Origin of the sequence: Caballeronia sp. Sq4a, from assembly GCF_023170545.1 — a bacterium.
Classification (GTDB): Bacteria; Pseudomonadota; Gammaproteobacteria; order Burkholderiales; family Burkholderiaceae; genus Caballeronia.
This window is the reverse complement of the sequence record NZ_CP084251.1, coordinates 1,025,596-1,137,516: the sequence shown is the minus strand read 5'-3', so window position 1 is coordinate 1,137,516 and position 111,921 is coordinate 1,025,596. Positions and strand designations below refer to the sequence as shown.

General features: G+C 62.8%; 110 protein-coding genes, 2 tRNA genes, 3 rRNA genes and 1 pseudogene (2 of these 116 cut by a window edge). 64 read left to right on the top strand and 52 right to left on the bottom strand.

Annotated elements, in window-relative coordinates:
* Positions 1-755 carry the 3' portion of a LysR substrate-binding domain-containing protein gene (locus LDZ24_RS19255; RefSeq protein ID WP_248322790.1) on the top strand. The gene continues 196 nt to the left of window position 1, outside the view, so 755 of the gene's 951 nt are visible here — the last part of the coding sequence; its start codon lies off the left edge, out of view; the stop codon is at positions 753-755.
* Between the two features lie 5 nt (positions 756-760).
* On the opposite strand, the gene LDZ24_RS19250 is transcribed toward LDZ24_RS19255, so the two are convergent.
* The 3 genes from LDZ24_RS19250 to LDZ24_RS19240 all read right to left on the bottom strand — a co-directional run bounded on the left by LDZ24_RS19250 (position 761) and on the right by LDZ24_RS19240 (position 2,984).
* Positions 761-1,033 (bottom strand): hypothetical protein, encoded by a 273-nt coding sequence (locus LDZ24_RS19250; RefSeq protein ID WP_248322789.1) that lies wholly within the window; start codon positions 1,031-1,033, stop codon positions 761-763.
* A 130-nt stretch (positions 1,034-1,163) separates the two neighbouring features.
* The gene (locus LDZ24_RS19245; protein ID WP_371747440.1) at positions 1,164-2,060 is read right to left on the bottom strand and encodes a putative bifunctional diguanylate cyclase/phosphodiesterase; all 897 of its coding nucleotides are present in this window, start codon (positions 2,058-2,060) and stop codon (positions 1,164-1,166) included.
* A gap of 450 nt (positions 2,061-2,510) precedes the next feature.
* Positions 2,511-2,984 carry a hypothetical protein gene (locus LDZ24_RS19240; protein WP_248322787.1) on the bottom strand — a complete coding sequence of 158 codons (474 nt, stop codon included), beginning with the start codon at positions 2,982-2,984 and terminating at the stop codon, positions 2,511-2,513.
* Positions 2,985-3,345: 361 nt separating this feature from the next.
* Here LDZ24_RS19240 and LDZ24_RS19235 point away from each other — a divergent pair, with 361 nt between their 5' ends.
* The gene (locus LDZ24_RS19235; RefSeq protein ID WP_248322786.1) at positions 3,346-3,681 is read left to right on the top strand and encodes a hypothetical protein; all 336 of its coding nucleotides are present in this window, start codon (positions 3,346-3,348) and stop codon (positions 3,679-3,681) included.
* Positions 3,682-3,787: 106 nt separating this feature from the next.
* Positions 3,788-4,192, top strand: coding sequence for a hypothetical protein (locus LDZ24_RS19230; protein ID WP_248322785.1), 405 nt, complete (start codon positions 3,788-3,790; stop codon positions 4,190-4,192).
* Positions 4,193-4,312: 120 nt separating this feature from the next.
* Here the strand turns inward: LDZ24_RS19230 and LDZ24_RS19225 are convergent, their stop codons facing one another.
* On the bottom strand, positions 4,313-4,879 hold the full coding sequence (locus tag LDZ24_RS19225) for a transglycosylase SLT domain-containing protein (protein WP_248322784.1): 567 nt from the start codon (positions 4,877-4,879) through the stop codon (positions 4,313-4,315).
* A gap of 104 nt (positions 4,880-4,983) precedes the next feature.
* Positions 4,984-6,378, bottom strand: coding sequence for a DHA2 family efflux MFS transporter permease subunit (locus LDZ24_RS19220; protein ID WP_248322783.1), 1,395 nt, complete (start codon positions 6,376-6,378; stop codon positions 4,984-4,986).
* 522 nt (positions 6,379-6,900) lie between these two features.
* On the opposite strand from LDZ24_RS19220, the pseudogene LDZ24_RS19215 reads away from it, so the two are divergent.
* The 4 genes and pseudogenes from LDZ24_RS19215 (at position 6,901) to LDZ24_RS19200 (ending at position 8,755) form a co-directional block, all read left to right on the top strand.
* A pseudogene (locus LDZ24_RS19215) lies at positions 6,901-7,389 on the top strand (Hcp family type VI secretion system effector).
* Positions 7,386-7,790: a DUF3592 domain-containing protein gene (locus tag LDZ24_RS19210; RefSeq protein ID WP_248322782.1), complete on the top strand. Its 405-nt coding sequence runs from the start codon at positions 7,386-7,388 to the stop codon at positions 7,788-7,790. The pseudogene LDZ24_RS19215 and the gene LDZ24_RS19210 overlap by 4 nt, the downstream one beginning before the upstream one ends.
* On the top strand, positions 7,783-8,199 hold the full coding sequence (locus LDZ24_RS19205; protein WP_256465401.1) for a DUF3592 domain-containing protein: 417 nt from the start codon (positions 7,783-7,785) through the stop codon (positions 8,197-8,199). The genes LDZ24_RS19210 and LDZ24_RS19205 overlap by 8 nt, the downstream gene beginning before the upstream one ends.
* Positions 8,192-8,755: a hypothetical protein gene (locus LDZ24_RS19200; protein WP_248322780.1), complete on the top strand. Its 564-nt coding sequence runs from the start codon at positions 8,192-8,194 to the stop codon at positions 8,753-8,755. Before LDZ24_RS19205 ends, LDZ24_RS19200 begins: the two co-directional genes overlap by 8 nt.
* A 266-nt stretch (positions 8,756-9,021) precedes the next feature.
* Here LDZ24_RS19200 and LDZ24_RS19195 read toward each other — a convergent pair whose 3' ends face one another.
* On the bottom strand, positions 9,022-9,564 hold the full coding sequence (locus LDZ24_RS19195; RefSeq protein WP_248322779.1) for a phosphonate degradation HD-domain oxygenase: 543 nt from the start codon (positions 9,562-9,564) through the stop codon (positions 9,022-9,024).
* Positions 9,565-9,657: 93 nt separating this feature from the next.
* Between LDZ24_RS19195 and LDZ24_RS19190 the strand changes: the two genes are divergently transcribed.
* Together LDZ24_RS19190 and LDZ24_RS19185 are read left to right on the top strand one after the other, a co-directional pair.
* Positions 9,658-9,984, top strand: a complete 327-nt coding sequence (locus LDZ24_RS19190; RefSeq protein ID WP_248322778.1) for a hypothetical protein — start codon at positions 9,658-9,660, stop codon at positions 9,982-9,984.
* Positions 9,985-10,051: 67 nt separating this feature from the next.
* The gene (locus tag LDZ24_RS19185) at positions 10,052-10,606 is read left to right on the top strand and encodes a J domain-containing protein (protein ID WP_248322776.1); all 555 of its coding nucleotides are present in this window, start codon (positions 10,052-10,054) and stop codon (positions 10,604-10,606) included.
* On the opposite strand, the gene LDZ24_RS19180 is transcribed toward LDZ24_RS19185, so the two are convergent.
* The 3 genes from LDZ24_RS19180 to LDZ24_RS19170 all read right to left on the bottom strand — a co-directional run bounded on the left by LDZ24_RS19180 (position 10,603) and on the right by LDZ24_RS19170 (position 11,736).
* A complete protein-coding gene (locus LDZ24_RS19180; RefSeq protein ID WP_175940735.1) occupies positions 10,603-10,851 on the bottom strand; it encodes a hypothetical protein in 249 nt (82 codons plus the stop codon). The genes LDZ24_RS19185 and LDZ24_RS19180 overlap by 4 nt on opposite strands.
* A gap of 199 nt (positions 10,852-11,050) precedes the next feature.
* The gene (locus LDZ24_RS19175; RefSeq protein WP_248322775.1) at positions 11,051-11,422 is read right to left on the bottom strand and encodes a VOC family protein; all 372 of its coding nucleotides are present in this window, start codon (positions 11,420-11,422) and stop codon (positions 11,051-11,053) included.
* A 5-nt stretch (positions 11,423-11,427) separates the two neighbouring features.
* A complete protein-coding gene (locus LDZ24_RS19170) occupies positions 11,428-11,736 on the bottom strand; it encodes a hypothetical protein (RefSeq protein ID WP_248322774.1) in 309 nt (102 codons plus the stop codon).
* A 379-nt stretch (positions 11,737-12,115) separates the two neighbouring features.
* Between LDZ24_RS19170 and LDZ24_RS19165 the strand changes: the two genes are divergently transcribed.
* The 4 genes from LDZ24_RS19165 (at position 12,116) to LDZ24_RS19150 (ending at position 15,524) form a co-directional block, all read left to right on the top strand.
* Positions 12,116-12,655 (top strand): DUF3280 domain-containing protein, encoded by a 540-nt coding sequence (locus LDZ24_RS19165; RefSeq protein WP_371747439.1) that lies wholly within the window; start codon positions 12,116-12,118, stop codon positions 12,653-12,655.
* Positions 12,656-12,804: 149 nt separating this feature from the next.
* Positions 12,805-13,869: a beta-propeller fold lactonase family protein gene (locus LDZ24_RS19160; RefSeq protein ID WP_248322773.1), complete on the top strand. Its 1,065-nt coding sequence runs from the start codon at positions 12,805-12,807 to the stop codon at positions 13,867-13,869.
* 110 nt (positions 13,870-13,979) lie between these two features.
* A complete protein-coding gene (locus LDZ24_RS19155; protein ID WP_248322772.1) occupies positions 13,980-14,390 on the top strand; it encodes a hypothetical protein in 411 nt (136 codons plus the stop codon).
* Between the two features lie 93 nt (positions 14,391-14,483).
* Positions 14,484-15,524, top strand: coding sequence for an ATP-binding protein (locus tag LDZ24_RS19150; RefSeq protein ID WP_248322771.1), 1,041 nt, complete (start codon positions 14,484-14,486; stop codon positions 15,522-15,524).
* On the opposite strand, the gene LDZ24_RS19145 is transcribed toward LDZ24_RS19150, so the two are convergent.
* The 11 genes from LDZ24_RS19145 to LDZ24_RS19095 form a co-directional block, all read right to left on the bottom strand.
* Positions 15,455-16,153, bottom strand: coding sequence for a response regulator transcription factor (locus LDZ24_RS19145; protein WP_248322770.1), 699 nt, complete (start codon positions 16,151-16,153; stop codon positions 15,455-15,457). The two genes, LDZ24_RS19150 and LDZ24_RS19145, sit on opposite strands and share 70 nt — an antisense overlap.
* Positions 16,154-16,157: 4 nt before the next feature.
* Entirely contained in the window at positions 16,158-17,345 is a 1,188-nt protein-coding gene (gene pqqE, locus LDZ24_RS19140) for a pyrroloquinoline quinone biosynthesis protein PqqE (protein ID WP_248322769.1), read from the bottom strand.
* Positions 17,346-17,393: 48 nt separating this feature from the next.
* Positions 17,394-17,693 (bottom strand): pyrroloquinoline quinone biosynthesis peptide chaperone PqqD, encoded by a 300-nt coding sequence (gene pqqD, locus LDZ24_RS19135; RefSeq protein WP_241270018.1) that lies wholly within the window; start codon positions 17,691-17,693, stop codon positions 17,394-17,396.
* A 5-nt stretch (positions 17,694-17,698) separates the two neighbouring features.
* Positions 17,699-18,433 carry a pyrroloquinoline-quinone synthase PqqC gene (gene pqqC, locus LDZ24_RS19130; RefSeq protein WP_175942307.1) on the bottom strand — a complete coding sequence of 245 codons (735 nt, stop codon included), beginning with the start codon at positions 18,431-18,433 and terminating at the stop codon, positions 17,699-17,701.
* Positions 18,434-18,478: 45 nt separating this feature from the next.
* Positions 18,479-19,399 carry a pyrroloquinoline quinone biosynthesis protein PqqB gene (gene pqqB, locus LDZ24_RS19125; protein WP_248322768.1) on the bottom strand — a complete coding sequence of 307 codons (921 nt, stop codon included), beginning with the start codon at positions 19,397-19,399 and terminating at the stop codon, positions 18,479-18,481.
* A gap of 31 nt (positions 19,400-19,430) precedes the next feature.
* On the bottom strand, positions 19,431-20,000 hold the full coding sequence (locus LDZ24_RS19120) for a cytochrome b (protein ID WP_248322767.1): 570 nt from the start codon (positions 19,998-20,000) through the stop codon (positions 19,431-19,433).
* Between the two features lie 62 nt (positions 20,001-20,062).
* On the bottom strand, positions 20,063-20,884 hold the full coding sequence (locus LDZ24_RS19115; protein ID WP_248322766.1) for a formylmethanofuran dehydrogenase subunit C: 822 nt from the start codon (positions 20,882-20,884) through the stop codon (positions 20,063-20,065).
* Positions 20,881-21,822 (bottom strand): formylmethanofuran--tetrahydromethanopterin N-formyltransferase, encoded by a 942-nt coding sequence (gene fhcD / locus LDZ24_RS19110; protein WP_248323352.1) that lies wholly within the window; start codon positions 21,820-21,822, stop codon positions 20,881-20,883. Before fhcD ends, LDZ24_RS19115 begins: the two co-directional genes overlap by 4 nt.
* Before the next feature lie 5 nt (positions 21,823-21,827).
* Positions 21,828-23,537 (bottom strand): formylmethanofuran dehydrogenase subunit A, encoded by a 1,710-nt coding sequence (locus LDZ24_RS19105; RefSeq protein ID WP_248322765.1) that lies wholly within the window; start codon positions 23,535-23,537, stop codon positions 21,828-21,830.
* Positions 23,537-24,799 carry a formylmethanofuran dehydrogenase gene (locus tag LDZ24_RS19100; RefSeq protein WP_248322764.1) on the bottom strand — a complete coding sequence of 421 codons (1,263 nt, stop codon included), beginning with the start codon at positions 24,797-24,799 and terminating at the stop codon, positions 23,537-23,539. The genes LDZ24_RS19105 and LDZ24_RS19100 overlap by 1 nt, the downstream gene beginning before the upstream one ends.
* 863 nt (positions 24,800-25,662) lie before the next feature.
* Positions 25,663-26,361, bottom strand: coding sequence for a HisA/HisF-related TIM barrel protein (locus LDZ24_RS19095; RefSeq protein ID WP_248322763.1), 699 nt, complete (start codon positions 26,359-26,361; stop codon positions 25,663-25,665).
* 13 nt (positions 26,362-26,374) lie between these two features.
* On the opposite strand from LDZ24_RS19095, the gene LDZ24_RS19090 reads away from it, so the two are divergent.
* From LDZ24_RS19090 to LDZ24_RS19080, 3 genes are read left to right on the top strand one after another with little or no spacing between them, the layout of a single operon-like run.
* Entirely contained in the window at positions 26,375-27,406 is a 1,032-nt protein-coding gene (locus LDZ24_RS19090; RefSeq protein ID WP_248322762.1) for an ATP-grasp domain-containing protein, read from the top strand.
* Entirely contained in the window at positions 27,403-28,521 is a 1,119-nt protein-coding gene (locus LDZ24_RS19085; RefSeq protein ID WP_248322761.1) for a hydantoinase/oxoprolinase family protein, read from the top strand. Before LDZ24_RS19090 ends, LDZ24_RS19085 begins: the two co-directional genes overlap by 4 nt.
* A 4-nt stretch (positions 28,522-28,525) precedes the next feature.
* Entirely contained in the window at positions 28,526-29,113 is a 588-nt protein-coding gene (locus LDZ24_RS19080) for an aspartate kinase (RefSeq protein WP_248322760.1), read from the top strand.
* Here the strand turns inward: LDZ24_RS19080 and LDZ24_RS19075 are convergent.
* The 6 genes from LDZ24_RS19075 to LDZ24_RS19050 form a co-directional block, all read right to left on the bottom strand.
* The gene (locus tag LDZ24_RS19075) at positions 29,104-29,808 is read right to left on the bottom strand and encodes a (5-formylfuran-3-yl)methyl phosphate synthase (protein ID WP_248322759.1); all 705 of its coding nucleotides are present in this window, start codon (positions 29,806-29,808) and stop codon (positions 29,104-29,106) included. The two genes, LDZ24_RS19080 and LDZ24_RS19075, sit on opposite strands and share 10 nt — an antisense overlap.
* A 22-nt stretch (positions 29,809-29,830) precedes the next feature.
* Entirely contained in the window at positions 29,831-30,400 is a 570-nt protein-coding gene (locus tag LDZ24_RS19070) for a DUF447 domain-containing protein (protein WP_248322758.1), read from the bottom strand.
* An 85-nt stretch (positions 30,401-30,485) separates the two neighbouring features.
* Positions 30,486-30,560 (bottom strand): pyrroloquinoline quinone precursor peptide PqqA, encoded by a 75-nt coding sequence (pqqA, locus tag LDZ24_RS19065; RefSeq protein ID WP_008354335.1) that lies wholly within the window; start codon positions 30,558-30,560, stop codon positions 30,486-30,488.
* A 192-nt stretch (positions 30,561-30,752) separates the two neighbouring features.
* Positions 30,753-32,153: a DUF6513 domain-containing protein gene (locus tag LDZ24_RS19060; RefSeq protein ID WP_248322757.1), complete on the bottom strand. Its 1,401-nt coding sequence runs from the start codon at positions 32,151-32,153 to the stop codon at positions 30,753-30,755.
* On the bottom strand, positions 32,132-32,731 hold the full coding sequence (locus tag LDZ24_RS19055; RefSeq protein ID WP_248322756.1) for a flavoprotein: 600 nt from the start codon (positions 32,729-32,731) through the stop codon (positions 32,132-32,134). The genes LDZ24_RS19060 and LDZ24_RS19055 overlap by 22 nt, the downstream gene beginning before the upstream one ends.
* Positions 32,728-34,779 carry a sigma-54-dependent Fis family transcriptional regulator gene (locus tag LDZ24_RS19050; protein WP_248322755.1) on the bottom strand — a complete coding sequence of 684 codons (2,052 nt, stop codon included), beginning with the start codon at positions 34,777-34,779 and terminating at the stop codon, positions 32,728-32,730. Before LDZ24_RS19050 ends, LDZ24_RS19055 begins: the two co-directional genes overlap by 4 nt.
* A gap of 375 nt (positions 34,780-35,154) precedes the next feature.
* Here LDZ24_RS19050 and LDZ24_RS19045 point away from each other — a divergent pair, with 375 nt between their 5' ends.
* Positions 35,155-35,592, top strand: a complete 438-nt coding sequence (locus LDZ24_RS19045) for a dihydroneopterin aldolase (RefSeq protein WP_248323351.1) — start codon at positions 35,155-35,157, stop codon at positions 35,590-35,592.
* 15 nt (positions 35,593-35,607) lie between these two features.
* On the opposite strand, the gene LDZ24_RS19040 is transcribed toward LDZ24_RS19045, so the two are convergent.
* The 9 genes from LDZ24_RS19040 to LDZ24_RS19000 all read right to left on the bottom strand — a co-directional run bounded on the left by LDZ24_RS19040 (position 35,608) and on the right by LDZ24_RS19000 (position 43,806).
* Positions 35,608-35,997 (bottom strand): hypothetical protein, encoded by a 390-nt coding sequence (locus LDZ24_RS19040; protein WP_248322754.1) that lies wholly within the window; start codon positions 35,995-35,997, stop codon positions 35,608-35,610.
* Between the two features lie 84 nt (positions 35,998-36,081).
* Entirely contained in the window at positions 36,082-36,591 is a 510-nt protein-coding gene (fae, locus tag LDZ24_RS19035) for a formaldehyde-activating enzyme (protein WP_206468853.1), read from the bottom strand.
* Between the two features lie 189 nt (positions 36,592-36,780).
* Positions 36,781-37,632 carry a triphosphoribosyl-dephospho-CoA synthase gene (locus LDZ24_RS19030; protein WP_248322753.1) on the bottom strand — a complete coding sequence of 284 codons (852 nt, stop codon included), beginning with the start codon at positions 37,630-37,632 and terminating at the stop codon, positions 36,781-36,783.
* Positions 37,619-38,578 (bottom strand): RimK family alpha-L-glutamate ligase, encoded by a 960-nt coding sequence (locus LDZ24_RS19025; RefSeq protein ID WP_371747438.1) that lies wholly within the window; start codon positions 38,576-38,578, stop codon positions 37,619-37,621. The genes LDZ24_RS19030 and LDZ24_RS19025 overlap by 14 nt, the downstream gene beginning before the upstream one ends.
* Positions 38,551-39,561 carry a methenyltetrahydromethanopterin cyclohydrolase gene (mch, locus tag LDZ24_RS19020; protein ID WP_248322751.1) on the bottom strand — a complete coding sequence of 337 codons (1,011 nt, stop codon included), beginning with the start codon at positions 39,559-39,561 and terminating at the stop codon, positions 38,551-38,553. Before mch ends, LDZ24_RS19025 begins: the two co-directional genes overlap by 28 nt.
* A 13-nt stretch (positions 39,562-39,574) precedes the next feature.
* Positions 39,575-40,726 carry an ATP-grasp domain-containing protein gene (locus LDZ24_RS19015; RefSeq protein WP_248323350.1) on the bottom strand — a complete coding sequence of 384 codons (1,152 nt, stop codon included), beginning with the start codon at positions 40,724-40,726 and terminating at the stop codon, positions 39,575-39,577.
* Positions 40,726-41,655, bottom strand: a complete 930-nt coding sequence (locus LDZ24_RS19010; protein ID WP_248322749.1) for an NAD(P)-dependent methylenetetrahydromethanopterin dehydrogenase — start codon at positions 41,653-41,655, stop codon at positions 40,726-40,728. The genes LDZ24_RS19015 and LDZ24_RS19010 overlap by 1 nt, the downstream gene beginning before the upstream one ends.
* Before the next feature lie 45 nt (positions 41,656-41,700).
* Positions 41,701-42,729, bottom strand: a complete 1,029-nt coding sequence (locus tag LDZ24_RS19005) for a beta-ribofuranosylaminobenzene 5'-phosphate synthase family protein (protein WP_248322748.1) — start codon at positions 42,727-42,729, stop codon at positions 41,701-41,703.
* 702 nt (positions 42,730-43,431) lie between these two features.
* Positions 43,432-43,806, bottom strand: coding sequence for a 4a-hydroxytetrahydrobiopterin dehydratase (locus LDZ24_RS19000; RefSeq protein WP_248322747.1), 375 nt, complete (start codon positions 43,804-43,806; stop codon positions 43,432-43,434).
* Between the two features lie 378 nt (positions 43,807-44,184).
* On the opposite strand from LDZ24_RS19000, the gene LDZ24_RS18995 reads away from it, so the two are divergent.
* From LDZ24_RS18995 to LDZ24_RS18960, 8 genes are all read left to right on the top strand, one after another.
* Entirely contained in the window at positions 44,185-45,993 is a 1,809-nt protein-coding gene (locus tag LDZ24_RS18995) for a methanol/ethanol family PQQ-dependent dehydrogenase (protein ID WP_248322745.1), read from the top strand.
* Positions 45,994-46,083: 90 nt separating this feature from the next.
* Complete coding sequence (locus LDZ24_RS18990; RefSeq protein WP_248322743.1) at positions 46,084-46,497, top strand: c-type cytochrome; 414 nt, start codon at positions 46,084-46,086, stop codon at positions 46,495-46,497.
* 90 nt (positions 46,498-46,587) lie between these two features.
* On the top strand, positions 46,588-47,466 hold the full coding sequence (locus LDZ24_RS18985; RefSeq protein WP_248322742.1) for a substrate-binding domain-containing protein: 879 nt from the start codon (positions 46,588-46,590) through the stop codon (positions 47,464-47,466).
* The gene (locus tag LDZ24_RS18980) at positions 47,463-48,230 is read left to right on the top strand and encodes a hypothetical protein (protein WP_371747437.1); all 768 of its coding nucleotides are present in this window, start codon (positions 47,463-47,465) and stop codon (positions 48,228-48,230) included. Before LDZ24_RS18985 ends, LDZ24_RS18980 begins: the two co-directional genes overlap by 4 nt.
* 174 nt (positions 48,231-48,404) lie before the next feature.
* A complete protein-coding gene (locus tag LDZ24_RS18975) occupies positions 48,405-49,250 on the top strand; it encodes a quinoprotein relay system zinc metallohydrolase 2 (protein ID WP_248322741.1) in 846 nt (281 codons plus the stop codon).
* Positions 49,238-50,134 carry a quinoprotein dehydrogenase-associated SoxYZ-like carrier gene (locus LDZ24_RS18970; RefSeq protein ID WP_248322740.1) on the top strand — a complete coding sequence of 299 codons (897 nt, stop codon included), beginning with the start codon at positions 49,238-49,240 and terminating at the stop codon, positions 50,132-50,134. Before LDZ24_RS18975 ends, LDZ24_RS18970 begins: the two co-directional genes overlap by 13 nt.
* 68 nt (positions 50,135-50,202) lie before the next feature.
* A complete protein-coding gene (locus LDZ24_RS18965; protein ID WP_248322738.1) occupies positions 50,203-51,072 on the top strand; it encodes an MBL fold metallo-hydrolase in 870 nt (289 codons plus the stop codon).
* A gap of 39 nt (positions 51,073-51,111) precedes the next feature.
* On the top strand, positions 51,112-51,420 hold the full coding sequence (locus LDZ24_RS18960) for an EthD family reductase (RefSeq protein WP_248322737.1): 309 nt from the start codon (positions 51,112-51,114) through the stop codon (positions 51,418-51,420).
* A gap of 7 nt (positions 51,421-51,427) precedes the next feature.
* Here the strand turns inward: LDZ24_RS18960 and LDZ24_RS18955 are convergent, their stop codons facing one another.
* Entirely contained in the window at positions 51,428-52,174 is a 747-nt protein-coding gene (locus LDZ24_RS18955; RefSeq protein ID WP_248322736.1) for a Pr6Pr family membrane protein, read from the bottom strand.
* Between the two features lie 142 nt (positions 52,175-52,316).
* The gene (gene phnN, locus LDZ24_RS18950; protein WP_248322735.1) at positions 52,317-52,874 is read right to left on the bottom strand and encodes a phosphonate metabolism protein/1,5-bisphosphokinase (PRPP-forming) PhnN; all 558 of its coding nucleotides are present in this window, start codon (positions 52,872-52,874) and stop codon (positions 52,317-52,319) included.
* A gap of 246 nt (positions 52,875-53,120) precedes the next feature.
* Between phnN and LDZ24_RS18945 the strand changes: the two genes are divergently transcribed.
* Both LDZ24_RS18945 and LDZ24_RS18940 read left to right on the top strand, forming a co-directional pair.
* Positions 53,121-54,485: an MFS transporter gene (locus LDZ24_RS18945; RefSeq protein ID WP_248322734.1), complete on the top strand. Its 1,365-nt coding sequence runs from the start codon at positions 53,121-53,123 to the stop codon at positions 54,483-54,485.
* A 216-nt stretch (positions 54,486-54,701) separates the two neighbouring features.
* The gene (locus LDZ24_RS18940) at positions 54,702-54,986 is read left to right on the top strand and encodes a hypothetical protein (RefSeq protein ID WP_206468832.1); all 285 of its coding nucleotides are present in this window, start codon (positions 54,702-54,704) and stop codon (positions 54,984-54,986) included.
* An 89-nt stretch (positions 54,987-55,075) separates the two neighbouring features.
* On the opposite strand, the gene LDZ24_RS18935 is transcribed toward LDZ24_RS18940, so the two are convergent.
* Positions 55,076-55,510, bottom strand: coding sequence for a VOC family protein (locus LDZ24_RS18935; RefSeq protein WP_248322733.1), 435 nt, complete (start codon positions 55,508-55,510; stop codon positions 55,076-55,078).
* A gap of 111 nt (positions 55,511-55,621) precedes the next feature.
* Between LDZ24_RS18935 and LDZ24_RS18930 the strand changes: the two genes are divergently transcribed.
* From LDZ24_RS18930 to LDZ24_RS18915, 4 genes are all read left to right on the top strand, one after another.
* A complete protein-coding gene (locus LDZ24_RS18930) occupies positions 55,622-56,548 on the top strand; it encodes a LysR family transcriptional regulator (protein WP_248322732.1) in 927 nt (308 codons plus the stop codon).
* Between the two features lie 19 nt (positions 56,549-56,567).
* Positions 56,568-57,638 (top strand): FUSC family protein, encoded by a 1,071-nt coding sequence (locus LDZ24_RS18925; RefSeq protein ID WP_248322731.1) that lies wholly within the window; start codon positions 56,568-56,570, stop codon positions 57,636-57,638.
* Between the two features lie 159 nt (positions 57,639-57,797).
* A complete protein-coding gene (locus tag LDZ24_RS18920) occupies positions 57,798-59,621 on the top strand; it encodes an alkaline phosphatase (RefSeq protein ID WP_248322730.1) in 1,824 nt (607 codons plus the stop codon).
* A 177-nt stretch (positions 59,622-59,798) separates the two neighbouring features.
* Positions 59,799-60,041, top strand: coding sequence for a hypothetical protein (locus LDZ24_RS18915; protein ID WP_248322728.1), 243 nt, complete (start codon positions 59,799-59,801; stop codon positions 60,039-60,041).
* A 29-nt stretch (positions 60,042-60,070) separates the two neighbouring features.
* On the opposite strand, the gene LDZ24_RS18910 is transcribed toward LDZ24_RS18915, so the two are convergent.
* On the bottom strand, positions 60,071-61,648 hold the full coding sequence (locus tag LDZ24_RS18910; RefSeq protein WP_256465398.1) for an MDR family MFS transporter: 1,578 nt from the start codon (positions 61,646-61,648) through the stop codon (positions 60,071-60,073).
* A 240-nt stretch (positions 61,649-61,888) separates the two neighbouring features.
* Here LDZ24_RS18910 and LDZ24_RS18905 point away from each other — a divergent pair, with 240 nt between their 5' ends.
* The 7 genes from LDZ24_RS18905 (at position 61,889) to xth (ending at position 68,435) form a co-directional block, all read left to right on the top strand.
* Complete coding sequence (locus LDZ24_RS18905; RefSeq protein ID WP_248322725.1) at positions 61,889-62,254, top strand: hypothetical protein; 366 nt, start codon at positions 61,889-61,891, stop codon at positions 62,252-62,254.
* Between the two features lie 114 nt (positions 62,255-62,368).
* Positions 62,369-63,565: a DNA polymerase IV gene (gene dinB, locus LDZ24_RS18900; protein ID WP_256465397.1), complete on the top strand. Its 1,197-nt coding sequence runs from the start codon at positions 62,369-62,371 to the stop codon at positions 63,563-63,565.
* Between the two features lie 114 nt (positions 63,566-63,679).
* On the top strand, positions 63,680-64,570 hold the full coding sequence (locus LDZ24_RS18895) for a TauD/TfdA family dioxygenase (protein ID WP_248323348.1): 891 nt from the start codon (positions 63,680-63,682) through the stop codon (positions 64,568-64,570).
* A gap of 39 nt (positions 64,571-64,609) precedes the next feature.
* Positions 64,610-65,629, top strand: coding sequence for an ABC transporter substrate-binding protein (locus LDZ24_RS18890; RefSeq protein WP_248322722.1), 1,020 nt, complete (start codon positions 64,610-64,612; stop codon positions 65,627-65,629).
* 112 nt (positions 65,630-65,741) lie between these two features.
* Positions 65,742-66,566 (top strand): ABC transporter ATP-binding protein, encoded by an 825-nt coding sequence (locus tag LDZ24_RS18885; RefSeq protein ID WP_175940683.1) that lies wholly within the window; start codon positions 65,742-65,744, stop codon positions 66,564-66,566.
* The gene (locus LDZ24_RS18880) at positions 66,563-67,453 is read left to right on the top strand and encodes an ABC transporter permease (protein WP_248322721.1); all 891 of its coding nucleotides are present in this window, start codon (positions 66,563-66,565) and stop codon (positions 67,451-67,453) included. The genes LDZ24_RS18885 and LDZ24_RS18880 overlap by 4 nt, the downstream gene beginning before the upstream one ends.
* 181 nt (positions 67,454-67,634) lie before the next feature.
* Complete coding sequence (gene xth, locus LDZ24_RS18875; protein WP_248322720.1) at positions 67,635-68,435, top strand: exodeoxyribonuclease III; 801 nt, start codon at positions 67,635-67,637, stop codon at positions 68,433-68,435.
* 15 nt (positions 68,436-68,450) lie between these two features.
* On the opposite strand, the gene LDZ24_RS18870 is transcribed toward xth, so the two are convergent.
* From LDZ24_RS18870 to LDZ24_RS18860, 3 genes are all read right to left on the bottom strand, one after another.
* Complete coding sequence (locus LDZ24_RS18870; protein ID WP_248322719.1) at positions 68,451-69,053, bottom strand: phasin family protein; 603 nt, start codon at positions 69,051-69,053, stop codon at positions 68,451-68,453.
* Positions 69,054-69,194: 141 nt separating this feature from the next.
* Positions 69,195-70,028 (bottom strand): alpha/beta hydrolase, encoded by an 834-nt coding sequence (locus tag LDZ24_RS18865; RefSeq protein WP_248322718.1) that lies wholly within the window; start codon positions 70,026-70,028, stop codon positions 69,195-69,197.
* Positions 70,029-70,053: 25 nt separating this feature from the next.
* Entirely contained in the window at positions 70,054-71,433 is a 1,380-nt protein-coding gene (locus LDZ24_RS18860; protein WP_248322717.1) for a nucleobase:cation symporter-2 family protein, read from the bottom strand.
* 398 nt (positions 71,434-71,831) lie between these two features.
* On the opposite strand from LDZ24_RS18860, the gene LDZ24_RS18855 reads away from it, so the two are divergent.
* The 15 genes from LDZ24_RS18855 (at position 71,832) to LDZ24_RS18785 (ending at position 88,601) form a co-directional block, all read left to right on the top strand.
* On the top strand, positions 71,832-72,749 hold the full coding sequence (locus LDZ24_RS18855) for an STAS domain-containing protein (RefSeq protein WP_248322715.1): 918 nt from the start codon (positions 71,832-71,834) through the stop codon (positions 72,747-72,749).
* Positions 72,750-72,802: 53 nt separating this feature from the next.
* Positions 72,803-73,162, top strand: a complete 360-nt coding sequence (locus LDZ24_RS18850) for an STAS domain-containing protein (RefSeq protein WP_248322713.1) — start codon at positions 72,803-72,805, stop codon at positions 73,160-73,162.
* Positions 73,163-73,184: 22 nt separating this feature from the next.
* Entirely contained in the window at positions 73,185-73,622 is a 438-nt protein-coding gene (locus tag LDZ24_RS18845) for an anti-sigma regulatory factor (RefSeq protein ID WP_248322711.1), read from the top strand.
* Complete coding sequence (locus LDZ24_RS18840) at positions 73,607-74,677, top strand: ATP-binding SpoIIE family protein phosphatase (RefSeq protein ID WP_248322710.1); 1,071 nt, start codon at positions 73,607-73,609, stop codon at positions 74,675-74,677. Before LDZ24_RS18845 ends, LDZ24_RS18840 begins: the two co-directional genes overlap by 16 nt.
* Positions 74,677-76,431 carry an ATP-binding protein gene (locus LDZ24_RS18835; RefSeq protein WP_248322709.1) on the top strand — a complete coding sequence of 585 codons (1,755 nt, stop codon included), beginning with the start codon at positions 74,677-74,679 and terminating at the stop codon, positions 76,429-76,431. The genes LDZ24_RS18840 and LDZ24_RS18835 overlap by 1 nt, the downstream gene beginning before the upstream one ends.
* A complete protein-coding gene (locus LDZ24_RS18830; RefSeq protein WP_248322708.1) occupies positions 76,428-78,341 on the top strand; it encodes a response regulator in 1,914 nt (637 codons plus the stop codon). The genes LDZ24_RS18835 and LDZ24_RS18830 overlap by 4 nt, the downstream gene beginning before the upstream one ends.
* Positions 78,342-78,819: 478 nt before the next feature.
* A complete protein-coding gene (locus tag LDZ24_RS18825; protein WP_248322707.1) occupies positions 78,820-79,164 on the top strand; it encodes a DUF4148 domain-containing protein in 345 nt (114 codons plus the stop codon).
* 424 nt (positions 79,165-79,588) lie between these two features.
* A 16S ribosomal RNA gene (locus LDZ24_RS18820) occupies positions 79,589-81,120 on the top strand.
* Between the two features lie 66 nt (positions 81,121-81,186).
* Positions 81,187-81,263 (top strand) — tRNA-Ile (locus LDZ24_RS18815).
* Between the two features lie 44 nt (positions 81,264-81,307).
* A tRNA-Ala gene (locus LDZ24_RS18810) sits at positions 81,308-81,383 on the top strand.
* 286 nt (positions 81,384-81,669) lie between these two features.
* Positions 81,670-84,551 (top strand): 23S ribosomal RNA (locus tag LDZ24_RS18805).
* Between the two features lie 177 nt (positions 84,552-84,728).
* Positions 84,729-84,842, top strand: a 5S ribosomal RNA gene (gene rrf / locus LDZ24_RS18800).
* The 16S, 23S and 5S rRNA genes sit together here with 2 tRNA genes alongside, the layout of an rRNA operon.
* Positions 84,843-85,007: 165 nt before the next feature.
* Entirely contained in the window at positions 85,008-85,655 is a 648-nt protein-coding gene (locus LDZ24_RS18795) for a hypothetical protein (RefSeq protein ID WP_248322706.1), read from the top strand.
* A gap of 47 nt (positions 85,656-85,702) precedes the next feature.
* On the top strand, positions 85,703-86,701 hold the full coding sequence (locus tag LDZ24_RS18790) for a LacI family DNA-binding transcriptional regulator (RefSeq protein ID WP_248323347.1): 999 nt from the start codon (positions 85,703-85,705) through the stop codon (positions 86,699-86,701).
* A gap of 115 nt (positions 86,702-86,816) precedes the next feature.
* Complete coding sequence (locus tag LDZ24_RS18785) at positions 86,817-88,601, top strand: IlvD/Edd family dehydratase (RefSeq protein ID WP_248322705.1); 1,785 nt, start codon at positions 86,817-86,819, stop codon at positions 88,599-88,601.
* Between the two features lie 9 nt (positions 88,602-88,610).
* Here LDZ24_RS18785 and LDZ24_RS18780 read toward each other — a convergent pair whose 3' ends face one another.
* The gene (locus LDZ24_RS18780) at positions 88,611-88,946 is read right to left on the bottom strand and encodes a hypothetical protein (protein WP_175942286.1); all 336 of its coding nucleotides are present in this window, start codon (positions 88,944-88,946) and stop codon (positions 88,611-88,613) included.
* A gap of 345 nt (positions 88,947-89,291) precedes the next feature.
* Between LDZ24_RS18780 and LDZ24_RS18775 the strand changes: the two genes are divergently transcribed.
* The gene (locus LDZ24_RS18775; RefSeq protein WP_248323346.1) at positions 89,292-90,377 is read left to right on the top strand and encodes an MBL fold metallo-hydrolase; all 1,086 of its coding nucleotides are present in this window, start codon (positions 89,292-89,294) and stop codon (positions 90,375-90,377) included.
* A gap of 75 nt (positions 90,378-90,452) precedes the next feature.
* Here the strand turns inward: LDZ24_RS18775 and LDZ24_RS18770 are convergent, their stop codons facing one another.
* The 4 genes from LDZ24_RS18770 to LDZ24_RS18755 all read right to left on the bottom strand — a co-directional run bounded on the left by LDZ24_RS18770 (position 90,453) and on the right by LDZ24_RS18755 (position 93,054).
* Positions 90,453-90,614: a DUF1328 family protein gene (locus LDZ24_RS18770; protein WP_044042785.1), complete on the bottom strand. Its 162-nt coding sequence runs from the start codon at positions 90,612-90,614 to the stop codon at positions 90,453-90,455.
* A 223-nt stretch (positions 90,615-90,837) separates the two neighbouring features.
* A complete protein-coding gene (locus LDZ24_RS18765; RefSeq protein ID WP_175942283.1) occupies positions 90,838-91,008 on the bottom strand; it encodes a hypothetical protein in 171 nt (56 codons plus the stop codon).
* A gap of 299 nt (positions 91,009-91,307) precedes the next feature.
* Positions 91,308-91,922 (bottom strand): LysE family translocator, encoded by a 615-nt coding sequence (locus LDZ24_RS18760; protein ID WP_248322704.1) that lies wholly within the window; start codon positions 91,920-91,922, stop codon positions 91,308-91,310.
* A gap of 103 nt (positions 91,923-92,025) precedes the next feature.
* Positions 92,026-93,054: an aldo/keto reductase gene (locus tag LDZ24_RS18755; protein WP_248322703.1), complete on the bottom strand. Its 1,029-nt coding sequence runs from the start codon at positions 93,052-93,054 to the stop codon at positions 92,026-92,028.
* Between the two features lie 193 nt (positions 93,055-93,247).
* On the opposite strand from LDZ24_RS18755, the gene LDZ24_RS18750 reads away from it, so the two are divergent.
* From LDZ24_RS18750 to LDZ24_RS18740, 3 genes are all read left to right on the top strand, one after another.
* Positions 93,248-95,623 (top strand): VTT domain-containing protein, encoded by a 2,376-nt coding sequence (locus LDZ24_RS18750; protein ID WP_371747436.1) that lies wholly within the window; start codon positions 93,248-93,250, stop codon positions 95,621-95,623.
* A complete protein-coding gene (locus tag LDZ24_RS18745) occupies positions 95,620-96,378 on the top strand; it encodes an endonuclease/exonuclease/phosphatase family protein (protein ID WP_248322702.1) in 759 nt (252 codons plus the stop codon). The genes LDZ24_RS18750 and LDZ24_RS18745 overlap by 4 nt, the downstream gene beginning before the upstream one ends.
* A gap of 202 nt (positions 96,379-96,580) precedes the next feature.
* Positions 96,581-97,048, top strand: a complete 468-nt coding sequence (locus LDZ24_RS18740) for an HU family DNA-binding protein (RefSeq protein WP_248322701.1) — start codon at positions 96,581-96,583, stop codon at positions 97,046-97,048.
* 88 nt (positions 97,049-97,136) lie between these two features.
* Here LDZ24_RS18740 and LDZ24_RS18735 read toward each other — a convergent pair whose 3' ends face one another.
* Positions 97,137-98,039, bottom strand: a complete 903-nt coding sequence (locus LDZ24_RS18735) for a LysR family transcriptional regulator (protein ID WP_248322700.1) — start codon at positions 98,037-98,039, stop codon at positions 97,137-97,139.
* Positions 98,040-98,172: 133 nt separating this feature from the next.
* On the opposite strand from LDZ24_RS18735, the gene LDZ24_RS18730 reads away from it, so the two are divergent.
* Complete coding sequence (locus LDZ24_RS18730) at positions 98,173-98,916, top strand: SDR family oxidoreductase (RefSeq protein WP_248322698.1); 744 nt, start codon at positions 98,173-98,175, stop codon at positions 98,914-98,916.
* On the opposite strand, the gene LDZ24_RS18725 is transcribed toward LDZ24_RS18730, so the two are convergent.
* Entirely contained in the window at positions 98,913-100,481 is a 1,569-nt protein-coding gene (locus LDZ24_RS18725) for a 3'-5' exonuclease family protein (RefSeq protein WP_248322696.1), read from the bottom strand. The two genes, LDZ24_RS18730 and LDZ24_RS18725, sit on opposite strands and share 4 nt — an antisense overlap.
* 178 nt (positions 100,482-100,659) lie before the next feature.
* Here LDZ24_RS18725 and LDZ24_RS18720 point away from each other — a divergent pair, with 178 nt between their 5' ends.
* The gene (locus tag LDZ24_RS18720; RefSeq protein WP_248322695.1) at positions 100,660-101,529 is read left to right on the top strand and encodes a proteasome-type protease; all 870 of its coding nucleotides are present in this window, start codon (positions 100,660-100,662) and stop codon (positions 101,527-101,529) included.
* Positions 101,530-101,533: 4 nt separating this feature from the next.
* Here LDZ24_RS18720 and LDZ24_RS18715 read toward each other — a convergent pair whose 3' ends face one another.
* From LDZ24_RS18715 to LDZ24_RS18705, 3 genes are all read right to left on the bottom strand, one after another.
* Positions 101,534-102,484 (bottom strand): glycerophosphodiester phosphodiesterase family protein, encoded by a 951-nt coding sequence (locus LDZ24_RS18715; protein ID WP_248322694.1) that lies wholly within the window; start codon positions 102,482-102,484, stop codon positions 101,534-101,536.
* Positions 102,485-102,620: 136 nt separating this feature from the next.
* The gene (locus tag LDZ24_RS18710) at positions 102,621-103,814 is read right to left on the bottom strand and encodes a porin (RefSeq protein ID WP_248322693.1); all 1,194 of its coding nucleotides are present in this window, start codon (positions 103,812-103,814) and stop codon (positions 102,621-102,623) included.
* Positions 103,815-104,113: 299 nt separating this feature from the next.
* Positions 104,114-105,400 (bottom strand): YihY/virulence factor BrkB family protein, encoded by a 1,287-nt coding sequence (locus LDZ24_RS18705; RefSeq protein WP_248322692.1) that lies wholly within the window; start codon positions 105,398-105,400, stop codon positions 104,114-104,116.
* Positions 105,401-105,737: 337 nt separating this feature from the next.
* On the opposite strand from LDZ24_RS18705, the gene fdnG reads away from it, so the two are divergent.
* From fdnG to selA, 5 genes are all read left to right on the top strand, one after another.
* Positions 105,738-108,806, top strand: coding sequence for a formate dehydrogenase-N subunit alpha (gene fdnG / locus LDZ24_RS18700; RefSeq protein ID WP_248322691.1), 3,069 nt, complete (start codon positions 105,738-105,740; stop codon positions 108,804-108,806).
* Positions 108,807-108,816: 10 nt separating this feature from the next.
* Complete coding sequence (fdxH, locus tag LDZ24_RS18695) at positions 108,817-109,749, top strand: formate dehydrogenase subunit beta (RefSeq protein WP_248322690.1); 933 nt, start codon at positions 108,817-108,819, stop codon at positions 109,747-109,749.
* Entirely contained in the window at positions 109,736-110,386 is a 651-nt protein-coding gene (locus tag LDZ24_RS18690; protein WP_175942253.1) for a formate dehydrogenase subunit gamma, read from the top strand. The genes fdxH and LDZ24_RS18690 overlap by 14 nt, the downstream gene beginning before the upstream one ends.
* Before the next feature lie 214 nt (positions 110,387-110,600).
* Positions 110,601-111,626, top strand: coding sequence for a formate dehydrogenase accessory protein FdhE (fdhE, locus tag LDZ24_RS18685; protein ID WP_248322689.1), 1,026 nt, complete (start codon positions 110,601-110,603; stop codon positions 111,624-111,626).
* On the top strand, positions 111,623-111,921 hold the 5' end (the start) of the coding sequence (gene selA, locus LDZ24_RS18680) for an L-seryl-tRNA(Sec) selenium transferase (RefSeq protein ID WP_248322688.1). The gene runs 1,153 nt beyond the window's last position; only the first 299 of its 1,452 coding nucleotides appear in the window; its start codon is at positions 111,623-111,625; the stop codon falls past the right edge of the window. Before fdhE ends, selA begins: the two co-directional genes overlap by 4 nt.

The window sequence follows — 111,921 nt, the reverse complement described above, 5'->3', positions numbered from 1 at the left end:
AACACGCACGCCTGATCGTTGGGCAGATCGAGCGCGCGCACCAAGCTGTCGACGCGATGCGAGGCGAGGCACGCGGACGGCTCTCGATTGCAGTGACGGCGTGGGTCGCAATGACGTTTCTGCCGGAAGCCGTGCTGCGGTTTCGGCGGATCATGCCGCACGTGCAGCTCGAGTTCTTCGAGGGCTTGCTCGCGATTGCGAATCCGCGCCTGCGCGACGGCAGTCTCGACATCCACATCGGGCGTCAGACGCCGGGCGAGATTGCGTCGGAGTTCGCGTTCAAGCCGCTGTTCCTGACGACGCTCGCGGTCGTCGCGCGGCAAGGTCATCCACACGGCGAGACCCGCTCGCTTGCCGATCTCCTCGATGCCGACTGGCTCGTCGCACTCGATCCGGAGACCGAGGGGCTCGCGCCATACACGATGTTCGAGAAGCACGGCTTGCCGGGGCCACGCAGTGTTCATTTCCTGCATTCGCTGACGGTCGCGCTCTCGTTGCTGCAGAGAACGGATATGGTCAGCATTTTTCCGTGGCCGCTCGTCGAACGGTGCGCGCCACGCGAATCGCTCTGCGCGATACCCTTGCGCGAGCAACTCGACGACTCGATCGTCGGCGTGATCACGCGGGCCGGACAACCGCGCAGCGCGGCGGCCGAGTGCTTTGTCGATTGCTTGATCGACACCATCCGCGATCCGGCGTGGATCAGCACGCCGGAGATACAGAGAGCAATGCACTCGGTCGATGTGCTCATCTAGCGCGTTCAGGGAAGCGGTTGCAGCGCCGTCCAGGGCGACCAGCCGGTGTCGCTATCCGGCTTGGCGACGCGCAATGCCCGCGAGCCGTCGCCGAAAATGAGCGACTCGGCGCGATAGACGTTCATGTTGGGAATGTCGCAGGGTCCGACGTAACCGAGTTCATGAGTGAACTGCAGATTGCCTTCCCGCAGCACGCCGAGATATGAGTCGAAGTCTTCGTCGCTTGCATGATTAGCACAACGATTCAAAAACGTCGCGACGAACTCTGCATCGAACATGGCTTTTCTCCCGATTTGCGCCCTTATCGAAGGCACTGTCATTGGCATGCATATGCTGGCGGCGGACCGGTCAACGTGCGGACGAATCGTTCGCCTGGTTCGGGTCTGCGTGAATGCCGGCTCTTGCGGTCTATTGGCTCAATGCACGAGCGAATTTCGCCGGGCTTGTCGCGCGGCCGAACAGATAGCCCTGCAGCAAGTCGCAGCCGAGCGCCCATAAGGCCGTGGCCTGATCGGTCGTCTCGACGCCTTCGGCGGTCACGGTCATGTGAAGGGCATGCGCCATGTCGATGATCGCGCGTGTGATCGCGATCGAGTCGTGACTGCCCGGCAGATCCGCAACGAACAGCCGGTCGATCTTCAGGTTGTGCAGAGGGAATCGCTTCAAGTACGACAACGACGCATAGCCTGTCCCGAAGTCGTCGACGGCGAGCTTCACGCCGAGATCGCGAAGCGCCCTTGCTGTAGCTGCGATGGCCGCGGTATCGGGCATCGACACGCTCTCGGTGATTTCCAGCTGCAACGCGGAGGCTTCGAGTCCTGTGCGTTCGAGGCACGTCATGATATGCCGCACGAGGCTTTCGTCGAACTGCACCGCCGATACGTTCACCGATACGACTAGGCGCGGCGCGACGGTCCGACGCCAGCAAGCAGCCTGTGCACAGGCGCGTCGCAAGGCCCAGTCGCCGATGTTCTTCAGCAAGCTCGTCTTTTCGGCAATCGGTATGAATTCGGCCGGCGCGACGTCGCCCAACTCGCTATTAGTCCAACGCAGCAGCGCCTCCGCGCCTACGGTTTCACGCGTGACGCTGTCCATGATGGGTTGATAGGCGAGCGCGAATTCGCCAGCGGCTAGCGCGTGAGGCAGCAACGCTTCGATGCGAGAGCCGCGCTGCGAATCAGCCTGCCTTTCCGCCGGTACGGGTTGCAAGCCGCCGCCCGCATTCGATGTCCGCAACGAGCGCGGCGGCAGCGAGGCCAACTGCGACGCCCGTCCGTTGATGCGCAATGGAAGAGTTCGATGCATCGTTTTCGCCATCCTATGCTAAGGCAACCATTCCCATTCGTCCGATTCGAGCAGCGAGACGCTAACGACCGACGATGGCGTACATCGCATGAAACGACACGCAAGCGAGACTGTTTCATTCGACAGCCAGTGCGGCTACGATAGCGCGCACTCGTCGACGCGACTACGGATGGGAACGGCTAACGCGTAAAGCAAGGATGAACACCATCGGTTCGGACATGCGGCAACGCGGCGCCATCGCGACGACGAGGCTCGCGAAGCATCGCGATCCGGCGCGACGTTTCAAAGAAGGTGGTTCCCGAGACCGCCGAAGATGGTGGAAGCCCTTATGTATTTGTGCCGGGCAAGCGCCAATGAAAAAGCGAGCCCGCAGGCTCGCCAGATGTCACAACGCATGGGGCGCTTTTGCCGACGCGCCCCATTGCGCGATGCGATTGACGCCGGCCTCCCTTACTTCTTCGCCGCGTCGACCTTCGCATCGGCAGCCGCCTTGTTTGCGTCGCTTTGTGCCTCGACTTTTTCTTTGTCGGCTTTGGCTTGCGCCACCTTGGCATCTTGCGCTGCGTCCTGCTTCTTCTTGTCGGCCTTGGACTGTGCAGCGTGCTTCTTCTTGTCGGCCTTCGCCTGTGCCTTGGCGGCATCACCGCGGGCGTCGGAGGCTTGCTCCGGCGTGGTCGCCTGCGCTACCTTCGCGGCTTCCTTGTTGGCATCGTCCTGAGCGGATGCCTTGTCCTTGTTGGCGGATGCCTGCGCCTTGGCGGCATCCTGTTGAGCGTCGGTCTTCTTGCGGTTGGCAGTGGCCTGAGCCTCCGCCTTTTCGTGATTGGCCTTGACTTGCGCCTTGGCGGCATCGGATGCGGCCGTTTGCGCGAAGACAGTGCTTACGAGCAGCGTGGATGCGAGAGCGGCGACGATTTTCTTCATGATGTTCGACTCCTATGATCCTGCGTTTCTTTGGACACGCCATGATCGGCATGTGACGATGAAAACGCCGTGCCGTCGCGCGTCGTTGACCGCGATCTCGTGACAATCCGTAACCGGTGCGAGCAAATGCAACGGCGTAACTGCGGTTTCGATCGCACGGTACGCCAACGTTGGAAGTCAATAGAAGCTTTGTTACCGCATGGCAAATTCCGCCGAGTATGTTACGTCAGTTGATTTGGAATCCGAATGAAACAGGACCTGTAATCGTTGAAATGCACCGTTACCAACTGCTGCAGATATTTCCAAAGCGTCTGCTTAAGATGCGTCCATACACCCGGCATTCGGGAAGGGAGAAGAAGTCATGAAACGCGCAGCCTTTGTCTTGTTGATGATTGGTAGTTTGTCGGTGGCCGGTCAGGCGTCCGCGCATGGACACGGCGGTGGTCATGGCCACGGCGGCGGCGATGGCGGCGCGGTTATCGGCGCCCTGATCGGCGGCGCGGTGCTGGGTGCGTTGGTCACGTCGGTCGCCAACGCGCAGCCGGCCTACTCGCAGCCGGTCTATGCGCAGCCGGCGTACGCAGAGCCGGCGTATGCGCAACCGGCTTATGCGCAGCCCGCGCCGCCGGCTGGTTATTGCTACGACGGCTACCGCCGCGCATACGTGCCGTGCGCGCCAGCCGGCTATGGCTATTGAACTGCCGCGCGCCGGGCGGATGCGGCACGTTGCTTGCGCTCAACAGAGGCGGCGGGTGCGGCGGATTGGCTGCATCGGCCGGCACGCTAACTCTTGGAGACTTGCAATGAAAGCGATCAGGACGAAGCTGGTAGTTTCAGCGCTGGTGTTGGGCTTGTCGGGCGGCGTTTATGCGCAGGCGGGCGGCGGCGGTGGCGGTGCAGGCGGCGGCGGTAGCGCAGGCGGTGGCGGCGGCGCCGGAGCGGCAGGCGGGATGGGCGCGGGCGGCAATGGCTCGGCGGGTGCGGGCTCGAGCGCGTCGGGCAAGGGTGGCGGCGTCGGCATGGGCGGCACCGGCATGGGCGGTTCGAGCGACGGCACGAGTGGCACCGGCGTGAACAGCGGCATGGGCAATAACGGAGCGAACAACGGCATGGGTCAAGGCACCATGCAACGCAGCGGCCCGGGCAGCACCGGCACCTCGAGCAGCAGAAGCCCTGGCGGCATGGCGCACGGCAATAACTCGCAGTAACAGCAGTTGAACACGACCGAAGCGGCTATAGCCGCAACTCAGCGCGCAAGCGGGTTTTATCGCCGTGACGTTTGCGGCATCCGCCACGCGGCGGCGCGCATGAAAAACAACTAGAAGCTATTACTGAGCAGGCGCGGACGCTGAATAGACAGCCGCCACAGGCTCGAACGTCTTGGCTCGCAGACTCACTTTCTCCGCATAAGCACGCGAACCGCCGTAATTCTTGAGCGCGGCGTCGACATCGCCTTGCGCGGATTTCAGATAGCCATGCAGGATGGACGAGCCGATTTCGATATTCGTTTCCGGCTCCGTCAGGTCCACGTTGCGCACGAGCTTCTTGTGCGCGGACGGCACCACTTGCATGAGCCCGGTTGCGTTGTTCGCACCGACGGCCGTTTCCTTGAAACGCGATTCGATTGAAATGATGGCGAGCAGCAGCGCCGGCGGCAGCGAGTATTTCGACGCGGACGCCATGACCGCGCTCGCTATCGTTTGCGCTTTCTCGCGCGCGACGCCGAACTTGCGCGTGATGACTTCGGAGATTTTGTGACGCGCCGCGTCGAGGCGGGAGTCCTGCTGCACGACTTCTTGCGGGTTCGTGTCGCTGGCGGCGAGCGGCTCTGCCTGAGCGAAGGCGGTGTTCGCGAAGGTCAGAACGAGAGCGAAGAGTAAGAATGTGCGGCGCATCGGTCTAGCGAGGTAAGCGGTGCCGCATTATATCGTCAGAAAATCTCCTTTGGGATCAGTCACTTGTCTTAAATACGAAGAATCGTTTCGATAGCCGGAAGAATTTACTTCGCCGACGAAGCCGAGATGCCTTCGCCGGCGTCGGCGGAGAGGCGCGCGAACATCGGCAATGAGGCGAGGACGAGCAACGCCGTCGCGGCGAATCCGCAAGCCAGTTGCCATCGTTCGGTCTGCGCGCTGCCGGAGACGAGCATCGTGGCCTGAATGGTTCCCGCCGCGACCGTCACGCCGAGCGCCTTCATCAATTGCTGCGCGGTGCCCTGGAACGAAGTCGCCGCCGATAGGCGCGGCTTCGGAACGTCGGCGAAGGCGAGCGCGCCCATCGTCGCGAAACTGAGCGAGCGGCCAAGACCGCCGACGAGCAGCAGCGCGAAGATGGCGCTGGCGGGCCACGCTTGCGACATCGTCGAACAGACGGCGAGCACGGCGGCGAACGAGACGCTGCCCGCGCACAGCACCGTGCGCACGGAAAAGTGCCGCAGCGCGAGCGCGGTCATCGGCCGCATGCAAAACGAGCCGAGCGCGCTCGCAAAGGTCACGAGTCCGCTCGCCGACGCGCTATAGCCGAACCCTGTCTGCAACGTCAGCGGCACGAGAAACGGCAGTGCGCCGGCACCCGCGCGAAAGAGACTGCCCGCCACGGTCGCGGCGTGGAACGTCGGAATGGAAAGCAGCGAGAAGTCGATGGCCGGATTCGGCGTCTTGCGGCAATGCACGACCGTGGCCCTGAAAAGCAGCACGCCGATCACGACGCAAACCCACGGCACGCCGTCCGGCAGCACCTGGCGGCCCGCGCTTTCGATCCCGATCATGAAGAGACTGAGCGATGCGCCCGAGAGCACCATGCCGCGCAGGTCCGGCGGCGTGCGCACTTCCGGCGGCGAAGGCGGCAAGAGCCGCCACGTCAGCAGCAGCCCGGCCACGCCCACCGGCACGTTGACCCAGAAGATGCTGCGCCACGAGAGCGCGTCGGTGAGAAAGCCGCCGAGCGGCGGACCGAGAAGCGGACCGACGAGCGCGGGCATGGTCAGCCACGTCGTCGCCTGAAGCAATTCTTCGCGCTTGACGCCGCGAAACAGAATGAGGCGGCCGACGGGGACCATCATGGCGCCGCCGAGTCCCTGAACGACGCGCGCCGCGAGGAGCTGCGGCAGGTTCATCGCGGCGGCGCAGGCAATGGAAGCCAGCGTGAATGTGGCGATGGCCCACATGAAGACCCGTCGCGCGCCGAAGCGGTCGGCCACCCAGCCGCTCGCGGGAATAAAGACGGTCAGCGCGACCAGATACGCGGTAATGGCGCTGCTCAGGTGGACGGCATCGACGTTCAGATCGCGGGCCATCATCGGGATGGCGGTCGCGACGATCGTGCCGTCCATGTTCTGCATGAAGAGCGCGCTGGCGACGACGGCGGCGGTGATGCGGAAGTTGCCGCCTTTCATTCGGAGGCTCCAGAGGCTTGATATCTTTGCATGCTTTGATTCTAGCGGTATTGACGTCAGTCCCGGGCGTCATTGAAGCCGGCACCTTCCGCATAGCTTCGCGCTCATGCCGCGGTTGCCAACCGCGTTGACCTCAGGATGCAAGCCGTTGCGCGTCTGCTGAACCGGCGCTGCCGCTGCGTGAACTACGCCCGTTTTCCCGCCGTTGATCGACCGCGTGAGCAGAGCCATGTGTATCGCAAGATGCGTGCGACCAGCATGGCGGGACTCCTGTACGCCGGCGAGCGGGAGAAAGCGCGGACCGCGAGCGTCGTAGAGGCGCTGCGTGGAGCGCGTGAGCGTCGACGGCGAGGACGGGCGCAGGCATGGGGCGAGAGAAACCTTTAATAGGAAGTTATCCTAAGTTTGTCGGATGGCAGCTAGTGTCACGTCAAATTGTGTGGTGGTGCGTTAATCGAGGTTTGGTTGGACCACACTATGAACGTCGCTCCGACGTTTTTTGACAACCGGCAGAGGTAGTTGATGGCAGGTAGCAATATCTATATCAAGATTGACGGCATCACCGGAGAGTCCACCGTATTCGGCCATGAGGGCGAGATCGAGGTCGTGAGTTGAGATTGGGAGTTGATTCGCAGTTCGCGCGACCAGTCGCCCCACAAGAGAACGTCTGTCGGGCACGTCTCGTTTGTCCATGAGGTGAGTCTAGCGTCCTCTGGACTCTTGAACTATTTGGTCCTGAACAAGGTGGCAACCAAAGCTGTGCTGAGGGCCAACAAGCCGACTGCACAGCCGCAAGCGGCAGGTGTTATCGGCAAGCTTCTTCCGCCTCAGCCCTTTCTTAGCCTGACGCTACAGAATGTCATGGTCATGAGTATCAAGCCATACGGCTGCATGGCTGGACATTACGAACAGGTAGATCTTTCGTTCACCAAGTTCAAGCACGAGTATGCGGCTGGCGTCGCTGGCTTGCCCGGTCCTAACGCAACTGTTGGATACGATTTGACGCGATGAACAAAGATCGTGGCATCAGGCGTTACGTCATCGTCGTCGGAGCGGCGCTCTTGCTCGTGCAGCAACCTGCTCGTCCTCCCACTATTCATTTTCTCAGCACTTCGCAGGTCGTTCCTGGCGAAGTCGTAAGACTGAATTCAGATGGCCAACACCCGCAGGTCGAGTTCACTACGTTGGATGGACAGCGCATTTCGATTGCGGCGCGTAGTCCATCGCCAATAAGTGTGGGTGACAAGGTGGAGATGCGCTACGACACGAAGCAACCGCACATCGCAAAGATCAATACTCTTTGGGATGTGTGGGGTGCCCATTTGTTTCAAGCATGGCCGTTCATGGGGTTGCTGGTCGCCGATAGGCGCAGTCTTTGCGACAGATGGGGACTAGCCAAAGCAGATGATTAACTCGAATTCGCGTCCTATTAACTGGTATGCAGTCTTTCTCGGAACAGTCATGTTCTGCGTCCAGCTCAGCTTCCTGCCCAACACCATGGAGTTCGTCCGCGATTCGAAAGTAGCCCTCGCCGAGGTCGTCAAACTGAATGCGGGAAGCAAGCATCCGCAAGTTAGGTTCACGACCTCGGACGGGCAGAGCGTCTCCGTTTCGACGAGTAGCTGGTTTCGTTCCGTCGATGTGGGTGACAAGGTAGAGATGCGCTACGACCCAAAAGAACCGGGTAAGGCAACTATGAACACGCTATTCGGTGTTTGGTTTTTGCACTTGTTTTGCGGCATTCCCGCAATTGTTCTGATACTGAGCGGGTTGCTCGGCTTTCCTCGGCAGGGATGGGGGTTCAACGAAGACAATGATTGAAAGCAAGTGGACTTTTGAGACATCGGCAGGCGGTAGCGCCGGTGTCGGACCCGTCACGTTTTCAGACGGCATGTTCGTTTTGAATGACCCGTCTAAGCATCCATTCAAATACGATTACCACGTCGGTGGTTTCCCCCTGGGCCCCGGACTGCGGCTGCCGTCGCGTTTTCAGCTCCCCGAGCTTGGGCTCCCTCGATTCATTTCGAAAGACGGCACTCTGGCAGGAACGGGCGCGACCAGTGATTTCGACGGTGGCGGAAAGATATTTCGGTTCACAGAGAAGGAGCTTGAACCGTCTGATTTTGTTGGGCTTACGTTGAGTCTAGATTTCAGTGGCGGCGTGCTGGTCGCCGGGGGCATCACATCATATCTAGCAGGTCTGCATCAACTCATGGTTACGGCGTGGCTGTTCAATCCCGGACTGTTTGCTAACGCTCTGTTCCGTTCTGCCAAGGCGTTGGTAGTAATGGTGGGCGTAAGTGAAGGACTGGTAGACGGTATCAACGCAACACCGATGATGGGTTCGATTTCCCAGCAAGGGCCGTACATCGAGTAGCCATGATATGCAGATGAATCTTCCGCGCATGGAGCAGTTCGTCGTCGTTGTCGCTTCTTTTTGGTCTAACAAGAAGAAGCGGTGCAATCGCGGTAGCTGCTGTGCGATGCATTAACCAGAAACCAACGAGGCGGCATGAATATCGGCCCGTCAAAACGATCTACAAGAAGATTGTTTGACGTCCACGGACGTTGCGGGCCTAGTAATTTCGATGAGTCAGCGCGCATGCCCCAATTCACTCGAAGCCTCGTTGCACCATAAACCCACTACGCAAGCCTCGCCGCGATCCCCAAATAGTGCGAAAGAGGCGGTGTGACGCGGCTTGCGTCCTTCGCAGCGTCGTCCCACCGTCGCAGGGTCATGGCGTCTCGCGCGTAAGGCAACGCTACGAAAGCGCGCGCTTCGTCCGCATCGAACACGCCGCCCTGCAATTGCAGGCTGCGTATGGAATCCGCCGAGAGCCGCGCGTGATACTCGGGATCCATCGCGCACAGACAGCGTTTCGCATCCACATGAAGGCGAATCGGTTCGAGCACTGCGTCGGAAAACACGGGCCGCAGAAACGGCAGCGCGTAGTACTGGTGGAGATCGTCGATACCGCGCTCGGTCGGCGTCTCGCCCTGCACGTTCAGCAGATGCCCGAGATCATGCAGCAGCGCTGCAACGATTAACTCACGACTCGCGCCCGCTTCTTCCGCGAGCCAGGCCGTCTGCAGCGCGTGCTGCAACTGGGTGACGGGTTCGCCGCTGTAGGCCATCGAACTGTGGACATCGAAGAGATGCCGGATATCGTCGAGAGAAAGCGCCATCGTGAGTCAGTCGCCTCGGCGTATGCTAGATGGAACGAAGCCCGGCATTATCAACGCGCAATATGACGCGCTCATGGCGCAGCGAGTCACATCATGCCGTTTCTTTTTCATCGACGCCCGGAACTCGCAGGTCTGGACCGTCGCGCACGAAGCGACGTGCGACGCCTGGCGTGGCACTTCGCGCAGCGTCACTGGACGCTTCATGCGCCAGCCTTTGCGTGGGTCGTGTTCGTCGCGCTGCATACGCGATTCGGCCTCGTGCCCGACTCGCGCGACTACGTGTTAGCGACGCTCGCGCTGTTCGCGGCGGCGGTCGTCGTGATCCGGCTGCATATCGCGCATCATCTGCGTGCGGCGCGCGCCATCTACGACGCCTTGGGTGCGGCAAGCCTCGACTCCATCATCCGCACGCGCCGATAACCGAGTCACGCAAAGTCCCCATTTTTCGCGTGTTACGATGCCTCGCGTCCCTTCTCAACGATCGCACATGGCAACGTTATACGAAACGCTAGGCGTCGATGAACACGCCACCGAAGACGAGATCAAGCGCGCTTATCGCAAGGCCGCGATGCGCTGCCACCCGGATCGCAACGCCGGCCAGGAAGAGGCGGCGCGGGTTCGCTTTCAGGAGGTGAAGGAAGCGTACGCGATCCTGTCCGACTCCGCGCAACGCGAGGTGTACGACCGAACCTTTGCGGAAGAAATCGAACGCTGGGAAGCGCGCATGCGCGAAGAGGAAGCGGAGCGTGAGGCGCTTTACGCAAAGCGCGTAGCGCTTGCCATGCGCTTTGCATCGCAGGGTCATAACCGCGATGTCGTGTTCGGCGTATTGCTTGGGCAGGACTGCGATGAACCCACTGCGCGTCATATTGCGGAAAGCGTCGTCGCGTTGCACGAGTCACGTCAGGAACCCGCGACGAGCGAAGCGAAAGAAGAGCAGTCCGCCGAGCCTACGCCTGAGAAACCGAAAGCCGACGAGCCGCATGCAGCGAACCCGCTCGGGGCGATGTGGTTTCAGTTCTTCAACAATCTGCGCTTCTAGGCCGCGAGTCGTTCGGTGCGCATGTTCTCTTTGCGCGGCGCGGCGGGATAGACGCACCATTGCCCGTCGTCGTGACGGAAAAAGAACAGCGCCTTCGACGCTGCGCCTTGCATCGTTTCCACGCACACGAAACGCCGATGATCGGCTCGCGTGCGGCTGAACTGCTTGACATGGACCGGCACGCTTGCCGGCGCAAGCCATTTCTCGACGAGATAACGAAGCGATCGTTCGTTCGCGCATTTCATCTGAAGTCTCCTGCATGCGGCGTTCATGGCTGTATATCGGCCGAAAGCATTCGACGCTTGAGCGGTCCCACCAAAGACGCCTGCCGCAACGCACCACACTCATGACAAAGCACTTTAACTCTACGCCTGAATGGGGCGTGCACGCGCAGTTTGGCGTAATAGCAACAGGAAAGCGCAGTGCCGGTCGACAGCGCTTTTATTAAAGCGGGCGCGCGAAGCTGAGTTCGTGGCCGTCGGGATCGGTCAGATGAAAGTAGCGCTCGTTCCACGGCGCGTCGCGCGGTGAGAACTGGGGCTCGATACCGAGCGCCTTCACTTTGCGGTAGAAGGCATCGACATCCGATACGTAGAAGATGATGCGGCCCCACCACGAGATGGGGCCATGCGTTTCGCTTGTGATGTTGAGGTAAGAGTCGCCGAGCCCGAACGATGTGAACGCCTCGTTCGCACCGCCGTGCACGATGCGAAAACCCAGCGCCTGATAAAAGCCTACGGCGCGCGCCATGTCGTGCGTGGCAAACGTGACCGCGCTGAGACTGACGATACGAGCATCGTCGATGGGTGTCGCCATGTAGCTCAGGAATGGTGGTGATGCGAGACGATAGACAGCACGGACAGGTCCAAATGCGTGCCATCCACGATGCTCTTGCCGATGTGCCGCGCATCGTCTAAAGCCTCTGCGGCGGTCTTGTATGCGTCGTCGCCATCGGAGTGAAAGTGAACGGCTTCTCCGGGCACGTCCGCATTCGCGCCATGCAGGCACACATGTCCGATGAAGGCATACCGTTGCGCCGGTTCGGCCCCGGGCTTTAGCTGCGGAAGCACGTGGATATCGAAGCCTTCGTATTCGAAGACATGCCATTGAGTAGAGAGGTCGACGGCCATGATCGTCTCCTGTTTCGCCATGCCGGCAATCTGACCTTACTCCTCTTGTCGTGACGAATCCATTGGCGAATGCATCGATGACAAGGCAAGCACCGGCGCGGCCGCTGGGCATCGCACGACATCGGCTTCGAAAGTTAAAAGGACCGCCGACTCGTCCTTCGAAGGTAGCGATATTCATTAATCGAGCACATCGACTGCGCGCGCAATTCTGCAAAGCCTATGCCAATGCGACGCTCAAGCTCGCGTCGGCACGCGGGCTATGGCCCACGACGCTCTTAGGCCGTGCTTAACCGACGCCAAGCGCACCGGAAAGTTGGACAGAAGCCGACGGACCGGCGCATGCTGTCGGCTCCTGCGTCACCACGCAACGATCGAGACCATGACCATGACATCCTTCGTCCGTATGCTGGCGTTAATCGTTCTATGTAGTCTGCCATTGAGCGGACAGGCGCAAGCGCTGCGAGCGCAACAGTCCATCGCGCTGCTGGATTGCACATTGATCGACGACAACGCCGCCTATAACGATGCGGACACCAATCGCATACAGGCGGAGCGCCTCGCGATGGTCAGCAACGCACTGCGCGAGCAACTGCGAGAGAAAACGCCCTTACATGTGACGGACAACGCACAGGCGAGCGATCTCATTGCAGCGCTTCAACGCGCGCAGGACATGAGTGCCTGCAATGGCTGCGAGCTTCGCGTGGCGCGCGAACTCGGTGTATCGCGCGTCGGCGTGTGCTGGGTGCAGAAGATCAGCAACCTCATCCTCAATATCAATCTGCGCGTGGAGGACGTCGATAGCGGCGCGACGCTCTTTCAGCGTTCGGTCGATATGCGCGGCAACACGGACCAGTCGTGGCAGCGCGGCGCAAAGGCGCTGGTCGATCTGCTGACGAGCGAGGCCTCTGTCATGCGTTAGGCATGCGGTCGCATGCGCCCTCCCTATTTCGGGAATTTCTCCCGCCATGCAGCGTTGCCTGCGCGCGGGATCCTGCGCTAAGTTGGCTGTGGGGCCGGCGTTTAATACGCCCTTAAAACGATACGAAAAACGTTCAGCCGGAGACGATCATGCATGTGAGCTTCAACGCGACGCGCCTTCCACTCGCGTCGCTACTAGCGTCCGCGCTGCTCCTTTGCGCAAGTCACGCACACGCGGCCGCGCCGCTGGCCTATGTGACGAGCGAGAGCAGCGGCGTCGGCGTGATCGATCTCGACGGCCTGTCGCTTGCCAGGACCATCGACGTGGGCAAGGACGGTCCGCGTGGCCTGAGCCTCAATAGCGACGGCACGCGCCTTTACGTCGCGAACAAGTCGACGGGCGATCTCTCCGAGATCGACACCGCATCCGGCAACGTGCTGCGCCGCGCGAAGATCGGCAAGAATCCGGAGTTCGTGCGCGTGCACGGCGGCGCGGCTTATGTCACGTATGAGCCGGGCGAATCGGGCGCGCCGGGCAAACCCGGAGAGCAGCAGAAAGATGACGACGACGCGCATTCGCCGCCCGCGGAAATCGCCATTGTCGACTTGAAGACGATGAAGGTCAGGCGTTCGGTCAAGAGCGGCCATGAGACGGAAGGCGTCGAGTTCTCGCGCGACGGCAAGCTCATACTCGTGACGAACGAGGGCGACGATACGGTATCGGTCTATCGCGCCGGCACCGGCCAGCCCGTGCGCACGGTCAGTCTGCCCAAGGGATCACGCCCGCGCGGCATCAAGGCATCGCCTGACGGAAAGGCTTATGTCGTCACGCTGGAGAACGCGAACAAGTTCATGGTGCTCGCGGGTAACGACCTCAAGCCGGCAAAGACCGTCGATACGAAAGCCGGACCCTATGGCGTGTCGTTCGATCCATCGGGCAAGCGTCTTTTCGTGGCCGCATCTCGCGACAAGACGCTGCAAGTCTTCGATGCTTCCACATACGCGCATCTGAGCGACGCGCCGATCGGGCAGCGTTGCTGGCACTTCAGCTTCACGCCGGACGGCTCGAAGGTGCTGCTCGCATGCGGCCGTTCGAACGCGGTCTATGTGCTCGACGCTTCGAGCTACACGACCGTCAAGCAGATAAACGAGGTACCGCTTGCATGGGGCATCGTGACGTATCCGCCGAGCGCGGGCTCCATCACCGGACGTTGAGTCCGGGCGCACGGCCGTTTCGGTTTGTGCCGCGCATCATTGCGCATTACACGTCGCGCCTCGCGGCGGGCGGCTGCTAGTATCAGTCAAGCTCGCCGGCGAGGACAATCATGCATACATTAGCCGAGGCGTTTGACACCATCAGCGATACACCCACGCGCAAGCGCGTGCTCATCGCGTCTCAGGGCGGCACGGGCAATTGCCGCTGGCTGCCTGCTTCCATAGGCAAGCACGGCGAATTGCGCTTCGACGTGTGCGAAGAAGAAGGCGTCGAGATCGACGACGAAGCCGCCGACGCAGTGCGCCTCTTCGATGCCGGCTCGCTCTCTTCCTGCGCACTGGTCGTGCATCTCGGCGCGCTCGGCATGGGCGCGCTGGTCATGGGACCGGAATCGCCGAGCGACGCGATGCGCATGCTCGAACAATTGAAAGCGCATGCGCTCGGCCGCTTCGTGGAGAACTACTTGGCGGAACTGCGGCAGCGGCGACCGGCCAAGGTCTATCCTTTCAAGCCGCGCTGATTCGGGAGATTCTCCCGTTCATCGAAAGAAGCGCTCAAACGTGCGATGCCTACTGCGCCGCTTCCCGCAGGCGTGCGTAGAATGTTTCGCGTGATGCCATCCGAGTCCTTCTCCTCGCGTGAGAAAGCGCCTTCCACTCACACGCCGCGCTCAACGGTCGCGCGCGATCTGGCCTGCGTGCTCGCCGTGACCCTCGTCGCGGGCGCCCTGTTCGCGACGTTCGACTTCAGCGAGTTCACGTATCGCTGGACACGCAGCGCGGAGCGCTTCCAGCTCGACGAAATGCCCGCGACGCTTGTCGTGCTGGCGCTCGGCCTGGCGTGGTTCGCGTGGCGCCGCTATCGGGAAGCGCAACGCGAAGCGCGGCGGCGTCGGACGTTGGAAGAGGAAGCCGAGCAACTGCTCGCGCAGAATCGCCGCCTCGCCAATCAGGCCACGTCCGCGCAGGAGAACGAGCGTCGTCATCTTGCGCGCGAATTGCATGATGAACTCGGTCAATACCTGAACGCCATGTCGCTCGATGCAGCGCGCATACGCGACCTTTCCGCGGGACGTGAAGCGGAGATTCATCGGCTCTCGCTCGCGTTGATGCAGAGCGCGACGCATGTGTATCGCGAAATCGGCGGAATGATACGCAAGCTAAGGCCCATCGGGCTCGACGAGTTCGGCTTGCCGACCGCGCTCGAACATTGCATCGAAGGCTGGCGCGAACGCTTGCCGCAGGCGGTGTTTTCGCTGACGGTGGAAGGCGACTTCGATCACTTGAGCGATGCGCTCAATATCACCTTGTATCGGCTGGTGCAGGAAGGGCTCACGAATATCTCGAAGTTCGCGCGCGATTCGCGTGTCGAGATCTATCTCGTGCGCACGCCGCAAGATGCGAACTCAGGCGCGGATGAAATCGTCGTCACGATGGCCGATGACGGTCCCGGCATCGACCTCACGATTCCTCGCAAGGGCCTGGGACTGGTCGGCATGCGCGAGCGTGTCGAGGCGCTCGGCGGCGAGTTCCATCTCGCAAGCAGCCCGGGCGAAGGTTTCCTCTTCTGCGCCCGCGTGCCCGCTCATGCGGGGCTGCCGTTGCCGAGCGAGCCGAACGGCGCATCGGCTGCGCCAGTGAAATCGGAGAAATGAAGGCCGAGGCGGCTCGCGATCTGCGCAAGCTGCACGCCGTTGTCCGCGCCGAACTTCTGGCGGATGACCGACTGGTGATTCGCCACGGTCTTCTGGCTCAGACCCAGTTTCTCCGCGATGCTCGGCAACGTATAACCCTGCACCAGCAAACGCAAGACTTCGAATTCGCGGGCCGATAACTGCCGTCCCGGCGGGCCTTCACGAATCGTTTCGCGCAATGCGAGCGCCTGCGATATGTCGGCACTCAGATAGCCGATGCGGCGCGCCACCGAGCGCACGGCTTCAACGAGCACGTCCGGCGCGCTGGCTTTCGTCACATAGCCGCGCGCGCCGGCATCGAGTGCGCGGCGTACAAAGATCGCTTCTTCGTGCACGCTGAAAATGAGCACGCGCGCCTGCGGCTCGCGCGCGAGCATGCGCCGCATCGCCTCTATGCCGCTTGCGCCCGGCAATGCAAGGTCCATCACGACGACGTCCGGCTGCAACGCGCAGAACTTTTGGTAAGCCTGCGCCGCGTCCGCTGCTTCGCCCGCGACGCTCACGTCGGGGCTCAGTTCGAGCAGACGCTTGTAGCCCTCACGCACGACTGCGTGATCGTCCACCAGCAGCACGGAGATGTCGGCGGTCACTTTGTTATTCTCCGTTGTCCGAACTATGTGCGCGCGATTCAGCCGCCATGCGCCGCGAGTTCGCATCGTTGCGAAAGACGATGGGCTGTTCCGCTGGTTCCTGCCTGACCGATGCCGCGCGCACCACTTCGACGACGCGTTCATGATGCGGGGACTTGTCGCATACCGGGTCCGCGTTCGCCGGATCCTGCGTGAGCAGATACGCCTGACAGCGGCAGCCGCCGAGGTCGATGGCTTTTTCGTCGCAACTGCGGCACGGCTCCTTCATCCAGTCGAAGCCGCGGAAGCGGTTGAACGCATCGCTCTCATACCAGATGTCTTTGAGCGGCGTCTGCGTCACGTTGGGGAAGGTGAGGCCCGGCAACGAGCGCGCCGTATGACACGGCAGCGCGGCGCCATCGGGCGCGATGCCGAGAAATACGGAGCCCCATCCGTTCATGCAACGCTTCGGCCGACGCTCGTAGTAATCCGGCACGACGAAGAATATCTTGCACTTGTCGCCTATTTCGCGCCGGTAACGCTCGACCACCGCTTCTGCTTCCTGCAGCTGCTCCGCGGTCGGCATGAGTTGCGCGCGGTTCGCGTGCGCCCAGCCGTAGTACTGCGTGTTCGCGAGTTCGAGATACTCGGCGTCCATCGCGAGCGCCATGTCGATGATGCGGCCGATATGCGGCAGGTTATAGCGGTGCAAGACGCAATTGAGCACCATCGGGAAGCCGTGCGCCTTGATGAGATTGGCGACGCGCTTTTTCAGGTCGAAGGTCTTCGTGCTGGAGAGAAAGTCGTTCAGCTCCTGCGTCGAGTCCTGAAACGAGAGTTGAATATGATCGAGTCCCGCGTCCTTCAGCGCAGTCAGACGCTTGTCCGTGAGACCGATGCCGGACGTGATCAGATTCGTATAGAAGCCGAGTTTGCGTGCTTCTGCGACGAGCGTTTCCAGATCGTCGCGAAGCAGCGGCTCGCCGCCTGAGAAGCCGAGTTGCGCCGCGCCGAGCGCGCGCGCCTGCCGCAATGTGTCGAGCCATTGCTCGGTGTTTAACTCTTGCGTGTGTTCCGCGTAGTTCACAGGGTTGTAGCAGAACACGCAATGCAGCGGACAGCGGTATGTCAGTTCGGCGAGCAGCCAGAGCGGCGGCGGTATGACCGCGCCTTCGTGCTCGGGCTTCGCAATGGGTTCGGAAAGATCGGTCATGCTCGTGCCTCTGGGTGTGCGTCTGGGTGTGCCTCTGCTTGTGCCTCATTACTCCAGCCAGCCGCGCGAACGTGCACCGGCGATGAACGCCCGCACGTCGTCGCCGAGGCCGCTGGCGTTGAACGCCTGTTCGAGATCCGCGACGAGCGCGGGAATGTCGCGCGTGCCGTCACAGCGCAAAAGAATCTGCGCGGCGCTTTGATTGAGCTTCACCATGCCTTCGGGATAAAGCAGGACGTGCGCATCCTGCGCGGGCTCCCATTGCAGGCGAAAGAGACGCTTGAGCTTCGGATGCAGTGAGTCATCCGGTGCTTCGACGGCTTCCTGGACACGCTGCGTCGGGTTCATATCGCTCATGACGGGAAGGCCTTTTCGATGGAATCCAGCATGGTCCAGAGAATATCCAGCTTGAATTGCAGAATATCGAGCGCGCGTTGTTGTTGCTCGCGTGTCGTGAAATGAGCGAGCGTCACTTCGAGACCATGTTCGACATCGCGCTGGGCGAGCGACACACGCGAGCGAAAATAAGCGAGACCATCGGCTTCGATCCACTTGTAATGCTCGGGCCATGTCGCCAAGCGATCCTTGTGAATCTGCGGTGCGAACATTTCCGTCAGCGACGAGCACACCGATTCCTGCCACGGCGCGCGTCGCGCGAAATTCACGTAGGCGTCGACGGCAAAGCGCACGCCGGGCGTGACAAGCCGAAGCGACCACAGATCGTCGCGCGAGAGACCCACTGCGTCGCCCAGGCGCGCCCACGCTTCGATGCCGCCTGGCTGATCTTCATAGCCGTCGTGATCGAGAATGCGCAGCACCCAACGGCGCCGCGTCTCGCGGTCCGGGCAGTTGGACATGACCGCCGCGTCCTTCAGCGGAATGTTGATCTGATAGTAGAAGCGGTTAGCGACCCAGCCGCGAATCTGCTCGGGCGAACATCCACCGCTATTCATCTTCACATTGAACGGATGATGGATGTGGTACGCCGTGCCTTTCGCGCGCAGTTGTTCCTCGAACTGTTCGCGTGTCCACGCAGGCTCCGCGGTCTTCACTGCGGTGAAGTGCGGGCCGGTCGTGGGATTGAGCATCGGCGTGAACGGGTGGTCAGACATTCATCGTTCTCCAGGGATTCGTCATAGCTCGAAGCTCATGCCGTCGTGCGCCACTTCGATGCCATGCTCCGACAGCATGCGGCGTTCGGGACCATCTTCGATGAGAATCGGGTTCGTGTTGTTGATATGGATTAGCACTTTGCGGATTTCCGCGCGCTCGATCGAATCGAGCACCTCGATCATGCCGCCTGCGCCGCTCTGAGCAAGATGACCCATGTCGGCGCCGGTCTTCTTCGTCAGGCCCAGACGAATCATTTCGTCGTCGGTCCATACCGTGCCGTCGATTAGCAACAGGTCGGCCCCGCGCATCGCATCGAGCACGTGCGGTTCGATCGCGCCTAGCCCCGGCGCATAGAACGCCCGCTTGCCCGTTGCGCTGTTCGTGAACACGAGGCCGATGTTGTCGCCCACTTCGGGCGCTTCGCGGTGCGGCGAGTAAGGCGGCGCCTTGCTCGAAAGCGGTAGCGCTTCTATCTGCACGCGCGGCAGTTCCGGCACGCGCAACGCGGCGCCGTCCAGCGCAATGCGCCGATGTTCGACGCCGCAGTAATGCGAGAGGATCGACGTGACCGGAAAGCCCGTCGAGAGGTCTTGCCACACGGCGTCGGTCGCATAGAGCGGCAACGGCGTGCCGCGTTCGCGCAGCATCAGAAGACCGGTGACATGATCGATCTGCGCGTCCATGACGATCACCGCTGCGATGCCCGTATCGCGCACGCGACGCGCGGGCTGCAAATCGGGATTCGCCGCGATCTGCGCGAGTATGTCCGGCGAAGCATTGACGAGCAGCCAGTCTTCGCCGTTATCGCTGATGGCAATGGAGGACTGCGTGCGCGCCCGCGCCGCTATCGTGCCGCGACGCACGCCGTCGCAATTGCGGCAGTTGCAGTTCCATTGCGGGAAGCCGCCGCCTGCCGACGAGCCCAGCACACGAATCTTCATAAGCCAGCCTCGCTGACCTGCATCACGGCGCTCATGGCCACATTCTCCTTAACAGTCCGTCCTTGTCGATCAGTTGATGTTTCATCGCGCCCAGAAAATGCAGCGCGATCAGCGCGGCCATGATCCACGCCAGATAAACGTGCATGCCGAAGAACAGTTCCCGCATGCCCTTGTCGTCCCATCCCCATTGCGGCAACGGCACGCCCCAGAAGCGGGTGCCGTACTTGTTGAACGACGAGCCGAGGTAACCGGTCAGCGGCATCGCGATCATGCCAACGTATAAAAGACCCTGCGTGGTGCTCGCGGCGGCGCGTTGCCACGCTCCCATCGGCGGCAGAGGCGGGCGGCCATAGGCCAGGCGTACCAGGATGCGGATCAGCACCAGCAGGAAAACCGTCATGCCGAGCGACTTGTGGAAGTTGATGAGCGTCGACTTGAAAGGGAGCCCGCGCGGCAGGCCGACCATGTAGAAGCCGATGCACAACATCGCGATAATGGCGGCCGCGATGATCCAGTGCAGCGCGACGAGAGGACGCGCGAAGCGATCGTTCGCCGCGACCGCCTTGCCGTGCGCCGCAGCGGGAATTCGTGCAGCGCTCATGGCGCGCCTCCTTCGTCAAAGGGCATTCGTCCGCCGGATAGAAGTCCATTGTTCTCGTCTGTTCACGAATTGGCGATCAGCAATTCCCCCCGTCCGTCCACGGCGAGATCGCCCGCATAGCGCGTCGGCATCATGCTGTCGGCGAGCGTTGCAAAGAGCGGCATCTCGCGCGCGAGCATGCGGGTCAGCAGCCGCCAGAAGACGTCGAAGCCACGGCCGCCTTCGACGAAGGTCGGTTCGATGCGTCGCGGTGCCTTCAATAGTACGACCGTGCCGCGTCGCATGCCATAACCGAGATGCGCGCCCGTTTCGCCCGCGATGCAAAGCGTCCCCGCTACGAGCCGCGATGCCGCGAAATCGCCCGCATTGCCGCCGATCAGCACGGTGCCGCGCCGCATGCGGTCTGCAAGACGCGCGCCTGCATCGCCGTGGACGATTAAAACGCCGCCGCGCATGCCCTCCATGTCGCCAGGCAGCGCGCCCGCTGCGAAATCGCCGACATGTCCGCGCACCGTCATGCGGCCGCCTTGCATTTCGCATGCGGTAAAGCGGCCCGCATTGCCGTCGATATGCAACTCGCCGCCGCTCATGCCGATGCCCGCGTAGTCACCCGCTTCGCCGTGGACAAACAGCGAACCGGCATCGAGCGACGCCCCGATGCGGTCGAGCCATGCAACATCGCCTTCGATACGGAGCGTTGGCGCTTCACTCTGCGTTCTGCTGATGTCGAACAGATCGGCTATCGCGCACTGTTCGCCGTGCCCTTGCAATATGAATCGCGCGACCTCGCTATCTTCCAAGCCACCGAGTGCGCAAGGAAGTAACTTCGACGCATCGACGCGAAAGCCGGGCGCACTTTTTACACGCAGCGTGATGGCGCTCATGCACGGCTCCCATCGATGCCGGCTGCGAGTTCATGCAGCTTGAAGTGATACGGCCCGAGCTTGCCGCCGTAATTGCCCGCCGATATGCGCAGCATGCCGCCCGCTCGCCCGATGGCAGTTGCGGCCGCGATGCCGGCGGTCATCGCGGCGCGCACATCCGCATCGGTCAGACCGTCGATCACGATTTCGAGCACGCATGCGACCTCGGGCGTGAGCTCGCTCTTCTTTGACAAGCCGACGAGCGTCGGGCAGAAGGCATCGTTCGTGGACGCGGTCGCGCCCGCGTATTTCGAGCCGATCTTGGAGCCGGATCGCACGACGCCGCCGGGAAACGGCGTGATGATGTTCGGCAGCGCGTGCATGGCGGCAACGGCGGCTTCGGCGGCGTGCAATGCGCTGTCGAGGTCACGCGCGAGGAACAGCAGATTGCCGCCGCCCACGGCCTTCACAGTAGCCGTGAATTCCTCGCAGACGAATTCGCCGTCCATCACGGGCACGCGCCAATAGCGCGTCGCGCCGAGCACTTTCGATATCTGAAAGCCGTCGCCGAAGAAGCGCAGTCCCGCGCCGAGCGGTGCGTTGTCGGAGAGCGGCGCGCGGCTCGTTGCCGGATCGATGCCGCCATAAACTGCGGTGGTCGGGCACGTGAGCACGCACTGCCCGACGCGCCGCGCGACCTGCTTCGCCAGTTCTTTCGACGACACAGCGAAGATCAGCACCGAGATGCCCGGCCTGCCATCGGGCGTCTCATCGGCGGCGAGATCGCGTTCGATGCCCGCTTCGCATCCGCAATCGATCACGGATGTCGCAAAGCCCGTCAGCGAATTGGCGGCGTGACGCGCCCATGTCGGCGTATGCGCGGTGATGACGAGGCGCGTCGCCTTCATCGGGAACGCTTCCGCGAAGGTGTCGTCGATCTCCGTGTCGTTGATGCGCATGGCGGTCATGGTTGTGCGTTCCCGCGCGTGGCGAAGCACGCAACCGGCAACAGCCGGCCGCCGTTGCAGCATGCGCAGATTTCGTCGTCGCCGATAGCCGCGTTCTCGAAGCGCGCCGCGAGGTTGGCTTCGGTGAAAGCGCGCACGCGTGCTTCGATGGAACGGTCATAGTCCGGCTGCACATAGTGGATGCCGCCTGTCGGTACGTTCATAAACGTGCCATCGCGTGCGATTAATTCGCCATCCTTAAAGACATAGGCGGGTGACGTGAACATGCGCTCGCGGTCCGCATCCTCGCGATAAACGGCAATGTCCGCTGCCGCGCCGACTCCGAGATGCCCGCGATCCTTGAGCCCGAGCAACCGCGCGGGTCCGGCGCGCGTGATGATGGCGATGTCGTAGAGCGAGAACTCGCGAGTGAGTTCACCGAGCGTGGTCGCGGTCTTCGCATCGGCGTGCAGCTTATCGAGTTGCTCGTCGCGAAAGGACTTGTCCATCAGAAGCCGAATGAGATGCGGGTAACTCGTGAAGGGACCGCCGTTCGGATGATCGGTCGTCATCGCGACGCGCCACGGATCGTCGACGAGCAGGAAGATCTCCAGCCCGATGATCCATTGCAGCGCGTTTACGAAGCTCTGCTCGCGATACCGGAAGGGCAGCACGCCACAGCCACCATCGCATTCGATATCGCCGAGTACCCATTTGCGCGGTCGAGCGAGCGGCGCGTTGCGGAACTGCATCATCGTGTCGCCGGAAGCGGTGACGGTCTGACCGAAGATGATCTGTCCGACATCGATGGTCACATTGGGACGGGCGTTGACAGCTTCCGCAATGGCGCGTGCGCCGGATGAAAACTTGCGCGGCCCTTCCGTGCCGTAGCTGTGGAACTGGATATGCGTGAGATGCACAGGCAGGCCTTCTGCCGCATCCATCGTCGCGATGGTCGAGTCGACGTTGCCGGGCACGCCCAGATTGCTCGCGTGCACATGCAACGGATGCGGCACGCGCAAGTCGGTGAGCGCGCGCGTGAGTGTCTTCAGCACGTCACGCGGCGTGATGCCGTAATGCACGTGTGCTTCGTCGAGATCCAGCGACCGCTGATTGAACTTGAAAGCGGATATGCCGCCGGGGTTCACTACCTTGACGCCGAGCGCCTTGCTTGCGTTGATGGTCCAGCCGACGTAATCGCGCATGCGTTCGTAGTCTTCGCGTGTCGCCAGCATGTGCAGGAACAATTCGTCGTTGCCCATCATCACATAGGCGCCGTGATCGATGATCGGTGTATCGCCCATTTCGAGGTGAGTGTGACGCGCGTTCGAGGCGATCATCGCGGGCTCGAATGCAGCCGTATAGCCCATTTCCGCGTAGCGATATCCGGTGGCGAGCGTGCCCGGCGCGCACGTGCCGCAGGAAGGCAGACGCATATAGCGGCCTTCGTCGGGTCGGTTCGGCAGGGCGCGCGGATCGTCGCGATGATCCTCCGGCAAGAGCAGACGCGAGAGATTGGTCTTGCCGCCGCCGATATGCGAGTGCAGATCGATCCCGCCCGCCATGATCACCATGCCGCTCGCATCGAAGTCACGTTCAGGCGGAATGTCGTGACTGTTCAGGCCATCCACGATACGGCCGTCGCGGATCGTGATGTCGCGCTGTTCGCCGTTGATCCCGTTCGTCGGATCATAGACGGTGCCGCCTCTCAGTCGCGCCGTGCTCACTATGTTCTCCTTGCGCGTATCGATTGCGCGAGTTCACTCGCGATGGCGGCCACGGTGGGCAATGCCGTATCGCGCGCAGGCACGAGCGGCGCGACCACCGATGTATCCATGCGAAACAGGTGTCCGCTGCTATCGACGCCGGGTGTCGCAACGGGAATGAACACGGTGGGCGCGCCGCGTTCAACGAGCGCGGTGGCGGGATGCGCGAGGATGATCGCGGGAACATCGTCGGCGAGCGCATCGGGCATCGGCTCGGGACCGAAGCTCGATACCCATAGCAGCGCGTCGGCTTCGCGCCTATGCAACAGCGTGTGCGTGCGATAGCGATATGGATCGTGATCGAGCGGCATTCCCACGGTGACGCGCGTTCTGAGCGGAAAGCCGGAGAGCCACGTGACTGTCTGATTGACCGACAGCGCGCCTTCGTCCCCGGTCAATGCAAGGACGCCCGCGCGCGTGGTGCGATTGAGCGTCTTCACGATTCGGTGTAGCGCTTCTATCGCGAGCGCTGCGTCCGGCTGTGGCAATGCGGCGGGTTCATAGACGAGCGCGGTGTAGTGGGCCGTGTGGATGCGATCGGTCAACGCCTGCAAATCGCGGGCGGTTTCTGCGTCTGCGAACGCATCCGGCTTGCGGTCTTCGACGAGCGCGGACCAGAGGGCGAGCGTATCGAAGGGATCGAGATCGCGCAGCAGTGTCTCTCCATGCGGGGCGGCCGTATCGACGTCGCATCCGATATAGACGATCTTCTTTTCACGCTGCGCGGTTTGCAGCCGCTCATAGAAGCGCGGATAACGGCGCGAGGGTTCGCACGCGAACACGATGATGAGATCGGCGCGCGAACGCACTTCCGATAGCGTGGTGAAGAGCGCGCCGCGGTCTTGCAGCGCGAGCGTGGCCGCGGCGAGCGAATCGCCGTGCATGTGATCGAGGATGGCGCCGCTGTGGGCCGCGAGTTCGTAGAGCGCGCGCGCGCCGGCGACGTCGGTGGCGAGGCCGCCGAACAGCGGGCGGCGGGCTTTCGTCAGAATGTCTGCGGCTTGCGAGATGGCTGTGGGTATGTCGGTTTCGGTTCCGTCGATTTTGGGTTGTGCGCTTGCTGGTCCGGCGTTGATGCTCGCGAGCGATTTCGCTAGGCGCGGACAGGTCGTGTTGGTTGCGCTCAGGCGCGCGTCGGCCGCGACATCCAGCGCGATGTCGTCGCATAAGAGCGGGCAGAATGGACACGTCCAGAGGGGTTTTGCTGGCGCTGGTTTCGACATGGTGCGCGGGTGTTTGCAAGGTCTATGCCGAGGGTGGTTTTGCTCGCGCTTGTTTTTCTCGTGGAACTTGTTTTCGTGTCGGTCTATTAGTGTTGGCCCTCTCCGGGGCGGGGTAACCGAGAAAGAGTTTTTCTCTCGGGCGTTCTTGTTTGTCGTTGAACTTGTATTCGCGTCGGTCTATTAGCGTTGCCCCTCCCCGGGGCGGGGGTCACTTTCTTTGCTGCTGCAAAGAAAGTAACCAAAGAAAGCAGCTTTTTTGGCTCGCAGCACTGAGAAGATGGTCACTTTCGCAGAGAGTCATTGGCCCTCAGTTTGAATCAACCCTGAATCACCTGCCACGCCCGCTGAGCGCCACGTCCTCCGAGCCCTTTGGCTCGATAACACCGAGCGCTTGCAACGTTATGCGTGCTTGTCAAACGTTGGTCTCAGTGCTGGCAGATCCGCGGCTCAGTGAACTCACGCGGCACAGGGCGCAATTTCAAGCGTGAAGCGCTAAACGGGGTGTGGTGTTAACGAGCCAAGGGGCTCGCATGACGTTGATGTTCAGCGGGCGTGGAAGGTGATTCAAGGCTGTCTCAAACTGATTGCCAATGTCTTTCTGCGGAGTGACCACACTATTCTTTCTGCGGGCCCACAAAAGCTGCTTTCTTTGGTTACTTTCTTTGCAGCGGCAAAGAAAGTGACCCCCGCCCCGGGGAGGGGCAACGCAAATAGACCGACACGAAAACAAGTTCCACGAAAAAACTGACGCAGAAGCAAGACATATGAAACACACTGTCACGCCCGAGCGGCAGCTCAAAGACCACAACACCGAACCAATGCCATTGGCACAAATATTGAGTCCTGGAGAGGCGACTGCCAAACTAAACCGTCCGATCATGAATCGCAGAAGCAACGAGCCACCCGTGCGCGCCGCGCAACCCGACCTGCGTGAGGTCGTCGCGATCCCGCACCCCTCCCGCGCCGATCAAAAGGCGCTCACCGGCCAAAGCCCGCACGGCATCGAACGTATCGAAGTCCGGCCCGGCCTTGGCACCAACATGATCCAGCGTCATCACAATGACGCGCGAAGGCCACCACGCGCTGTCGCCGCTGAGCGCACCCAGCACGCGCCCGCCACGAAAGTCGAGCGAGAGAATCGGTTCATAGCCGGCGGCGCTCGCTTCGGCAATCGCGCCTGCGTCGAGCAAGGTCTCCGTGCCGAACACGGGCACGAGCGTCGCAGCCGCAGCGCATGGCTTCACGTTCACGATGCGATCGAACAACACGCGCATCGACGCGAAATCGCGAAAGCCCGCATCGAGCCAGATAGCGACGCCATCGCCGAGCGCCTCCCGAAGCGCCGCCAGCGTGTCGATATGCGTGCGGCGCCCGAGAATCGCGCCGAGATCGGCCACGTATAGCGTGCGAGCGCCGGTCGCGGCCAGCAACGCACGGGCGACCTCCAGAGGTTCGCTCGTCGCGCACAACGAAGACTGAATCGGCCGGTAGCGCGCACGCTCGCCGCGCACCGCGCGCACCGCGTGGCCGTCGAGCAAGTCGAGAACGGGTATCACCTGCATGGATGGCTTCCCCTTGACCAGAATATTCGTGTTCGAGTATCTCACCGGCGGCGGCATCGATCCGGATGTCGCGAGCGCAAGCACGCTCGCGGATCTCAGCGCGCTCATCGTCGAAGGCCGCGTCATGCGCGACGCCATCGCTGCCGACTTGCGCGCGCTCGAGGGCGTCGATGTCACCGTCGCCACGTCGCGCTTCGAGCAGATGAGCAAGGATCACGCGCATGCGCGCCCGCAGCCCGGCGAGCCGATCACGCGCTTCGTCTCACGCATCGCGCGCGAGCACGACTATGCCATGGTCATCGCGCCCGAATGCGACGGCCTGTTGTTGCAGTTGCACGATGCCGTCGGCGCCGCGCGCTGGCTCGGCTGCGCGAAAGAAGCCATACGTACGGCGTCGAGCAAGAGCGCGACAGCCGCATGCCTCGCCGCGTATGACATCCCCGTGACGCCCGCGCTCGACCCCGAGCAGGCCGTCGCCGCAGAGGGACGCCGCTGGGTCGTGAAGCCCGATGACGGCGCGGGCGGCCTCGATACGTATGTCTACGATCAATTCGGCGCAGCCCGCGAAGAACACGAAGCGCGCGCCGCGGCCGGGCGCAATCCTGTTCTGCAAGAATGGGTCGATGGCGAACCGCTCAGTCTTTCGCTTCTTTGCGATGACGCGGGCGCGCGGCTCTTGTCCATCAACCATCAACGTATCGCGCTTTCCGAGGCGGCGCAGTCGAAGCGCCGCGAATGCGTCGTACAGTTCGACGGCGTCGATGTGGATACCGTTGCGCGCAACGGCGAGCGAGGGCGCGTGCTCGAAAGACTCGCGCAGCGCGTGGCGCGCGCGCTTCCCGGCTTGCGCGGGTTCGCGGGCATCGATCTCGTATGGCACCCGCAACGCGGACCGGTGGTTATCGAAATCAATCCGCGCCTGACGATGGCCTATGCGGAGCTCAGCAAAACACGGAACATCGCGGCCGAATTGCTCGCGGCGCATGGTGTACCGGGCTTCGAACAACGTGAGCCATCTTTGCGCGCATGCGGGGCGTCGTCATGACGACGCGTGCGGGCGGCGCGCCCGTCTTCGGCTGGGACGTGGGCGGCGCGCATGTGAAGGTGTGCATGGCCACGGCGGGCGCGCCGGTCGATGTCGCGCAATGGGCGTGTCCGTTGTGGCAAGGGATCGCGCATCTGGAGCGAACGGTCGATAGCGTGTTCGAACGCTGGCCGCAAGCCGCCGACGCCACCGCGCGCCACGCGGTCACCATGACCGGCGAAATGGTCGATCTCTTTGCTGACCGCGCCGAGGGCGTGCGCACGCTGACCCGCATGCTCGCGCAACGGCTCGGGCCGCGCACCCTCTTTTACGGCGGCAAGGCGAACTGGCTTGCGCGTTCCGCGTGCCGCGACGGCTGGCGCAAGATCGCATCGGCGAACTGGCTCGCCACCGCGGAATACGTCGCGACGCGCGTGCCTCATGCCTTGCTCGTCGATATTGGCAGCACGACCACGGACATCATTCCGATCGTCGCGGGCCATGTCGCCGCACGCGGCATGAACGATGCACAGCGTCTCGTGAGCGGCGAGCTCGTGTATCAGGGCGTCGTTCGAACGCCTTTGTGCGGTGTCGCGCATCGCATCGCATTCAGGGGCGAAACCACGAGCGTGATGAACGAATGGTTCGCGACGACAGCGGACGTGTATCGCCTGACCGGCGAGTTGTGGGCCGAGCACGACCAGCATCCGAGCGCGGACAACGGCCCGAAGACGGAAGCCGCGAGCCGTGCCCGTATCGCACGAATGATCGGACGTGACGCGTGTGATGCAAGCCCCGATGAATGGCGGCGATTCGCGCTTGCATGGCGGCGAGAACAGTTGCGCGTGCTCGAAGCGAATCTCGCTCGCGTGAGCGCGCAACACGAGTCGTTGGCACGGGCGCCTATCGTCGGCGCGGGATGCGGGCGCTTCCTGGCGGCGGCGCTGGCGCAACAGGAGGCGCGCAGCTATGTGGATTTCGCTCGGCTTGCTGGAGTCGCGTCGGACGATGCGGGGCAATACGAATGGGCTTCGACGTGCGCGCCGAGCGTGGCGGTCGCGCTGCTGGCTTCGTCGCCCGTAACGGATATGGATACGGGCGGCGCGAACGAGGCGGTCAATCTCGAACGAGGATAACGGCATGTGGGTGATCAAGATCGGCGGAAGCCTGAGCCATGATCCCGTGCTGCGCGAGTGGCTCACGCGGCTCTGGGAACTGGGCGGCGGGCGTGTCGTGATCGTGCCTGGCGGCGGCGATTTCGCGGATGCCGTGCGGCAGTATCAGCGCGAATGGCGCTTCGACGACCTCGCCGCGCACAACATGTGTCTGCTCGCGATGACCCAATACGCGATTCTCATGCAAGGCGTGCTGCCCGAACTCGTGCTCGCCTCGAATGAAGAACGCATTCGGCGCGCGCTGCGCGATGGCCAGGTCGCCGTATGGGTGCCGACCGATCTGATGCGCACCACGCCCGACTCGATGACCAACTGGGACACGACATCCGACAGTCTCGCCGCGTGGCTTTCGACCACGCTCAATGCCGAGCGTCTAATGATCGTGAAGTCGTGCGCGATCGAAGCGCAGGCGCCGCTCGAAGCGCTCGCCGCGAGCGGCATTATCGACAGACGCTTTCCGGCCTACGTGAAAGACGCGAATTATCTGGTGGAAGTGTTCAGCAAGAGCGATGCGTCGGTCATGCGTGAGCGGCTGCTCGCCTTTCATGCGTGAGCGGTCATGCGCTCGCCATGCAGCGCGCGCGACCACTGACGCACACGCGATGCATCGAGCCGCCCGGTGCGTCCATCGCGCTCGTCGCATAGCGCGCCTCTGAGGCCCGCGATATCCGGTGCAAGCGCGCGTATCCGTTCGAGATCGCGCCAGCCTAGCGATCCTGCGAGGGCGGTCATCATGCCGCGCGACCGCGCGTGCAAAAGGCATGGGGCGAGCGTCGCTCTATCGACGCAATCGAACAGCGTGCGGCCGTCTTTTTTCGCGGTGTCGAATACGAGCGCGACGAAGCCGAGCTGTGCGGCGAGTGTAACGAGCGAAGACTCGATGCCGTCGTCAGAAAGCAGCACCGGCACGACCGTCGCCGGCAAGGACGCCAGATGACGCAAGCACGCCGCAGCGCGTGGTCCCGGCGCGACGCCGACCTTCACGTAATCCACGCCGGTGCTCGCGACGTCCAGCACGCGGCTCGTCATTTCATCGAGCGCGTCGTTCGGCAAGTCTCCGATGGTCGCGCTGATGGGCCGCACCGCGTACCGCGCCCGCAATGCGCGGACGATGCGCTTTATGTCGTCCGTCGCGACGCCGCCCAGCGCGCCCGCGCGCGGTTCCTTCAGATCGATGACATCCGCGCCCGCTTGCGCGGCATCGAGCGCTTCATCCACCGAGCGGACGCTTGCCAGCAATGCGGTCATGGTCGAACTCCGGAGCGTTGAATCAGGGATGAGGTGTCTTCGCGCGATGCTGTTCGATGGCCTGCAATAGCCAGTTCCACGCGGTGCGTTCGGCATCGCCCGCTGTCTTGTCGATGGCGATACGCAGATAGTCGATCTCGCTGTCTACTTTCTCTTGCGGCAACATGAAGAGACGGCTCACCAGAATCGCGCCCTCTACCACGGCAGCCTGCGCGCGATTGAAGCCGGGAAACGGCGCGTGCATCTCGCGATGCACGCACGCCATGCGCAGCGTGGGGCGCGTGTCGTCATCGTTCATTTCGATCAGTTGCAGTTCCGCATGCGCGAGCGTCTGCGCGAGCCGCACGCTCGGCACCGCCGTCGCGCGAAGCGTCGGCCAGTCGCGCTGAAAGCCCGTGACGCAGCCCGCGAACACGCGCACGTCCGTCGTGAAGTTGATGACGGCGCTCCGGGTCGCGATGACGTTATCGAGCGTCGTCGAGGGGCGAAACGGCGCGAGGATGGCTGATTCTTGCTCGAAGCGCACGCCCATCGGCGCGACATGCGGAAGGCCATCGCGATCCGCCGTGGTGACGATCGTCTCGTAGATCATGGCTGTCCGCGCACGCGTGCATGGGCATGGGGCTCGCACGAAGGCGCGTTGACGCACGCGGCTTCGTGCAAGTGGGACGTCGCACTCAGCGCGTGGCGATATACATCGTGATTTCGAAACCGAAGCGCATATCGGTGAAGCTCGGCGTAGTCCATTGCATGGCAATTTCTCCTTGGTTGAACGAGTGAATGGTCGATGCCAACGACGCCCTTTCAATTCGAGCGGCGTGCGCGTGCGAACGCACGCAAGCGGCATGCCAAAAAGATCCAATCGTTGGTGCGCGCTGCACTGTGACGGAAACGCAGCAAAGTGTCCCGTCTGCGTGATGCTCCATCCGATGAACGCGCGTCGATCAGCGCTTCTTCATCGTCGTGCCGGGTGCGTGCCATGCCGTCAGGTCTTCCTCAGGACGATCCACCTCGCATCCCCAATCGAGAGCCTGGTCCTGATCGAACCGCTTGCCGAGTTGCCATGCGATTTCGGCCCGCGCCAGTTGCACACCCATGTAGAACGCGTGGCCGCCGTCGGCTTCCAGCTTCAGGTCAGGATAGAGCGCGAACGGGTCGGTGGCGATGCGATGTCCATCACGGTTATAGACATGAATCCCTTCCGCCGAAACCTGAACGCGAAAGTTAGGATCACGTACGGATTGCGCGAGCTCGTTAATCTCCTCAGCGCTGTAAGGGAAGGGACGCTTCGCATGCAGCGCGGACAGGTCGCCCGACATGCCCTTGGGCAGCGTCTGCGTTTCGCGGGCGGCGTGCATCACGCGTCTTGCGACATCGGCTTCGCGCACGGCCCGGCGCGCATGCAAGCTCACGGATGTCGTGAGCACCGCCGCGATGCGCAGTTCCGCCGCCATGCCGAGCAGCACCGCGTTGATGCCGCTCGTGTCCGCTTCCGTCAACTCGGTCACGTTGCCGATGCCCATCATGATCGCAACATCAGGATGACGCTCGCGCAAGCTCACATAACGCGCGATGGATGCCGCGAGCCCGAATGGAATCGGATCGAGAATCGGGTCGGCGAGAAACGGGCGATTGCGTGCTTTCATCGCGTCGATGGCCGCATCGAGCGATGCCATGTCGTGCGGCTCGCGCGGCACGAGAACGGGCGTCGATGCCGTTTCGTCCGCGATCCACAGCGTATCGACATTCAGGCTCATCAGGTAATCGGCGCCTGCGCGCGCGCCGCGCATCAGTTCGTCGGCGAGCATGGAATCGACACTCACGCGATAACCCTGTTCCTTGAGCATCGCCACTGCGTCTTCGAGATGCGGAAACGGCGTCTCGGGCAGGCAGCCGATGTCGATCACATCCGCGCCCTGTTTGGCGTAGTCGCGCGCGCGGGCGGCGATGCCTGCGAGGTCGAGACGCGGCGCATCGACGATCTCAGCGAAGATCTCCGTCTCGTAGCGCGATAAATCGACATGCCTCGCTTCGCGTCCGAAGAACTGCGGCAAGTCCTTCACTTCCTCCGGGCCGCGCTCGACCTTCACGCCATAGTGCGCGGTCAGCGCATCGAGGTCGCCGCGGCATCGGCCCGGCACGATCATGCGGCTCGTGCCTTCGCCGAGCGGCGTCGCGACGCGCCGGCGAATCATGTCGGCGGTCATGAGTCCCGCCACTTGCAGCCCGATCTCGCGCACTTCCCATGTAAAGGGCGATGCAGTGCTCGTCGGCGCAATGCCTTCGAGCACGCGACGAAGGCTCTGTTCGGCGAGCCTGCCCGTCAGGAAGACGATGTGTTCCATGCGAGATTCAGGTCCGAAAGCCGTTGTTCGAGCGCGGCCTTCAGGTCGTCGAGCGTGCGCGCGACAGTCGTATGTTCGATGCGCGCCAGGCGTTCGACGTTATCGAACTCGATGGCGCGCGGCCTGACTTCGACCCATTCGTGGGGCGTTTGCGTGATGACGCTCGGCGCCGTATCGCATGCGAAAACGATGCCCGGCACGCACTGCTTGCCGGCCTGCGCATAGAGATTCGTGGGCAAGGTGTCTGAGATGCCGAGCGCGCACTTCGCCACTGTGTTGCTGGTCGCAGGCGCGATCACGACGGTGTGATATTCGCCGTGATAGAGCATGCCCACGGGCACGCTGCTCGCGCTGTTGTCGCGAAAGACCTTGAAGTGCTCGCGCAGCTTACGGATGGGCCAGCCATAAAGCGGCAACACTTCTTCGCCCGCGCGTGACAGGAAGAGATCGCAGCGCGGCAGGCGCAAGGCGAGTTCGAGCGATTCCTCGATCATGTGCCCCGAACCGGTCACGCACCACGCGAAGCGCGCGTCGGGCTTGAACTCGTCGAGCCGGCGAGCGGGCGCGGGCTGCGTCATGCGTGATCCGGCGTGGCCGAATCGTGCGACAGCCTGATGTGCAGCCGATGCATCTTCCTATACAACGTGTTCCGGCTGATGCCGAGCACCTTCGCGACGTTGCTCACGTTCCAGCGATGTTCGTCGAGCAGCAGCAACACGGTCTCGCGTTCCCTGACCTGTATCGCGTTGAGCGCGGGTGTGTCCGCGTCGTCGGTGAGATGCGGCAGTGGCGCCGTGGCGGTTGCCGTGGGCGCAGTTGTCGCGCTCACGGGACGTGCGCCGTTCACGATCTCGGGCGGCAGATGCGCGCAGCGAATCTCGGGACCGTCGCAAAGCGCGATCGCCATCTGCAGAACGTGCCGCAATTGACGTATGTTTCCGGGCCACGAATAACTCAGCAAGGCCTGTCGTGCTTCGGCGCTCAACGCGGGCGGATCGGTGGATTCGGTTTCGAGAATATGGCCGATGAGCGCGAGCGCATCGGCGCGTTCTCGCAGCGGCGGCAAGTTGATCTCGATGCCGTTGAGCCGGTAATACAGGTCTTCGCGAAAGAGGCCTGTCTGCACGAGTTCCGCGAGATTGCGGTGACTCGCGCTAATGAGCTGGAAGTCCACCTTAACGGTCGTTTCCGCGCCGAGCGGCGTGACTTCGTGTTCTTCGAGCACGCGCAGCAGCCGCGCTTGCAGCGTGAGCGGCATGTCGCCGATCTCGTCGAGGAACAGCGTGCCGCCGTTTGCCTGCACGATCTTGCCGCGCCGTCCTTCACGCTGCGCGCCCGTGAAAGCGCCCGCGCGGTAGCCGAATAGTTCGCTCTCGATGAGGTTCTCCGGCAGCGACGCGCAATTCACCGCGACGAACGCGCCCGCTCCGTTCGGGCTGATGCTGTGCAGCGCGTTGGCGAAGACTTCCTTGCCGGTGCCCGTTTGCCCGCGCAGGATGATCGGTATCTTGCGTTGAATCACGCGCGCGGCAAGCTGAATCTGCGAGGCCATGCGCGGATCGCCGAATTCCAGATGCGAGAGCTTGTCGAGACGGCCTGCGCCCGAGCCGGCGTTCTCGCGCGACTCCTTGCGGGCGGGCTTCGCGCGCGTCGTCAGCGCGGAGTCGTTCATCAGAATGCGCGTTGCGCCGCCCGCCGCTTCGCGCGGCGTCTGCGCGGTGAGAAAGAAGCGGCTGTTCGCCTTCGCGCTATACACCGTGACCGGATGAAAGGAGCCGCGAATGCTGCGCGCGATCATGTCTTCGAGCGACGCGTTGAACGCCTCTTCGATGCGCTTGCCGCACAGTTCCGCGGGCGTGCGCAGATCGAGCTGAAAAAGCGCGCTGCGGCTCGCGGCCAGTACCACGCCGTCGTCGCTGACCGCGAGCTTGCCCGCGTGCAGCGTGCCGACGAATTCCGGCCGGCTATGAAAGTGGATCATGTTCGCGTGCCGGTAGCGCGCATCGATCAGACGATTTTCGATCATCTGCCGCGACATGCCGACGAGCACGAGCGAATGCTGCTGCAAGAGCTTCGAGCGGCTCGTGACATCGAGCACGCCGGCGATCGTGCCGCGTTCATCGAAGATCGGCGCGGCGGAGCAGGTGAGCGACGTATAGCGCGGATAGAAGTGCTCGTGCTGGCACACGGCAATGCAATCGCGCTCGATTAGGCACGTGCCCATGCCGTTGGTGCCGGCTTCGCGCTCGCTCCACAGCGCGCCCACGCGCAGGCCGTCGGCGGCGACAGCCTCGCCGAACGGCACCGAGGACACCTGATGCACGATCACGCCGTCCGCATCGACTAGCACGACTGCGAGCTCGGGATCGGCGAGCTGCTGATACAGCGTCGTCATTTCCAGCTTCGAACACGCGATAAGGTCGCTCGCGGCTTCGCGGCGTTCGGTGAGTTCCCGCGATGTCAGCACGGGCGGCATCACGAAGCGCGCCGGGTCGAGGTGGAACTCGGTGAGGCAACGCATCCACGATTGCGCGACGGAATCGCTCGCGCGCCGCGTGGCGAGCGGGTTATTGACGATGTTCAGCACTTCCCGGACATGCGTGTCTACGTCAGCTAGCGACGACATGGGGCCGTGTCTCCGTGGCGTTTTTCGTTGCGTTCGCGCATGAGCCGCGCGTTGCGTCCGACGCCGAATCTGTTGTGTTTCCGCGGGCGCCGCGGCCGTCTCTTTGCCGTCGTGCTGTAGCCGTTCGCGTGCGCGCCTCGTGGCCGGGCGTGCGTTTCGGTCAGGATTTCCGCCCCGATCTGGCCCGGTTCCCAAAAACTCTACATCCGATGGCGCGCCGGTTCAATAAGTAGTCGCATAGAGTTTGGCGCTGCGCGCGGTTTTTGCTTTTCTCCTCGAATCACCCGCGTTTCACGCTTTCATCACTCACCGGGCCGCTCGCGCGGCGACACGCACATGGGCCGATTCGATCCGATCCGCGAAGCCGTTCGCGACATGGCGCCGCGCGCTGCCGAGGAAAACCCGCCGATGGATATCGTTTTTATCGAGGGACTGACAGGGCAGACGGTGATCGGCATCGACAAGAGCGAGCTGCACATCGCGCAGCCCGTGCGCATGAGTCTCGCGATCGGCGTGCCGTCGTTGCGCGCGTGCACCACGGATCGTATCGAGGACACGGTCAACTACGCCGCGGTGCGGGAGGCCGTTCACACACTGCTTGCGTCGCATCGCGTTCAACTGTTGGAGGCGCTGGCCGAGCATATCGCGCAACTCGTCATCGCGCGGTTCGGCGCGCATTGGGTGAGGGTGTCGCTGGCGAAGCCCGCCAAGTTCGACGATGTCGATGCGGTCGGCGTCGTGATCGAGCGGCGGCGCGCGCCGTCGATGCAAGGCGGGCTCGGGTGGATCGGCCTGGGCTACGTGCCGCAATAAGTCTTGCGCGCAGCGTTATTTCGCGGCCGCTGCGGGCTTCACGAGTCCGCACGCCCTGAATGCTTCGCGCTGTAACTCGCGATACTTCTTCGTCTGCGCCTTCGCGCGATCGACGCGAAACTCGGCGCCGCCTTCGCCGCCCAGCGCCGCGTATTTCGAAAACGTCGATTGCTCCACGAAGTCGTCATAGGTGAGCACTTGCGCGATCTTGTCGATGGCGCACGAGCACTTGTAGACGTTCACGAAGTCATGCCCGTTGTCGTCCATGCAGGCGAGCACGTATTCCACGCGGCCTTCGGTCGGATAGTCGTGCCCTTGCGCCGGCACGCCTGCGGCCGCGAACGACAGCGGGCACACGGACGCCAACGCGACGAACACGCAGAGCACGCTGCAACGTGGACTCATTCGATGAACCTCGTATCGTAGTCGATGACATGCGGCCGGCGCGCAACGGCGACGCCGGCCGCACTATCGACGGCATGTTGACGATCAGGCCGCCGCAAACGGATGCGCGACCGATGACTTCCTCGACACCACTTCGGATGCCTTCGGTTCGCCCGCTACCGCGCGCTGAATGGCTTCTTTCGTCGCCTGATAGTTGAACTCCTGAATCTTCTTGTCGTCGGTTGCTTCCCAGTGAATGAACACGCCGACGCAGATAAAGAGGTCGTCGGCTTCGTCGGCGGGGATGGTGCCGTCTTCCACGCTGTCGGCGACCGCGAGCGCCACCGCATGCTGCGCCGGCCCGAACATCTGCACGGCCTGCTTCGCGCCCTTGATGGTGACCTTGTTGAAGAGAATCGTGTTGGGCTTGGTGATGAGATTGGGCGCGACCACGGCCAGCAGCGACGTGAAGCCGTCCTTGTTGTTCGTGAGCGCGTGGCAGAACGCGGTCTCCGCAGCGGAGCCTCGCGGTCCGATGATCAAGTCGATATGTGCGACCTCGTTGCCGTCGCCGACGAGCGACTCGCCTATCAGGACGCGGTTGATCTTGGCCATGCTGTTCCTCCAGTGAAGGGTTCTTGGGACGATCGACTTGCTCCAGGGCTCAGGCGGCCACGGTCGATAACCCGGAGACCGCGCAACGCATCCTCGATGCAAACGGCTGCACAGAGGGCGGCATAACCGCGTACGTCCTAAACATGATCCGTGCCAATTTCCCGGTCCAGAGGCGCGCGCATCGACGAGTCATGCGGTCATCAGCGCGACGAAAAGCGTCGCCACCGCGAGGTCCGCGCTCGTTCCCGGGTTGATGCGTCGCGCCTTGAGTTCGGCGTCCCATGCGTCGAGCGCGGGCGCGTGCGAAGGGCGTCCCGCTGCGCGCCAGTTCGCGCGTTGAACGGCTGCATCGCGCGTGACACTTTGCGCCGTCGCCGCGCCGTGCTTGCGCACAATGTGCGAGTCCGGCCAGCGCGAGAGAAACGCTAGGAACGCATCGAGCATGGCTGCGCGCGGATTCGCGAGGCCCGCGTCTCGCGCCGCATCGAGGCCCGCGCCGAACACGTCGGCGAAACCGTTCGCGTATTGCCGCGCGATGCTGTCGCGGTGCGCGGCGAGCGTCATCGCGGCGCGCAAGTCGACGGTCGGCGGCGCATGGACGGATTGCTCGCGTGCTTCGCCGAGACCGCCGGGATTGGCGAGCGCGATCGCGCGATAGGCGAGACGGGCATCGTCCAGATCGAGCGATGCAAGCGCGGCTTCGGTCGCGGCATGCCAATGCTCAAGCTCGACAGTACGATCGCGCGGCAGGCGTTCGAGTGCGGCGCACAACGGCGCGGCGAGCAGCACGATGCCGAGATTCGTGTTGCAGCCGACTGCATCGGAGGTACGGCGCACGGCGTCGAGAATGCGCATGCCGACGCTTGCGCCCGCGACGAAGAGACCCGCTGCCGCCATTTCCGCGCTCTCGATGAACTGCGCCGCCGTCATGCCGTGACCCGCGCTCGCGATGCTCACGTTGCCGGGCTTGGGCGTCTCCACGTCGAGCGCGCAGGCGCGCATGAACGCTTCGCGCGCGTGGATCGGGTCAGGCGCGGGCATCGCCGCTTGCCCATGCGAGCGTGCGCTGCGACAGAGCGAGCTTGCGGTCGAGCAGATCGTCGGCAAGCAACGCGGCGATATCGAGCGGCGTCACCGACTGCAACCCGCGCCACGCTGCCACGCCGTTCACTTCGAGCACGAGCGGGCGTCCTTCGGCGGCGATCAGATCGACGCCTGCATAGTCCAGCCCGAGCGCGTGGCTCGCCCGCACCGCAGTATCGGCGAGCGACGGCGTGAGGTCGGCCGGCTCGCAACGCGCGCCGCGGGCGAAGTTGTGGATCCAGTCGTCGCCGCCCACGCGCTTCATCGCGGCGACCGCCCGCTTGCCGATCACGAGCACGCGCCAGTCGAAGCCGGGATGCCCGGCATCGACATAGCGCTGTAGATACGCGACGCCGCTGAAGTCTTCGAGCGATGGCAACGTTTCGCATGCGTCGTCGCCGAGCCGCCGCAAGCCTTTGCCTTGCGAGCCGAAAAGCGGCTTCATCACGAGCTTGCGGCCTGCCGCGGCTTCGCGCATCAACACGCGCTTGGCGAATGCGGGCGATTCACCGGCCCATGTCGCGGGCGTCGGCACGCCGAAGCGGTTGAGCAGAAAGCTCGTCATCGACTTGTCGACGCTGCGTTCGATGGCGCGGGCGTCGTTATAGACCGGCACGCCGCTTTCGCGCAGCGCATGCAGGATGCCGAGCCGCAGCGTCACCTGTTCGAACGTGCCGCCCGCGATGCCGCGCACGAACACCGCATCCGGCAGCGCGTGGCCGAAGCCGGGAATGGCGAGACCATGCGGAGGCCACGTTGTATCGATGCGGCAATCCGCAAGATCGACGCAACGCGCCTCGACGCCGCGCGCGCGGAACGCTTTCTTCAGACGGCTCGTGTGCCAGCCGGTCTCGTCGGTCATGATCGCGATGCGCGTCATGGCGTTTCCTGCGTGACGTGCCATTGCGCGTGAAGCAGCGCGTGGTCGAGCTTGCCGCCGTGATACGTCGCGCCGCTTTCGAGACTCGACACCCACGCTTCGGCGGGCGCGAACAGCGCGGCGTCTATCTGATAGAAGTCGTAGTTGAACGACTTGAAGATTTCGGCGAAGGGCTTGCCGTAGTCTCGCGCGTTCGAAGACGGCAGTTCGGCCGCGAGCCGTCTTGCGGCCGCATCGCTCTTGACGGTGAGATGCACGCGGCCGCCGTAGAGGATGGCGTCATTGGTGCGGCCCATTGCCTGCGTGTCGTCGGGCGCGGGCGGCGGCAACGGCGCGCTGCCGCTCGCTTCCACGACCTCGCTTAAGTCGACGCCCAGTACGTGCGTCTTGTGCAGCGCAACTTCCACGACGCGCGCCACGACCTGCACCGTGCCCGCGACAGAATGTGTCGGCGTGACCGCGATGACGAGCTTGTCGGGCGCGAGTCCGCAGTCGTCGATCACCTTGTCGATCACCACTTGCGGCGGCAGGCGATTCACTTCCATGACGAGCGCGCCGCGTTCGTATTTGTCGCGATAGCCGAGTTCCTCGAAAAGCGGCTCCTTGCACGCGAGCGCGCGCGCGGGGCCCGAGCCTAGCGAGAAGAACTTCTTGCCGCCGGTCTCCTCTTTCGTCGCGGAGAGACTCCAGCCCGCGTACTGGCTCCCGAGGCAGGCGAGCACCGGAGTCGACGTATGCACTTCGATGAAGACGGGCCAGAGCGGAGCGGCATCGAACGCCATGCGGCGCGCCACGTGTCCGAGCCCGCCCATGCAGATTCGCGCGATGAGCGTGCCGGCATCGGCGCTGCCCGCTGCATCGACGCCTGCATCCACGATGGTCGTGCCCGCAGGCGTGCGCGTGATGCCGACGCGAAGCGCTTCGCTGCGTTCGATCAACTGCGCGACGAGCGGCTCGCTCATCGCGTTGACGCTCAATCCAGCGGGAAGGGGAGAAGTCAGTGTCATGGGCTCAATGGCCTCAGTGGCTTTTGATGCGTTGCAGGATGCGCGCGCATTCGCTGTCGAGCGCAGCGCGCAACAGATCGAGTTCGGGCGCGGTCGTCATCATCGTACAGACAGGCATGCCCGCCTCGATGCGCGCGCCGGGAAGCGGTATGTCGTGGCACGCGGGATCGGCAAAGCAGGCATCGCTGAATGCCTGCGATGCGACGAAGCCGTGCGGCGCAAACACGACGCGCTGCCCCGCGATCAGCGGTGGTCGCTTCAGCGCAGTGTCGGTGTGCGGCAACTCCCCGTCGAGGCACGCGTCCAGATGCGCTCCGATCAAACCGCGCGGCCACGCGTCGGGCCATGCGGCTTCGTAGAGCGCCATCGTCGATGACGGGCGCGTGTTGATTTCGAGCACCTGAAACGTGTCGTTATCGAGCAGAAAGTCGAGGCTGCAGAGACCCGTGAGATCCGTTCGCCATACGATCGTTTCGATCGCATCGACGATGCGCGCGGCCGTATCGCGCGGCAACGTCACGGGACCGAGCGACCCTGCATGAATGAACGGCAGACGATGCGCGCTCACCGTGGTCTGCTCCGCGAAGCCGATGACCACGGCCTCCCGTTGCGCCGCGATGAAGAGCGCGGACATCGGGCGGCCTCGCGATAGCCGCTGGAAATAGGCTCCGGGCGGCGTGTCGTCGAGCTCGCGCGCCCATTCGATATGCGTGCCGCCGCAGCCGTCGCTTCGCTTGATAAGCCAGTCTCGCGCGTCGGCGGGGCGCGTGAAGCGCACGTCGGGATGGGCGATATGCGCGTCGTCGAGCAACGCGAAGAAGCGCCGCGGATCGCGCACGGCCGCCGACTGCGCGCCATTGCCGATGACACGCGGCACGCCCGGCGCGCGGCTTAGCTCGATGGCGAGCGGCTCCAGCCCGCTCGTCACGACGAGCCCCAGCATGCGAGGCAAACGTGCCACGTGTTGCAGCGCATCGTAGAGACGCGCGCGGTCGATCGACAAGCCCTCGCCGCCGATGTCGAACCACATGCCCGCGTGGGTGCGCGTATCGCGGTCGCCGAAAATATCGAGCGCGACGACGTTCAGGCCCGCGCGCGCGGCCGACTGCGCGAGCATGCGCGCCGACAGTCCGGCGACGGCGACGCGCGGCGCGCGCGCGTTCATCACGCGCCCTGTCCCGCGACGATGGCGCGGGCTTCGTCGAATGCTTCGGGAAAACCCAGGTACACCGGCTTGCCGCCGGTGCGCATGCGCACGAACAAGCGGTGCTCTGCCTGATACTTCACGTTGCCGATGGCGAGCGCGCCGATACCGATTGCATCCGTGCGCGCCGCGCCGGCAAGCGGCTTGCCGTCGTCCATGACGTTGACCCCGGCGATGCCTTCGGGCGGCACGGCGTTCACGTCGGCGGCGATCAGCAGATGCTTCGCCTGCGCGATGTCGGCGGCGTTCATCACTTGCACGCCCGCCGCGGCGGTGGCGAACACGATTTCCGCTCGCGCCAGTTCCCGATGCAATTGCTCCGTGGTACCGGTCGCGACGCCCGTCGTGGCGATATCGAAACGACGGTTGATTTCATCGCTGACTTGCGTGGCGCGCGACTGACTCGAATGGCTCGCGACGACCACGTCCGCGCCGAGCGATGCGGTCATCGCGGCGGCCACGCGTCCTACCGCCCCCGTGCCGCCGAGAATCAACACCCGCTTGCCGTCGAAGCCGACCTGATGCGACGCCTTCAGATGCTTCTCCGCGAGCGCGACGAGCGCGGCGGCGGTCGTGTACGCGCCGCTGGGATCGGCGAACACGGAGACTTCGAACGGCGGCACCATCGCGTTACGCGCGCGTTCGAGCATGTCGGCGGCGAGCATGACGTCGCGCCCGCCGAGAAAAATGCCCGTGCGCGATACGCCTTTGGGACCGCGCGAAAAGATGGCGTCCTGCGTGAGTTGCACGACGCTGCCTTCATCGACGTTGCAGTACGGCACGACGATCTGATAGCCGGCGTCTGCGGCCATGTTCACATCGAACGGGCTCATTTGCGGCGTGCTCGTGAACATGTGCAGCACGTAAGGTCTTTCGGCGGCATCGGGCATGGTCTGGGCTCGGTCGGTGAGGGAAATGATGCGTTGCGGCGTGATTCACGCAGCATCCGCGCCTGATTCGCGCGGACAGGCTGCGCGCCACGTCGCGCCGTGATTGCGGGCCGCGACGATGGAAAAGCTGAGCGATGCATGCGGCGCCGCGCGTTGCGCGGTGGCGAGCGCGCGCTCGGCCTGCTGCGCGCTTGCGACGAACGCGAAGCCCACCGGCCCCCATGACGTCTGACCGATGCCGGCCTTCTGTTCGGCCGCGACCGCCTGCAGCGCATGCGCCACTGCGGGACTCGCGAATACGCCGCCTTGCGCGGGCGCGAAGTATTCGCCGATGGTCTGCTGCATGCCGCTGATGGCGTCGGCGAACGGTTCGAAGTCGCATTCGGCTACGGCGGGCAGGAGGCGCATCAAGACGAGATGCGAAAGATGGGCGGCGAGCGCGGCGGGAAAGGGGGCAAGCGAGGCGAGGCCGCGCTTTTCCGCTTCGCCGTGCAGCCCTTCGCGGGATGCGTCGTCGATGAGCAGCACGCGCCAGGCATCGGGAAAGCGCTGACGCGCGAGCAGTGGCGGTAGCGTTGCGTTCTCGTTGTGCGCGGTGCTGCGTCCGCCATCGACGATCAGTCCGCCGTGATCGAAGCCGTGTATGCCGATGCCCGAACGCGCGCCGCGTCCGAGCAGCCGTGCGATATCCGCTGTGGTCAGATCGTGTCCGGTCACGCGGGCGAACGCGGTTCCGAGCGCCAGCGCCAGTTGCGTGCCGGAGCCGAGTCCCGTATGGGCGCGTGGCGTTTCGTGCACTTCGATGTCGACGGGTTGGGTGACGCCTAACGCGGCGTGGAGTCGCGCGAGATAGGCTTCGATGCGCTCGTGCTGCGCTTGCGTCGATGTTCCCTCTATGCGCTCCTTGCGTTGCGCGCGCCGCGCGGTGATGCGCGTGCCGTGTCCGTCGATGACGAGCCCCACGCTTCCGAACGCGCGGCCGAGCGAACCGTTCGGATCGATGAAGCCTAGATGCAGCCGGGCATCCGCCGAAAGGGTGATCGCCTGGGGCGGCGATAGGGCGGACTTGGGCATGTTCTTTTGGCTTTCGCTCGTAGGGGAATTTTCATGCCTCAGGCAAAAGGTGTACCAAGTTCGTCGTTTTTCTCTTTTCGTGGAACTTGTATTCGTGTCGGTTTATTGGCGTTGCCCCTCCCCGGGGCGGGGGTCACTTTCTTTGCTGCTGCAAAGAAAGTAACCAAAGAAAGCAGCTTTTTTCTAGCCCGCAGCAATAACAGCGTGGTGACTCGGCGGAAAGACGTTGGCACTCAGCCGGTTGGCAGCCTTGAATCACCCTCCGCGCCCGCTGAGCGCCACGTCCTCCGAGCCCCTTGGCTCGTTAACACCGAGCGCTTGCAACGATATGCGCGCTTGTCACACGTTGAACTCAGTGCTGGCAAGTCCGCGCCTCAACGAACTCATGCGCGGCACGGTACGCGATTTGAAGCGAGAAGCACTAAATGGGCTGTGGTGTTAACGAGCCAAGGGGCTCGCATGACGTCAATGTTCAGCGGGCGTGGAAGGTGATTCAAGGCTGTCTCAAACTGAGTGCCAATGTCTTTCTGCGGAGTGACCACGCTGTTATTGCTGCGGGCTAAAAAAAAGCTGCTTTCTTTGGTTACTTTCTTTGCAGCAGCAAAGAAAGTGACCCCGGCCCCGGGGAGGGGCAACACTAATAGACCGACAAGAATACAACTTCCACGACAATAACCGCCATGCGCCCCACAAGGAAAAAAATCAATCGTACTTGATATACCGAAACCGCTGATCATCGGTGGGCGTCCCGGTAAGAGGCCCTCCCTCGAGCGAGGGCCGCCACTGCACGACTTCTTCTATCTTGGAAGCAAGCGCAAAGTCTTTATCGGTAATGCCTTTGGCCGAATGCGTCTTGAGCTTCACGATAACGAAGGCATAAGAAACGGTAAGGTCCGGATGATGCCAGGCCGCTTCCGCAAGATGGCCCACCGTATTGACGACCATCAGCGTGCCCTTCCAGCCTTCCGTGCGGAACTTGCGCCTGAGCCATCCATCCTCGAAGTACCAGTGTTTGAGCGTGCCGCTAAGACGCTCGGCGATTTCCGCATCGGAGTACACCTTCTCGGCTTGAGTCATGGCGAGGTCTCGAGCAAGACGTGAGTTATTCAGTATGCGCGTCTTCGTCAAAGGCACACAAGCAGACGCAAACACTGCTGCGGCGCATCAGAAAGCAAGCTAACGAAGCCAGCATTTCGCGGATTTGACACAGTATGTCTCGCGATACACCGCACGCTTGCGTGCTATTGCGAGCGAACAGCATGTCACTCCCGCGTTATCTCAGTACCTGCACGAGCGCATTAAACCGGCATGGAATATGCAATTGGCGTCGATACGCATGCGTTCGGCCATGACCGGGCACAGCGTAGCTCGTTACCTGCATTGAGAAGGCGCGCGCGATGCAACCCGGTAGCGTGGTCATCCCTGGGTCGGAGGCATCACCATTCTGGAGGAGACATGAACTTACGCACCCTGGTTCTTGGACTGGCGGTGGTTGCGACAGCAGGCCTGAATTCCTATGTAGCGCAGGCCGATTCGCAACTCGACAGCCTCATCAAGAATCCTTCGAATTGGGCAGCGCAAGCGGGCGATTACTCGAATCACCGCTATAGCACGCTCAAACAGATCAACGAAAACAACGTCGGCAAGTTGCAGGTTGCCTGGACCATGTCCACCGGTGTACTACGTGGTCACGAAGGATCGCCGCTCGTCATCGGCGACACGATGTATATCCATTCGCCATTCCCCAACAAAGTCATCGCGGTCAATCTGAAAGACCAAACCTTCCTCTGGCAATACCAGCCTAAGCAGGACCAGCAAGTCATCTCCGTGATGTGCTGCGACACAGTCAACCGCGGCCTCGCTTATGGCGACGGCAAGATCTTCCTCCAGCAAGCCGATACCAAACTCGTCGCGCTCGATGCCAAGACAGGCGATGTCGTATGGAGCGCGCAGAACGGCGATCCGAAGAAAGGCGAGACGAACACCAACGCGCCACACGTATTCGGCGACAAGGTGCTGACCGGCATTTCGGGTGGCGAATTCGGCGTTCGCGGCCGTCTCGTGGCGTACAACATCAAGGACGGCAAGGAGGTGTGGAAGGCCTATAGCACGGGCCCCGACGATGAAATGCTGCTGGACCCGCAGCAAACCATGACGTGGTCCGACGGCAAGATGATGCCCGTGGGCGCCGACTCGTCGACCAAGAGCTGGCAAGGCGATCAATGGAAGTACGGCGGCGGCACGACATGGGGATGGTATGCATGGGACCCGAAACTCAACCTTGTCTACTACGGCACGGGTAACCCCGGCACCTGGAATCCGACCCAGCGCCCCGGCGACAACAAATGGTCGATGTCGATCTTCGCGCGCGACCTGAATACCGGCAAAGCGAAGTGGGTCTATCAAATGACGCCGCACGACGAATGGGACTATGACGGCGTCAATGAAATGATCTTGTCGGATCTGAACATCGGCGGCAAGCGAGTGCCCGCGATCGTTCACTTCGACCGCAACGGCTTCGGTTATACGCTGAACCGTGAAACCGGCGAACTGCTCGTCGCGCAGAAGTACGATCCGGCAGTGAATTGGGCCGATAGCGTCGATATCAAGAGCGGCCTGCCCATTCGCAACGCGAGCTATTCGACACAGAAGGCGGGTCCGGATCACAACGTGAAGGACATTTGTCCTGCCGCGCTCGGATCGAAAGATCAGCAGCCTGCCGCATATGATCCGAACTCGAGTCTCTTCCTCGTCCCGACCAATCACGTTTGTATGGACTACGAACCGTTCCAGGTCGATTACGTGTCGGGTCAGCCGTTCGTCGGCGCAACGCTCTCGATGTATCCGGGCCCGAACGAGAACGGCGCGATGGGCAACTTCATCGCGTGGGATGCGGCCAAGGGCAAGATCGCATGGTCCAAGCCCGAGCGGTTCTCGGTGTGGTCCGGCGCGCTGGCGACAGCAGGCGGCATCGTGTTCTACGGCACGCTCGAAGGCTACATCAAGGCGGTACGCATCAGGGACGGCAAGGAACTGTGGAAGTTCAAGACGCCGTCCGGCATCATCGGCAACGTGTTCACGTATCAGTACCAGGGCAAGCAATACGTCGGCGTTTATTCGGGCATCGGCGGCTGGGCCGGCATCGGCATGGCGGCGGGACTCGAAAAGTCGACGGAAGGCCTCGGTGCGGTGGGCGGTTATCGCGAACTCGCGAAGTACACGGCGTTGGGCGGCACGCTCTTTATCTTCGCTGTCCCGAGTTGATACAGGCGTGAGCAGGATTGCGCGGCGGCATGCGTGCCGCCGCGCATAGCAGAGCCTTGCATAAAAAAACATATTGAAGGAGACACGCGAATGATAGGCCGAACCATCCTGGTGTTGTCGATAGCGCTCGTTGCGTCATCCGCGCCTTTTGCTCAGACCTCTTCAGGGGAGATGAAGCCGGTGGCGTACCAGGTCGTCGACGGCAACAAGGTCGACAACGATACGCTGCAAGGATGGCGTACCTGGCGCGCGCTCGCGTGCGAACGGTGTCACGGGGCGAAGCAGGAAGGTCTGGTCGGTCCCTCTCTCGTCGACGCGTTCAAGACGCTCGACAAGAACGAATTTCATCGAACGGTCTTCGGCGGACGTGTCGACAAGGGCATGCCCGACTTCAGCTCGAGCCAGATGATGCAGAAGAATTGGGAGAATCTCTACACCTACCTGAAGGGACGGTCCGACGGCAAGATCAATCCGGGCGACCTGCAAGCAATCGATGCAAAGTGAAGGCATCGCGAGCGGCGCACGATGACCGCTTCTACTCCCGGAGGCTTCATGTTTCAGCGTAAGGCCAGTCGTACGGTGCGATCCGGTCGCATGGCCGCATTGCTTTCAGCGCTTGCTGTGCTTTCGACCGACGCCGCGTTCGCGCAGGGCGCAGGCGGTCCGCCGCCGAACCTGCCGAACAACGACGGCGCGGACGGCGTGTTGCGCGTATGCGCCGATCCGAACAACATGCCGCTCTCGAACCAGAAAGGCGAAGGCTTCGAGAACAAAATCGCGAGCCAGATGGCGAGTGATTTCGGCTATAAGCTCGAATACACGTTCTATCCGCAGCGCATGGGTTTCGTGAGGAATACGCTGCGCGACAAGGTGCCGAATACCGAGCAATACAAGTGCGATCTCATCATCGGCGTACCCAAGGGCTACGAACTGACTGCGACGACGCGGCCGTATCTGCATTCCACCTACGCGATGGTCTTTCCGAATCGCCCGGAATACGCGAACATCAAGACGCCCGCTGACCTCATGAGTCTGCCGCCGGATCAACTCAGGAAAATGAAGCTCGGCATCTTCGTCAAAAGCCCGGCCGTGGACTGGCTGCTCAGGAATAACCTCATCGAGCAGGCGGTGTCGTATCAAGGGCAAAGCGGCGATCCCGAGGCGTTTCCGGGCGAGATGATCGAGCACGACCTGTCGCAAGGTAACGTCGATGCTGCGTTCGTCTGGGGACCGATTGCCGGATACTTCGTCAATCGTTCGGATAACAAAGTAAGGCTCGTTCCGTTCCCGCCGCAGCCCGGCATTCGTTTCGACTTCGAAATCTCGATGGGCGTGCGCTACGGAGAGAAAGCATGGCGCGACAAGGTCGATAACTGGATTGCGTCGAATCAGCCGAAGATCGACCAGATATTGACGAGCTATCAAGTTCCACTGCTGCCCCTGCAGCCGATGCAACCCGCGCAAGCACAATGAGAACGCCTGCCGTTACTCTCTGCACGATGGTGATCGCGTGCGCGTTCGGCCTGACGCAAGGGCATAGCGCGTTGGCCGCAGCACCGCCGCCCGCTTCGGCGCCGGGGGCGGACATCGCGCCCGCCGAACGCCTCGTGTTCCTTCAGCCGCATATGAACGGCGTCGAGCCGCAGACGGAACTGGACTACTCCGTCGACTATTCCGGTCCGCCCGCGAAAGTCAGCGATACGGTGCGCGTGCTCGTCGTGAGTCCCGGCAACAGCAAGAACGATGCGCGCGCGACAGACCGGACCGGTCCTGTGAATGTGCCCGGCGGTCTGCCTTGCAATCCGGTCATCATCTATTTTCTGGAGCACGACATTGCCGAGATGGAGCAATTGACGGGCGGACAGCGGCGCTATTTCCAGCAGCGCCTTCGTCTCGCATTGGCAGCCGCTCCGGCGATCACGCCCGTATCGAGCGATGCCCTCGGAATCGGAGGCGGCAAGCATGTGACGGCGCATCAGGTCGTGATTCAGCCTTACCTGAACGATCCCAATGCCGAACGCTTCGCACAGTACACGGGCAAGCGCTATACGTTCGTGATCGCGGACGATGTGCCCGGCGGTCTTCTCATGATTCGCACCGAAGTGCCGGGCGCGGGCAACGACTTCGCCCATCCGCTGCAAAAGGAAACGATCGCTTATCAAGGGGCGCTGAAGAATCTGTCGCCGCCTGCGGGCGCGCCCGTAAAGGCGGGGAATGTGCCGCGCGCGAGCCGATAACTTCGCATGAGCCTCGGCCGCTCGACTGCGCATGCGCCGGGAAGCGAAGACGCTATCGCGCGGATGTGGGGTGTTTCGGCGCGAGTACGCGTAAAGGCGTTTTCATTCGCATGGCAGACGTTGACGCTCTTTGCGCTTCTTGTGGGACAGACGCGCGCGGAGGCGCCGCTTTCCATGCAGCAGATTGCGCCCGGCGAATACGCGCATCGCGCTCACGATGACATCGCGACACGCGCGAACAAGGGCGATATCGCGAACGTGGGCTTCATCGTCGGCACGCGCTGCGTGGCGGTGATCGACACCGGCGGCACGCTCGCAGAGGGACGCGCGCTGCGGCAGGCGGTACGACAGATCACGCCGCTGCCGGTCTGCTATGTCATCAACACGCATATGCACCCGGACCATATCTTCGGCAATGCGGCGTTCGTGGGCGATCATCCGCAATTCGTCGGAAGCGTGAAACTCGCGCAAGCGGAGGCGTCGCGCGCGGAGAATTACCTTCGCGCGCTGAACCGGGAACTCGGAGACATCGCCGAAGGTAGTGAAATCATCAGGCCGACGCAAACGGTGGATGGCAGCGCAACGCTCGATCTCGGCGACCGTCCGTTGACGCTGCGGACATGGCAAACAGCGCATACCAACAACGACTTGACGGTATACGATGAGAAGAGCGGTACCTTATGGACCGGGGACCTGCTTTTCGTGCGCTGCATTCCGGTGGTGGACGGGAGTGTCGTCGGCTGGCTGGAAGACATCAAACGTATCAAGCAGATGAATCCGCGACATGTCGTGCCGGGACACGGTCCGCTCGATCCGCCGTGGCAGCAGTCACTGGAAGCAGAAGAGCAGTACCTTGCCGAACTCGCGCGTGACGTGCGCGAGGCCATCAAGCGCGGCGCGACGATTCAACAAGCTGTAGACACCGTTGGCCTCGATCAGCGCGACAAGTGGCTGCTCTACGAGATCTACCATCGTCGCAATGTGACGGCGGCTTATGCGGAACTCGAATGGGAGCAGTAACAGGCAGCATGGAGGGCATCATGATGACCGATACGCCTGGCTCTATGCGCGCGCGCGGCGCACTGTTCGCGCTGCTTGCGTTGATGGCATCGCTCGCGCAAGCGGCACAGCCGGACGACGACCCGAACAAGGTCGCTCGCTGGCTCGATTTCAAGGAAGGCGCGTTCAAGGGACAAACGGTCGATACGCATGGCGAATCCGTCATCACGCTCGACGCTCCTGCGCGCGCGGCGGATGCCGCAGTTGTTCCTATCGCGATCAACGCACAGTTCCCGCAGAGTCCCGCGCATTACATCAAGAAGATCTACCTTTTCATCGACGAGAATCCCGAGCCGTACGCGGGCTATTTCGAATTCACGCCCGAGTCGGGACTGGCGAGCATCGAAACGCGTGTGCGCGTGGAAGACTATACGTTCATGCGCGCCATCGCCGAAACCAACGACGGGCACCTGTATAGCGCGGTGCGCTTCGTGAAGGCGTCGGGCGGTTGTTCGGCACCCGCCGACAAGGACGACGATGCAGCCGAACGCGCGGCAGGCGCGGTTCGATTGCAATCGGAGGGCACGGCGGTCGCCGGCAAGCCGCAACTCGCGCAAGTGATGGTACGGCACCCGAACCGCACGGGCATGGCGATGAACCAGATCACGCGCAACTATGCGACGGCCTATTTCATTCGAAAGGTCGCCGTCACCTATGCGGATAAACCGGTGATGACCGCGAACGTCAACTTCTCGATCAGCGAGAACCCGAACTTTCGCTTCTACTTTCTGCCGACCGGGAATGGCGAGTTGAAAGCGCATATCGAGGACACCAAGAACAAGCAGTTCGAAGGCGCGATCGCTATTCAGACGCAAGCGGCCGGGCAAGCGTCGGCAATGAAATGACGCTGCGCTGCACGAAGCTAGTCATCGCCGCGCTTTTCATTGCATGCGGTGCGTGGGCTGGACCGGCGATGGCCGCGCTCGCCGGCATGCCCGCGCCAACGCGCATTGCGCCGGGCGTGTACGCGTTCATCGGCACCGGGGACGCGGTGGCGCCGGAGAATCATGGCATCGTCGCGAATAACGGCTTCATCGTCGGAAAGAGCGGGGTGACGGTGATCGACACGGGGCCGTCTTATCGCTATGGCCGCGCGATGATCGAAGCCATCCGCAAGGTGACGCCTTTGCCGGTGACGCTCGTCATCATCACGCATCAAGCGCCGGAATTCGTCTTCGGCGCCGCTGCCTTTCGCGACCGGAACGTGCCGATACTCGCGCATGTTCGGGCGGCGCAACTTATCCATGATCGCTGCTCTATTTGTCTTGCAAATCTGCGCAAGACACTCGGCGAAGATGAAATGGCGGGCTCGCGCGTGACCGTGCCTGACCGCACCATCGACGGGACCACTGAGATAGAGAACGGCGGACGCAAGTTGCAATTGCTGCATTTCGGCCCCGCGAGCACGCCGGGCGATCTGGCCGTGCTCGATACCGAAACCGGTGTGCTGTTCGCGGGCAGCCTGGTTTCGAATGGCCGGATTCCCGAGCTACGCAACGAGCAGATACCGGGCTGGCTCGCAGCGCTCGAAAACCTGCGTGCGCTCGATCTCAACACCGTCGTGCCCGCGTTCGGTCCGCCTTTGCGCGGTGACGCCATTCTGCAAACAGGCCTTTATTTGCGCGAGCTCGATGCATCCGTGAAGCAAGCCTATAAGAGCGGCATGAGTCTCACGCAGGCAATGCACGCAGTGCAGTTGCCCGCATTCAGCGGCTATAAGCTCTACATCACCGCGCAGCCGCAGAACGTGCAACGCATCTATCTTCAGTTGGAAAAGCAGTAGCCCGTTCTTTCAAGCAGGCCCACACCAAGGAGACACGACATGGCCAAGCTGGTCGCGCTGTATAAAACGCCGTCGGACAAACAGGCATTCGATGCCCATTACACATCGACGCACGCTCCGCTCGCCAAAAAGCTACCGGGCCTCAGGCGTTATGAGTTGAGCACGGGACCAGTCACGGTGGCGCAAGGCGAATCGCCGTATCACCTCGTCGCCGTGCTCGAATTCGATTCGCTCGATGCGATTCGATCCGCGCTCGAATCGCCGGAGGGCCAGGCAACCGCCGGCGATTTGTCCAACTTCGCGCAGGCGGGCGTCGAGTTATTGATGTTCGATACCAAGGACGCCTAAGCGTCGTTCAATGCGGCGCGCCCGAATCCGATACGTCGTCGGAGTCGACTTCCGGATCGGGCACGCGCAGATCGTCGCGCCGGTGATTAATGACGAGAAAGACGCTCATCAGCACGAGAAAGGCCACGACCAGCATCGCGGCGTTGAGAAACACGCGCTCGTAACCCAGCTCGGACACGTCGATGAACCAGTACGGGTAGAACTCCGACTCGCTTCCGCGCCATAGCGTCACGAAGAGATAGCCCAGCGGATAGACGAGCCAGAGCGCGCATCGCCGCCACGAAAGATGAAAGCGCGGCACGAACAAGAGCCAGTACAACGCGGAAAGCGCGGGCACCACCGTGTGCAGCGATTCATTGACGAACGCGCGATAGCCCGATGGCGTCCATAAGAAGCGCAGCAGCGTGTTATACGCGATGCCGACGAAGACCATATACACGACGACTGCCGTCACGACCGTCGGCTGACGAAAGAAGCGCGCAAGCGGCGCCTGAGCGCGCGTGGCGACACACGTGAAGCAGAAGGCCGTGAGCAATACCGTCAGATTCGTGAGGTAGCTGCTCATGCGCGCGATGCCGTCCATGACGGTCAGGCCGCGATCGAGCGAACGTGCGATGGTCAGGTCCGTTTGCGCCGCGATGGCGAGCCACGCGACCATTGCGATAGCCGCAGCGAGAGCGAGCGAAGCAGTGCTGGGGGTATGAAGCGGCAAGTCGGGCTCGTGCCGCCGCGAATTCTCTTGGGATTGGGACATGCGCTCATTCTATCGGCGCAGGTGAAAGCGTGCAGGCGAGGTCTCGGCCGTAACGTATGCATCTAAACGCCTTCGTGCGTGACTGCACGAATGAGTTAAGGCCGATTCGAAAGCGCGCGCAAAATGCGTTCGATTCGGCGCGCTATTGTCCAGCGTGACCGACGATGCTCAAGAACTGGCTGCCGGCTTCTGCAAGCAAGCCGGAATTATCGATATGCACCACGCGCGCATGACGCGGGAGTTGGAACGCGGGCCTGCGTGCGAGCCGCGCCTCGATCTGCCGCGCGTCTTCGCGTCCGCGCCTCGCAAGCCGCGCGGCCAGCACGGCAGGCGCCGCATCGATATGGACGAAGCATGCGTCCGGATAACGCATCAGCGCCTCAGGCGCGTGCTGCCGCGATCCGTTGACGACGACGGAGATGCCGCGCGCGAGCCACGCATCCAGTTCGATGCCGATGCCATAGCGCAGACCGAGGCTTTCCCAATGCATCGCAAAGAGGCCGTGAGAAAGGCGCGAGGCGAATTCGTCGGGCGTGAGCGCGATATGGTTCTCGCCGTCGGTCATGGCGCGGGTGATGTACCGATGCGCGAACATCACGCGTGCGCCGACGCGTTCGCGTGCGAACGCCAACAGTGAGTCTTTGCCCGCCCCGGAAGGGCCCATGACATAGATCAGCCTTGCGCTTTCCATCTTGCTCATGCGATGTCCTGTGCAATGTTCGCGATCGAGAATCGATTGTAGAGTGCAACTCGCGATGAGAGTATGGATCGCTACGGCCGGCGCATATCGATTCAGTCTGACGAGTCAGCCACCACGTTCATTTCCGGGTAACCCCGCGTTGCGGCACATGGGGCTATTCCGTATTCTCACGCGAAACGCATAGTTCGCTATGTGAATCGCTGTTCGCATAGCGAACATTCATCGTCTCTTTCGGAAGGGAATGAAGTGAGCAGAAGTCCAAACGTGAACGTGCAGACGTTCATCAACGAGCACCCGTTTTCGCCGTTCCAATGGCTCATCTTCGGCATGTGCTTCGTCATCGTGCTGCTCGATGGCTTTGATACGGCCGCGATCGGCTTTATCGCGCCGTCGCTGGTTACCGAGTGGCACATCAGCCGGCCGGCGCTCGCGCCCGTATTGAGCGCGGCGCTTTTCGGCCTCGCCGCGGGCGCGCTGCTGTCCGGGCCCTTGTCCGACCGCCTCGGCCGCCGCGCGATGCTGTTGTCGTCGGTGATCGTCTTCGGCGTCGCGTGCTTTGCGTCGGCGTATTCCGCGAGTCTCGAGCATTTGACGACGCTGCGTTTCATCACCGGTCTGGGCCTCGGCGCGGCCATGCCGAACGCCGTCACGATGATGAGCGAGTTCTGTCCCGACAACCGTCGCGCCACGCTCATCAACCTGATGTTCTGCGGCTTTCCGCTGGGCGCTGCATTCGGCGGCTTCCTCGCGGCATGGATGATCCCGCAGTTCGGCTGGCGCAGCGTGCTGTTCCTCGGCGGCGTCGCGCCGCTCGCGCTTGCCGTGCTGCTCCTCATCACGTTGCCGGAATCGGTGCGCTACATGGTGGCGAAGTCGAAGCCCGTCGAGAAGATTCGCGCGACCCTTGCCCGCATTTCCGACGATGCTCGCCACGCCGGCTCGTTTTTCATGACCGAAGCCGCGCCTGCCGTGCAGGGTCAGAGCGGCATGAGCGTAGTGTTGTCGCGTTCTTATGTGATCGGCTCCATCATGCTGTGGCTCGCGTACTTCATGGGCCTCGTGATCTTCTATGCATCGATCAACTGGATGCCCATTCTGCTCAAGGAATCCGGCTTGAGCCCGCAACGCGCGACGCTGATTTCCGCGCTGTTTCCGCTCGGCGGCGTCGGCGCGGTGCTGCTCGGCGTGCTGATGGACAAGTTCAACGCGAACCGCGTGATTGCAGCATGCTATGCATTGACCGCGGTGAGCGTCTACTGCATCGGACAGGCCGTGGGCAACGTCGGCTTGCTCGTGCTGGTGGTGTTCCTCGCGGGGGTGTTGATGAACACCGCGCAATCGTCGATGCCCGCGCTCGCCGCCGCGTTCTATCCGACGCAAGGGCGCGGCACGGGCGTCGCGTGGATGCTGGGCATCGGGCGCTTCGGCGGCATTGCCGGATCGTTCCTCGTTGCCGAACTCACGCGCCTGCATTTCAGCTTCGGTGGCATCTTCGCGGTGATCGCCGTCGCGGGGCTCGTCTCTGCGGTTGCGCTCCTCATCAAACAGGCCGCTCATCCGCAGCGCGCGGTGAATGCCGATCTCAAGGCTACGGGGCCAGTGGGCCACTGAACTCGTTGTGCGATTCGCGGCGCGTGGTGACGCGCGCCGCGTTGTCATGTCGATGTCACGGTGATGCAGGGTTGTCAGCTTGCGAATCGTCAGACCGTGGCACGCCCCATGCTCCAGACGTCTTGCGACCAGCCGTCGCTCTCATCACTCGACGGCCAGCATGCAGAACAAGCTGCAACTATCGCATTCGCAAACCGCCAACAGGAGTCATTCGACATGAAACGTATCGCTCTCTCCTGCGCCGCCGGCGCATTCGCTCTCGTTTGCGCATCCGCGTTCGCGCAGGACAATCCGCCGAGCTCGGCCACGGGCCTGCAAGCGGGCGACAACGCGCAGACCACCACGCAGGGCTCCGGAATGTCGCACAAGCACTCGCATTCGAAGAAGAAGTCGCACAGTACGCATTCGTCCTCGAACAGCGGCTCGACCGCTGGCCAAAGCGACAGCGCGACGCCGGGCGGCCCCGGCGCGCCGGTCAGCGCAAGCGGCTCGGGGCAGTAAGCGTAAGCATTACGCTCGCATGATGTAAAAACGGGACGCCGATGGCGTCCCGTTTCTTTTGCAGCGCGAGCGAGCGAAGGCTCGGAAAGTCACTTCGCGAATAGCGACGCCATGTTGGCGAAAGCCTTCACCTCCACCGCATTGCCCGACGGGTCGAGGAAGAACATCGTCGCCTGCTCGCCGACTTCGCCCTTGAAGCGAATATGCGGCTCGATGATGAAACGCGTGCCGGCCGCCTTCAGCTTGTCCGCGAGCGCTTCCCACTGCGGGATGGACAGCACCACGCCGAAGTGGCGCACGGGCACGGCGTCGCCATCGACCGCGCTCGTCGACCGATGACCGACTTCGTCCGGCGCAAGGTGCGCCACGATCTGATGCCCGTAGAAATTGAAATCCACCCAGTCTTCCGAACTGCGTCCTTCCGGGCAGCCGAGCAGTTCGCCATAGAACGCGCGCGCATCCGAAAGACTGTGAACGGGAAACGCGAGATGAAACGGCGGCATGGCGTCGTGCGGGGTGTTCATGGTCGAAGGTCCGTGAGGGTTGATCGAGAGAAGCCGCTAGTGTATTCATGAGCGAAATCCATGAAAAACGATAAATTGCGGGTCTGAGCAACAACAAAATCGATCAATCACATGCTGCGCGAATTGAAGACTTTCATGGCGGTCGCCCGCCACGGCACCTTTGCGGGCGCAGGGGCGCATATCGGCTTGACGCAATCGGCGGTGAGCGCGCAAATGCAGCGGCTCGAAGCGCATCTCGGCTTTGCGCTGTTCGATCGCACCGGCCGCTCCGCGACGCTGAACGCCGCGGGGCGCCGCACGCTCGAACTCGCCGATGAACTGATCGCGCTCTATGCGCGTCTTGCCGAACCCGGCGGCGAGGAAGGGCGGGGCGGCACGCTTTCGGTAGGCGCTATCGCATCGGCGCATGCTGCGTTGTTGCCCGATGCCATCGCTTCGTTCCGGCGCGACATGCCGGCGTGGCGCATACGTCTCGTGCCGGGCGTGTCGCTCAATCTGCTCGCACAGGTGGATGCCGCCGAAGCCGACATGGCCGTCATCATTCGCCCGCCGTTTTCATTGCCTGCGGAACTGCGCTGGCGCACGCTGATCGCGGAGCCGTTCGTATTGCTCGCGCCGGCCGCAAAGAAGCGCGCGACATGGCGCGAGTTGATAGAGAGCGAGCCGTTCATTCGATACGACCGGCGTTCGTTCGGCGGCCGGCAAGTGGACGTTTTCCTGCGCAAGAAGCGCATTGCCGTGCGAGAAGCCATCGAGGCCGATGAACTGCATGGCATCGCGCAGCTCGTCGCGCGCGGCATGGGTGTCGCGTTACTGCCGAAGTCCGCGGGCATCGGTGCGTGGCCGCGAGGCACCGTAGCGCACGATCTCGGCGACGATACGTTTCATCGCGAGATCGGTCTCGTCGAGCGGGCGCGGCGCGCCGATCATGACGCAGCGGCGCAGCTTGCCGAATGTATCGCCGAGGCAGCCGCGCACGGCACGGGTTCAGATCGAACTAAGGCGGTTGAACGACCCGCCCGGAAGAAGCGCAGCTAGAGGCACAAGGTGAATCGCGATGAACGCTCGCTACCTGTTGGCAATGACCGCATGGTTCGAACGCGTGGACCCCGGCACGCATCGGCGCATCAAGGGCTTGCGGCTCGTAACGGCGTATGGCCTTGCCGCGGCCATCGGCGCCTTGCACGATGTGACGCGCGACGTGCCCGCAAGCGTGTCGGTCGGCTCGCTCGCCGCGACGTTCGCGCTGTGGGCGAGCGTGTCCGAGGCACGCGCGACGCGGCGTGAATCGAGCCGGGACCTCGCGGTGCTGTGCCTCGCGGCGGCGTGCGGCGCGTTCACCGTTGCATGGCTTGGACCGTGGTTCGACGAGCACGGACGCAGCGGTGCCGAATTCATCCTCGTCTCCGGGGCCTTTTTCGCGGGCTATTTGAAGCGTTTTGGCGTAACGGGCGCTGGCATCGGATCGCAGTTCTATATCGGCCAGGTGGCCGCCTACGTGATGAAGCTCGCGCCGATGGATACGTGGGCAATCGTGGTCGCCCTGCTGATCGCCATGCTCGCGGCCATCGTGCCGCGTCTCTTGAGCGGACCAGCGGAACAATCTGTGGTGCCGCCTGCGCTCGCATCGCAGCCGGTCTACGGCAGACAGGCGGTGTCGCCCGCTTTCGCCATGGGTCTGCAAGCAGCGAGCGGCGCGCTCGTCGTCGCGCTGCTGAATGCGGCGTTCGCGCTCGCCGAATCGGCGTGGGCCATCACGGCATGCGTCTATGTCGTCGCGACGTCCGCGGTGGGAACGGCCGACCGTGTGCGAAGGCGTATCTATGGCACGCTGGTGGGCGTGCCCATCGGAATCATTTGCTTGCCGCTTGCGGAGCATGCGCCGCTTCTCGTCTGGGCGATGGCTGCCATTGCGATGATCGTCTACGCGATGGCGCTGCCGGACCGCTACGACATCGCGTGCGGAGCCTTCGCCTTTGCGCTCGTCGTGACGCTGGCCGCGAGCGGCGTTCATTCGGTGCCGCTACTCGCCGCGCGCGCCTGGGAGACGCTTCTCGGCGGCACCATCGGATTGCTTTGTGCAAGGCTCGTGTTTCCTCTGCGGACCGTTCCACAGCGCGATGCTTGATGGAACGATCGTTCTATACCGGTTTGGTATTGACACTGACACCCGCTGTTTGTAGCGTGTAAGCCATCACATCGTCCGTAAGCCGCTATCCGGTCGGATTCGAAGTCGACACATCGAGCGCGCATGGTCTGTCTGCCACGTCGTTTCCTGGAGGCTGTCATGGATCGTCGCCGCTTTATGTCGTTGTCCATGTTCTATACCGTTGCGGCAGCGTCCGGCACGCTCGCGGCCTGTCATCATTCGAGCGATGACGAAGGCGGCAGCAGCGCGGGCGGCGGCACCACGCCACCGCCTTCGGGCGTGTACGCGTTCGCGCAGGGTGTCGCGAGCGGCGACCCGCGCGATACGTCCATCGTGTTCTGGACACGCTGTGTCGCCAATGCCAGCAGCGCCTCGCAAACGGCAATCGCCCTGACGCTGCAAGTCTCCACGCTTCCCGATTTCTCGCAGCTCGCGGCGAGCGTGCCCCTCAGCGCCATTCCCGACTACGATTTCACGGTGCGAGCCAAGGTCACGGGTCTCAGCGCGAAAACGACCTATTACTACCGCTTCATTGCCGGCAGTGACATCAGCGCGACAGGCACGACACGCACCGCAGCGGCGGCCACGGAATCGCTTGCCCAACTGCGCTTCGCGTGGTTCGTCTGCCAGAACTGGAGCGTGAACCACTGGCAGGCGCTTACGCTGCTCGCCGCGGAAACCGACCTCGATTTCGTCGTGCATCTGGGCGACTATATCTACGAGACCGTCGGTAGTCCGAACGAAAAGAACGCCGCCGAGCCGGCGCATCCACAGATCACCTTGCCCGATGGCGTCGCGATGTCAGGCGGCGGCGTCTATGCGAACACGCTCGCCGATTACCGCACGCTCTATCGCACGTATCGCGGCGACGCGCGCTTGCAGACCGTTCATGCGCGCTTTCCTGTGATCGCCATCTGGGACGATCACGAGTTCTCGGACGATTGCTGGCAAGACCACCAGACATACACCAATGCGAACGTGCAGCAGACAGCGCGACGCCGCAATGCGAATCAGGCGTGGGCGGAATACTTGCCGGTGGATTGGGGCGACGTGTCGTTCGACCTCAACAACGCCAGCTACGACAACATTCGCATTTACCGGGACTTTCACTTCGGCTCGCTGATTCACCTCGTCATGACCGACGAGCGGCTCTATCGCGACGATCATGTGGTCAGCGAAGCGGCTGTCGCGCAGAAGCTGGGACATGATCCGGTGAACGGCAACGATCTTGTCGGCTCGCGGTACGCGGTGCCGCAACAGGTGCTCGCGCAGTTCGAGGCGGCGGATACGCAGCGTCTCGGGCGCATTCCGTCCATGCTCGGCCCGGTGCAGACGCAATGGTGGAAAGACACGCTCAAAGCCTCGACCTCCATCTGGAAAGTATGGGGCAACGAAGTGATGATGAATCGCTTGTGGCTCGACTTGCGTTCGATTGCCCCTGCGCCCGACAACCTCGTGTTCGTGATGGATTGCGACGCATGGGACGGGTATCCATCGCACAAGGCCGATCTCACATCGTTCGTGAAGGCGCAAGGCATCACGAACCTCATCGCCATCACGGGCGATCTTCACGCGTTCCAGGCGGGCATCGTGCGCGATGTGCCCGATCCCGCGACAGGCACGCCGGTGCTCGTCGATCTCATGGCGGCGGGCGTCAGCAGCCGCCCGTTCTTTCAGGATGCGACGAACTATGTAGCCGGGATGCCGCTGGCATCGCTCATCACTTCATCGTCGGCACTGGATGCGTTCATCAGGCAGAACAATCCGGACATGCTGTATGCGGACCACGACGCTATCGGCTATGCATCGGCGACAGTCACGCCCACGCAGTTCGTCGCGATCTACAACAAGGTGAAGGGGCTGAACCCAGACGGCACGGCGCCGCAAAACCCCTTGCAGAAGCGCACGCGTTTGACGATCAATGCGGGCGCCGTGGCGATCGCGGTGGAAGACAACGTCTGATTGATGTGCGCGAAGCGCTTCATTCAGGGCGCTTCCGCCATTCGTATCCGCGCTTCTGGGGGGATTTCATGGTCGAGTCACGCACGTAGACTGCGTGCACATTTCGGAAGGTCGCATGCTGGCAGGGCAGTGCATTGGCCGATGAAGTGGACATCTGAAACCCTCAGGAGTACGACCATGATCAGCAAAGTCACCGGCATTGTTCTCGTCGCGGCCTCGCTTGCCGCGCCTTACGCGCTCGCAAGCGGCTATGGTCCTGCGCCGCACTACAAGCCCGACACCGGCGCGCCCACGTCGCAACAAGGCATGAACACGCAGACCATCGCGGCGGACGAATCCGCTGCGCCGGGAAGCCAGAGCGGAGATGCGAGCGTGTCCAAAGACAAGCAGGACAGCCCGCTCATTCAGGCGCAAGATTGAGACTGAGTGTGCAACGCATCGACGCCGGATCAGGCGTCGATGCCGACGCGTTCCGGCGCGTCGTTCGCGCTGACCGTCCCCACCGCAGGCCGAGCCCGACCGATGTCTACCGCGGGCATGAACAGCATCGAAATGACCGCGCCCAGCGCGATCACGAACATCGACGTGAAGGTGAGATGCAGCGCATGGTGCAGCGCGAAGCGAATCTCCGCGTTGCTCGCGAAGTTGCCGGGCACGGCCGATAACAGGCGCTTCAATTGATCGGCGCTAACGGCCGGCACGCCGCTCGCATGCGCCAGCCCATAGTTCTGCACGGCGCCGAACACGGCTGCGCCGAGCGTGTTCCCGAGATTGCGGGCAAAGAGGTTCGATGCAGTGGCGCTCCCGCGCTCGGACAGCTTGACGATTTCCTGAATCAGGATGAGGCACGACACGCTCAGTATGCCCATGCCGAAGCCCATCACCGCGGAGCCAACGCCGGCCCACACGGGACTCGACTGCGGCGTGAGAAGCACGAACGGAATCGCGCCGAGCGGAATGAACACGGTTCCGCCGATCAACAAGCGGCGCAACCCGATGCGGCTGAAGGTACGCGAAGTGAAGGTGGCGCCGCTGGGCCAGCCGATCATCATCATCGTGAGCGTGAGGCCCGCTTCGACTGGCGAGCGATGCATGACGCCTTGCACGTACATCGGCAGGAACGTGGTCAGGCCCATCAACGCCATGCCCGCGAGCAGCGTCGAGGCGTTGCCCGCCGCGATCGGGCGATGCGCCCATAAGCCGAACGAGATCATCGGATCGGCGGCGCGCTTTTCCTGCATGACGAAGAGCACGCTGGCCACGATGCATATCGCGACTTCCACGCCGACGCGCGCGCTGCTTGCGGTGCTCGCATCGGTGAGCGCCATCATCAGCGAAGCGACGGCGGCCGTGAACAGGAACGCGCCTGCGAGGTCGATTGCCGGACGTTCGTGGCGCTTTTCCTCGTGCAGAAAGAGCACGAATAGCAGCGCGGCGAGCGCGCCGATCGGCAGGTTGATCCAGAAGATCCAGCTCCACGAAAGATGCCGGATGAGCAAGCCGCCGACCATCGGCCCCAACACGGCGGACACGGCCCATACGCTCGCGAGGTACCCTTGCACCTTGCCACGTTCCCGAGCCGGATAGAGATCGCCGACCACCGTCAGCGCAACCGGCAGAATGGCGCCCGCGCCGACGCCCTGTATAAGGCGGAAGACGATCATGGCGGGCATCGACCACGCGAAGCCCGCGAGTATCGACCCGACGAGAAAGATGGCGATGCCGGCGAGTATCGCGGGCTTGCGGCCGTAAAGATCCGCGAGCTTGCCGAATACGACGGTAAGCGCGGTCTGCGTCAGCAGGAACGACGAGAACACCCAGCTATACAGATTGAGGCCGCCGAGCTGCGTGGCGATCTGCGGCATGGCGGTCGAAACGATGGTGGCTTCGATCGCCACCATGGCCATCGAGGCCATCACTGCGGCAATGACGAGGGGACGGACGGTCTGCTTGTGTTGGGGCATGCGGTCGGGATCTGATGAAAGAGGACGCGATCCGCGCCGTGCACGCGCGGTTCGACTCGTCATGGTATCCCGGTGCGCCACGCGCTGCTTGCGCGGTCTTACTTACCGCCTTTGACATGCTCCTTCGTCGCGAGGCAGGGAATTCTTAGCCGCGATTCATGCGTTCGTCAGCACACGATGCCTTTCTTGCAAGGCACTGCCGCGGCGCACCATCCCGTGCTATCTTGTTTCATACGGAATTCATACGGAACGCAGCGTATTCGCTGACGTCCTCTCGTCGAAACGTCCTTCGTGAGCGCCGCCATGAACGATGTGCCTCGTACCCTGAGTGCCCGGGACCGCGTCGAATTGCTCTGCTGGCTGACATGCGGCAGTCTGGGCGCGTTCTATCTGAACGGAGACTGGCCGGCGGCGGCTTTCCACGTGCAGGCCGCGCACAAGTGGCTCGACAGGCATCAGCGGCTCGCGGACTGGCTGACGGTCGCGAAGCTTGCCGCCATTGCGCGCGATCTGGCCGCGCGTCATTGCGCGATACTCGAGGCCGACTGGGCGCGCGATGCCGTCGAGGAGATTCTCGACAGCGAAGACCTCAACTATCAGTCCGATGTGGTCCGGCAGGTCTTCGACGACTGCCGCCGCGCACTCGCGGAAAAGCGCGCGGCAGAGTAGCCGCTGAAGCGTCACTGAGAGGCCGCTGGCGAAAATCACTGTATGAATGTACAGTAAGCCATTTTCGACTTCGGCCCTAAGCGCTCTTGCTTTTGCGCTCGCCTTTCGCCGTCGATGGACGCCTCACTGCCTTCTTCGTTCGCCTCAGAGACGCCGCCGCGCCGTATCGCGCACCTCGACATGGATGCGTTTTTCGCGTCGGTCGAACTGCTGCGCTATCCGGAGTTACGCGGTGAGCCGGTGGTGGTCGGAGGCGGTCGGAACGCCGCGCCCGAGACGATGGCGGACGGCACGCGTCGTTTCAAGCGATTGCGCGACTACGCTGGCCGCGGCGTGGTGACGACCTCCACGTATGAAGCCCGCAAATTCGGCGTGTTCTCCGCAATGGGCATGATGAAAGCGGCCCAGCTCGCGCCCGACGCCATTCTTCTTCCGACGGATTTCGAGTCTTATCGGCATTACTCGCGCCTCTTCAAAGCGGCGATTGCCGGATTCACCACGCAGATCGAGAACCGCGGCATCGACGAGATCTATATCGACGTCACCGACATGCCCGGCGATTCAGCGGACATTGGTCAGCGCATGAAAGACGCGGTGCGCGAAGCGACCGGCCTCACCTGTTCCATCTGCATCGCGCCGAACAAGCTGCTCGCGAAGATCGGCTCGGAACTGGACAAGCCCGACGGTCTCACCATTCTTACGATGAACGACCTGCCCACGCGCATCTGGCCGCTGGCCGCGCGCAAGGTAAATGGCATCGGGCCCAAGGCGAATGACAAGCTCGCGGCGCTCGGCATCGTGACCGTGGGCGATATCGCGGCCGCCGACCTCGGCCTTCTGCAATCGCACTTCGGTCCGACCTATGCGGCGTGGCTCGCGCGCATCGCGCAAGGGCAGGACGAACGGCCTGTCGTCGTGAGTTCCACGCCCAAGTCCATGAGCCGCGAGACCACGTTCGAGCGCGACCTTCATCCCAAACACGACCGCGCCACGCTTTCGGCGGAATTCACGGGCCTCTGCAAGCGCGTGGCGGACGATCTCGCGCGCAAAGGTTACGTGGGGCGCACCGTCGGCATCAAGCTGCGTTTCGACGACTTTCGCACCGTCACGCGCGACTTGACCATTCCAATCGCCACGGCCGATGCATCCGAGATTCGTCGCGCGGCGACCGAGTGCCTCAAACGAATCGTGCTCGACAAAAGACTGCGACTGCTCGGCGTGCGCGTGAGCGCGCTGGAGTCCGCTGACGAAGCCGGCGTTTCCGTCGCGCCGGTACAGGTCGAATTGCCTTTCGACGCAATCGAAGACTGAGCTGTCGCGGTCTTAGCATCACGCCAGATAATCAAATCGCGCATCGTTCGTTGCCGCGCGCGCGTGCCGGGCGTAGATTATTCGTCTGTCCGCCGCTTTCATTACACCGTGACCATTCTTTCGCCGACCCACGACGCTGCCGAGGCCGTCGAGCAACAAATCGTCATTCGTCCCTTTGACGGCCCGCTGGGCGCAGAGGTCATCGGGCTCGACCTGTCGCAGCCCTTGGCCACTGAGGATTTCGCGCGCATTCATCGCGCTCACCTCGACTATCACGTGCTCGTGTTCCGCGAACAGCGCATCACGCCCGCGCAGCAGGTCGCCTTCAGCAAGCGGTTCGGGCCATTGCAGATTCACGTATTGCACCAGTTCGGACTGGCCGGTTATCCCGAAGTGCTCGTGGTGTCGAACATCATCGAGAACGGCAAGCCTATTGGACTCGGCGACGCCGGCCACTTCTGGCATTCGGATCTCTCATACAAAGAGAAGCCGAGCCTCGGCTCGATGCTTCATGCGCAAGAGCTCCCGTCGACAGGCGGCGACACGCTGTTCGCGAATCAGCATCTCGCGTGGGAGACGTTGCCCGCGCATCTGAAGAACGCGGTCGAGGGGCGTTTCGCGGAGCACACGTATCTCGCGAAATATGCGGAGCTGCAAAAGCGCAGTCCGTGGCGTCCGAATCTCACACCGGAGCAGATCGCGCAGGTGAAGCCGGTCGTGCATCCCATCGTGCGCACGCATCCGGAGACGGGTCGTCAGGCGCTCTTCGTGAGCGAGCACTTCACCACGCGCATCGTCGATATGCCGGAAGATGAAAGCCGCGCATTGCTCGACGAAATCTTCACGCACAGCGTGCGGCCCGAATTCGTCTATCGGCATGTTTGGCGCGACCATGACATGGTGTTCTGGGACAACCGCTCGGTCATGCATCTGGCGGCGGGCACGCCGGACGATCAGCGCCGCAAGCTGTATCGGACCACCATCGAAGGCGATGCGCCTTTCTAAGCCGAACCACAAATAGTCCTACAAACACGGGGTTTTTCGATGCATTCTCGAAAAGGGAAGGGCGAGTTGCGCGCGTTTGTCTGCGCGTTGGCGCTTTCGCTCGGTGGCACTTGCAGCGCCTTCGCGGAAGGCACCCTGCGCATTGCGGAGCAATATGGCGTGGTCTATTTGCTCCTGAACGTGGCGCGCGACCAGAAGTTCATCGAGCAGGAAGGCAAGAAGCAGGGCATCGATATCAAGGTGGATTGGGCGAAGCTCTCCGGCGGCGCGAGCATCAACGACGCGCTGCTGTCCGGTTCCGTGGACATTGCAGCGGCAGGCGTCGGTCCGCTCTTGACCATCTGGGACCGCACGCACGGGCGCCAGAACGTGAAGGGCGTCGCTTCGCTCGGCAATCTGCCTTATTACCTCGTATCGAATGATCCGCGCGTGAAGACCATCGCCGACTTCACGGATAAAGACCGTATCGCGTTGCCTGCCGTGGGCGTGTCGGTGCAGTCGCCCATTCTGCAATATGCCGCCGCGAAGCAGTGGGGCGACAAAGAGTTCGATCGCCTCGACAAGCTGACGCAAGCGGTGCCGCATCCGGATGCAGCCGCCGCGATCATCGCGGGCGGCACGGAAATAAACGCGCACTTCGGCAATCCGCCGTTTCAGCAGCAGGAGTTGGCGGGCAACCCGAAGGCGCACATCGTTCTCAGTTCCTACGACGTGCTCGGCGGACCCAGTTCCGCGACGGTGCTCTATGCGACCGAGAAGTTCCGCAACGCGAATCCCAAGACGTATCGCGCGTTCGTCGATGGTTTAGCCGATGCCGCGCGCTTCGTGACGCAGCATCCGAATGAAGCAGCGGACATTTATCTGCGCGTGAATCAGGCCAAGATCGACCGCGCCTTGCTCGTCAAGATCATCACGGACCCTTCGGTGCAGTTCAAGATCGCGCCACAGAACACCTTCGCGCTTGCGCAGTTCATGCATCGCGTGGGCGTCATCAAGAACGAACCGAAGTCGTGGCAAGACTACTTCTTTAGCGACCCCGCCACGCGCGACGGAAGTTGATCGATTCGGGCGAGCGCCTTATCCGCGATCGTGCATTGAATATGCGCATTCATTGGTTAGGCTCTGAAACGCGCGCCGGTATCTTGATGGTTTGCGTTTTTGCACTGCGATCATGGCTGCCAATCCTCATGTGCTGTATCCGGTCGAAAGCAACAAGGCCGTTTTATCGACCACCAAGCTGTTGAGCGCGCGTAATGTCTCGCTGGAATACCGCACGCCGGAGCGTCTCGTGCGCGCGACGCATGACGTGAGCTTCGATGTCTATGGCGCCGACCGCTTCGTGCTGCTGGGACCGTCGGGTTGCGGCAAGTCCACCTTGCTCAAGGCAGTGGCGGGATTCATTCAGCCGGTGGCGGGCAGCATCGAAATCGACGGCGAGCGCGTGCGCGGGCCGGGCGTGGACCGCATTGTTGTGTTTCAGGAGTTCGACCAGCTTCCGCCCTGGAAGACGGTCCTGCAAAACGTGGCTTTTCCGTTGCGCGTCGCGCGCAAGCTGGGCCGCGCAGAAGCGCGTGAACGGGCGCTTCACTATCTCGACAAGGTCGGCCTTGCACATGTGGCCGATGCTTATCCGCATACGCTGTCCGGCGGAATGAAGCAGCGCGTCGCGATTGCGCGAGCGCTTGCCATGCAACCGCGCGTGCTTCTCATGGATGAGCCGTTCGCCGCGCTCGACGCGCTCACGCGCCGCCGCATGCAGGAAGAACTGCTGCGGCTGTGGAGCGATGAACGCTTCACGTTGCTGTTCGTCACGCACTCCATCGAAGAGGCGCTGATCGTCGGGAATCGGATTCTGCTGTTGACGCCGCATCCCGGCCGCGTGCGCGCGGAATTGAACAGTCATCAGTATTCGCAGGAGAGCGTGGGCCGAGGCGACTTTCAACAGAGTGTCGCGCGTATCCATCGTCTGTTGTTCGAAGAGGAGATCGCGCAATGAGCACGCCGCAATTGATCGAACCGCCGGTGCGGCCCGAGTTCGAACGGCATCCGTCGACATTCTCGCCCGCAGCCGATGTAACGCGGCGCGCCGCGACCTTGCCGCTTGCGACGCGTCTTTTCGACCGCGCGTGGCTGCGCAAGTTGCTGATCGCGGTCGCGCTCATGGCGTTATGGGAATGCGTTGCGCGCGTGGTCGATAACGACTTGCTCTTGCCGACCTTCAGCGCGACCTGCGTTGCCTTCGCGCAGGGCATCATTAGCGGCGAGCTGATCGCCAAGACCGCGATCTCGCTGTCCGTGCTGCTGCGCGGTTATCTGCTCGGCGCGGCGCTCGCGTTCGCTCTGACATCACTTGCGGTATCGACACGCATCGGCCGTGACATTCTTTCGATGCTCACCGCGATGTTCAATCCCTTGCCCTCCATTGCGTTGCTGCCGCTCGCGTTGTTGTGGTTCGGGCTCGGCACGGGCAGTCTTCTTTTCGTGCTCGTGCACTCGGTGCTGTGGCCGCTCGCGCTCAATACGTATGCGGGATTCCAGGCGGTGCCGTCGACCCTGCGCATGACCGGCCGCAATTACGGGCTCACGGGCCTGCGGCACGTCGTGCTGATTCTCGTGCCCGCCGCGTTGCCGTCCATTCTCGCCGGCTTACGAGTGGGTTGGGCATTCGCGTGGCGCACGTTGATTGCAGCGGAACTGGTATTCGGCGCGAGTTCGGGCAGGGGCGGACTGGGCTGGTACATCTTCCAGAACCGCAACGAGCTCTATACGGACCGCGTGTTCGCGGGGCTGGCAGCGGTCATCGTGATCGGGCTGGCGGTCGAACATCTGGTCTTCGATACCATCGAACGCGTGACCGTGCGGCGCTGGGGCGTTCAGTCGTAGATTGCAATGGGCTGAATGCGGCGCGGCACACACTGAACGCTCGGGCATCGAGAAGAACTCGCGAATGCCCGAATCGGCTGAAGTTTCTTCCAATCCTCCAAGGTCAACCGTGGCGGCACGCATTGTGCGATGCGTGTACGATCGACGGCGATATGACGCCATGACCGATGGAGACCGCTGGATGAAAATCGCGACCTTCAACATCAACGGCATACGCTCGCGTCTCGATGCCTTGCTCGCTTGGCTCGAACGCGAAGCGCCGGATGTCGTCTGCTTGCAGGAACTCAAGGCCACCGACGCGCAGTTCCCCATCTCCGCCATACAGGCTGCCGGTTATGGCGCGGTGTGGCACGGACAGGCATCGTGGAACGGCGTGGCGATACTGGCGCGGGACGCCGAGCCGGTTCTGAGCCGTCGCGGCTTGCCCGGCAACGAAGACGACACGCACAGCCGTTATATCGAAGCGGCGGTGCATGGCATCCTGATCGGCTGTCTTTATCTTCCCAACGGCAACCCGCAGCCGGGCCCGAAGTTCGACTACAAGCTCGCATGGATGGAGCGCTTCAACGCGCACGCGAAGACGCTTTTCGAAAGCGGACATCCGGTGATACTGGCGGGCGACTATAACGTCGTGCCGACCGACGAAGATATCTACAACACGCGCTCATGGCTCAAGGATGCCTTGCTTCAGCCGGAAAGCCGCGCGGCTTACGCGAAGCTGCTCGCGCAGGGCTGGACGGATGCGCTGCGCAAAAAGCATCCCGATGAGCGCATCTATACCTTCTGGGATTATTTCCGCCAGCACTGGCAGACGAACTCGGGGCTGCGCATCGATCACATCTTGCTCAGCAAGGATCTTGCGCCCCGGCTTCAGGATGCGGGCGTCGATACATGGGTGCGCGGCGAGCCGCACGCGAGCGACCATGCGCCCGCGTGGGTCGTATTGAAGGAGCCGCGTGCGAAGAAGAAGGCGGCCGAGTAAGACCGCCTCGGGTGGTTAGCCTTGACGACGCGACGACGAACGCGGCGGCTTCACCGGCGCGCTCTGCGCTTCTTCCGCGGGCAGAACCAGTTGCTTGGTTTCGTCGGCGGACTCGCTGGCCGCTTCGTTTGCGATCTCGCCGCTTGCATCGAGGATCACGCCCGACGTATTCGCCGCTGCTTCGCTCGTCGTTTCCGCGAGATTGGTCACGACGAGGCTCGTCGATTCCGTCGTCTCCTGAGTCGCTTGCGCGCCGCTATCGAACAGGCCTTTCAGCGTGATGCCATTGCGCTCGTACTGGCTGCGCACTTCGCCGAGAATGTCCGCTTCGGTCGACGTGATGATCGACAGCACATGCTGTCCATACGAAGCCGCCTTCTGCGGCAACTGCGCGAGCATCACCGACTGCCAACTCAACACTTCGCCGGGGCTCGTCTCGTCGCCGGTGCGCAGCAGTGAATTGCTTTCCTCGATGACCGTGCGCACCGTCTGAACATTCAGTTCTGTCAGCGCATGCAGGCCGTTCGCGAACCGCTCGCTCGCGTTGAGAAACGCCTGAAGATTGGCGCGTGCGATCGACGGCATTTGATAAGCGATGAGACCGGGATACTGAAACATTGACCGCTCCTTTCCTTAAGCCGAATATCAATCGGTAAATAACGAATGCGGGGCGGGACAGCCGCGCCTTGTGAGTTGATTCTGACGAAGCACATGCTAGCCGGTTCCCGTCCGAGGCCCGATTTTTTCAAGCACGACCGGTCACGTTGCGTCGGAAGTTTTTTTCCGTTCGCGCGCGCTCAGAGAGGCCAGAAACTGCATGACGTGTGCGCGCCCGCCGTTGCGCCATGCATCCAGATGGTCGGCGTCTTCGATCATCGCCAGATGTTTGTCGCCCCGCGCCGCTTCGAAGAGACGCTGAAAGTGAACAGGCGGCACCACGAAGTCCCGCGTTCCGCCGTAGATGAGGATAGGCGCGCGTATTGAAGCGATCTTCGAGAGGTTGTCATAGCGGTCGCGTGCTAGCGCCCGGACCGGAAAGAAGCGGAAGCGCGCGGCCGCCACATCCACGATGCTGGTGAAAGGCGCTTCCAGTATCAGCGCGGTCACGCTCGCTTCGCTCGCGAGTTGCACGGCTACGCCCGATCCCAGCGAATAGCCGTGCAGCACGATGAATGGCGACCGCGCGCGAGCGTAGGCGTAAGCGGCGCGCGCATCCGCATAGAGCCCGGCCTCGTGCGGCTTGCCGGGATTGCCGCCATAGCCGCGATATTCGGCGAGCAACACGCCGTAGCCGGCTTCGATCATCTCGAGCGCAATGTGCGCGCGTTGCGTCAGGTCTTCTCCGTTGCCGTGAAAAAGCAGCACGGTCGGCGCGTGCGCGTCGGGCGGCGCGCGATAACGCGCTTTCAGCACGAGGCCGTCTTGCGTTTGCAGCATGATGACTTCGGTGCTCTCTTCGAGCGTCGCATCGACGAAAGCCTGAATCTGTTCCAGCGGATACACGAGCCGCCCTTGCAGCCAATACAGCGCGGCGAGCGCGAAGAGATACGCCAAAGCAACGGCCGCCAGTAAAACGCATAGTGCTTCGATCATGAGTCGCTGCAATGCAAGGGGTTTGTCATTCGCGCGGGCGCATGTGGGCTTCATCGCTTTGCCGCAGACTCAGCGGCATGTCCGCCGCAATGTCGCGCTGCACGGTGTCCGCAGATTGTCTGCGATTGAATAGCGCGTTCAAAGCGATCGCGAAGATGGCGGCAAGCGTGATGCCGCTATGCGTGAGCGGGCCGGCCCACGCGGGCATCTGCGCGAAGAACGTCGGCGCGGCGAGCGGAATGACGCCGACGCCGAGACTGATGGCAATGATGAGCAGGTTGTTCTTGTTTTCATAATCCACTTTGCTGAGGATCTTGACGCCGGTGGCCGCGACCATGCCGAACATCGCGATGCCCGCGCCGCCCAATACGACGACCGGTATCGACGCAATGAGATTGGAGAGCTTCGGCAATAGCCCGAGCAGCATCAGGATAACGCCCGATACCGCGACGACCCAGCGGCTTTTCACGCCGGTAATGCCGACGAGCCCGATGTTCTGCGAAAACGACGAATGCGGGAACGTATTGAACACGCCGCCGATCACGGTGCCGAGTCCGTCCGTGCGAAGGCCGCGCGTGGCATCGGCGCGCGTGACGGGGCGCATCGTGAGATCGCCGAGCGCGAGGAACATGCCGAGCGATTCGACCATGATGACGATCATCACGAGGCACAACGACGCGATCGCCGCGATGTCGAAGGTCGGCAAGCCGAACGCGAACGGCCGCACCGGCGCGAACCACGCGGCACGCCCGACGCCCGAGAAGTTCACGAGGCCCATCGGCAACGCGACGAGAAAGCCGATCGCCATGCCGAGCAGCACCGAGATGTTGGCGACGAAGCCCTTCAGATACTTGTTGATGAGCAGAATCGCGAGCAGCACGATGCTGGCGATCATCAAGTTCTTCGGCTCGCCGAAATGCGGCGCGCCATGTCCGCCGCCCGCCCAGTTGATCGCCACGGGAAATAGCGTCATGCCGATGGTCAGGATGATGGTGCCGGTCACGATAGGCGGGAAGAACCGCATCAGCCGCCCGAAGAACGGCGCGATGACGATGGCGAACACGCCCGCGGCGATAGTAGCGCCGAAGATGGCGGGCAGTCCCGCGCCCGAGGAAGCCATCGCGACCATCGGCCCGACCGGCGCAAAACTGACGCCCATGATGACGGGCAATCGGATGCCGAACTTCCAGATGCCGATGCACTGAATCAGCGTGACGATGCCGCATGCGAAGAGGTCCGAACTGATCAGAAACGCGACTTGATCCTTCGGCAGCTTGAGCGCCGCGCCGATGATGAGCGGCACGGCAATGGCGCCCGCATACATGACGAGCACGTGCTGTATGCCGACGGCGAGCATCTGTCCGAGGGGCAGCACTTCGTCGACGGGATGAGGGGTTTGGGCCATGTGTGCTCCGGGCGGCAGGGTGAATCGCGTGATGTGCGAGCGAGTATTGCACCCGCTGGCGCCCAAAAAAATAATCGCGTCCCTATACACGGCATCGCACATCCGGAGAAATGCCCAGGGACTTATGACCTTGTTTTGTCTAGCCGCTAACGAACGCCCGGCATATTTTCCCGATTGCTAAATAACGCGCGATCATTCTTCGCACGAATCGCGTTTCGGCTTGTAAATCAAGGCCGAGCGCACTGTCGATTTTCGAGATGGCGTGCTACATTCCGAGCGCCTTTGCGTTGCGCGGGGGCGGGCGCGGCATACGCGGCCCGATGCTTTCAACGCAAAAACGGCGACATCCGGGGCTTTGGCGCCCAAAAAAATACCATCATTCGCACAGGGATCTCGGCATGGAAATGGTCGGCGGAACGCGACTCGCCCAACTCTTTAATTCGAATCAGGCGGACCTGCTCGCCGAATGGATCACGCAGCAGCATGCCATCGCATCGCGGCGCGGACTCGTCGGCGAAGCCGAACTTCGCAATCAGTTCGGACAGTTCGTCTCGTTGTTGCTGGCGGCGCTCGGCGCGTCGGATCGCGTCGATTTCAAGGCGTCGCACTGGCAGGAAGTGCGCGCGTTTCTCGCGGATATGTCGGGGCAGCGCGCCCGTCAGGGCTTTTCGCCGGTCGAAACCGCGATGTTCGTGTTCTCGCTGAAGCAACCGCTCGTCGCGCGTCTGCGTCAGCAACTTCCGAACGAGCCCGTGGCGCTGGCGGATCTCACGTGGACCGTCAGCTCGCTCTTCGACGAACTCGGCCTCTACACCACCGAAGTGTTTCAGGCGAGCCGTGAGCAAGTGATCGTGCGCCAGCAGCAGGAACTGCTCGAATTGTCGACGCCCGTCGTGCAGCTGTGGGACGGCATTCTCGCGTTGCCGCTCATCGGCACGCTGGACTCGGCGCGCACGCAAGTCGTGATGGAGAACCTGCTGCAGAAGATCGTGGAAACCGGCGCGGCCATCGCGATCATCGACATCACCGGCGTGCCGACCGTCGACACGCTCGTCGCGCAGCACCTGCTCAAGACGGTCGCGGCGGCGCGGCTCATGGGCGCGGACTGCATCATCAGCGGCATTCGTCCGCAGATCGCGCAGACCATCGTGCATCTGGGCGTGAACCTGTCGAACGTGGCGACGAAGGCGTCGCTCGCGGCGGCGTTCATCGTCGCGCTGCAGCGCACCGGCAAGTCCGTGACGGCGGCGGGCGCGCAGGACAACGCCACGCGCAACGGCGCGGGCGGCCTGCACGATTCGTCGCTGCCGGAATGACGGCGCGCGAGATCGACAACCGCATGCAACGCGACTGAACAGGGCCCCAAGCGATGGATCGCATTCCAATTCTCACGATGGGCAAGCTGCTGCTCGTCACCATTCAAGTGGACATGCACGACCGCCTCGCGCTCGCGCTGCAGGACGATCTGACGAGCCGCATCGTCAAAGACGGCGCGAAGGGCGTGCTGATCGACATCTCGTCGCTCGACGTGGTGGATTCGTTCATCGGCAGGATGATCGGCAACACGGCGGCGATGGCGCGCGTGCTGGATGCACAGACCGTCGTCGTCGGCATGCAGCCGTCGGTCGCGATCACGCTCGTGGAACTCGGGCTCACGCTCTCGGGCGTGCGCACGGCGCTCAATGTGGAAAAAGGCATGGCGCTGCTTACCGGGGGCGGCGCGGTCTGACGGCCGCCAAGCGAACCATTCCATGATCACCTTCGATTCCTCGGCAGCGCGCGCTGCCTCTCCGGCCGAGACGCTGCCGATCCGCTCGGATGAGCAGATCGTGCGGCTGCGCCAGTTCGTGCGCGAGAAGGCGGTAGCGCAGGGCTTGTCGCTCATCGATCAGACCAAGTTCGTGACGGCGGCGAGCGAACTGGCACGCAACACGCTCATCTACGGTGGCGGCGGCGACGTGCATTGCACGATCGTCGAGCGCAATGGCCGCCGTGGCCTCAAACTCGAATTCGTCGACAACGGGCCCGGCATTCCCGACATCGCCCGCGCGCTCTCGGACGGCTACACGTCCGGCAGCGGGCTGGGACTCGGTCTCGGCGGCGCCAAACGCCTGTGCGACGAGTTCGATATCCGCTCTGCGCCGGGTGAAGGTACGCACGTCTCGATCACGAAATGGAAACCGTTCTAAAGGAATCGATGGCCGCGCAACAGCGCCACGAGATCGCGGAGGCGAGCCAGATAGCCTTCGCGCGACGCTCGATCGGCGAACTGGCGCGCGGGCTCGGTTTCAACGAGACAGTCGCGGGCGAACTCGCGATTGTCGTCACCGAATGCGGCACCAATCTCCTTAAACATGCGGGCAGCGGCGAGCTGCTCGTGCGTCCGCTGCTGGATGCGGGCGACCGTTACGGCATCGAGATTCTGTCCGTCGATAGCGGCCCCGGCATCCACGATCTTTACCGCTGCTTCGAGGACGGCTACACGACGGCCGGCAGCCCCGGCAACGGCATGGGCGCGATCCGGCGTCTGTCCGGCGAACTCGACATCTGGAGCCGGCCGCAGCAAGGCACGGTGATGCGCGTCGTCTGCTGGAACCGCGCGGCCGCGCCTGCCGCCGAGTCCATCGGTGCGGCGCGCGTCACCTACGGCGTCGTGAACCTGCCGCTTCCGAGCGAGACGGTCTGCGGCGACGCGTGGTCCTGTAGCTCGGGCGAGAACGGCTTCACCGTGCTCGTCGCGGACGGCCTGGGTCACGGGCCGCTCGCGAACGTCGCGGCGGTCGAAGCGGCGCGCGTGCTCGGCTGCCACGGGGATGCGCCGCTCGAACGCATCATGGAGCTTGCGAACGAAGCCTTGCGCCCGACGCGCGGCGCGGCGGTCGGCATCGCGCGCATGCCGGTGCTTGCAAACGCCGCGTCGGCGAGCGGCGCGAAGGTCGCGTTCACCGGCATCGGCAATATCGCGGCGAGCGTGTGGACGGAGGATTCGCACCGGCATCTGGTGTCGCACAGCGGCATCGTCGGGCACGGGGCGCGACGCGTGCAGCAATTCGACGTGCCGTATCCGCCGAACGCGCTCGTCGTGCTGCATTCGGATGGAATCGGTTCGCGCTGGGATCTCGCGCGCTATCCGGGCCTGAGCGCGCGGCATCCGGCGCTCGTCGCGGCGGTGCTGTACCGCGATTTCTCGCGTGGCCGCGACGACGTCACCGTGTTCGTCGCCCGCGCGGCCGGGAGCGCGTGATGGCGCTTCCGCTCTACTCGATGCAGATCGACGGCGAGCACGACATTGTCGCGGCTCGCCGCAAGGCGCGCGACGCGAGCGCCGCGCTCGGCTTTTCGGCGCAGGACCAGACGCGCATTTCGACCTCGGTGCTCGAAGCGGCGCGCACGGTGCTCACGGCCGGCGCGCGGGCGCGGGCGGATTTCGTGGTCGACGACGCGACGTATCCGCCGCGCTTCGTCGTGCGCTTTCTGGCGTGCGCGAGCGCGGGCGAGCGGCTTCGCGCGATGAAGAACGACGATTCGCAAGCCGCGCTCGGCCTGCTCGCCGCGCAGCGTTTGATGGACCAATGCGCGATCGCCGACGAAGCCGGCGGCGGCACGGCCATTTCGCTCGCGAAGGCGCTGCCCGACAACACGCCTGTCGATGCCGGCGCGGTGCAGGCCATATCCGCCACGCTGTCGCGCCAGGACAGCGAAGATTCGACCGCGGAACTCGCGCGTCAAAACCGCGAGCTGATCGGCGCGCTTGCCGACTTGCGCGAGCGCCAGGAAGAACTGACGCGCCTCACGCGCGAACTCGAAGACACGAATCGCGGCGTCGTCGCGCTGTATGCCGAACTCGATGCGCGCGCGGATCATCTGCGTCGCGCGGATGAGTCGAAGTCGCGCTTCCTGTCGAACATGAGCCATGAATTCCGCACGCCGCTTTCGTCGATTCGCGCGCTGTCGAAGCTGCTGCTCGAACGGATCGACGGCGATCTGACGGAGGAGCAGGAAAAGCAGGTGCGCTTCATTCGCAAAGCGGCGGAAGATCTCTCCGAGACGGTCGACGATCTGCTCGACCTCGCGAAGATCGAAGCCGGGAAGATCGAAGTGCGCGCCGCGGAATTCGAAGTCGATACCCTCTTTTCGGCGCTGCGCGGCATGCTGCGCCCGCTCACGCCGGGCGGCGCGGTGGAACTCATCTTCGAATCGTGCGAGGGGCTTCCGCCCATTCGCACGGACGAAGCGAAGGTCGCGCAAGTGCTGCGTAACTTCGTGTCGAACGCGCTGAAGTTCACCGAGCGCGGCGAAGTGCGCGTGTCGGCGAGTTATGACGAAGTGCGGCGCCTCATCACGTTCGCGGTGAAGGATACGGGCATCGGCATCGCGCCCGAGCACCAGCACGTCGTCTTCGAAGAATTCGGACAGGTCGAGAACCGGCTTCAGCAATACGTGAAGGGCACGGGACTCGGCCTGCCGCTGTGCAGGAAGCTCTGCAAGCTGCTCGGCGGCGATGTCTCGCTCGAGAGCGAACTCGGACGCGGCTCCACCTTCATTGCGACGATACCGGCCGAATACGGCGCGCCGGACAGCATGCAAGCCGCGCACGGCGACGCGCGTCCGATGGTGCTCGTCGTCGCGAGCAATCCGATCGAGCGGCTGGATTGCGAGGCCGCGCTCAAGGCTTCGCCGTATCGCACGGTAAGCGCCGCGACGCTCGACGAAGCGAGCCGCGCGCTCGCGCGCACGCCGCCGGCCGCGCTGCTGCTCGCGGTGCGGCCGGCGGCGTCCGAAGCGTGGATCTGGCTCGCCGCATTGCGCGCGCAGGCAGCGACGCGCAATGTGCCGGTCGTGGTGCTCGGCGAGGCCGAGGATCGCAACGAGGCGGAGGCGCTCGGCGCGGCGGCATTCATCCAGAAGCCGATCTCCGGCGGAGAACTGGCCGGCGTGCTGGACATGGTGTCGAAGGCGATGGAGGGCTTGCGTCGCGGGGAAGGGCTGGCGACATGAAAAGCGACTGGACCGAGGTGCTGATCCTCAACGTCGACGACAACGACGGCGCGCGCTACGCGAAGACGCGCATTCTGTCGCGTGCCGGATTCAACGTGATCGAGGCGGGAACCGGCACCGCCGCGCTGGAGCGCGTGCGCGCGGAATCGCCGGATCTCGTGCTGCTCGACGTGAAGCTGCCCGACATCAACGGCCTCGAAGTGTGCCGGCAGATCAAGGCGTCGGCGGAAACGGCGGGAACGCTCGTGCTGCAAACGTCGGCGGCGGCGGTGCATAGCATGGATCGCATTCGCGGTCTGGAAGGCGGCGCGGACAGCTATCTTACCGAACCGGTCGAGCCGGCCGAACTGATCGCGCACGTGCGCGCGCTGCTGCGCGTCCGGCTTGCGGAAAACGCGTTGCGCGAGAGCGAGGAGCGGTTTCGCCAGCTTGCGGAGAACATCGACGACGTCTTCTGGATGCTCGATCCCGCCGCGAATCGCCTGCTTTATGTGAGCCCCGCCTACGCGCGGCTGTGGAATTCCGGCGATGGCGCGCCGACGCCCGAACCCGGCGCGGATCACTGGTCGGGCGAGATTCATGCGCTGGATCGGGAGGATGTCGCGGCGGCGTACCGACAGTTGCTCGGGAGCGGCACGCCGTATCAGGTCGAATATCGTATTCCGCGCGCGCATGGTGAACCGCGCTGGGTGTCCGAGCGTGCGTCGCTCGTACGCGAGGCGCAGGGGCGGCCAGCGCGTATCGCGGGTATCGTCAACGACATCTCGGAGCGCAAGGCAGCGGAGATGCTGTTACGCGACGCCGACCGCCGCAAGGACGAGTTTCTCGCCATGCTCGCGCACGAGCTGCGCAATCCGCTCGCGCCGATTCGCAATGCCGTGGACCTGCTCGACCCCGAACGCGCGCCCTCGGCGCACAACTTTTCGACGGTGCGCTCGATCATCGACCGGCAGGTGCGGCATCTGAGCCGTCTCGTCGACGATCTGCTCGACGTCGCGCGCATCACGCAGGGCAAGATCACGCTGCGGCGCGAAGTGGTGGATATCGCGGCGGCGGTGGAAGCGGCGATCGAAACGACGCAGCCCGCACTCGACAGGAAGCGTCACCGGCTCACGACGAAGCTTTCGGATGCGCCGCTCTTCATCATCGGCGACAGCGTGCGGATTGCGCAGGTGTTCGGCAATCTGCTGTCGAACGCGTCGAAGTACAGCGTCGAAGAAGGCGAGGTCGCCATCGAGACCGAGCAGGTCGGCGACGAAGTGCGCATCACCGTGCGCGACAAGGGCATCGGCATTGCGGCCGACATGCTGCCGCATATCTTCGATCTGTTCGTGCAGTCGGAGACATCACTCGAACGCTCGGAAGGCGGGCTCGGCATCGGCTTGCCGCTGGCAAAGACGCTCGTCGAATTGCAGGGCGGGCGTATCGACGCGCATTCGGCCGGGCCGCATCAGGGCAGCGAGTTCGTCGTGTGGCTGCCGCTCGCGAAGGGAGCGGAAGTCGCGCCGCGTGCGGTGGAGCGGGAGCCGGCGAGCGTGAGCGGCGGCATGCGCGTGCTGCTCGTCGATGACAGCGTGGATGCCGCAACGGCGATGTCGTTACTGCTGGAAGCCGATGGCTTCGATGTGCGCACCGCGCATGACGCGACCACGGCGCTCGCCATCAGCGACAGCTTCGCACCGCAGATCATCCTCCTCGATATCGGACTGCCGGGAATGGACGGCTACACGCTCGCGGCGGAGATGCGTTCGCGTCCCGCGACGCAGGATGCGCTGATGCTCGCGGTAACGGGCTATGGACAGGCGAATGATCGGCAGCGGTCGAGAGAGGCGGGCTTCGATCATCATCTCGTGAAGCCGGTGGCGTTCGCGGAGATCTTGAAGGCCGTGCGGGGGCGGTTTGGGGAGTAACCGGTGTTTCCGATGAGTTCTTCGGCGCGGCATTGTGATGTAGCAAGAGCGATTGCGGTGCGCGCCGCGGCAACGAACGGCGTGTTTGGAGCATCAGCGGGCGCGGGCTGTCTAGCCTACGTTGCGTCGTTTTGTCGACGCGTTTCGCATTATGAAATCGTAAGTACATCTACATTATCGAGCGGTAGCGCTTCGAGATTACGTTGACGTTTTATCGGGCAAGACGATGACAGTCCGCCCCCGTGATGCGTCCACGCCGTTGTGCGGCGCGTTTGTCTTCGCAAGCGGATGACATCCTGGGCGATAGCCAACGGGTGTGGCGAACGCGTATCGCGTGCAAGTCGTTCTCGCCATGGAATAGATCGCGGTGTGCTGCGGTTAACCATTCGAAGCCTCAATGCTTGGAACCCGGGCCGAGCGAGGTTAGCGGATCGCGTGCGATCCACGTCAACCCTACTCGTTGGAGCTTGCACTCACCATGAACACCATCGCTAAAGTTGTCTTGTCGGTCGCCGCTGTCGTCGCGCCGACGTTTGCATTCGCGCAGGATCAGACTGCCCCGGTGACTCGCGCGCAGGTCAAGGCTGAACTCGCGCAGCTGGAGCGGGCCGGATTCTCGCCGGCCACGGGAGAGAACGCGACGTACCCAGCGGACATTCAGGCGGCGGAGGCCACGGTCGCCGCGCGAAATTCGCAAGAGGCCTACGGCGGCACGCCGTCGGGTGCAGGTGCGTCGGGGTCGATGCGGCGCGGCGACTCGTCGTCTGCGGCGGCGGATTGCGTCGGTCCGGCGGGCTTCTGCACGCCGTTCTTCGGGAACTGAGCGCCCGGATCATATCGATGCTCTGCGCGCCAGGCGGATATCGTGCTGTGAATGCACGCACTGGCGCCTTTTTACCTGTCGTTTTTAGTGCCTAATCGTCGCCCGAAAATAATTTGGAAAAAGGGGTTGACCTACTTGTCTTGCGCCAGTCATAATTCGCCTCCCGTTGAATGACGGCGCGCAAGAAAGCAAGCAAATAAGCAAAGCGATTCTTGTGCAATTGCTCTTTAAAAACTAACAGCCGATAAGTGTGGGCGCTTGATGGTGGAGTGCGGCCGGTTCTACGGAACTGGTCAAGCAAAAGTATCAAGAGTCTCACACGAAGTATCAGAGGAAGGTTTGTCTGTCGAAAGACGGATTAATCATCGTCAGTACGTTGAGTGAGCGACCGGTTTCTTAGAAACCGAAAACAGTAACAGGCATTGAACTGAAGAGTTTGATCCTGGCTCAGATTGAACGCTGGCGGCATGCCTTACACATGCAAGTCGGACGGCAGCGCGGGCTTCGGCCTGGCGGCGAGTGGCGAACGGGTGAGTAATACATCGGAACGTGTCCTGTAGTGGGGGATAGCCCGGCGAAAGCCGGATTAATACCGCATACGATCTACGGAGGAAAGCGGGGGATCTTCGGACCTCGCGCTGTAGGGGCGGCCGATGGCAGATTAGCTAGTTGGTGGGGTAAAGGCCTACCAAGGCGACGATCTGTAGCTGGTCTGAGAGGACGACCAGCCACACTGGGACTGAGACACGGCCCAGACTCCTACGGGAGGCAGCAGTGGGGAATTTTGGACAATGGGGGCAACCCTGATCCAGCAATGCCGCGTGTGTGAAGAAGGCCTTCGGGTTGTAAAGCACTTTTGTCCGGAAAGAAAACTTCGGCCCTAATATGGCTGGAGGATGACGGTACCGGAAGAATAAGCACCGGCTAACTACGTGCCAGCAGCCGCGGTAATACGTAGGGTGCGAGCGTTAATCGGAATTACTGGGCGTAAAGCGTGCGCAGGCGGTCTGTTAAGACCGATGTGAAATCCCCGGGCTTAACCTGGGAACTGCATTGGTGACTGGCAGGCTTTGAGTGTGGCAGAGGGAGGTAGAATTCCACGTGTAGCAGTGAAATGCGTAGAGATGTGGAGGAATACCGATGGCGAAGGCAGCCTCCTGGGCCAACACTGACGCTCATGCACGAAAGCGTGGGGAGCAAACAGGATTAGATACCCTGGTAGTCCACGCCCTAAACGATGTCAACTAGTTGTTGGGGATTCATTTCCTTAGTAACGTAGCTAACGCGTGAAGTTGACCGCCTGGGGAGTACGGTCGCAAGATTAAAACTCAAAGGAATTGACGGGGACCCGCACAAGCGGTGGATGATGTGGATTAATTCGATGCAACGCGAAAAACCTTACCTACCCTTGACATGGTCGGAAGTCTGCTGAGAGGTGGACGTGCTCGAAAGAGAACCGGCGCACAGGTGCTGCATGGCTGTCGTCAGCTCGTGTCGTGAGATGTTGGGTTAAGTCCCGCAACGAGCGCAACCCTTGTCCTTAGTTGCTACGCAAGAGCACTCTAAGGAGACTGCCGGTGACAAACCGGAGGAAGGTGGGGATGACGTCAAGTCCTCATGGCCCTTATGGGTAGGGCTTCACACGTCATACAATGGTCGGAACAGAGGGTTGCCAAGCCGCGAGGTGGAGCCAATCCCAGAAAACCGATCGTAGTCCGGATCGCAGTCTGCAACTCGACTGCGTGAAGCTGGAATCGCTAGTAATCGCGGATCAGCATGCCGCGGTGAATACGTTCCCGGGTCTTGTACACACCGCCCGTCACACCATGGGAGTGGGTTTTACCAGAAGTGGCTAGTCTAACCGCAAGGAGGACGGTCACCACGGTAGGATTCATGACTGGGGTGAAGTCGTAACAAGGTAGCCGTATCGGAAGGTGCGGCTGGATCACCTCCTTTCTCGAGCTTGATGCACGAAGCATTGAAGCGCTCACGCTTATCGGCTGTGGTTTAGAAACAGGCTAAGGGTCTGTAGCTCAGTCGGTTAGAGCACCGTCTTGATAAGGCGGGGGTCGTTGGTTCGAATCCAACCAGACCCACCACCCTAACAAGTGCTGACCGAGCTTCGAACTCGAGTCAGGCACACGGGGGATTAGCTCAGCTGGGAGAGCACCTGCTTTGCAAGCAGGGGGTCGTCGGTTCGATCCCGTCATCCTCCACCATCAATCTTCAATGCAAAACGCTTCATCGCGAAGTTTTTTGCATTGGCGATTGCTAGCCAGTTGATGCTGTGGGTATTGCAAGACACCTATCGGCTAAACGTTCTTTAACAATCAGGAAGAAGTAGTAAAGAGATTATCTGAAAGCACTTAGAGATGGGTGCGAGTAGGGTAGTCAGGGTAGTGATTGTATCGAGTATGAAAAGTGATCTTAATTGATGACTTGGAATACGGCACAACGCGAATACTCAGCCTATGACAGAGGTGTCGCGAGACACACTCGTTATAGGGTCAAGCGAACAAGTGCATGTGGTGGATGCCTTGGCGATCACAGGCGATGAAGGACGCGGTAGCCTGCGAAAAGCTTCGGGGAGCTGGCAAACGAGCATTGATCCGAAGATGTCCGAATGGGGAAACCCACTCCGTATGGAGTATCCATAGCTGAATACATAGGCTATGCGAAGCGAACGCGGTGAACTGAAACATCTAAGTAACCGCAGGAAAAGAAATCAACCGAGATTCCCAAAGTAGTGGCGAGCGAAATGGGAAGAGCCTGTACTCTTTATTTGTATTGTTAGCTGAACGCTCTGGAAAGTGCGGCCATAGCAGGTGATAGCCCTGTAAGCGAAAACAGTATGAAAGAACTAGGGGTACGACAAGTAGGGCGGGACACGTGAAATCCTGTCTGAAGATGGGGGGACCATCCTCCAAGGCTAAATACTCGTGATCGACCGATAGTGAACCAGTACCGTGAGGGAAAGGCGAAAAGAACCCCGGGAGGGGAGTGAAATAGATCCTGAAACCGCATGCATACAAACAGTCGGAGCCTGGAAACGGGTGACGGCGTACCTTTTGTATAATGGGTCAGCGACTTACGTTCAGTAGCGAGCTTAACTGATTAAGGCAGGCGTAGCGAAAGCGAGTCCGAATAGGGCGATCAGTTGCTGGGCGTAGACCCGAAACCAAGTGATCTATCCATGGCCAGGTTGAAGGTGCGGTAACACGTACTGGAGGACCGAACCCACTAACGTTGAAAAGTTAGGGGATGAGCTGTGGATAGGGGTGAAAGGCTAAACAAACTTGGAAATAGCTGGTTCTCTCCGAAAACTATTTAGGTAGTGCCTCGTGTATCACCTTCGGGGGTAGAGCACTGTCATGGTTGTGGGGTCCATTGCGGATTACTACGCCATAGCAAACTCCGAATACCGAAGAGTGCAATCACGGGAGACAGACATCGGGTGCTAACGTCCGGTGTCAAGAGGGAAACAACCCAGACCGCCAGCTAAGGTCCCAAAGATTGGCTAAGTGGGAAACGAAGTGGGAAGGCTAAAACAGTCAGGAGGTTGGCTTAGAAGCAGCCACCCTTTAAAGAAAGCGTAATAGCTCACTGATCGAGTCGTCCTGCGCGGAAGATGTAACGGGGCTCAAGCCAGTCACCGAAGCTGCGGATGCGAGTTTTACTCGCATGGTAGGAGAGCGTTCCGTAAGCCTGCGAAGGTGCGTTGAAAAGCGTGCTGGAGGTATCGGAAGTGCGAATGCTGACATGAGTAGCGATAAAGGGGGTGAAAAGCCCCCTCGCCGTAAGCCCAAGGTTTCCTACGCAACGTTCATCGGCGTAGGGTGAGTCGGCCCCTAAGGCGAGGCAGAAATGCGTAGCTGATGGGAAGCAGGTCAATATTCCTGCACCATTGTTAGATGCGATGGGGGGACGGATCGCGGAAGGTTGTCCGGGTGTTGGACGTCCCGGTCGCTGCATTGGAGAAGGTGCTTAGGCAAATCCGGGCACGTAATTCAAGGGTGTGGCGCGAGTGACTTCGGTCACGAAGCAATTGGAAGTGGTTCCAAGAAAAGCCTCTAAGCTTCAGTCTAACGATGACCGTACCGCAAACCGACACAGGTGGGCGAGATGAGTATTCTAAGGCGCTTGAGAGAACTCGGGAGAAGGAACTCGGCAAATTGGTACCGTAACTTCGGGATAAGGTACGCCCTGGTAGCTTGACTGGCCTGCGCCAGGAGGGTGAAAGGGTTGCAATAAACTGGTGGCTGCGACTGTTTAATAAAAACACAGCACTCTGCAAACACGAAAGTGGACGTATAGGGTGTGACGCCTGCCCGGTGCCGGAAGATTAAATGATGGGGTGCAAGCTCTTGATTGAAGTCCCGGTAAACGGCGGCCGTAACTATAACGGTCCTAAGGTAGCGAAATTCCTTGTCGGGTAAGTTCCGACCTGCACGAATGGCGTAACGATGGCCACACTGTCTCCTCCCGAGACTCAGCGAAGTTGAAGTGTTTGTGATGATGCAATCTCCCCGCGGCTAGACGGAAAGACCCCATGAACCTTTACTGTAGCTTTGCATTGGACTTTGAACCGATCTGTGTAGGATAGGTGGGAGGCTATGAAACCGGAACGCCAGTTTCGGTGGAGCCGTCCTTGAAATACCACCCTGGTTTGTTTGAGGTTCTAACCTTGGTCCGTGATCCGGATCGGGGACAGTGCATGGTAGGCAGTTTGACTGGGGCGGTCTCCTCCCAAAGCGTAACGGAGGAGTACGAAGGTACGCTAGGTACGGTCGGAAATCGTGCTGATAGTGCAATGGCATAAGCGTGCTTAACTGCGAGACCGACAAGTCGAGCAGGTGCGAAAGCAGGTCATAGTGATCCGGTGGTTCTGTATGGAAGGGCCATCGCTCAACGGATAAAAGGTACTCTGGGGATAACAGGCTGATACCGCCCAAGAGTTCATATCGACGGCGGTGTTTGGCACCTCGATGTCGGCTCATCTCATCCTGGGGCTGTAGCCGGTCCCAAGGGTATGGCTGTTCGCCATTTAAAGAGGTACGTGAGCTGGGTTTAAAACGTCGTGAGACAGTTTGGTCCCTATCTGCCGTGGGCGTTGGATATTTGAAGGGGGCTGCTCCTAGTACGAGAGGACCGGAGTGGACGAACCTCTGGTGTACCGGTTGTCACGCCAGTGGCATCGCCGGGTAGCTATGTTCGGAAGAGATAACCGCTGAAAGCATCTAAGCGGGAAACTCGCCTTAAGATGAGATATCCCCGGGGCTTCGAGCCCCTTGAAGGGTCGTTCCAGACCAGGACGTTGATAGGTCAGGTGTGTAAGTGCAGTAATGCATTGAGCTAACTGATACTAATTGCCCGTAAGGCTTGATCCTATAACCAGTGTGTTTTGTCGGTCAAAGTTAGCGCTTCAGCGCTTACTTGGACCCCACCCTCGAAGAGGGCGCCACTGGTCGAGTCACAGCGTGTGCGACAATCGCCACCCGAATTCACACTACTTCTTCCCCGATTGGTTGTAGCGCCCACACAGGCGATACAACATCCCCTTAAAGCCTGATGACCATAGCGAGTCGGTCCCACCCCTTCCCATCCCGAACAGGACCGTGAAACGACTCCACGCCGATGATAGTGCGGATTGCCCGTGTGAAAGTAGGTAATCGTCAGGCTCCCCTTGCTCTAAACAAAAACCCCACCCCGAAAAGGTGGGGTTTTTGCGTTTGGGGCGGCAGATTCAGCAAAAGTCCCGACGCCGACGCTTCCCGGAGGCGACAATTCTGTCGGTAGAATGGCATCGGCAGGTGTACCACTATGCCGATACCACCGGAGCGCACATGAGAACGAGCCTGTTGATCGCCGCTGTCAGCGTCGTGCTGTTGGCTGCGGCCTGTGGCAAAAAGAACGATGCGAGCGAGTCCACCTTGGGCGATGCTATTTCCGCTGACATGAAGACTAACCGCGGCCTGCTGTGCCTGAATCGCAGCGGCCGGGGTCCCTTCACGTTTCCGTCTACCTATAGCAATCGCGATCTCAACGAATATTCGGCCGCGGCGTTGCGCGAGCAACTGGCGGCGCTGGAAAAGAGCGGCTTGATCGCGCGCACTGCTGCCGCGGCGCCCGCCAACGCCAATGCAAAGCAGGACGGCGTCTCATACGGCTTGACGGGCGAAGGCCAGAAGTATGCGGTGGAAACCGTGCGCCAGGCGGGCGATCCCAACGCCACAGCGGACTCCCGCGTCTCGATGATTTGTTACGCGCGCGTCAAGCTGGACAAGGTGACCGCGTGGACGGAGCCCGATCCGACCACGCATCGCTCCGACGTCACTTACACGTACAAGCTCGACAACGTCGCGCCCTGGGCCGACGACCGCGACATCAAGCGCGCGTTTTCCGACCTCACCGCCGCCGACCGCGAAGCCGGCGAAACGAAGCTGCACGTCACGCTCGAGCAGCGTCCGGACGGCTGGGTGAGGGTCGATTGAGCAACGTATCTGCTACTGCCGAAGATCTCCCCCGCGTCCCGCCGCGCATGTCGGACGTCGCGCGGCTTGCGGGCGTGTCGAAGATGACGGTGTCGCGCGTGCTGGCGGGTCATAGCGTTGCATCGGCGACGCGTGAACGCGTACAGCAGGCCATCGACGAACTCGGGTACGTGGCCGATGCCGCCGCAGGCGCGCTTTCCTCCGGGCGCTCCGAGTTCGTCGCGGTCATGGTGCCGTCGCTCGCCAGTTCCAACTTCTCCGATACCGTCCGCGGCCTCGCCGCCGCGCTGGAGCCGCACGGGCTGCAATTGTTGATCGGCGACACCGACTATCACCTCGACCGCGAAGAGAGCCTGATTCGCTCGATGCTGCGGCACCAGCCGCGCTGCATCGCGCTGACGGGCTCGCGTCATACGGATGCGACGCGTACCTTGCTGCGCCGCTCGGGCGTGCCTGTCGTGGAGATGTGGGACTTCCCGAGCGATCCGATCGATGCCGCGGTCGGCTTCTCCAACGTCAATGCCGCGCGCGAGATGGTGCGCTATCTCGCCGAGCGCGGCCATCAGCGCATCGGTTTCGTAGGCGGGGCGAGCGAACTGGATCGACGCGGCCTCGACCGCCTCAAGGGCTTTCGCATGGAGATGAAGGCGCTCGGTCTCGACGCCGAACGCGTCGTGCGTCTCGGGGAATCGCCGATCACGATGAGCCACGGCGGACCCGCCATCGCGTCGCTGCTCGCCGCGTGGCCGGACACGCAGGCCGTGATGTGCGTGAGCGACATGTCGGCCTTTGGCGCGATAATGGAGTGTCACCGGCGTGGGCTTTCGGTGCCCGGCGACATCGCGGTGGCCGGCTTCGGCAACTTCGAGGTCGCGGCATGTTGCACGCCTTCGATCACGACCGTATCCGTCGATGCGTATGGCATCGGCTTGCGCACGGGAGAGGTATTGCTGGCCGCGCTCGAAGAACGCGAACAGGGCGCCGTCAAGCACGCGAGCAAGCGGGTGCGGATCGCGTATCAGGTGCTGGCGCGAGAGAGCGCCTGAGCCTTAGACGTCGCACGAATGCGTGCTAACATGCTTCGATGTTACCGGTAACTATACCGGGCTCGCGCGCCGAGAACGCGAGAGCGCGAGAGCAAACCCCACGGAGAGAGACGCCATGTCCCAACAGACACCCCGCCGCCTGCGCAGTCAGGAATGGTTCGACGACCCTTCGCATGCCGACATGACCGCGCTGTATGTCGAGCGGTTCATGAACTACGGTCTCACGCGCGAAGAGTTGCAGTCGGGCCGGCCGATCATCGGCATTGCCCAGACCGGCAGCGACCTTGCGCCGTGCAATCGGCATCACATCGAGCTTGCGGTGCGCACGAAAGCCGGCATTCGCGATGCCGGCGGCATTCCGATGGAATTCCCCGTGCATCCGCTCGCCGAGCAGAGCCGCCGCCCGACCGCCGCGCTGGATCGCAATCTCGCTTATCTCGGTCTCGTCGAGATCATGCATGGCTTTCCGCTGGATGGCGTCGTGCTGACGACCGGTTGCGACAAGACCACGCCCGCGTGCCTGATGGCCGCGGCAACGGTCGACATGCCGTCGATCGTGCTCTCCGGCGGCCCGATGCTCGACGGCTGGTACGAAGGCAAGCGCGTCGGCTCCGGCACGGTCATCTGGCATGCGCGCAATTTGCTCGCGGCCGGCGAGATCGACTACGAAGGCTTCATGCGCCTCACGACGGCTTCGTCGCCTTCGATCGGGCACTGCAACACGATGGGCACCGCGCTCTCGATGAACAGCCTTGCCGAAGCGCTCGGCATGTCCTTGCCGACGTGCGCGAGCATTCCCGCCGCGTATCGCGAGCGCGGACAGATGGCGTACGCAACGGGCAAGCGCATCGTCGACATGGTGCGAGAGGACATGCGCCCGTCGAAGATCATGACGCGCGATGCGTTCATCAACGCGATCGTCGTGGCGTCCGCGCTCGGCGCATCGACCAACTGCCCGCCGCATCTGATCGCGATCGCGCGGCACATGGGCATCGAACTGAGTCTGGAAGACTGGCAGCGTTACGGCGAAGAGATTCCGCTCATCGTCAACTGCATGCCCGCGGGCGAATATCTGGGCGAGAGCTTCCATCGCGCGGGCGGAGTGCCTGCAGTGCTGCGTCAACTGGATGCAGCGGGACTCTTGCGTCGCGATTGCCTTACCGTTTCCGGCCGCAAGATCGGCGAGATCGCCGATGAAGCGCCCGTCGCCGATCAGGACGTGATCCGTACCGCCGACGAACCGCTGATGCACGGCGCGGGCTTCATGGTCCTGTCGGGCAACTTCTTCGACAGCGCGATCATGAAGATGTCGGTGGTCGGCGAGGCATTCAGGAAGACGTATCTGAGCGAGCCGGGCGCCGAGAACGTGTTCGAAGCGCGTGCCATTGTCTTCGATGGCCCCGAGGACTATCACGCCCGCATCAACGACCCGTCGCTCGAAATCGACGAGCGCTGCATTCTCGTCATTCGCGGCTGCGGCACGGTGGGTTATCCGGGAAGCGCGGAAGTGGTCAACATGGCGCCGCCTGCGGACCTGATCAAGCGAGGCGTCGATTCGCTGCCGTGCATGGGCGATGGCCGGCAAAGCGGCACGTCGGCGAGTCCGTCGATTCTCAACATGTCGCCGGAAGCAGCGGTCGGCGGCGGCCTCGCGCTGTTGCGCACCAACGACCGCATACGTGTCGATCTGAATGCGCGCTCCGTCAACGTGTTGATCGATGAAGCGGAGTTGCAAAGCCGCAGCAAGGACGCAGCGTTTGCCGTGCCGGTCGCGCAAACGCCGTGGCAGGAGCTCTATCGGCAGACCGTGGGTCAGCTATCGACGGGTGGATGTCTCGAGCCCGCGACGCTCTACCTGAAGGTCATCGAAACGCGCGGCAATCCGCGGCATTCGCACTGAGCAGCGAGGTCACAGACGCGCGTCACGCGGGCGCGCGGTCTGTGGCTTGGCCTTTAGCTTCGGCATCTTGCCCTTCTCGATGTAGTCCTGCACCGCGTCCGCTGCGTCGTAGTAATCGCGCTCGTCGAGCCAGTGCCAGACGGCCGCGAGAAAGAGCCCGAGCCCTGCGTGTCCGCAATGCGCGATGACAGCGGCGATGCCTTCTGCAAGCGCTTCGTCGCGTCCGGTCTCCGTGAACGCGCTTGCAATATGCGACGCGCTGCGCGAAACCAGCATCGCGTGCATCGGGTGGAGCTGTGGGTTGAACGTGCGTGACGCGAGACTTCTGTATTTGCTGCTGCCCATGGGGCCCCCGTTTATTGCTGGCGTACTGCGCGATCCTGCATGCGCGCCGCTGTTGGTTCTTTGTGTCGGTTATTTTTTAGCTGCTGAGATCAGCGCCGCAGACATAGGCAAGAAGCGGGCCGACGGCGCGCATATTGCTCCTGAGCCTTTATCCGTGGGGCTAGCGCCTATCGTGTCGTTCGCGTGGACGCCTTGCCAACCGGAGCATGGCCTCCCTTTCTACATTCCGTATGAACGAATGTGCAATGCGGAATCTCATCTCAAGATCACGACATGCGCTTCGCCTATGCTGCTGCCAGTGTTGTTCGACCATACGCGCGGATTGCGGTCTGTGCGCTCTCGCTCATGGCCGGATGCGCGACAGGAGGAACCGCTGTGAGTAGCGAAGCGCCTGTGACGTCGAGCGAACCGCAGCCGCTGCATCACGCGAAGCACACGTCGTCGGGCTTCGAAAACAACTACGGCCATCTGCCGCGCGAGTCATTCTGGAAGTGGCAATGGCAACGCTTCACGCAGGGATTGCCGAAGCCGCCCGCAAACGGTTATCGCTTTCCTGTTGCGCGTCCGGACGTTGCGTTTCTCAAGTCGAACCGTAGCGTCGATACGCTCACGTGGATCGGTCATTCGACTGCACTCGTGCAGATAAACGGCGTCAACGTGCTGACCGACCCTGTGTTTTCCGAGCGCGCGTCGCCGTTCACATTCATCGGGCCGAAGCGCAAGACGCCGCCCGGACTCACGCTCGATGAGCTTCCGCATATCGATATCGTGCTGATCTCGCACAATCACTACGATCATCTCGACAAAGCGAGCGTCGAGGCATTGAACCGTCAAGCGGGAGGCGCGCCGCGTTTTCTCGTTCCAATGGGCGTAAAAGCGTGGATGACGAGCGTCGGCATTACGAACGCCGAAGAGCTGAATTGGGGCGATGAAACACACGCCGCCGGACTCGATATCTGGTTCGCGCCCGCGCAACACTGGTCGGCTCGCACGCCGTTCGATCGCGCCAAGACCTTATGGGGCAGTTGGGTCGTCAAGACACCGCCGGGATCGGCGCGTCCTTATTCGTTCTTCTTCGCGGGCGACACCGGCTATTCACCGGACTTTCGCGACATAGGCGCACGCTTCGGCGGCTTCGATCTCGCATTGATTCCCGTCGGCGCCTACGACCCGCGCTGGTTCATGCATGCGCAGCATGTCGATCCGGAAGAGGCCGTGCGCATCTTCGAGGACATTCATGCGAAGCGTGCCATCGGCGTTCACTGGGGCACATTCGAGCTCACCGACGAACCGCTCGACGAACCGCCGCGTCGTCTCTCCGAAGCTGTGCGAAAAGCGGGTCTGCCCGCCGATGCCTTCACGGTGCTCATGCATGGGCAAACGGTTCGTCTCGATGCGCCGGTCGCGCAGAAATCAGTAAGCACACCGTAGCAATAAGCGCTTTGCAAAACGCGCGGGCCATCCGGCCCGCGCGTTCCGCTTGCAACGCATGCGATGAAGCAATCGTCATCGCCTGAACACGCCGAGCAGCAGAGTCGCGAGGAAAATCACGATGAAGATGAAGAACAGGATCTTGGCGATTTCCGCCGCGCCCGTTGCGATACCGCCGAAGCCGAAAACGGCCGCGATGATCGCGATGATGAAAAAGATTGCAGCGTAACGGAGCATGAGGCCTCCTACGGGGTTCGGTTGGTAGTTCGATTTGCATGCGGACTGAAACCGTTGCCGCCTTCGCTCATCGGTCGTGCCGCGCTTTTGTTCAGGGTTTGGCGGCACGAAGGGTCAAAGCAACCGCTGTGCCTAATTCGGCCGATGTGTCGGCCGCAGAAACAGAAACGCCGCAATGCCCCGTGCGAAAGGGCATTGCGGCGTCGCGTGCGCTACTCAGCGGCTAGCGTCCCGGCGTGCGATCGGAGTCGGTTTCCTCGTCGTCTTCGTCGTCATCGTCGACGCGGCTTTGCGCATCCAGCAAGTGGTTCTCCAATTCGTCGCGCTCGATCTGATCAGCGAGGTCGAGGGCTTTGCGCGTGGCGGGACCGGATGGGCGGTTGGCTCCAGACATGGCGTACTCCTTGAACGGATTGCGAGGCCGCGCCATCGCATATGGCGCGAAGAACGAGCAGACCGGCATGCCGCATCGGCTATGAAGCGGCAGGTCAAGCTGCCTTAAAGGATCGCTTACGGGACGTTGCGCGCGATCGTCTTGGCAGTCTGACAGAGACGCGGATAGAAAAATGCCGTCCCATTCTTGCAAGCGGGACGGCAAGTTTTGCCTGGCCGGCGCGTACGCCGAGTATGCGCCGGTCCTGCGTCGCGGCAAAGCGCTTTATTGCCGCCGGGCCTCGCGTTTCAAGACCGGCATCATTCGAAGAAATGCGCGACGATCGGATACAGCGACAGCACAAGCAACGCGGCCATCGTCAGGTTGAAGAGGCGCAACAGTCGCGGATTGGCGAGATAGCGCCGCAGCGACACGCCGAACGCTGCCCACGCCGTGATGCACGGCAGGCCGATCACGATGAACACCAGCGCCATGAACGCCGCATTGAGCGAAAGACTCGCGTGCAGATGAATGGTGGTCGCGGCAGTCAGCACCATCATCCATGCTTTCGGATTGACCCACTGAAACGCGACGGCTTCGTGAAAGCGCATCGGGCGGCGCTCGCCGTCGCGCGTCTGCACGGACGACGACGTGCCGATCTTCCACGCGAGATACAGCAAGTAGGCGACGCTCGCGGTCTCCAGCGCCGTATAGAGCCACGGCAGATGGCCGAACGCCTCGGCAAGACCGAAGCCTGCGGCGAGCATCAAGAGCGCCACGCCCGCGCTGATTCCGAGGACATGCGGCACCGTGCGCCGCAATCCGAAGTTGACGCCCGAGGCGAGCAGCATCGTGTTGTTCGGGCCGGGCGTGATGCTCATGACGAGCGCGAAAAGCGCGGCAGCGGGCAGGGCGCTGAAAAGAGTGGAGGACATGGCGCAATCCGAATGGAAGGTCGATTGCTGCCAGTGTACGGGCGCGCATCTGTACAGTACCGGTACAGATGCGCATATGAATCCCGGTACGGCGCGCCAGCCGTTATACCGGTGAAGGATTACGCTCCGCGAAGCCTTCCTGATGCCAGTACGGATACGCAGGGCGCACCTTGCTCGCTTCGTCGAGCCGCTTGACCTGTTCGGCCGTCAGGTTCCAGCCGACCGCGCCGAGGTTCTGCCTCAGTTGCTCCTCGTTGCGCGCGCCGATCAGCACGGTGGCCACCGTCGGACGCTGCAACAGCCAGTTGAGCGCGATCTGCGGCACGGTCTTGCCCGTTTCCGCGGCGATCGCGTCGAGCGCATCGACGACGCGGTACAGATACTCGTCCGGCACGGGCGGGCCCATGTCGGCCGTCTTGTGCAGCCGGCTCGATTCGGGCAGCGGCTGTCCGCGCCGGATCTTGCCCGTCAGACGCCCCCAGCCGAGCGGACTCCAGACGACAGCGCCGACACCCTGATCGAGACCGAGCGGCATGAGTTCCCATTCGTAGTCACGGCCGATCAGCGAGTAATACGTCTGGTTAGCGACATAGCGCGGATAGCCACAACGGTCCGCGACATCGAGCGATTTCTGCAGATGCCAGCCCGAGAAATTGGACACGCCCGTATAGCGGATCTTGCCCGCGCGCACGAGATCGTCGAGCGTGGAAAGCGTCTCTTCCACCGGCGTTTTGGCGTCGAAACCATGCAGCTGGAACAGGTCGATGTAGTCCGTTTGCAGGCGCTTCAATGCATCGTTGACCGCGTTGATGAGATGAAAGCGCGAGGACCCGACGCTGTTGGGATCGTCCGCATCGAAACGAAAGGTGGCTTTCGTCGAGATGAGCACTTTGTCGCGCCGGCCTTTGAGCGCTTCGCCGAGAATGGATTCCGACGAGCCGTGCGAATAGATGTCGGCGGAGTCGAACATGGTGACGCCCGCATCGAGGCAGATGTCGACGAGCTGGCGCGCTTGGCTCACGTCGGTCTCGCCCCAGGCCTGAAAGAATTCGCCCTTGCCGCCGAACGTTCCGGTGCCGAAGCTCAGCACCGGAACCTTGAAGCCGGAAGCGCCTAAGTGTCGATATTCCATTGCGTGTCCTTGTCGTTGAACGCTGCGTTGAAGAAGGATGTCGTCCACGCGTTGCAGTGAACGTCGATAACGTCGATTGACGAGACTACCGCAAGCGCCGTTCGCGCGCAGCGGCCACCGCGGCTCGCGGGCATGCGGCTTGCAAACTGCTGACGCGAGACCTCTTGCGCATGCCTTCTCACACGGAGAGCATTTGAACGACACATCCACGGGCGTTTCCCGTGCGAACGCCACGACGACCGACGACCTCGGCGCATCTTTCTTCGAGCCCGGACGCAACTGCGCAAGCGTGCGTCACGCGGACCGCTTCAGCCTGCTCATCGACGGGTCCGATTATTTTCGCGTGCTGCGCGAGGCGATCACGCGCGCCGAACGCACGGTGTTCATCCTCGGCTGGGACATCGACAGCCGCATGAAGCTCACGCCCGAAGGCGCGAACGACGGCTATCCCGAAGCGCTCGGCGACTTCCTGCATGCCATCGCGGCGGAAAAGCGCCGGCTGCGCATCTACATCCTCGCGTGGGACTTCGCGATGCTGTACGCCTTCGAGCGCGAATGGCTACCCGTCTACAAGATGGGTTGGCGCACGCATCGGCGCGTCGCGTTCCAGATGGACGGCAAGCATCCGCTCGGCGGCTCGCAGCATCAGAAGGTCGTCGTGATCGACGACCGGCTCGCGTTCGTGGGCGGCCTCGACCTGACGCGCTCGCGCTGGGACACGCCCGCGCATGCGCCGGCGGACCCGCATCGGCGCGACGCGAACGGTACCGCGTATCAGCCGTTTCACGATGTCCACTCCATGTTCGATGGCGACGCCGCGCGAGAGGTCGGCCTACTCGCCCGCGAGCGTTGGTCGCGCGCATGCGGCAGACGGCTTGCGATCCGCGCGCATCGCGCGGCGTGGCAAGGCGATCCGTGGCCGCCTTCGCGCGCGGTCGATATCGACGATGTGCAGATCGCGCTCTCGCTCACCGAACCCGCGTATCTCGGGCGCCCCGCCGTGCAGCAGATCCGCACGCAATACCTGGATGCCATCGCGCGCGCGCGGCGCAGCATCTATATCGAGAACCAGTACTTCACGTCGGGCTCCATCGGCGCGGCGCTCTCCGATTCGCTCGCGCGCGAGGACGGTCCCGATCTCGCCATCGTGGTGCCGCGCAATCAGAGCGGCTGGCTTCAGGAAGTCACGATGGGCGTGCTGCGCGCCCGTTTGCACGCGCTTTTGAAGCAGGCGGACCGGCACGGCCGCTATCGTCTGTTGTGTCCGACGGTGCCCGATCTCGGCGAGCAGATCGTCAACGTGCACAGCAAGCTGATGATCGTCGACGACGACCTGCTCATCGTCGGCTCGGCGAATCTGAACAATCGCTCGATGGTGCTCGACAGCGAATGCAACGTATCAATCGATGCGGGCGCCGACGCGCGCATCCGCCGCGCGATCGCGAAGATGCGCGACACGCTGCTCGCCGAACATCTCGGCTGCGAAGTCGAGGATGTCGTCCGGGAGCGCGAAGCACGCGGCGGCCTGAACGCGGCGATCACGGCTCTTTCGCGCGATCGCGACGAACACCGCACGCTGGTGCCGCTCGATCCCGTGGTGTCGCACGAACTCGATCAGCTCATTCCGCCCGACGCGCTCATCGATCCCGAGACGCCCATTGCCGCCGATGAACTCGTCGATCAGTTCGTGCCCGCCGAAAAGACGCGGCCGCTCATCGGCCGCTTCGCGCTGCTCGGCGTGCTCGCGCTGCTGGCGGTCGGCGTGGCCGCTGCATGGCACTGGACGCCGCTCGGCGAGTACGTGAACCTGAAGTCGCTCACGAGCGCGACGCGGCGCATCGACGCGTTGCCGCTCGCGCCGCTATGGATCGTGTTGTGTTTCGCGGCGGCGGCCGTCGTTTCGGTGCCCGTCACGCTGCTCATCGCGACGACCGGCCTCGTGTTCGGCGCGGGATGGGGCTGCGCATACGCGTTCGCAGGCACCATGACATCGGCCGCCGTCTCGTATCTGCTCGGTCTGTGGCTCGGCCGCGATGCGGTGCGCAAGCTCGCGGGCGCGCGCGTGAACCGGCTCTCCGAACGCGTCGCCAAGCGCGGCATCGTCGCGGTGGTCGTATTGAGGCTGCTGCCAGTCGCGCCGTTTTCCATCGTGAACATGGTGGCGGGCGCGTCGCACATTCGCATGCGGGACTTTCTCATCGGCACGCTGCTCGGCATGGGACCGGGCATTGTGCTGACGGTCGCGTTCGCGCATCAGCTCATCGCTTCGTTGCGGCATCCGACGGTCGGCTCGTTCGCGGTGCTGATCGGCATCGGCGCGGTGTTGATCGCCGTGTCGATCCTGTTGCAACGCTTCTTGGGCCGCGCCGATCCGAAGGAAGAAGTCGTGCACGAAGGCGCGCCGAGCGACGAAGACAGAGCGCGCGCAAGCGAGGAAGCGGCGCGTGCAAGCGTCCTGCGCGATCGCAACGCGATTCCGCGCGATGCGGCGCCGAATGCATCGGCCAATGCAGCGCCGAACACAGCGCCGAATGCATCGCCCCGAAGCCACGACGAGGTCAGCTCATGACGTTGATGCACGACGCCGGAATCGACATCGAAAGCGCGACCGAGGCGCGCGCCAAGGAGCTGCGCATCGCGACGTACAACGTGCATGGCGCAGTGGGCATCGACGGCAAGTTCGCGCCGGAACGTATCGGCGAAGTGCTCGCCGAGATCGACGCGGACATCTTCGCGCTTCAGGAAGTGCCGCTAGGCGGCCGCAGTTCGCCCAACGTGCTGGACTTGCTGCAACGCATGACGAACCTGCATGCGGTGCCGGGCCCGACGCTCGATACCCCCGAGCGCCGCTATGGCAACGCCGTACTCACGCGCTATCCGGTGCAGGCGGTACGCACGCTCGATCTTTCGTTCGGCAGCCGCGAGCCGCGCGGCGCGCTCGATGCGGACATCGACTGCGGCGGCGAAACATGGCGCGTCGTGGCGACGCATCTGGGACTCGCATCGAGCGAGCGTCGCGCGCAGGTCGAACAGGTGCTTCAGAGCTTCGATACGCCCGCGCTTCCCGTGATCCTGCTCGGCGATCTGAATGAATGGTTCGTCTATGGCCGCACGCTGCGGCGCCTCGTCACGCACTTTCATCGTGCGAGCGCGCTGCGCACGTTTCCGACGCGCTGGCCGCTCTTCGCGCTCGATCGCATCTGGGTGCATCCCGGCGAACGGCTCATGCGCGTCGACGTGCATCGCACGCGGCTTTCGCGCATCGCATCGGATCACTATCCGCTCATCGCGCATATCGCGAACGCTTCGTCGAACGGCGGCTGATGCACGTGCAAGCGGAAGCGATGCTTCTGCGATGCATGTACGTGTCAGCAGCAAGCCACGCATGTCACGAAAAGCCCTGAAAAAACGATATAAAAACGCAAAAGACTCGCACGAACGCGTCTGGCGTATGTAGAATCCGGCGTGATACGCACGCATCGGTGCGGACGTATTCGATATCAACGACCAAACAGGTAGGAGAAACATGCCGACTTCCGCTAAAACCGCTGCTAAGAAAGCCCCGGCCAAGAAGGCCACGGCAAAGACCGCCGCACCGGCCAAGAAAGCAGCCACGAAGGTTGCCGCGAAGAAAGTAGCCAGCAAGACGGTTGCCGCCAAGAAGACGCCGGGCACCTTCGCACCGGTCAAGGACACGTTCACGAAGGCATCGCTGGCCGCGCATCTGGCAGAGCGCGCCGAGGTGGATGTGAAGGCAGTCAAGGCCGTGCTGGTCGCGCTGGAAGACACCATTCTCGGTTCCGTTCACAAGAAGGGTTCGGGCGAATTCACGCTGTCGGGCCTCTTGAAGATCTCCGCGCAAGCCGTTCCGGCGAAGAAGAAGCGCTTCGGCAAAGACCCGTTCACCGGCGAAGAACGCTGGTTCCCGGCCAAGCCCGCAAGCGTGCGCATCAAGGCACGCGCGCTGAAGAAGCTGAAGGACGCAGCAGCCTAAGCGCTAAACTCGCGCTCGACGTATCCGTCGGTGCCTGAAGAGGCCAGCTTTCCTCGCGGAAAGCTGGCCTCTTTTGCATTGCGCCGCGTTAGCTCTCGCGTGCGTTGGCTTCGTCGAAGACGGACGCTACCCAATCCACGAAAACCCTGACCCGCGCCGACAATTGACGGCTATGCGGATACAGCAGCGACACCGGCATCGGCGGTGGAGGAAACGCCGGCAGCACGCATTGCAGGCGGCCGTCTGCGAGCGCATCGTCGATGTGATAACGCGGCACTTGCACGATACCGAGGCCCGCGAGCGCCGCCTGCGTGTAGAGCTCGACGCCCGTCACGGAGATAGCCGATGGAAGCTCGACCCATTCGATGGTCCCGTCGACATCGAATTCCAGCGGCACCGCGCGCCCCGTTGCGCTCGATATGTAGTTGACCGCGCGATGCGATTCGAGCGCGCGCAAGTCGTCCGGCGCGCCGTGTCGCGCGAGATACGCCGGACTCGCCACCGTCACTTGTTCGAGCAACGCGACGCGTCGCGCGATCATCGACGAATCTTGCAGCGTGCCCGCGCGCAGCACGCAATCGACGCCTTCGCGCACGAGATCCACGAGCCGGTCGTCTTCGCCGACATGCAGTTCGATCTGCGGATAGCGTTCGAGAAACGCGGGCAGCGCCGGCACGATGAAGCGTCGCGCGAGCGTGCCTTGCAGATTCACGCGCAACAGGCCCTTCGGTTCAGCATGCCGAAAGGAACCCTCCGCTTCTTCCAGATCTTGTATGAGGCGCACGCAGCGCCGGTAATGCGCTTCGCCATCGGGCGTGAGGCGCACGGTGCGCGTCGTGCGTTCGAGCAGACGCGCGCCGAGGCGTTCTTCGAGACGCTTCATCAGATTCGTGACGGTGGCGCGCGGCATCTGCAAATCGTCGGCGGCTTGCGTGAAGCTGTGGCGCTCCGCAATGCGCACGAACACCTGCATCTCCTGAAAGCGATCCATGTTTCCGGGCCTTTTGTTGTGCGTTGAATTGTTGAAGCAACTGGAACGATGATACTAAGCCGCGCCCGATGATCGCTCATGCCGAATGATTCATGATGCATCGCATCCAGCAGCCACTTTCAAGGAGCGAGTCATGAGTCAGGCACAAGCAAAACGTGTGGTGATCGTCACGGGTGCGTCGCGCGGCATCGGCGCGGCGATTGCGCGAAGGCTCGCGCACGAGCAATACGCGGTCGCGGTGAACTATGCATCGAGTGCGACGGAAGCGAATGCGCTCGTCGATGAATTGCGCGCGGCGGGCGGTGCGGCCATCGCGGTGAAGGCGAACGTTGCATCGGCCGATGACGTGCGGCGCATGTTCGATACGGTCGAAGCCGAACTCGGCAAGGTCGATGCGCTCATCAACAACGCGGGCGTGCTGAAGCCGACGCCGCTCGCCGATACGAGCGACGCGCTCTACGACCACACGTTCGACATCAACGTGCGCGGCACCTTCAATACGCTGCGCGAAGCGGCCTCGCGCATGAACGACGGCGGGCGCATCGTGAACTTTTCGAGCACGACGCTCGCGCTCAACATGCCGGGCTACGCCGTCTATAACGCGACGAAGGCGGCCGTCGAAGCGTTCACGCATGTCTTCGCGAAGGAGTTGCGCGGGCGACGCATCACGGTGAACGCGGTCGCGCCGGGACCGGTTGCCACTGCGCTCTTTCTCGACGGCAAGACCGACGAGCAGGTTGCGAACTTCGCGAAGATGCCGCCGCTGGAACGTCTCGGTCAGCCGGACGATATCGCGTCGGTCGTGGCGTTTCTCGTCGGCGAGGACGCGGGCTGGGTCAACGGGCAAGTGCTGCGCGCGAACGGCGGCGTCGCCTAGACAGACAATGCGAGTTGCCCCGCGCTGCCATTCGGCGAACCGACGGCGCGGCGGCGCAGCGCGGTGCGCTTGTCGTGCGATACGGCCGGCAACGCCAGTGCTTGCTGCATGACGAGACTGAATGCGGGACGCGCGTCGCACGCGATCCATTCGAGTTGTCCCGATGCAAGGCGTTTCGCGATCAGGCTGTACACGTCGGCATCGAACGGGCGAAGCTCCGGCGCGCTCGCGAGCAGCGCGGGGATAGCGTCCCGCGACGCGCACGTGCCCACATAGCACCACCGATCGATCACGTGCCAGGCTTCGCTCGCGGTCTCTTCATCGCGCTCTGCGATCGCGACGGGGCCGTCGTGAGGCCAGCGCACGATGCGCGACGCATCGAGTGCGACGAGCGCGCGCGCCGCATGATCCGCAAGCGATTCGACGCCCGCGCACGCGCCGAGGCAGCGCTTCACCTGAAAGCCGAAGCAGCCGCGCATTCGTCCGGGCGGCGCTTTTTCCAGACCGAGCGTCGTCGCACAGAGATTGTGCTCATCGGCGAGATGACGCATGAACGCATGCGCCTTGCCGCGCGACGCGAACACGCCGAAGAGATGCGGCTCTCGCGAGAGATCGCGTTTGTCGGCGCGCAGCAGCACCGGCGCGGGCGCGCCCGGCAGCCATTGCCACGCGCATGCCGGCGACACGCGCTTAAGCAGGCGATTGTGAATGGGCCGCAAGTCTTTGACGAGCTTCGCTTCGAGCAGCAGCGCGCCGAGTTCGCCGACGGTCTCGCGATGCTCGATACGCCGTATCGCCTGCGAGATGGACAAGTCCTTCGCGAGCCGATGATCGCCCGAGAAATGCGCCGTCACGCGCTGCTTCAGGTTGATGCTCTTGCCGACGTAGAGCGTCACGTCGTCGTCGCCGTGAAAGAGATACACGCCGGGCGTGGAAGGCAGCGCGTCGAGCGCGCCTTCGGGCAGCGCAGCGGGCAGACTCGCGCGCTTCACGAGCGTCTTGATGGCCGCATCCACGAGGTCTTGCGAATACAGCGCGTGAATCTTCAGCCAGAACTGCCAGAGCAGGTCGGCATCGGCGAGCGCGCGGTGGCGTCCTTGCGGCGCGAGATCGAGCCGGCCGATGAGCGCATCGAGACCATGCCGCTCAACCGATGGAAAGAGCGCGCGCGACAGCCGCACGGTGCACAGCGTATCGGCGCGAAACGCGATGCCCGCGCGACGGAATTCGTTCTTCAGAAAGCCGTAGTCGAAGCGCGCGTTGTGCGCGACGAAGAGCTTGCCGTGCAGCCGCTCGGCCAGCGCCGGCGCGAGCGATTCGAACGTCGGCTGGCCGCGCAGCATGGCGTCGTCGATACCCGTGAGGCGCGAGATGAACGGCGGCACCGGCACGCCCGGATCGACGAGCACGCTCCATCGCTCGATGCCCGCCGTGCTCGCCTCGACGACGCCGATTTCGGTGATGCGGTCCACGGTGGCATCGCTGCCGGTGGTTTCGAGATCGACGAACACGATGGGACGCGCAAGCCCGGCGAGGAGGGCATCGGCGAGGGAATCTTCTTGCATGAAGGCAACGGGGACGAAAGGAGGCGCAGTGCGCCGAGTCTATCGCGAAAAGCACATCCGCATTCGCGCTCAAGCCACGGCGCGCCGTTGCCGTTAAGCAAAAACGTGCATGCGCCATGCGATGCGCAGACAGATCAGTACAATAGTGGTTTGGTTTTTTGTTTTCGGAAATTTCGACATGACTTACTGCGTGGGCATGTGCGTGGACGAGGGTCTCGTCTTCTTGTCCGACACGCGCACCAACGCTGGCGTCGACCACGTCAGCGCCGCTCGCAAGATGGCTGTTTTCGAGCAGCCGGGCGAGCGCGTGATCGTGCTGCTCGCGGCCGGCAACCTGGCGCTCACGCAGGCGGTGACGCAGTTGCTCGCCGAGCCCGCCGACCATCACGCGCCGACGCTCTATAGCTGCGCCACGATGGCGGAAGCCGCGCGCATCGTGGGCGATGCGGTGCGCGAAGTGCATCGGCGCGATGCGCTGTCGCTCGCTGAGTTCAGCGTCGACTTCAATTGCAGCTTCATTCTCGGCGGCCAGATTCACGGACAGGGTCCGCGCCTCTTCATGGTGTACGCGGCCGGCAATTTCATCGAATCGACGCGCGTGTCGCCGTATTTTCAGATCGGCGAATCGAAGTACGGCAAGCCGATCATCGACCGCGTGATTACACCGGCCTCGCCGCTCGACGAAGCCGCGAAATGCGCGCTCATTTCGATGGATTCGACGCTGCGCTCGAATCTTTCGGTCGGTCTGCCGCTCGATCTGCTGGTCTACGAAAAGGACGCGCTGCGCGTCACGCGCTTTGCCACGCTTGACAACAACAGCGCGTATTACCAGATGATCAACCGCACGTGGGGCGAGCGGCTGCGGCAGTTGTTCGGCGAGATTCCGAACCCGACGTGGACCGATCTCGCCGACGTGCCGCTGCGCCGGCGCGAAGCGGACAACACGGTGCCGCGCCTCGTGATCGGCGATCTGCCCGCCGGTTCGGATGCGCCTGCGCAGACGCTCGCTGAGGACGTCGACGGCGGCGGAAACCTGCCGCCGGAATGAGCCCTCAACGGGCGTCGGCCGCGCATTGCAGCGGCATCGCGAGGCTCGCCTTGATCGCCTGCATTTTGCGCGGTGAATCTGCCAGCACGGCGTCGATGCCGAGACACGCGGCCGCCCGATAATCCTCGGCGCTATCCATGCCGATGGCGAGCACATGCGCCTCGCCCCGCGTCCGGAAGCACCCAAGCGACTCGCGTGTCCACAGCTTCGCTTCCACGGGCGAGCGCGCTTCGCCGAGCGTGAAGGTCTCGACCAGTTCCATCTGCCTTTTCCACTCGAATGCAGCCCATGTGCCGGGCTGCGGCGGCTCGGCGCATGTGTGCACCAACGCGACGCCCGCGAGCCGTCCACGCGTCGCATCGCGCGATTCGAAAAGCCGCGCCTGCGGATAGGAGGCGAACGCGCTCTGATACGCCGCGTCGGTGGAATAGATGAGCACGCGCGACCACGCATTCGCGCGATCGAGCACGCGGGCGACGGCCGCTGCCTGCGGCTCGGCGGGCAGCGCTTTCATGTCCAGCATCACGGGCACGGACGCCGGAATCGCGGAGAGCGCGTCTTCGAGCGTCGGAATGCGCAGCGGATGCGCGCGATACGGATACGTCCTGGCGCCGCGCGCATCGGCGTGCGCGAAGTTCCAGCCTGCGTTCAGGCGTTGCAGCGCGGCGAGGTTCAGGCTCGCGACGGCGCCCTTGCCGTCGGTATTCGCGGACAAGTCCGCCGGTCGATACAGCACCGGCACGCCGTCACGCGTGATCTGTACCGAAAGCCAGATGGCATCCGCGCGATGGGTCAGCGCGCCCGCGATGGCGAGCAGCGTATTCTCCGGGAAGTCGGCCGTGCCGGCGCGATGCGCGACGATTATCGGCAATACGGGCGGCTCGTCCGCGAAGGCATGCGCGATGCCACCCGCTAAAAGCGAAGCGAGAGCGATTCGGCGGAAAAGGGCGAGCATCGAATGGACTCCGTAGCAGCGGTCGAGAACGCTTTCTCGTCGCGCATAAAAAAACAGCCATCGGAGAACCGATGGCTGTTCGAGATACCGCTTGTCCGCTGACGCGGCACTTGCGTGCCACGCCGATCGGTTGTTCTTAGAACTTGTGACGCAGGCCGATGAGGACCAGTTCCTGGTGGCTGCGGCCGCTGTCGAAGCCGAAGTCGCTGATCGAAGCCGTTGCGTTGACCGTGCGCGACTGGGTCACGCCGCCGGCCGTCACGTAGTCGCGCTGCGTGCCGCTTGCGTGCTGATAAGCGCCGACAGCATAAACGTCCGTGCGCTTCGACAGCGAGTAGTCGGCGCCCAGGCTGACCTGGTGGTAGTTCGCCGAGGTGTCGCCGCTTGCGTGCGTGTACGTGTAGCCGAGGCCCAGCAGCGTAGCCGGCGTCAGCTGGAAGTTCACGTAGCCGTTGCCGACGTTGAACTTCTCTTGCTCCTGGAACAGCGAGCTGCCGTCGTTCTTGTACTGCGCGAAGCTGTACGACGCGCCGACCGTGAACGGACCGAACACGTACTGGCCTGCGCCGCGCGCGATGCCGACTGCGTGAGCCGTCGAGTAGCCGCGGTTGATGACCGTGTTGAACAGCGAATCCGACGACGGGCTGTTCCAGCCGCTGTTCGTCGTCGACACAGGCACGCGGCCGGTCGTCGGGTTGTTCACGTACAGGTAGCTGCCTGCCAGGCCGAACGGACCGTTGTTATACGTGACCGCGCCGCCCCAGGTCTGGCCCTGGCCGGTCGTGCCCGCCAGGTTGCTGAAGCCGTAGATGCCTTCGAACTGGAAGCCCGAGAACACCGGCGAAACGTACTTGACCGCGTTGCTGACGCGCAGGCTGTTATCGTAGTTGTCGACGTCACCCGGCGTGGCGAACGCTGCGCCCCAGTAGTTGTCGGCCGTGAGGCCCTGGACCATGTCGACCGACGGGTCATATTGACGACCCAGCGTGACCGTACCCCACTGGTTGCCGCTCAAACCGACGAATGCCTGACGACCGAACTCGCGTCCACCCTGGTTCAGACGACCCGTGCCCGGATCGAAGCCGCTTTCCAACTGGAACAGTGCCTTCAGACCGCCGCCGAGGTCTTCCTGACCCTTCAAGCCCCAACGCGGGCCGGACAGCGTGCCGTTGACCATGCCGAACAGATGGTCGCCTGCCGCGTTGGCATGGCTGACATAGGCAAGGCCCGTATCGATCACGCCATACAGCGTCACGCTCGTTTGTGCCTGTGCCGCGCCAGCTGCGCCGAGCAGGGCCAGCGAGAGGGACGTCAGTGCGAATCGTTTCATCGAATTCTCCACGCGAATGATTAAAATCGTTGTTGCCGGCGCAGAGAATAACGCAACGTTTCGTTACGTTAGAAACGAAAAAAAATGACTGTCTCCAAAAAGACACAGTGCCGGGAGACGCCCGCCCGTATTCGGTTTGCGGCTGTCTCTTCTGAAAACTGAGACGCGACAAACTCCCGTCGCAAAAGTTCCGCGCGGAGTTTGACGCGCGCAGCGAAACTCGCGGGCTAATAACGATTAATGCGGAAGCGGATAACAAACCGGATTTTCGTTTTGCGCGAGCAGCCGCAGTCGGCCGTTCAGACGTCGCGCGAAGTACCGCCGTCGCGCCGCGAGAGCAGCGCCACGGCCACGCCCGCCGTCGCCGCCACGAGCACCGCGCGCCACGGGTGGCGCTTCACAGCCGCGTTCGCCTGCGACGCCTTGCGCCCGGCGCCGACCATCGCGACGGCGGTGGCGCGCGTGGCCGTCGACTCGGCGCGCGCCACCTTGCGCGAGAGTTCGATCGCCCGCTTGAGCGCGAGCGCGGCCTGGCGCGTGCGGCCGGCGTTCGAGATCCGCGCGGCTGGCGGGCGCGCGCTTCGAACGTCGAGCGCTGGCTGCGCGACAGGCTGAATATCCGCCGCCATGTCGACGCGCGTGGACGCCGCGAGCATCGAACCGATTTTGGCGCGGCTTCCCGGCGGCACGCTGCCGTTGTCCTGCACGCCCCACGCGCCGCGTGGATCATGCATGCGCGCGCGCGCCGCCGAGAACTCCGCGCCCAGCAGAAGCACCGCTGCGGAGAAGTACAGCCACATGAGCAGCACGGCAAGCGATCCGGCCGCGCCGAACGCGCTCGCGGTGCCCGCGTGCGTCAGATAGAACGCGAACAGCTTCTTCCCGACCGAGAAGAAGATCGCGGCCACGACGCCGCCGACGAGCGCATCGCGCCATTGGACCGGCGCATCGGGCAGAAACTTGAGCAGCGCGCCGAACGCGACGGAAAGAATCGCGAGCCCGGCCACCAGTTGCACCACATCGCCGATGACGACGAACGGCGAATCGCCCCACAGCCACAGGCCGACCGCCTGAATCGCGGTATCGAGCACGAGCGAGACGATGAGCAGGAAGGCGACGCCCAGCACGAGCCCGAACGACACGAGCCGCACGCGCACCATCGCGAGCACGCTGGAACGCTGCTCGCCGGTGAGCGGCCACACGATATTGAGCGCCGTGTTGAGCGAGGAGAACGTCGCCGACGCGCCCACGGCCAGCAGCACGAAGGAGATGATCGCGGCGATCCCGGTTCCGCCGCTGCGATGCGCGTTCTCCACGATGCTCTGCACGCCCGCCGCCGCCTGATCGCCGATCAGCCCGTTGACCTGATGGAACAGCTGGCCGCGCGCCGCTTCCGGGCCGAACACCCAGCCGGCCACCGCGATCACCATGACGAGCGTCGGCGCGAGCGAGAACGCCGAATAGAACGCGATGCTCGCGGCCATCGCGGCGCAGCGGTTTTCCGAGAACTGCTTGAGCGCGCCGAGCGCCCACGACGCATCTTTTTTGACCACGGAACCTATTTTTTGCGTGGAAACGGAGCTCATGGCGAATCTCTCGGTGCGATCGAACAGTGGCGGCGCGAGCTTTCAACGCGTTGCGCGGGCCCGCGGGCGGTAAATGCAACCGATCGAGCAGGTTCCGTTCCAAGACAAGCGCCAACGGGCGAAGCGCATATATAAGAACATTGCTATGATCGCGCCTGCCGCGACGGGACGCTCGTTCGTTTCGCGCGGCGCAACCGCTACATCGCGCGCCAGCCACGACGGCTGCAACGCCGGCGGTTCGAAAAAATCGACGCTGCGTGCGAGCGGCAGGACCTTAAGCCGAACGCGCGCTTCTATACTTTTAGAGCACCCCACTTCACGACGCGCCGAGGACATCATGCTTCAAATGTCACGGCGACAGTTCCTCAAGGTTTCCGCGAGCACGCTCGCCGGATCGAGCCTGGCTGCACTGGGCTTCTCTCCGGCACCCGCACTCGCCGAAGTCCGACAATACAAACTGTCGCGCACCACTGAAACGCGCAACACCTGTCCGTACTGTTCGGTCGGGTGCGGCATCCTGATGTACGGTCTCGGCGACAACGCCAAGAACGCGAAGGCCAGCATCATCCATATCGAAGGCGATCCCGACCATCCGGTCAATCGCGGCACGCTGTGCCCGAAGGGCGCCTCGCTCATCGACTTCATCCATAGCCCGAGCCGGCTGATGTATCCCGAATATCGCGCGCCGGGTTCGTCGGAATGGAAGCGCATCTCGTGGGACGACGCGCTCGACCGAATCGCGAAGCTGATGAAGGAAGACCGCGACGCGAACTTCGTCGAGACGACGGCGGACGGCAAGAAGGTCAACCGCTGGCTCACGACGGGCATGCTCGCGGCGTCGGCGGGGAGCAACGAAGTCGGCTATCTGACGCACAAGACTGTCCGCAGTCTTGGCATGCTCGCATTCGACAATCAGGCGCGTGTCTGACATGGCCCGACGGTGGCAGGTCTTGCCCCGACGTTTGGCCGTGGAGCGATGACGAACCATTGGGTCGACATCAAGAACGCGGACGTAATTCTGGTGATGGGCGGCAATTCGGCCGAGGCGCACCCGTGCGGTTTCAAATGGGTTACCGAGGCGAAGGCGCACAGAAAGGCGCGCCTGATCGTGGTCGATCCGCGCTTCACGCGCACGGCATCGGTCGCGGATTTCTACGCGCCGATTCGCACCGGCACGGACATCGCCTTCCTTGGCGGCGTCATCAACTATCTGTTGACGCACGACAAGATCCAGCACGAGTACGTGAAGAACTACACGGACATGTCGTTCATCGTGCGCGAAGACTTCGCGTTCAAGGACGGCACGTTCTCGGGCTATGACGCCGAGCATCGCAAGTACGACAAGACGAGCTGGGACTACGAGCGCGGCGACGACGGCTTCGTGAAGGTGGACCCGACGCTGCAGCATCCGCGCTGCGTCTACAACCTGATGAAGCAGCATTACGCCGCCTACACGCCCGAAATGGTGACGAAGGTGTGCGGCACGCCGACCGACAAGTTCCTGAAGGTCTGCGAGATGCTCGCATCGACGGCGCAGCCGAACCGCGCGGGCACCATTCTGTATGCGCTCGGCTGGACGCATCACTCCGTCGGCGCGCAGATGATCCGCACCGGCGCGATGGTGCAGCTTCTGCTCGGCAACATCGGCATCGCGGGCGGCGGCATGAACGCGCTGCGCGGTCACTCCAACATCCAGGGGCTGACCGATCTCGGCCTGATGTCCAACCTTCTGCCGGGCTACATGACCCTGCCGATGGAAGGCGAGCAGGACTACGAGCAATACATCACGAAGCGCGCGACGCAGCCGCTGCGGCCTAACCAGCTGAGCTACTGGAAGAACTATCGCGCGTTCCACGTGAGCTTCATGAAGTCGTGGTGGGGCGACAACGCGACCGCAGAAAACAACTTCGGCTTCGACTTCCTGCCGAAGCTCGACAAGTCCTACGACATGCTGCAGGTCTTCGAGCTGATGGCGCAGGGCAAGATGAACGGCTACATCGCGCAGGGCTTCAATCCGCTCGCCGCCGCGCCCAACAAGGCGAAGATCGGCCTCGGGTTGTCCAAGCTGAAGTGGCTCGCGATCATGGACCCGCTCGCGACCGAAACGTCCGAGTTCTGGAAGAACCACGGCGAGTTCAACGACGTGGATTCGTCGAAGATCCAGACCGAAGTGTTCCGTCTGCCGACGACGTGCTTCGCGGAAGAGCGAGGCTCGCTCGTGTCTTCGTCGCGCGTGCTGCAATGGCACTGGCAGGGCGCGCAGCCGCCGGGCGAGGCGAGGAGCGACATCGAGATCATGTCGGGACTGTGGCTGCGTATTCGCAAGGCGTATCAGGAGCAGGGCGGCAAGTATCCCGACCCGATCCTGAAGATGTCGTGGCCGTACGCGGACCCGGAAAGCCCGACGCCCGAAGAGCTCGCGATGGAGTTCAACGGCCGCGCGCTCGCCGACGTCACCGATCCGACCGACAAGACCAAGGTGCTCGCGAAGAAGGGCGAACAGCTTTCGAGCTTCGCGTTGCTGCGCGACGACGGTTCCACGGCGAGCGGATGCTGGATCTATTGCGGCGCGTGGACGCAGGCGGGCAACCAGATGGGCCGCCGCGACAACAGCGATCCGACCGGCATCGGCCAGACGCTGAACTGGGCGTGGGCGTGGCCGGTGAATCGCCGCGTGCTGTACAACCGCGCATCGTGCGATGTGAGCGGCAAGCCGTTCGATCCGTCGCGCAAGCTGATCGGCTGGAACGGTAAGGCCTGGACCGGCGCGGACATTCCGGACTTCAAGGCGGACGAACCGCCGGAAAACGGCATGAATCCGTTCATCATGAACCCGGAAGGCGTGGCGCGTTTCTTCGCTCGCGACGGCATGAACGAAGGTCCGTTCCCCGTTCACTACGAACCGTTCGAGACGCCGCTCGGCTACAACCCGTTCTTCCCGAATGAGAAGAACGTCACGAGCAATCCGGCGGCGCGCGTGTTCCCGGACGACCGCGCGGCCTTCGGCACCGCCGATCAGTTCCCGCATACGGCGACGACCTATCGCCTGACCGAGCACTTCCACTACTGGACGAAGCACGTGAAGCTCAACGCGATCGTGCAGCCGCAGCAGTTCGTGGAAATCGGCGAGGATCTGGCGAAGGAAGTGGGCGTCGTCGCGGGCGATCGCGTGAAGGTGTCGAGCAATCGCGGGCACATTATCGCGGTGGCGCTCGTCACCAAACGCATCAAACCGCTGACCGTGGAGGGCAAGAAGGTGCAAACCGTCGGCCTGCCGCTGCACTGGGGCTTCAAGGGCCTGACGCAGCCGGGCTATCTCGTCAACACGCTGACGCCTTCCGTGGGCGACGGGAACTCGCAGACACCGGAGTTCAAGTCGTTCCTCGTGAAGGTCGAAAAGGCATAAGGAGACGAGAATGGCTCTGCAATCGCTCGATATCAAGCGCGTTTCCGCCACCACCACGCCGCCGCCGCAAATCCGCGAGCCGGTCACGGGCACCGTCGCGAAGCTCATCGACGTGTCCAAGTGCATCGGCTGCAAGGCCTGCCAGACGGCGTGCATGGAGTGGAACGACCTGCGCGACGACGTGGGACACACGACCGGCGTCTACGACAACCCGCGCGATCTCACCGAACATTCGTGGACGGTGATGCGCTTCACGGAGTACGAGAACCCGAAGGGCGACCTCGAATGGCTGATCCGCAAGGACGGCTGCATGCACTGCGAGGACCCGGGCTGTCTGAAGGCCTGCCCGTCGCCGGGCGCGATCGTTCAGTACACGAACGGCATCGTGGATTTTCACGAGGAAAACTGCATCGGCTGCGGCTATTGCGTGACGGGCTGCCCGTTCAACATTCCGCGCATCTCGAAGGAAGACAACCGCGCGTACAAGTGCACGCTCTGTTCCGATCGCGTCGCGGTCGGGCAGGAACCGGCATGCGTGAAGACGTGTCCGACCGGCGCGATCATGTTCGGCACCAAGACGGACATGATCCAGCAGGCGGAGACTCGCGTGGAAGACCTGAAGGAGCGCGGTTTCGAGAACGCCGGTCTGTACAACCCGGCCGGCGTGGGCGGCACGCACGTCATGTACGTGCTGCATCACGCGGATCAGCCGGGGCTGTATCACGGGCTCGCGGAAAATCCTCGCATCAGTCCGCTCGTGTCGGTCTGGAAGGGCGTGACGAAGCCGCTCGCGGTCGCGGGCATGGCGCTCGCCGCGCTCGCCGGATTCTTCCACTACACGCGTGTCGGTCCGAACGAAGTGAGCGCGGAAGAGGAAGCCGAGGCGCAGCGCGAGGTCGAAGCCGCACGCAACGAAAGGGAGCGTTCGAATGAAACACGATAGCGAATTGCGCGACGTGCGAGGCAACCGCCTGATCGTGCGCTACACGCCGAACGAGCGCACGAACCACTGGATCACCGCGATCAGCTTCGTGCTGCTCGCGTTGTCCGGGCTCGCGATGTTTCATCCGTCGATGTCGTGGCTCTATGCGATCTTCGGCGGCGGGCAATGGACGCGCATCCTGCATCCGTTCGTGGGCTGCGTGATGTTCCTGTCGTTCATGGTCCTCGCGTTGCGCGTGTGGCATCACAACCATCTGGACAAGAGCGACATCCAGTGGATGAAGCAGATCGACGACGTGCTCGCCAATCGCGAAGACCGCCTGCCCGAGATCGGCAAATACAACGCCGGTCAGAAGCTCGTGTTCTACGTGATGGTGGCGAGTCTGCTGTTGCTGCTGGCTTCCGGGGTCGTGATCTGGCGCGCGTACTTCGCGTTCTACTTTCCGATCACCGTCATCCGGCTCGCGGCGGTCGTCCACGCGGCGACGGCTTTCGTGTTGATCATGTCGATCATCATCCACATTTATGCGGGACTGTGGATCAAGGGATCGATTAGCGCCATGGTGCGCGGAACCGTGACGTATGGATGGGCGCGCAAGCACCATCCGCGCTGGTTCAAGGAAATCATCGGCAAGTAGGCGTCGCGGCTTTCTCGCGAAACGCCGGCAGTGATCCGAACCGCTCGCGCCTCGTCAGGCCGGGCGGTTCTTCTTTGCGCAGCACGATCCGCGCGACGCAGCGCATGCAGACGTGCGCCGTCTGAACGCTATCCGACAAGCTGTTATCCTTCTTTTCCAATGCGACGCTTCTGCGCCGCACTCAAAGCACCGAAGCATTCCAAGGACAAATCAAGTGGTCCAACGCATACTCGAATCCGCTGCATCGATCGAAGCACTCGATCAGTCGGCCATTCCACGGCTGCGCATGCCTGAACGCGCAACGGTCTTCAGCGCACGCGCCGCGCGCTTGCGCCAGCTTGCGGACGCGAGCCATCCCATCGCGGGCTATCTGCGCCTCATGGCGGCGCTCGCCGACGCGCAACAGCATGTGCTCGCGGACTTCACCGCGCCGATGCCATCGCGCGAATCCATCGCGCTGAACCAGCAGCATTCGATGCCCATCGTGCCCGCGCTCGGCGCGAACGAGCGCGATCCCGCATGGCGCGACGTGCTCTTCATGCTGCTCGATCGCATCGAGGCCGCTGGCGCGCTGACGCCGCCGCTCGCGCAACTCGTCGCTCATCTGCGGTCGATGTCGGCCGACGCGCTCGACGCGCAGGCCGACGCCATTCTCGCTTTGCGTTTCGCGGAGATCGAGCCCGCCGCCGCGCCGTTCATCGTCGCGGCGTTGCAAGTGGTGTGGACGGACATCGCGAGCCGCATCGGCAGCGCGGAAGTGCCGTATATGGACACGTCCGGCGTGTGCCCCGTCTGCGGCACGATGCCGGTAGCGAGCATCGTGCGCGTGGGCGGCGTCCACGAAGGCTACCGTTACGTGCAGTGCGGCCTGTGCTCGACGGAGTGGCACGTCGTGCGCGCGAAATGCTCGAATTGCGATTCGACCAAGGGCATCGCGTATCACGCAATGGACGGCGCCGAAGCCAGCGCCGCTCAGACCGCTGAAGACGAGCAAGCCCGCGCCGAACGCGCGCGCAACGCGCCGCTGAAAGCGGAGTCGTGCGACGAATGCGGCACGTATCGCAAGATCGGCTATCAGGAGAAAGCGTACGACTTCGAGCCGTTCGCGGACGATCTCGCGAGCCTGACGCTCGATCTCCTGATGGGCGATGCGGGCTTTCGACGCCCCGCGCCGAATCCGTGGCTGTGGCCCGAACAGAGCGCATCGGACGAAGCGAGCCAAGCGGACGAAGCGCGATGAGCGACGTGACCGGCGGCGATGGCAGCGAACTGCGCGCGCTGATGGCCCGCGTGCCGTCGGTGGAGCGCGTGCTCGCATCGGCGCTGTTCGAGCCGCTCATCGACGAATACGGCCGCACGCAGACGCTCGCCGCCCTACGCGCGACGCTCGACGCATGGCGCGCCGACGCGCAGGCGGGCCGCGCATCCGTGGAAGCGCTCACGGAAACGATGCTCGGCCACGCCGTGAGTCTGCGGCTCGCGAGCCGCGCGCAAAGCCGCGTGCGCACCGTGTTCAATCTCACGGGCACGGTGCT

Bases quoted from the DNA above. Each gene is read 5' to 3' on its own strand.
- LDZ24_RS19250 (WP_248322789.1), bottom strand. From the start codon at position 1,033: ATGTTCGATGCAGAGTTCGTCGCGACGTTTTTGAATCGTTGTGCTAAT.
- LDZ24_RS19245 (WP_371747440.1), bottom strand. From the start codon at position 2,060: ATGCATCGAACTCTTCCATTGCGCATCAACGGACGGGCGTCGCAGTTG.
- LDZ24_RS19240 (WP_248322787.1), bottom strand. From the start codon at position 2,984: ATGAAGAAAATCGTCGCCGCTCTCGCATCCACGCTGCTCGTAAGCACT.
- LDZ24_RS19235 (WP_248322786.1), top strand. From the start codon at position 3,346: ATGAAACGCGCAGCCTTTGTCTTGTTGATGATTGGTAGTTTGTCGGTG.
- LDZ24_RS19230 (WP_248322785.1), top strand. From the start codon at position 3,788: ATGAAAGCGATCAGGACGAAGCTGGTAGTTTCAGCGCTGGTGTTGGGC.
- LDZ24_RS19225 (WP_248322784.1), bottom strand. From the start codon at position 4,879: ATGCGCCGCACATTCTTACTCTTCGCTCTCGTTCTGACCTTCGCGAAC.
- LDZ24_RS19220 (WP_248322783.1), bottom strand. From the start codon at position 6,378: ATGAAAGGCGGCAACTTCCGCATCACCGCCGCCGTCGTCGCCAGCGCG.
- LDZ24_RS19210 (WP_248322782.1), top strand. From the start codon at position 7,386: ATGAACAAAGATCGTGGCATCAGGCGTTACGTCATCGTCGTCGGAGCG.
- LDZ24_RS19205 (WP_256465401.1), top strand. From the start codon at position 7,783: ATGATTAACTCGAATTCGCGTCCTATTAACTGGTATGCAGTCTTTCTC.
- LDZ24_RS19200 (WP_248322780.1), top strand. From the start codon at position 8,192: ATGATTGAAAGCAAGTGGACTTTTGAGACATCGGCAGGCGGTAGCGCC.
- LDZ24_RS19195 (WP_248322779.1), bottom strand. From the start codon at position 9,564: ATGGCGCTTTCTCTCGACGATATCCGGCATCTCTTCGATGTCCACAGT.
- LDZ24_RS19190 (WP_248322778.1), top strand. From the start codon at position 9,658: ATGCCGTTTCTTTTTCATCGACGCCCGGAACTCGCAGGTCTGGACCGT.
- LDZ24_RS19185 (WP_248322776.1), top strand. From the start codon at position 10,052: ATGGCAACGTTATACGAAACGCTAGGCGTCGATGAACACGCCACCGAA.
- LDZ24_RS19180 (WP_175940735.1), bottom strand. From the start codon at position 10,851: ATGAAATGCGCGAACGAACGATCGCTTCGTTATCTCGTCGAGAAATGG.
- LDZ24_RS19175 (WP_248322775.1), bottom strand. From the start codon at position 11,422: ATGGCGACACCCATCGACGATGCTCGTATCGTCAGTCTCAGCGCGGTC.
- LDZ24_RS19170 (WP_248322774.1), bottom strand. From the start codon at position 11,736: ATGGCCGTCGACCTCTCTACTCAATGGCATGTCTTCGAATACGAAGGC.
- LDZ24_RS19165 (WP_371747439.1), top strand. From the start codon at position 12,116: ATGACCATGACATCCTTCGTCCGTATGCTGGCGTTAATCGTTCTATGT.
- LDZ24_RS19160 (WP_248322773.1), top strand. From the start codon at position 12,805: ATGCATGTGAGCTTCAACGCGACGCGCCTTCCACTCGCGTCGCTACTA.
- LDZ24_RS19155 (WP_248322772.1), top strand. From the start codon at position 13,980: ATGCATACATTAGCCGAGGCGTTTGACACCATCAGCGATACACCCACG.
- LDZ24_RS19150 (WP_248322771.1), top strand. From the start codon at position 14,484: ATGCCATCCGAGTCCTTCTCCTCGCGTGAGAAAGCGCCTTCCACTCAC.
- pqqE (WP_248322769.1), bottom strand. From the start codon at position 17,345: ATGACCGATCTTTCCGAACCCATTGCGAAGCCCGAGCACGAAGGCGCG.
- pqqD (WP_241270018.1), bottom strand. From the start codon at position 17,693: ATGAACCCGACGCAGCGTGTCCAGGAAGCCGTCGAAGCACCGGATGAC.
- pqqC (WP_175942307.1), bottom strand. From the start codon at position 18,433: ATGCTCAATCCCACGACCGGCCCGCACTTCACCGCAGTGAAGACCGCG.
- pqqB (WP_248322768.1), bottom strand. From the start codon at position 19,399: ATGAAGATTCGTGTGCTGGGCTCGTCGGCAGGCGGCGGCTTCCCGCAA.
- LDZ24_RS19120 (WP_248322767.1), bottom strand. From the start codon at position 20,000: ATGAGCGCTGCACGAATTCCCGCTGCGGCGCACGGCAAGGCGGTCGCG.
- LDZ24_RS19115 (WP_248322766.1), bottom strand. From the start codon at position 20,884: ATGAGCGCCATCACGCTGCGTGTAAAAAGTGCGCCCGGCTTTCGCGTC.
- fhcD (WP_248323352.1), bottom strand. From the start codon at position 21,822: ATGCGCATCAACGACACGGAGATCGACGACACCTTCGCGGAAGCGTTC.
- LDZ24_RS19100 (WP_248322764.1), bottom strand. From the start codon at position 24,799: ATGTCGAAACCAGCGCCAGCAAAACCCCTCTGGACGTGTCCATTCTGC.
- LDZ24_RS19095 (WP_248322763.1), bottom strand. From the start codon at position 26,361: ATGCAGGTGATACCCGTTCTCGACTTGCTCGACGGCCACGCGGTGCGC.
- LDZ24_RS19085 (WP_248322761.1), top strand. From the start codon at position 27,403: ATGACGACGCGTGCGGGCGGCGCGCCCGTCTTCGGCTGGGACGTGGGC.
- LDZ24_RS19080 (WP_248322760.1), top strand. From the start codon at position 28,526: ATGTGGGTGATCAAGATCGGCGGAAGCCTGAGCCATGATCCCGTGCTG.
- LDZ24_RS19075 (WP_248322759.1), bottom strand. From the start codon at position 29,808: ATGACCGCATTGCTGGCAAGCGTCCGCTCGGTGGATGAAGCGCTCGAT.
- LDZ24_RS19070 (WP_248322758.1), bottom strand. From the start codon at position 30,400: ATGATCTACGAGACGATCGTCACCACGGCGGATCGCGATGGCCTTCCG.
- LDZ24_RS19060 (WP_248322757.1), bottom strand. From the start codon at position 32,153: ATGGAACACATCGTCTTCCTGACGGGCAGGCTCGCCGAACAGAGCCTT.
- LDZ24_RS19055 (WP_248322756.1), bottom strand. From the start codon at position 32,731: ATGACGCAGCCCGCGCCCGCTCGCCGGCTCGACGAGTTCAAGCCCGAC.
- LDZ24_RS19050 (WP_248322755.1), bottom strand. From the start codon at position 34,779: ATGTCGTCGCTAGCTGACGTAGACACGCATGTCCGGGAAGTGCTGAAC.
- LDZ24_RS19045 (WP_248323351.1), top strand. From the start codon at position 35,155: ATGGCGCCGCGCGCTGCCGAGGAAAACCCGCCGATGGATATCGTTTTT.
- LDZ24_RS19040 (WP_248322754.1), bottom strand. From the start codon at position 35,997: ATGAGTCCACGTTGCAGCGTGCTCTGCGTGTTCGTCGCGTTGGCGTCC.
- fae (WP_206468853.1), bottom strand. From the start codon at position 36,591: ATGGCCAAGATCAACCGCGTCCTGATAGGCGAGTCGCTCGTCGGCGAC.
- LDZ24_RS19030 (WP_248322753.1), bottom strand. From the start codon at position 37,632: ATGCCCGCGCCTGACCCGATCCACGCGCGCGAAGCGTTCATGCGCGCC.
- LDZ24_RS19025 (WP_371747438.1), bottom strand. From the start codon at position 38,578: ATGGCACGTCACGCAGGAAACGCCATGACGCGCATCGCGATCATGACC.
- mch (WP_248322751.1), bottom strand. From the start codon at position 39,561: ATGACACTGACTTCTCCCCTTCCCGCTGGATTGAGCGTCAACGCGATG.
- LDZ24_RS19015 (WP_248323350.1), bottom strand. From the start codon at position 40,726: ATGAACGCGCGCGCGCCGCGCGTCGCCGTCGCCGGACTGTCGGCGCGC.
- LDZ24_RS19010 (WP_248322749.1), bottom strand. From the start codon at position 41,655: ATGCCCGATGCCGCCGAAAGACCTTACGTGCTGCACATGTTCACGAGC.
- LDZ24_RS19005 (WP_248322748.1), bottom strand. From the start codon at position 42,729: ATGCCCAAGTCCGCCCTATCGCCGCCCCAGGCGATCACCCTTTCGGCG.
- LDZ24_RS19000 (WP_248322747.1), bottom strand. From the start codon at position 43,806: ATGACTCAAGCCGAGAAGGTGTACTCCGATGCGGAAATCGCCGAGCGT.
- LDZ24_RS18995 (WP_248322745.1), top strand. From the start codon at position 44,185: ATGAACTTACGCACCCTGGTTCTTGGACTGGCGGTGGTTGCGACAGCA.
- LDZ24_RS18990 (WP_248322743.1), top strand. From the start codon at position 46,084: ATGATAGGCCGAACCATCCTGGTGTTGTCGATAGCGCTCGTTGCGTCA.
- LDZ24_RS18985 (WP_248322742.1), top strand. From the start codon at position 46,588: ATGGCCGCATTGCTTTCAGCGCTTGCTGTGCTTTCGACCGACGCCGCG.
- LDZ24_RS18980 (WP_371747437.1), top strand. From the start codon at position 47,463: ATGAGAACGCCTGCCGTTACTCTCTGCACGATGGTGATCGCGTGCGCG.
- LDZ24_RS18975 (WP_248322741.1), top strand. From the start codon at position 48,405: ATGCAGCAGATTGCGCCCGGCGAATACGCGCATCGCGCTCACGATGAC.
- LDZ24_RS18970 (WP_248322740.1), top strand. From the start codon at position 49,238: ATGGGAGCAGTAACAGGCAGCATGGAGGGCATCATGATGACCGATACG.
- LDZ24_RS18965 (WP_248322738.1), top strand. From the start codon at position 50,203: ATGGCCGCGCTCGCCGGCATGCCCGCGCCAACGCGCATTGCGCCGGGC.
- LDZ24_RS18960 (WP_248322737.1), top strand. From the start codon at position 51,112: ATGGCCAAGCTGGTCGCGCTGTATAAAACGCCGTCGGACAAACAGGCA.
- LDZ24_RS18955 (WP_248322736.1), bottom strand. From the start codon at position 52,174: ATGTCCCAATCCCAAGAGAATTCGCGGCGGCACGAGCCCGACTTGCCG.
- phnN (WP_248322735.1), bottom strand. From the start codon at position 52,874: ATGAGCAAGATGGAAAGCGCAAGGCTGATCTATGTCATGGGCCCTTCC.
- LDZ24_RS18940 (WP_206468832.1), top strand. From the start codon at position 54,702: ATGAAACGTATCGCTCTCTCCTGCGCCGCCGGCGCATTCGCTCTCGTT.
- LDZ24_RS18935 (WP_248322733.1), bottom strand. From the start codon at position 55,510: ATGAACACCCCGCACGACGCCATGCCGCCGTTTCATCTCGCGTTTCCC.
- LDZ24_RS18930 (WP_248322732.1), top strand. From the start codon at position 55,622: ATGCTGCGCGAATTGAAGACTTTCATGGCGGTCGCCCGCCACGGCACC.
- LDZ24_RS18925 (WP_248322731.1), top strand. From the start codon at position 56,568: ATGAACGCTCGCTACCTGTTGGCAATGACCGCATGGTTCGAACGCGTG.
- LDZ24_RS18920 (WP_248322730.1), top strand. From the start codon at position 57,798: ATGGATCGTCGCCGCTTTATGTCGTTGTCCATGTTCTATACCGTTGCG.
- LDZ24_RS18915 (WP_248322728.1), top strand. From the start codon at position 59,799: ATGATCAGCAAAGTCACCGGCATTGTTCTCGTCGCGGCCTCGCTTGCC.
- LDZ24_RS18910 (WP_256465398.1), bottom strand. From the start codon at position 61,648: ATGACGAGTCGAACCGCGCGTGCACGGCGCGGATCGCGTCCTCTTTCA.
- LDZ24_RS18905 (WP_248322725.1), top strand. From the start codon at position 61,889: ATGAACGATGTGCCTCGTACCCTGAGTGCCCGGGACCGCGTCGAATTG.
- dinB (WP_256465397.1), top strand. From the start codon at position 62,369: ATGGACGCCTCACTGCCTTCTTCGTTCGCCTCAGAGACGCCGCCGCGC.
- LDZ24_RS18890 (WP_248322722.1), top strand. From the start codon at position 64,610: ATGCATTCTCGAAAAGGGAAGGGCGAGTTGCGCGCGTTTGTCTGCGCG.
- LDZ24_RS18885 (WP_175940683.1), top strand. From the start codon at position 65,742: ATGGCTGCCAATCCTCATGTGCTGTATCCGGTCGAAAGCAACAAGGCC.
- LDZ24_RS18880 (WP_248322721.1), top strand. From the start codon at position 66,563: ATGAGCACGCCGCAATTGATCGAACCGCCGGTGCGGCCCGAGTTCGAA.
- xth (WP_248322720.1), top strand. From the start codon at position 67,635: ATGAAAATCGCGACCTTCAACATCAACGGCATACGCTCGCGTCTCGAT.
- LDZ24_RS18870 (WP_248322719.1), bottom strand. From the start codon at position 69,053: ATGTTTCAGTATCCCGGTCTCATCGCTTATCAAATGCCGTCGATCGCA.
- LDZ24_RS18865 (WP_248322718.1), bottom strand. From the start codon at position 70,028: ATGATCGAAGCACTATGCGTTTTACTGGCGGCCGTTGCTTTGGCGTAT.
- LDZ24_RS18860 (WP_248322717.1), bottom strand. From the start codon at position 71,433: ATGGCCCAAACCCCTCATCCCGTCGACGAAGTGCTGCCCCTCGGACAG.
- LDZ24_RS18855 (WP_248322715.1), top strand. From the start codon at position 71,832: ATGGAAATGGTCGGCGGAACGCGACTCGCCCAACTCTTTAATTCGAAT.
- LDZ24_RS18850 (WP_248322713.1), top strand. From the start codon at position 72,803: ATGGATCGCATTCCAATTCTCACGATGGGCAAGCTGCTGCTCGTCACC.
- LDZ24_RS18845 (WP_248322711.1), top strand. From the start codon at position 73,185: ATGATCACCTTCGATTCCTCGGCAGCGCGCGCTGCCTCTCCGGCCGAG.
- LDZ24_RS18840 (WP_248322710.1), top strand. From the start codon at position 73,607: ATGGAAACCGTTCTAAAGGAATCGATGGCCGCGCAACAGCGCCACGAG.
- LDZ24_RS18835 (WP_248322709.1), top strand. From the start codon at position 74,677: ATGGCGCTTCCGCTCTACTCGATGCAGATCGACGGCGAGCACGACATT.
- LDZ24_RS18830 (WP_248322708.1), top strand. From the start codon at position 76,428: ATGAAAAGCGACTGGACCGAGGTGCTGATCCTCAACGTCGACGACAAC.
- LDZ24_RS18825 (WP_248322707.1), top strand. From the start codon at position 78,820: ATGAACACCATCGCTAAAGTTGTCTTGTCGGTCGCCGCTGTCGTCGCG.
- LDZ24_RS18795 (WP_248322706.1), top strand. From the start codon at position 85,008: ATGAGAACGAGCCTGTTGATCGCCGCTGTCAGCGTCGTGCTGTTGGCT.
- LDZ24_RS18790 (WP_248323347.1), top strand. From the start codon at position 85,703: ATGTCGGACGTCGCGCGGCTTGCGGGCGTGTCGAAGATGACGGTGTCG.
- LDZ24_RS18785 (WP_248322705.1), top strand. From the start codon at position 86,817: ATGTCCCAACAGACACCCCGCCGCCTGCGCAGTCAGGAATGGTTCGAC.
- LDZ24_RS18780 (WP_175942286.1), bottom strand. From the start codon at position 88,946: ATGGGCAGCAGCAAATACAGAAGTCTCGCGTCACGCACGTTCAACCCA.
- LDZ24_RS18775 (WP_248323346.1), top strand. From the start codon at position 89,292: ATGGCCGGATGCGCGACAGGAGGAACCGCTGTGAGTAGCGAAGCGCCT.
- LDZ24_RS18770 (WP_044042785.1), bottom strand. From the start codon at position 90,614: ATGCTCCGTTACGCTGCAATCTTTTTCATCATCGCGATCATCGCGGCC.
- LDZ24_RS18765 (WP_175942283.1), bottom strand. From the start codon at position 91,008: ATGTCTGGAGCCAACCGCCCATCCGGTCCCGCCACGCGCAAAGCCCTC.
- LDZ24_RS18760 (WP_248322704.1), bottom strand. From the start codon at position 91,922: ATGTCCTCCACTCTTTTCAGCGCCCTGCCCGCTGCCGCGCTTTTCGCG.
- LDZ24_RS18755 (WP_248322703.1), bottom strand. From the start codon at position 93,054: ATGGAATATCGACACTTAGGCGCTTCCGGCTTCAAGGTTCCGGTGCTG.
- LDZ24_RS18745 (WP_248322702.1), top strand. From the start codon at position 95,620: ATGACGTTGATGCACGACGCCGGAATCGACATCGAAAGCGCGACCGAG.
- LDZ24_RS18740 (WP_248322701.1), top strand. From the start codon at position 96,581: ATGCCGACTTCCGCTAAAACCGCTGCTAAGAAAGCCCCGGCCAAGAAG.
- LDZ24_RS18735 (WP_248322700.1), bottom strand. From the start codon at position 98,039: ATGGATCGCTTTCAGGAGATGCAGGTGTTCGTGCGCATTGCGGAGCGC.
- LDZ24_RS18730 (WP_248322698.1), top strand. From the start codon at position 98,173: ATGAGTCAGGCACAAGCAAAACGTGTGGTGATCGTCACGGGTGCGTCG.
- LDZ24_RS18725 (WP_248322696.1), bottom strand. From the start codon at position 100,481: ATGCAAGAAGATTCCCTCGCCGATGCCCTCCTCGCCGGGCTTGCGCGT.
- LDZ24_RS18720 (WP_248322695.1), top strand. From the start codon at position 100,660: ATGACTTACTGCGTGGGCATGTGCGTGGACGAGGGTCTCGTCTTCTTG.
- LDZ24_RS18715 (WP_248322694.1), bottom strand. From the start codon at position 102,484: ATGCTCGCCCTTTTCCGCCGAATCGCTCTCGCTTCGCTTTTAGCGGGT.
- LDZ24_RS18710 (WP_248322693.1), bottom strand. From the start codon at position 103,814: ATGAAACGATTCGCACTGACGTCCCTCTCGCTGGCCCTGCTCGGCGCA.
- LDZ24_RS18705 (WP_248322692.1), bottom strand. From the start codon at position 105,400: ATGAGCTCCGTTTCCACGCAAAAAATAGGTTCCGTGGTCAAAAAAGAT.
- fdxH (WP_248322690.1), top strand. From the start codon at position 108,817: ATGGCTCTGCAATCGCTCGATATCAAGCGCGTTTCCGCCACCACCACG.
- LDZ24_RS18690 (WP_175942253.1), top strand. From the start codon at position 109,736: ATGAAACACGATAGCGAATTGCGCGACGTGCGAGGCAACCGCCTGATC.